General features: G+C 66.4%; 115 protein-coding genes and 1 tRNA gene (1 of these 116 only partly in view). 46 read left to right on the top strand and 70 right to left on the bottom strand.

Features of this window, described 5'->3' with window-relative positions:
- The 4 genes from prfB to BRO63_RS18690 all read left to right on the top strand — a co-directional run.
- The gene (gene prfB, locus BRO63_RS18705) for a peptide chain release factor 2 (RefSeq protein ID WP_143219486.1) occupies positions 1–422 on the top strand (it extends 683 nt beyond the left edge of the window). Within the gene, positions 1–422 belong to an annotated coding region that runs on past the window's edge; the region does not span the whole gene.
- A gap of 40 nt (positions 423–462) precedes the next feature.
- Positions 463–1,218 (top strand): SDR family oxidoreductase, encoded by a 756-nt coding sequence (locus BRO63_RS18700; RefSeq protein ID WP_088141207.1) that lies wholly within the window; start codon positions 463–465, stop codon positions 1,216–1,218.
- A gap of 10 nt (positions 1,219–1,228) precedes the next feature.
- The gene (gene lysS / locus BRO63_RS18695; protein ID WP_088141205.1) at positions 1,229–2,752 is read left to right on the top strand and encodes a lysine--tRNA ligase; all 1,524 of its coding nucleotides are present in this window, start codon (positions 1,229–1,231) and stop codon (positions 2,750–2,752) included.
- 15 nt (positions 2,753–2,767) lie between these two features.
- A complete protein-coding gene (locus tag BRO63_RS18690) occupies positions 2,768–3,088 on the top strand; it encodes a preprotein translocase subunit TatB (protein ID WP_088141203.1) in 321 nt (106 codons plus the stop codon).
- A gap of 21 nt (positions 3,089–3,109) precedes the next feature.
- Here the strand turns inward: BRO63_RS18690 and BRO63_RS18685 are convergent, their stop codons facing one another.
- The 8 genes from BRO63_RS18685 to BRO63_RS18650 are packed head-to-tail and all read right to left on the bottom strand — an operon-like array spanning position 3,110 to position 11,572.
- On the bottom strand, positions 3,110–3,745 hold the full coding sequence (locus BRO63_RS18685; RefSeq protein ID WP_088141202.1) for a TetR/AcrR family transcriptional regulator: 636 nt from the start codon (positions 3,743–3,745) through the stop codon (positions 3,110–3,112).
- Positions 3,746–3,751: 6 nt separating this feature from the next.
- Complete coding sequence (locus tag BRO63_RS18680) at positions 3,752–4,906, bottom strand: thiolase family protein (protein ID WP_088141201.1); 1,155 nt, start codon at positions 4,904–4,906, stop codon at positions 3,752–3,754.
- A complete protein-coding gene (locus BRO63_RS18675) occupies positions 4,903–6,762 on the bottom strand; it encodes an AMP-dependent synthetase/ligase (protein WP_088141200.1) in 1,860 nt (619 codons plus the stop codon). Before BRO63_RS18675 ends, BRO63_RS18680 begins: the two co-directional genes overlap by 4 nt.
- Complete coding sequence (locus BRO63_RS18670) at positions 6,759–7,553, bottom strand: ABC transporter ATP-binding protein (protein WP_179215153.1); 795 nt, start codon at positions 7,551–7,553, stop codon at positions 6,759–6,761. The genes BRO63_RS18675 and BRO63_RS18670 overlap by 4 nt, the downstream gene beginning before the upstream one ends.
- A gap of 52 nt (positions 7,554–7,605) precedes the next feature.
- Entirely contained in the window at positions 7,606–8,787 is a 1,182-nt protein-coding gene (locus BRO63_RS18665) for an ABC transporter substrate-binding protein (RefSeq protein ID WP_054456133.1), read from the bottom strand.
- A 41-nt stretch (positions 8,788–8,828) separates the two neighbouring features.
- Positions 8,829–9,866: a branched-chain amino acid ABC transporter permease gene (locus BRO63_RS18660; RefSeq protein ID WP_088141198.1), complete on the bottom strand. Its 1,038-nt coding sequence runs from the start codon at positions 9,864–9,866 to the stop codon at positions 8,829–8,831.
- Between the two features lie 3 nt (positions 9,867–9,869).
- Positions 9,870–10,748: a branched-chain amino acid ABC transporter permease gene (locus BRO63_RS18655; protein WP_088141197.1), complete on the bottom strand. Its 879-nt coding sequence runs from the start codon at positions 10,746–10,748 to the stop codon at positions 9,870–9,872.
- A complete protein-coding gene (locus BRO63_RS18650) occupies positions 10,748–11,572 on the bottom strand; it encodes an ABC transporter ATP-binding protein (protein ID WP_179215144.1) in 825 nt (274 codons plus the stop codon). The genes BRO63_RS18655 and BRO63_RS18650 overlap by 1 nt, the downstream gene beginning before the upstream one ends.
- Before the next feature lie 232 nt (positions 11,573–11,804).
- On the opposite strand from BRO63_RS18650, the gene BRO63_RS18645 reads away from it, so the two are divergent.
- Positions 11,805–12,608 carry an enoyl-CoA hydratase/isomerase family protein gene (locus BRO63_RS18645; protein WP_088141196.1) on the top strand — a complete coding sequence of 268 codons (804 nt, stop codon included), beginning with the start codon at positions 11,805–11,807 and terminating at the stop codon, positions 12,606–12,608.
- 3 nt (positions 12,609–12,611) lie between these two features.
- Here the strand turns inward: BRO63_RS18645 and BRO63_RS18640 are convergent, their stop codons facing one another.
- The 12 genes from BRO63_RS18640 to uvrB form a co-directional block, all read right to left on the bottom strand.
- Positions 12,612–13,496, bottom strand: a complete 885-nt coding sequence (locus BRO63_RS18640) for a methylglyoxal synthase (RefSeq protein ID WP_088141195.1) — start codon at positions 13,494–13,496, stop codon at positions 12,612–12,614.
- Positions 13,497–13,607: 111 nt separating this feature from the next.
- Positions 13,608–14,702: a PDDEXK nuclease domain-containing protein gene (locus BRO63_RS18635; protein WP_179215152.1), complete on the bottom strand. Its 1,095-nt coding sequence runs from the start codon at positions 14,700–14,702 to the stop codon at positions 13,608–13,610.
- Between the two features lie 274 nt (positions 14,703–14,976).
- Entirely contained in the window at positions 14,977–15,171 is a 195-nt protein-coding gene (gene iscX, locus BRO63_RS18630) for a Fe-S cluster assembly protein IscX (protein ID WP_013394591.1), read from the bottom strand.
- On the bottom strand, positions 15,171–15,512 hold the full coding sequence (gene fdx / locus BRO63_RS18625) for an ISC system 2Fe-2S type ferredoxin (protein WP_013394592.1): 342 nt from the start codon (positions 15,510–15,512) through the stop codon (positions 15,171–15,173). Before fdx ends, iscX begins: the two co-directional genes overlap by 1 nt.
- Positions 15,513–15,521: 9 nt before the next feature.
- Positions 15,522–17,384, bottom strand: a complete 1,863-nt coding sequence (gene hscA, locus BRO63_RS18620; protein WP_088141194.1) for a Fe-S protein assembly chaperone HscA — start codon at positions 17,382–17,384, stop codon at positions 15,522–15,524.
- A gap of 72 nt (positions 17,385–17,456) precedes the next feature.
- Positions 17,457–17,969, bottom strand: a complete 513-nt coding sequence (gene hscB, locus BRO63_RS18615; protein WP_088141193.1) for a Fe-S protein assembly co-chaperone HscB — start codon at positions 17,967–17,969, stop codon at positions 17,457–17,459.
- Between the two features lie 3 nt (positions 17,970–17,972).
- Positions 17,973–18,296 carry an iron-sulfur cluster assembly protein IscA gene (gene iscA / locus BRO63_RS18610; RefSeq protein ID WP_013394595.1) on the bottom strand — a complete coding sequence of 108 codons (324 nt, stop codon included), beginning with the start codon at positions 18,294–18,296 and terminating at the stop codon, positions 17,973–17,975.
- A gap of 2 nt (positions 18,297–18,298) precedes the next feature.
- The gene (gene iscU, locus BRO63_RS18605) at positions 18,299–18,706 is read right to left on the bottom strand and encodes a Fe-S cluster assembly scaffold IscU (protein WP_054456111.1); all 408 of its coding nucleotides are present in this window, start codon (positions 18,704–18,706) and stop codon (positions 18,299–18,301) included.
- Positions 18,707–18,739: 33 nt separating this feature from the next.
- Positions 18,740–19,951: an IscS subfamily cysteine desulfurase gene (locus BRO63_RS18600; RefSeq protein WP_088141192.1), complete on the bottom strand. Its 1,212-nt coding sequence runs from the start codon at positions 19,949–19,951 to the stop codon at positions 18,740–18,742.
- Positions 19,952–19,972: 21 nt separating this feature from the next.
- The gene (iscR, locus tag BRO63_RS18595) at positions 19,973–20,515 is read right to left on the bottom strand and encodes a Fe-S cluster assembly transcriptional regulator IscR (protein ID WP_088141191.1); all 543 of its coding nucleotides are present in this window, start codon (positions 20,513–20,515) and stop codon (positions 19,973–19,975) included.
- Positions 20,516–20,709: 194 nt separating this feature from the next.
- Positions 20,710–21,201, bottom strand: a complete 492-nt coding sequence (locus BRO63_RS18590; protein ID WP_006386176.1) for a low molecular weight protein-tyrosine-phosphatase — start codon at positions 21,199–21,201, stop codon at positions 20,710–20,712.
- Between the two features lie 250 nt (positions 21,202–21,451).
- Complete coding sequence (uvrB, locus tag BRO63_RS18585; protein WP_256943349.1) at positions 21,452–23,572, bottom strand: excinuclease ABC subunit UvrB; 2,121 nt, start codon at positions 23,570–23,572, stop codon at positions 21,452–21,454.
- A 75-nt stretch (positions 23,573–23,647) separates the two neighbouring features.
- Here uvrB and BRO63_RS18580 point away from each other — a divergent pair, with 75 nt between their 5' ends.
- Together BRO63_RS18580 and lexA are read left to right on the top strand one after the other, a co-directional pair.
- The gene (locus BRO63_RS18580) at positions 23,648–24,847 is read left to right on the top strand and encodes an amino acid aminotransferase (RefSeq protein WP_088141189.1); all 1,200 of its coding nucleotides are present in this window, start codon (positions 23,648–23,650) and stop codon (positions 24,845–24,847) included.
- A 226-nt stretch (positions 24,848–25,073) separates the two neighbouring features.
- Complete coding sequence (lexA, locus tag BRO63_RS18575) at positions 25,074–25,724, top strand: transcriptional repressor LexA (RefSeq protein ID WP_088141188.1); 651 nt, start codon at positions 25,074–25,076, stop codon at positions 25,722–25,724.
- A 126-nt stretch (positions 25,725–25,850) separates the two neighbouring features.
- On the opposite strand, the gene lon is transcribed toward lexA, so the two are convergent.
- The 5 genes from lon to BRO63_RS18550 form a co-directional block, all read right to left on the bottom strand.
- Positions 25,851–28,301 carry an endopeptidase La gene (gene lon, locus BRO63_RS18570; RefSeq protein WP_088141186.1) on the bottom strand — a complete coding sequence of 817 codons (2,451 nt, stop codon included), beginning with the start codon at positions 28,299–28,301 and terminating at the stop codon, positions 25,851–25,853.
- Between the two features lie 258 nt (positions 28,302–28,559).
- Positions 28,560–29,858 carry an ATP-dependent Clp protease ATP-binding subunit ClpX gene (gene clpX, locus BRO63_RS18565; protein WP_088141185.1) on the bottom strand — a complete coding sequence of 433 codons (1,299 nt, stop codon included), beginning with the start codon at positions 29,856–29,858 and terminating at the stop codon, positions 28,560–28,562.
- 101 nt (positions 29,859–29,959) lie between these two features.
- The gene (clpP, locus tag BRO63_RS18560) at positions 29,960–30,613 is read right to left on the bottom strand and encodes an ATP-dependent Clp endopeptidase proteolytic subunit ClpP (protein ID WP_088141184.1); all 654 of its coding nucleotides are present in this window, start codon (positions 30,611–30,613) and stop codon (positions 29,960–29,962) included.
- A gap of 4 nt (positions 30,614–30,617) precedes the next feature.
- The gene (gene tig, locus BRO63_RS18555; protein ID WP_088141183.1) at positions 30,618–31,928 is read right to left on the bottom strand and encodes a trigger factor; all 1,311 of its coding nucleotides are present in this window, start codon (positions 31,926–31,928) and stop codon (positions 30,618–30,620) included.
- A gap of 170 nt (positions 31,929–32,098) precedes the next feature.
- Positions 32,099–32,854, bottom strand: a complete 756-nt coding sequence (locus BRO63_RS18550) for a M48 family metalloprotease (protein ID WP_042794089.1) — start codon at positions 32,852–32,854, stop codon at positions 32,099–32,101.
- A 260-nt stretch (positions 32,855–33,114) separates the two neighbouring features.
- Between BRO63_RS18550 and BRO63_RS18545 the strand changes: the two genes are divergently transcribed.
- The gene (locus BRO63_RS18545; RefSeq protein ID WP_088141182.1) at positions 33,115–33,666 is read left to right on the top strand and encodes a TIGR00645 family protein; all 552 of its coding nucleotides are present in this window, start codon (positions 33,115–33,117) and stop codon (positions 33,664–33,666) included.
- 141 nt (positions 33,667–33,807) lie between these two features.
- Here the strand turns inward: BRO63_RS18545 and BRO63_RS18540 are convergent, their stop codons facing one another.
- The 5 genes from BRO63_RS18540 to BRO63_RS18515 all read right to left on the bottom strand — a co-directional run bounded on the left by BRO63_RS18540 (position 33,808) and on the right by BRO63_RS18515 (position 36,522).
- Positions 33,808–34,014 carry a cold-shock protein gene (locus BRO63_RS18540; protein ID WP_006225311.1) on the bottom strand — a complete coding sequence of 69 codons (207 nt, stop codon included), beginning with the start codon at positions 34,012–34,014 and terminating at the stop codon, positions 33,808–33,810.
- Positions 34,015–34,336: 322 nt separating this feature from the next.
- Positions 34,337–34,900: a DUF924 family protein gene (locus BRO63_RS18530; protein ID WP_088141181.1), complete on the bottom strand. Its 564-nt coding sequence runs from the start codon at positions 34,898–34,900 to the stop codon at positions 34,337–34,339.
- 230 nt (positions 34,901–35,130) lie between these two features.
- Positions 35,131–35,334, bottom strand: a complete 204-nt coding sequence (locus BRO63_RS18525; RefSeq protein ID WP_006220190.1) for a cold-shock protein — start codon at positions 35,332–35,334, stop codon at positions 35,131–35,133.
- A 375-nt stretch (positions 35,335–35,709) separates the two neighbouring features.
- A complete protein-coding gene (locus tag BRO63_RS18520) occupies positions 35,710–36,030 on the bottom strand; it encodes a hypothetical protein (protein WP_059373572.1) in 321 nt (106 codons plus the stop codon).
- Positions 36,031–36,123: 93 nt separating this feature from the next.
- Positions 36,124–36,522, bottom strand: coding sequence for a hypothetical protein (locus BRO63_RS18515; RefSeq protein ID WP_088141180.1), 399 nt, complete (start codon positions 36,520–36,522; stop codon positions 36,124–36,126).
- Between the two features lie 125 nt (positions 36,523–36,647).
- Between BRO63_RS18515 and BRO63_RS18510 the strand changes: the two genes are divergently transcribed.
- Positions 36,648–36,947 (top strand): DUF2513 domain-containing protein, encoded by a 300-nt coding sequence (locus BRO63_RS18510; RefSeq protein WP_088141337.1) that lies wholly within the window; start codon positions 36,648–36,650, stop codon positions 36,945–36,947.
- A 19-nt stretch (positions 36,948–36,966) separates the two neighbouring features.
- Here the strand turns inward: BRO63_RS18510 and BRO63_RS18505 are convergent, their stop codons facing one another.
- The 3 genes from BRO63_RS18505 to BRO63_RS18495 all read right to left on the bottom strand — a co-directional run bounded on the left by BRO63_RS18505 (position 36,967) and on the right by BRO63_RS18495 (position 38,879).
- Positions 36,967–37,239, bottom strand: a complete 273-nt coding sequence (locus BRO63_RS18505; RefSeq protein WP_013394612.1) for a hypothetical protein — start codon at positions 37,237–37,239, stop codon at positions 36,967–36,969.
- A gap of 72 nt (positions 37,240–37,311) precedes the next feature.
- Entirely contained in the window at positions 37,312–37,698 is a 387-nt protein-coding gene (locus BRO63_RS18500) for a RidA family protein (protein ID WP_088141179.1), read from the bottom strand.
- Between the two features lie 23 nt (positions 37,699–37,721).
- Positions 37,722–38,879, bottom strand: coding sequence for a DSD1 family PLP-dependent enzyme (locus BRO63_RS18495; RefSeq protein WP_088141178.1), 1,158 nt, complete (start codon positions 38,877–38,879; stop codon positions 37,722–37,724).
- A gap of 98 nt (positions 38,880–38,977) precedes the next feature.
- On the opposite strand from BRO63_RS18495, the gene BRO63_RS18490 reads away from it, so the two are divergent.
- Complete coding sequence (locus tag BRO63_RS18490; RefSeq protein WP_088141177.1) at positions 38,978–39,883, top strand: LysR family transcriptional regulator; 906 nt, start codon at positions 38,978–38,980, stop codon at positions 39,881–39,883.
- On the opposite strand, the gene BRO63_RS18485 is transcribed toward BRO63_RS18490, so the two are convergent.
- The gene (locus tag BRO63_RS18485; RefSeq protein ID WP_088141176.1) at positions 39,880–40,278 is read right to left on the bottom strand and encodes a RidA family protein; all 399 of its coding nucleotides are present in this window, start codon (positions 40,276–40,278) and stop codon (positions 39,880–39,882) included. The two genes, BRO63_RS18490 and BRO63_RS18485, sit on opposite strands and share 4 nt — an antisense overlap.
- Before the next feature lie 62 nt (positions 40,279–40,340).
- The gene (locus BRO63_RS18480) at positions 40,341–41,531 is read right to left on the bottom strand and encodes an MFS transporter (RefSeq protein ID WP_088141175.1); all 1,191 of its coding nucleotides are present in this window, start codon (positions 41,529–41,531) and stop codon (positions 40,341–40,343) included.
- Between the two features lie 93 nt (positions 41,532–41,624).
- Between BRO63_RS18480 and BRO63_RS18475 the strand changes: the two genes are divergently transcribed.
- The 4 genes from BRO63_RS18475 to BRO63_RS18460 all read left to right on the top strand — a co-directional run bounded on the left by BRO63_RS18475 (position 41,625) and on the right by BRO63_RS18460 (position 44,704).
- Positions 41,625–42,209, top strand: coding sequence for a TetR/AcrR family transcriptional regulator (locus BRO63_RS18475; protein ID WP_088141174.1), 585 nt, complete (start codon positions 41,625–41,627; stop codon positions 42,207–42,209).
- 104 nt (positions 42,210–42,313) lie between these two features.
- Entirely contained in the window at positions 42,314–43,756 is a 1,443-nt protein-coding gene (locus tag BRO63_RS18470) for an MFS transporter (protein WP_088141173.1), read from the top strand.
- Positions 43,757–43,850: 94 nt separating this feature from the next.
- Complete coding sequence (locus tag BRO63_RS18465) at positions 43,851–44,159, top strand: hypothetical protein (protein WP_088141336.1); 309 nt, start codon at positions 43,851–43,853, stop codon at positions 44,157–44,159.
- A complete protein-coding gene (locus BRO63_RS18460) occupies positions 44,147–44,704 on the top strand; it encodes a shikimate kinase (protein WP_256943348.1) in 558 nt (185 codons plus the stop codon). The genes BRO63_RS18465 and BRO63_RS18460 overlap by 13 nt, the downstream gene beginning before the upstream one ends.
- Position 44,705: 1 nt before the next feature.
- On the opposite strand, the gene BRO63_RS18455 is transcribed toward BRO63_RS18460, so the two are convergent.
- Positions 44,706–46,352, bottom strand: a complete 1,647-nt coding sequence (locus tag BRO63_RS18455; RefSeq protein WP_088141172.1) for a PqiB family protein — start codon at positions 46,350–46,352, stop codon at positions 44,706–44,708.
- A 176-nt stretch (positions 46,353–46,528) separates the two neighbouring features.
- On the opposite strand from BRO63_RS18455, the gene BRO63_RS18450 reads away from it, so the two are divergent.
- Positions 46,529–47,014, top strand: coding sequence for a GNAT family N-acetyltransferase (locus BRO63_RS18450; protein WP_088141171.1), 486 nt, complete (start codon positions 46,529–46,531; stop codon positions 47,012–47,014).
- A gap of 21 nt (positions 47,015–47,035) precedes the next feature.
- Here BRO63_RS18450 and BRO63_RS18445 read toward each other — a convergent pair whose 3' ends face one another.
- The 8 genes from BRO63_RS18445 to BRO63_RS18410 form a co-directional block, all read right to left on the bottom strand.
- On the bottom strand, positions 47,036–47,344 hold the full coding sequence (locus tag BRO63_RS18445; protein WP_088141170.1) for a carbohydrate isomerase: 309 nt from the start codon (positions 47,342–47,344) through the stop codon (positions 47,036–47,038).
- Between the two features lie 66 nt (positions 47,345–47,410).
- Complete coding sequence (gene kdsA, locus BRO63_RS18440; RefSeq protein WP_088141169.1) at positions 47,411–48,268, bottom strand: 3-deoxy-8-phosphooctulonate synthase; 858 nt, start codon at positions 48,266–48,268, stop codon at positions 47,411–47,413.
- Between the two features lie 92 nt (positions 48,269–48,360).
- Positions 48,361–48,924 (bottom strand): cytochrome b, encoded by a 564-nt coding sequence (locus BRO63_RS18435; RefSeq protein WP_088141168.1) that lies wholly within the window; start codon positions 48,922–48,924, stop codon positions 48,361–48,363.
- Positions 48,925–49,001: 77 nt separating this feature from the next.
- Positions 49,002–49,691, bottom strand: coding sequence for an MgtC/SapB family protein (locus BRO63_RS18430; protein WP_088141167.1), 690 nt, complete (start codon positions 49,689–49,691; stop codon positions 49,002–49,004).
- Between the two features lie 51 nt (positions 49,692–49,742).
- Positions 49,743–50,456, bottom strand: coding sequence for an aquaporin Z (gene aqpZ / locus BRO63_RS18425; protein WP_088141166.1), 714 nt, complete (start codon positions 50,454–50,456; stop codon positions 49,743–49,745).
- A 260-nt stretch (positions 50,457–50,716) separates the two neighbouring features.
- Positions 50,717–51,109, bottom strand: a complete 393-nt coding sequence (locus BRO63_RS18420) for a VOC family protein (RefSeq protein ID WP_088141165.1) — start codon at positions 51,107–51,109, stop codon at positions 50,717–50,719.
- 131 nt (positions 51,110–51,240) lie between these two features.
- Positions 51,241–51,570, bottom strand: coding sequence for a hypothetical protein (locus tag BRO63_RS18415; protein ID WP_088141164.1), 330 nt, complete (start codon positions 51,568–51,570; stop codon positions 51,241–51,243).
- Positions 51,571–51,613: 43 nt separating this feature from the next.
- Positions 51,614–51,946: a cupin gene (locus BRO63_RS18410; protein WP_088141163.1), complete on the bottom strand. Its 333-nt coding sequence runs from the start codon at positions 51,944–51,946 to the stop codon at positions 51,614–51,616.
- Positions 51,947–52,157: 211 nt separating this feature from the next.
- On the opposite strand from BRO63_RS18410, the gene BRO63_RS18405 reads away from it, so the two are divergent.
- Positions 52,158–53,345, top strand: coding sequence for an acyltransferase family protein (locus BRO63_RS18405; protein WP_088141162.1), 1,188 nt, complete (start codon positions 52,158–52,160; stop codon positions 53,343–53,345).
- Between the two features lie 215 nt (positions 53,346–53,560).
- Here the strand turns inward: BRO63_RS18405 and BRO63_RS18400 are convergent.
- Positions 53,561–53,647: transfer RNA gene (locus tag BRO63_RS18400), tRNA-Leu, on the bottom strand.
- A 47-nt stretch (positions 53,648–53,694) separates the two neighbouring features.
- Between BRO63_RS18400 and dapC the strand changes: the two genes are divergently transcribed.
- The 9 genes from dapC to BRO63_RS18355 all read left to right on the top strand — a co-directional run bounded on the left by dapC (position 53,695) and on the right by BRO63_RS18355 (position 65,148).
- Positions 53,695–54,891: a succinyldiaminopimelate transaminase gene (dapC, locus tag BRO63_RS18395; protein WP_179215143.1), complete on the top strand. Its 1,197-nt coding sequence runs from the start codon at positions 53,695–53,697 to the stop codon at positions 54,889–54,891.
- Positions 54,892–54,915: 24 nt separating this feature from the next.
- Positions 54,916–55,737 (top strand): 2,3,4,5-tetrahydropyridine-2,6-dicarboxylate N-succinyltransferase, encoded by an 822-nt coding sequence (dapD, locus tag BRO63_RS18390; protein WP_088141160.1) that lies wholly within the window; start codon positions 54,916–54,918, stop codon positions 55,735–55,737.
- Positions 55,737–56,873 carry a succinyl-diaminopimelate desuccinylase gene (gene dapE / locus BRO63_RS18385; protein ID WP_088141159.1) on the top strand — a complete coding sequence of 379 codons (1,137 nt, stop codon included), beginning with the start codon at positions 55,737–55,739 and terminating at the stop codon, positions 56,871–56,873. Before dapD ends, dapE begins: the two co-directional genes overlap by 1 nt.
- 13 nt (positions 56,874–56,886) lie before the next feature.
- Positions 56,887–57,783 carry a 50S ribosomal protein L3 N(5)-glutamine methyltransferase gene (gene prmB, locus BRO63_RS18380; protein WP_088141158.1) on the top strand — a complete coding sequence of 299 codons (897 nt, stop codon included), beginning with the start codon at positions 56,887–56,889 and terminating at the stop codon, positions 57,781–57,783.
- The gene (locus BRO63_RS18375; protein ID WP_088141157.1) at positions 57,780–59,714 is read left to right on the top strand and encodes an ABC-F family ATP-binding cassette domain-containing protein; all 1,935 of its coding nucleotides are present in this window, start codon (positions 57,780–57,782) and stop codon (positions 59,712–59,714) included. The genes prmB and BRO63_RS18375 overlap by 4 nt, the downstream gene beginning before the upstream one ends.
- 124 nt (positions 59,715–59,838) lie before the next feature.
- A complete protein-coding gene (locus tag BRO63_RS18370; protein WP_088141156.1) occupies positions 59,839–60,327 on the top strand; it encodes an RNA polymerase sigma factor in 489 nt (162 codons plus the stop codon).
- Position 60,328: 1 nt separating this feature from the next.
- Positions 60,329–61,249 (top strand): FecR family protein, encoded by a 921-nt coding sequence (locus BRO63_RS18365; protein ID WP_088141155.1) that lies wholly within the window; start codon positions 60,329–60,331, stop codon positions 61,247–61,249.
- A 117-nt stretch (positions 61,250–61,366) separates the two neighbouring features.
- Complete coding sequence (locus tag BRO63_RS18360) at positions 61,367–64,000, top strand: TonB-dependent receptor (protein WP_088141334.1); 2,634 nt, start codon at positions 61,367–61,369, stop codon at positions 63,998–64,000.
- Entirely contained in the window at positions 63,973–65,148 is a 1,176-nt protein-coding gene (locus tag BRO63_RS18355) for a cytochrome-c peroxidase (protein ID WP_088141154.1), read from the top strand. The genes BRO63_RS18360 and BRO63_RS18355 overlap by 28 nt, the downstream gene beginning before the upstream one ends.
- A 65-nt stretch (positions 65,149–65,213) precedes the next feature.
- Here BRO63_RS18355 and BRO63_RS18350 read toward each other — a convergent pair whose 3' ends face one another.
- Genes BRO63_RS18350 through BRO63_RS18340 form a run of 3 tightly spaced genes read right to left on the bottom strand, consistent with a single transcriptional unit; the run spans position 65,214 to position 69,024 of the window.
- Positions 65,214–65,519, bottom strand: a complete 306-nt coding sequence (locus BRO63_RS18350) for a chorismate mutase (RefSeq protein ID WP_088141153.1) — start codon at positions 65,517–65,519, stop codon at positions 65,214–65,216.
- A 5-nt stretch (positions 65,520–65,524) separates the two neighbouring features.
- Positions 65,525–67,819: a UvrD-helicase domain-containing protein gene (locus BRO63_RS18345; protein ID WP_088141152.1), complete on the bottom strand. Its 2,295-nt coding sequence runs from the start codon at positions 67,817–67,819 to the stop codon at positions 65,525–65,527.
- On the bottom strand, positions 67,816–69,024 hold the full coding sequence (locus BRO63_RS18340) for a DesA family fatty acid desaturase (protein WP_088141151.1): 1,209 nt from the start codon (positions 69,022–69,024) through the stop codon (positions 67,816–67,818). The genes BRO63_RS18345 and BRO63_RS18340 overlap by 4 nt, the downstream gene beginning before the upstream one ends.
- Before the next feature lie 355 nt (positions 69,025–69,379).
- Here BRO63_RS18340 and BRO63_RS18335 point away from each other — a divergent pair, with 355 nt between their 5' ends.
- Complete coding sequence (locus tag BRO63_RS18335) at positions 69,380–69,775, top strand: hypothetical protein (protein WP_088141150.1); 396 nt, start codon at positions 69,380–69,382, stop codon at positions 69,773–69,775.
- Positions 69,776–69,789: 14 nt separating this feature from the next.
- On the opposite strand, the gene BRO63_RS34665 is transcribed toward BRO63_RS18335, so the two are convergent.
- Both BRO63_RS34665 and purN read right to left on the bottom strand, forming a co-directional pair.
- Positions 69,790–71,151: an RsmB/NOP family class I SAM-dependent RNA methyltransferase gene (locus BRO63_RS34665; RefSeq protein ID WP_088141333.1), complete on the bottom strand. Its 1,362-nt coding sequence runs from the start codon at positions 71,149–71,151 to the stop codon at positions 69,790–69,792.
- A gap of 1,150 nt (positions 71,152–72,301) precedes the next feature.
- Complete coding sequence (purN, locus tag BRO63_RS18325; protein ID WP_088141332.1) at positions 72,302–72,958, bottom strand: phosphoribosylglycinamide formyltransferase; 657 nt, start codon at positions 72,956–72,958, stop codon at positions 72,302–72,304.
- 134 nt (positions 72,959–73,092) lie between these two features.
- Here purN and BRO63_RS18320 point away from each other — a divergent pair, with 134 nt between their 5' ends.
- The 4 genes from BRO63_RS18320 to coaBC all read left to right on the top strand — a co-directional run bounded on the left by BRO63_RS18320 (position 73,093) and on the right by coaBC (position 78,814).
- Positions 73,093–74,058 (top strand): bifunctional riboflavin kinase/FAD synthetase, encoded by a 966-nt coding sequence (locus BRO63_RS18320; RefSeq protein ID WP_054456020.1) that lies wholly within the window; start codon positions 73,093–73,095, stop codon positions 74,056–74,058.
- Positions 74,048–76,909 (top strand): isoleucine--tRNA ligase, encoded by a 2,862-nt coding sequence (ileS, locus tag BRO63_RS18315; protein ID WP_088141149.1) that lies wholly within the window; start codon positions 74,048–74,050, stop codon positions 76,907–76,909. The genes BRO63_RS18320 and ileS overlap by 11 nt, the downstream gene beginning before the upstream one ends.
- Before the next feature lie 2 nt (positions 76,910–76,911).
- Positions 76,912–77,451, top strand: coding sequence for a signal peptidase II (gene lspA / locus BRO63_RS18310; protein WP_088141148.1), 540 nt, complete (start codon positions 76,912–76,914; stop codon positions 77,449–77,451).
- A gap of 166 nt (positions 77,452–77,617) precedes the next feature.
- Positions 77,618–78,814, top strand: a complete 1,197-nt coding sequence (gene coaBC, locus BRO63_RS18305; protein ID WP_088141147.1) for a bifunctional phosphopantothenoylcysteine decarboxylase/phosphopantothenate--cysteine ligase CoaBC — start codon at positions 77,618–77,620, stop codon at positions 78,812–78,814.
- A 99-nt stretch (positions 78,815–78,913) separates the two neighbouring features.
- On the opposite strand, the gene BRO63_RS18300 is transcribed toward coaBC, so the two are convergent.
- From BRO63_RS18300 to BRO63_RS18265, 8 genes are all read right to left on the bottom strand, one after another.
- On the bottom strand, positions 78,914–79,807 hold the full coding sequence (locus BRO63_RS18300) for a cation diffusion facilitator family transporter (protein WP_088141146.1): 894 nt from the start codon (positions 79,805–79,807) through the stop codon (positions 78,914–78,916).
- Positions 79,808–79,831: 24 nt separating this feature from the next.
- A complete protein-coding gene (locus BRO63_RS18295) occupies positions 79,832–80,134 on the bottom strand; it encodes a zinc-ribbon domain-containing protein (protein WP_088141145.1) in 303 nt (100 codons plus the stop codon).
- 136 nt (positions 80,135–80,270) lie between these two features.
- Positions 80,271–81,260 (bottom strand): Bug family tripartite tricarboxylate transporter substrate binding protein, encoded by a 990-nt coding sequence (locus tag BRO63_RS18290; RefSeq protein ID WP_088141331.1) that lies wholly within the window; start codon positions 81,258–81,260, stop codon positions 80,271–80,273.
- 119 nt (positions 81,261–81,379) lie between these two features.
- Entirely contained in the window at positions 81,380–82,066 is a 687-nt protein-coding gene (locus BRO63_RS18285; protein WP_088141144.1) for an AroM family protein, read from the bottom strand.
- The gene (locus BRO63_RS18280) at positions 82,063–82,992 is read right to left on the bottom strand and encodes a DUF1177 domain-containing protein (protein WP_088141143.1); all 930 of its coding nucleotides are present in this window, start codon (positions 82,990–82,992) and stop codon (positions 82,063–82,065) included. Before BRO63_RS18280 ends, BRO63_RS18285 begins: the two co-directional genes overlap by 4 nt.
- Positions 82,989–83,693, bottom strand: coding sequence for a dipeptidase PepE (gene pepE / locus BRO63_RS18275; RefSeq protein WP_088141142.1), 705 nt, complete (start codon positions 83,691–83,693; stop codon positions 82,989–82,991). Before pepE ends, BRO63_RS18280 begins: the two co-directional genes overlap by 4 nt.
- Positions 83,694–83,763: 70 nt before the next feature.
- Positions 83,764–84,531: an IclR family transcriptional regulator gene (locus BRO63_RS18270; RefSeq protein WP_088141141.1), complete on the bottom strand. Its 768-nt coding sequence runs from the start codon at positions 84,529–84,531 to the stop codon at positions 83,764–83,766.
- 160 nt (positions 84,532–84,691) lie between these two features.
- Positions 84,692–85,645, bottom strand: coding sequence for a LysR family transcriptional regulator (locus BRO63_RS18265; RefSeq protein WP_088141140.1), 954 nt, complete (start codon positions 85,643–85,645; stop codon positions 84,692–84,694).
- A gap of 137 nt (positions 85,646–85,782) precedes the next feature.
- Between BRO63_RS18265 and BRO63_RS18260 the strand changes: the two genes are divergently transcribed.
- Both BRO63_RS18260 and BRO63_RS18255 read left to right on the top strand, forming a co-directional pair.
- A complete protein-coding gene (locus tag BRO63_RS18260; protein ID WP_088141139.1) occupies positions 85,783–86,775 on the top strand; it encodes a Bug family tripartite tricarboxylate transporter substrate binding protein in 993 nt (330 codons plus the stop codon).
- 16 nt (positions 86,776–86,791) lie between these two features.
- Positions 86,792–88,219: an amidase gene (locus tag BRO63_RS18255; protein ID WP_088141138.1), complete on the top strand. Its 1,428-nt coding sequence runs from the start codon at positions 86,792–86,794 to the stop codon at positions 88,217–88,219.
- Positions 88,220–88,228: 9 nt separating this feature from the next.
- Here BRO63_RS18255 and BRO63_RS18250 read toward each other — a convergent pair whose 3' ends face one another.
- A complete protein-coding gene (locus BRO63_RS18250) occupies positions 88,229–89,269 on the bottom strand; it encodes a metal-dependent hydrolase (RefSeq protein WP_088141137.1) in 1,041 nt (346 codons plus the stop codon).
- A gap of 106 nt (positions 89,270–89,375) precedes the next feature.
- Here BRO63_RS18250 and BRO63_RS18245 point away from each other — a divergent pair, with 106 nt between their 5' ends.
- The 6 genes from BRO63_RS18245 to BRO63_RS18220 all read left to right on the top strand — a co-directional run bounded on the left by BRO63_RS18245 (position 89,376) and on the right by BRO63_RS18220 (position 93,665).
- Complete coding sequence (locus tag BRO63_RS18245) at positions 89,376–90,014, top strand: DedA family protein (RefSeq protein WP_054455998.1); 639 nt, start codon at positions 89,376–89,378, stop codon at positions 90,012–90,014.
- A 16-nt stretch (positions 90,015–90,030) separates the two neighbouring features.
- Positions 90,031–90,552 carry a hypothetical protein gene (locus BRO63_RS18240; RefSeq protein WP_088141136.1) on the top strand — a complete coding sequence of 174 codons (522 nt, stop codon included), beginning with the start codon at positions 90,031–90,033 and terminating at the stop codon, positions 90,550–90,552.
- Positions 90,553–90,621: 69 nt separating this feature from the next.
- A complete protein-coding gene (locus tag BRO63_RS18235; protein WP_179215142.1) occupies positions 90,622–91,308 on the top strand; it encodes a dUTPase in 687 nt (228 codons plus the stop codon).
- Positions 91,309–91,450: 142 nt separating this feature from the next.
- Entirely contained in the window at positions 91,451–92,164 is a 714-nt protein-coding gene (locus tag BRO63_RS18230) for a 2OG-Fe(II) oxygenase (RefSeq protein WP_088141134.1), read from the top strand.
- A 50-nt stretch (positions 92,165–92,214) separates the two neighbouring features.
- Positions 92,215–92,919, top strand: a complete 705-nt coding sequence (locus tag BRO63_RS18225; protein WP_088141330.1) for a 2OG-Fe(II) oxygenase — start codon at positions 92,215–92,217, stop codon at positions 92,917–92,919.
- Positions 92,920–92,933: 14 nt separating this feature from the next.
- A complete protein-coding gene (locus BRO63_RS18220; protein ID WP_256943345.1) occupies positions 92,934–93,665 on the top strand; it encodes a 2OG-Fe(II) oxygenase in 732 nt (243 codons plus the stop codon).
- A 27-nt stretch (positions 93,666–93,692) separates the two neighbouring features.
- On the opposite strand, the gene BRO63_RS18215 is transcribed toward BRO63_RS18220, so the two are convergent.
- Positions 93,693–94,628, bottom strand: a complete 936-nt coding sequence (locus BRO63_RS18215; RefSeq protein WP_088141132.1) for a LysR family transcriptional regulator — start codon at positions 94,626–94,628, stop codon at positions 93,693–93,695.
- A 146-nt stretch (positions 94,629–94,774) separates the two neighbouring features.
- Here BRO63_RS18215 and BRO63_RS18210 point away from each other — a divergent pair, with 146 nt between their 5' ends.
- Positions 94,775–95,764: a tripartite tricarboxylate transporter substrate binding protein gene (locus BRO63_RS18210; protein WP_088141131.1), complete on the top strand. Its 990-nt coding sequence runs from the start codon at positions 94,775–94,777 to the stop codon at positions 95,762–95,764.
- Positions 95,765–95,787: 23 nt separating this feature from the next.
- Positions 95,788–96,858, top strand: coding sequence for a maleylacetate reductase (locus tag BRO63_RS18205; RefSeq protein ID WP_088141329.1), 1,071 nt, complete (start codon positions 95,788–95,790; stop codon positions 96,856–96,858).
- Positions 96,859–96,894: 36 nt separating this feature from the next.
- On the opposite strand, the gene BRO63_RS18200 is transcribed toward BRO63_RS18205, so the two are convergent.
- From BRO63_RS18200 to BRO63_RS18175, 6 genes are all read right to left on the bottom strand, one after another.
- Positions 96,895–98,007: an NADH:flavin oxidoreductase/NADH oxidase gene (locus BRO63_RS18200; RefSeq protein ID WP_088141130.1), complete on the bottom strand. Its 1,113-nt coding sequence runs from the start codon at positions 98,005–98,007 to the stop codon at positions 96,895–96,897.
- A gap of 107 nt (positions 98,008–98,114) precedes the next feature.
- Positions 98,115–98,885 carry an ectoine/hydroxyectoine ABC transporter ATP-binding protein EhuA gene (gene ehuA / locus BRO63_RS18195; RefSeq protein WP_088141129.1) on the bottom strand — a complete coding sequence of 257 codons (771 nt, stop codon included), beginning with the start codon at positions 98,883–98,885 and terminating at the stop codon, positions 98,115–98,117.
- A complete protein-coding gene (gene ehuD / locus BRO63_RS18190; protein ID WP_088141128.1) occupies positions 98,882–99,553 on the bottom strand; it encodes an ectoine/hydroxyectoine ABC transporter permease subunit EhuD in 672 nt (223 codons plus the stop codon). Before ehuD ends, ehuA begins: the two co-directional genes overlap by 4 nt.
- Positions 99,550–100,203, bottom strand: a complete 654-nt coding sequence (ehuC, locus tag BRO63_RS18185) for an ectoine/hydroxyectoine ABC transporter permease subunit EhuC (RefSeq protein ID WP_088141127.1) — start codon at positions 100,201–100,203, stop codon at positions 99,550–99,552. Before ehuC ends, ehuD begins: the two co-directional genes overlap by 4 nt.
- A 10-nt stretch (positions 100,204–100,213) precedes the next feature.
- A complete protein-coding gene (ehuB, locus tag BRO63_RS18180; RefSeq protein WP_088141126.1) occupies positions 100,214–101,122 on the bottom strand; it encodes an ectoine/hydroxyectoine ABC transporter substrate-binding protein EhuB in 909 nt (302 codons plus the stop codon).
- 176 nt (positions 101,123–101,298) lie between these two features.
- Positions 101,299–102,453: an ABC transporter substrate-binding protein gene (locus BRO63_RS18175; RefSeq protein WP_088141125.1), complete on the bottom strand. Its 1,155-nt coding sequence runs from the start codon at positions 102,451–102,453 to the stop codon at positions 101,299–101,301.
- A gap of 263 nt (positions 102,454–102,716) precedes the next feature.
- On the opposite strand from BRO63_RS18175, the gene BRO63_RS18170 reads away from it, so the two are divergent.
- On the top strand, positions 102,717–103,142 hold the full coding sequence (locus BRO63_RS18170) for an OsmC family protein (RefSeq protein WP_088141124.1): 426 nt from the start codon (positions 102,717–102,719) through the stop codon (positions 103,140–103,142).
- Here BRO63_RS18170 and BRO63_RS34225 read toward each other — a convergent pair.
- Positions 103,132–103,278, bottom strand: coding sequence for a hypothetical protein (locus BRO63_RS34225; RefSeq protein ID WP_179215141.1), 147 nt, complete (start codon positions 103,276–103,278; stop codon positions 103,132–103,134). The genes BRO63_RS18170 and BRO63_RS34225 overlap by 11 nt on opposite strands.
- A gap of 14 nt (positions 103,279–103,292) precedes the next feature.
- Here BRO63_RS34225 and BRO63_RS18165 point away from each other — a divergent pair, with 14 nt between their 5' ends.
- Positions 103,293–104,582, top strand: a complete 1,290-nt coding sequence (locus BRO63_RS18165) for an Nramp family divalent metal transporter (protein WP_088141123.1) — start codon at positions 103,293–103,295, stop codon at positions 104,580–104,582.
- Positions 104,583–104,652: 70 nt separating this feature from the next.
- Here the strand turns inward: BRO63_RS18165 and BRO63_RS18160 are convergent, their stop codons facing one another.
- Together BRO63_RS18160 and BRO63_RS18155 are read right to left on the bottom strand one after the other, a co-directional pair.
- Positions 104,653–104,874 (bottom strand): hypothetical protein, encoded by a 222-nt coding sequence (locus BRO63_RS18160; protein WP_054455972.1) that lies wholly within the window; start codon positions 104,872–104,874, stop codon positions 104,653–104,655.
- A gap of 204 nt (positions 104,875–105,078) precedes the next feature.
- Positions 105,079–105,687, bottom strand: a complete 609-nt coding sequence (locus tag BRO63_RS18155; RefSeq protein WP_088141122.1) for a TetR/AcrR family transcriptional regulator — start codon at positions 105,685–105,687, stop codon at positions 105,079–105,081.
- Between the two features lie 104 nt (positions 105,688–105,791).
- On the opposite strand from BRO63_RS18155, the gene BRO63_RS18150 reads away from it, so the two are divergent.
- The gene (locus tag BRO63_RS18150) at positions 105,792–107,075 is read left to right on the top strand and encodes an MFS transporter (protein ID WP_088141121.1); all 1,284 of its coding nucleotides are present in this window, start codon (positions 105,792–105,794) and stop codon (positions 107,073–107,075) included.
- A 57-nt stretch (positions 107,076–107,132) separates the two neighbouring features.
- Here the strand turns inward: BRO63_RS18150 and BRO63_RS18145 are convergent, their stop codons facing one another.
- Complete coding sequence (locus tag BRO63_RS18145) at positions 107,133–107,831, bottom strand: GntR family transcriptional regulator (RefSeq protein ID WP_256943084.1); 699 nt, start codon at positions 107,829–107,831, stop codon at positions 107,133–107,135.
- 130 nt (positions 107,832–107,961) lie between these two features.
- Here BRO63_RS18145 and BRO63_RS18140 point away from each other — a divergent pair, with 130 nt between their 5' ends.
- From BRO63_RS18140 to BRO63_RS18130, 3 genes are read left to right on the top strand one after another with little or no spacing between them, the layout of a single operon-like run.
- Positions 107,962–108,957 carry a Bug family tripartite tricarboxylate transporter substrate binding protein gene (locus BRO63_RS18140; RefSeq protein ID WP_088141119.1) on the top strand — a complete coding sequence of 332 codons (996 nt, stop codon included), beginning with the start codon at positions 107,962–107,964 and terminating at the stop codon, positions 108,955–108,957.
- 51 nt (positions 108,958–109,008) lie between these two features.
- A complete protein-coding gene (locus tag BRO63_RS18135) occupies positions 109,009–109,809 on the top strand; it encodes an enoyl-CoA hydratase/isomerase family protein (protein WP_088141118.1) in 801 nt (266 codons plus the stop codon).
- 20 nt (positions 109,810–109,829) lie between these two features.
- Positions 109,830–111,080 carry a CaiB/BaiF CoA transferase family protein gene (locus BRO63_RS18130; protein WP_088141117.1) on the top strand — a complete coding sequence of 417 codons (1,251 nt, stop codon included), beginning with the start codon at positions 109,830–109,832 and terminating at the stop codon, positions 111,078–111,080.
- Positions 111,081–111,447 lie beyond the last annotated feature (367 nt).

Here is a 111,447-nt window from a genome sequence, read left to right as displayed (position 1 = left end):
TCGACGAGTCCTTCGAAGTCGAAGTGAACCCCGCCGACCTGCGCGTGGACACCTACCGCGCGTCCGGCGCGGGCGGCCAGCACATCAACAAGACCGACTCGGCCGTGCGCCTGACCCACATGCCCACCGGCATCGTGGTGCAGTGCCAGAACGACCGTTCGCAGCACCGCAACCGCGCCGAAGCCATGCAGATGCTCAAGTCCAAGCTCTACGAACTCGAAATGCGCAACCGCATGGCCGAGCAGCAGAAGCTGGAAGACTCCAAGACCGATGTGGGCTGGGGCCACCAGATCCGCTCCTACGTGCTGGACCAGAGCCGCATCAAGGATCTGCGCACCAACGTCGAAATTTCCAACACCCAGAAGGTGCTGGACGGCGACCTGGACCCGTTCATCCAGGCCAGCCTGAAGCAAGGCATCTGAGTTTCGCGATAGTCCCCTCAACGCATCCAGAGGTTCACGAATGTCCGACACCATTGCAATCCTCACCGGCGCTTCGCGCGGCATCGGCGCCGCCATGGCGCGCGGCCTGGCCAAACCGGGCACCCGCCTGATCACGCTGGCGCGCCGCGAAGACCCCGAGCTGGCCGCCTACGCGCGCTCGCAGGACGCGCAGCTGGAACAGCTGTCCGTGGACCTCTCGGACCTGAACGCCGTTGAAGCGGCGGCGCAGCGCATCTGCGCGTCGCTGCCGCGCGACGCCAGCCGCTATCTGCTGATCAACAACGCCGGCACGGTGCATCCCATCGCGGGCACCGACGCGCTGGTCGACGGCGCGGCCATCGCCGCCGCCTTCAACCTGAACGTCAGCGCCGTCATGCTGCTCACGGCGCGCTTCCTGGCCGCCGTCGAAGACCTCAAGGCCGACCGCCGCGTTCTCAACATCTCCTCCGGCGCGGGCCGCAACCCGAACGCCGGCTGGGGCGTCTACTGCGCCACCAAGGCCGCGCTCGACATGTACTCGCGCGTGGTCAAGGCCGAGCAAGGCGCCGACGGCGCGCGCATCGTCGCGCTGGCCCCCGGCATCGTCGACACCGACATGCAGGTCGCCATCCGTTCCAGCGATCCGGAAAGCTTCCCGGCGCTGGCCAAGTTCCAGGAGTTCCACGCGACCGGCAAGCTGTCCTCGCCCGCCAACGTGGCCTCCCGCATCCTCGCCTACCTGGATCGCGAAGATTTCGGCACGACCGAAATCGACGACATCCGCAATTACGACTGATCCCCCGACCATGACCGACCACACGACCGCTCCGGCTCCCGCCCAGGATGAAAACCGCTTGATCGCCGAACGGCGCGCCAAGCTGGCCAAACTGCGCGAAACCGGGGTCGCGTACCCCAACGATTTCGTTCCCGACGCCCGCGCCGCCGCCCTGCATGACAAGTACGACGGCCAGGAGCAGGAAGCCCTGGCCGCCAACCCCGTCACCGTCAAGGTCGCCGGCCGCATGATGCTCAAGCGCGTCATGGGCAAGGCCAGCTTCGCCACGCTGCAGGACAGCACCGGCCGCATCCAGATCTACCTGGACCGCGGCACGCTGGGCGAAGACAGCTACGCCGCGTTCAAGCAATGGGACATCGGCGACATCATCGCGATCGAAGGGTCGGTCTTCAAGACCAACAAGGGCGAGCTGTCGGTGCACGCCGCCAGCGCGCGCCTGCTGTCCAAGTCGCTGCGCCCGCTGCCGGACAAGTTCCACGGCGTGGCCGACCAGGAACTGCGCTACCGCCAGCGCTACGTCGACCTCATCATGACGGACGCCACGCGCCGCACGTTCGAGGCGCGCAGCAAGGCCGTGGGCAGCATCCGCCAGTTCATGCTCAACGCGGGCTTTCTCGAAGTGGAAACCCCCATGCTGCACCCGATCCCGGGCGGCGCGGCGGCCAAGCCCTTCGTCACGCACCACAATGCGCTGGACATGGAAATGTACCTACGCATCGCGCCCGAGCTCTACCTCAAGCGCCTGATCGTCGGCGGCTTCGAACGCGTCTTCGAAGTCAACCGCAACTTCCGCAACGAGGGCGTGAGCCCGCGCCACAACCCTGAATTCACCATGATGGAGTTCTATGCGGCCTTTGCGGAATACCGCTGGCTCATGGACTTCACGGAAGAACTGATCCGCCAGGCCGCCATCTCGGCCACCGGCAGCGCGGTGCTGACCTACGGCGAACGCGAGCTGGACCTGTCCAAGCCGTTCGACCGCCTGACCATCTGCGAAGCCATCCTCAAGTACGCCCCCGGCTACACCCAGGCGCAGCTGGACGACGCGGCCTTCGTGCGCGCGGAACTCAAGAAGCTGGGCGCCGACGCCGACGGCCCGGTGCTGTCGCGCGCCGGCCTGGGCGCGTTGCAGCTCGCGCTGTTCGAAGAAACCGCCGAAGCCAAGCTCTGGAACCCCACCTACATCATCGACTACCCGGTGGAAGTCTCGCCGCTGGCGCGCGCCTCCGATACCCGCGAGGGCATTACCGAGCGCTTCGAGCTCTTCATGACGGGCCGCGAGATCGCCAACGGCTTCTCGGAGCTGAACGACCCCGAAGACCAGGCCGAGCGCTTCCGCTCGCAGGTCGAAGCCAAGGACGCGGGCGACGAGGAAGCCATGTTCTACGACGCGGACTACATCCGCGCCCTGGAATACGGCATGCCTCCGACGGGCGGCTGCGGCATCGGCATCGACCGCCTGGTCATGCTGCTGACCGACAGCCCCAGCATCCGCGACGTCATCCTCTTCCCGCACCTGCGCCGTGAAGACTAAACGGCGGCTGGCATCATGATCTTCAAGATCCTGATGCTGCTGCTGGTCGTGGCGGGGCTGATCTACTGGATCAAACAGCCCCGCGGCGTCCAGCCCTCCTCCCCGTATCCGGCGGCGCGGCCGCGCCGGCCGGTGTTCATCGCGCTGTGCATCGCTGCGGCGATCTCGGTGGCAGCCTCCCTGATGACCTTCCTGCTGTGGGCCGGCGGTGTCGCGGGCGGTGTCACCGGCGGCGGCTATCATGGCCAAGTGGATTTTCTGCTGCCCGTGGCGGGCACTCTGCTGGCGTTGGCCGTCGCCTGCGCCGTGGGCGCGTTCATCAAGCGCCGGGGCTGAGCGCCCGGCCTTGCGGCCCACCTACTCCGGCCACCTGCCCGCGCCCGTCGGCAGTGAAGGCAGCGACGCCTGCAACATCGCATCGATGAACTCAGCGGGCCGCAAGCGGCCGTCCGGCTTGTACCACTGCACGGTCAGGTTCATGGCGCCCAGCACGCAGCGCTTGATGACGCGGGCGTCGCCCTGCAGCAATCCCGCCGCCACGGCAGCCGCCACCGCGTCCTGCCACATCTCCTCGTAGCGGTCGCTCAGCGATTTCACGGCCGCGCGGCTGGGCACGGACAGGCTGCGCCATTCGTAGACCAGCGCGTTCATGGCGTCGCCGCCCGCGCCATGCAGCATGCTCCACATATGCACGCGGAACAGCGCGGCCAGCCGGTCCGCCGGCGCCCGGTAGCGCGCCAGCGCGCGTTCGCCGTCGTCTATCACTTCCTGGATGCCGTTGTTCATGACCGCCACCAGGATCTCTTCCTTGCTGCGGAAATGATGGAACAGGCTGCCGGACTGCAAGCCCACCGCGCGCGCCAGCTCGCGCACGGTGGTGCGTTCATAGCCGTGCTTGCAGAACAGCTGCCCGGCCGTCAGGATCACCTCGCGCCGGCGTTCGGATTCCGAACCTTCGTCACGCGCCTGGGGGGCTTCCCGGATTTTCTGCATGTCCGGTCACAGTCTCTGGATGATGGTCGCCGTGGCCATGCCGTGGCCGATGCACATCAGCTGCATGCCCAGCTCGCCTTCGGTCGCTTCCAGCCCCGTCAACATCTTGGCCATCAGCCCGGCTCCCGTGGCCCCCAAGGGGTGCCCATGCGCAATCGCTCCGCCCCAGGGATTGACGCGCGACAGGTTGGCGCCCAGTTCGCGCTGCCAGGCCAGCACCACGCTGGCGAAGGCCTCGTTGATCTCGATCCAGTCTATGTCGTCAAGGCTCAGGCCCGCGCGCGCCAGCGCCTGCCGCGCCGCCGGGATCACGCCCGTCAATTGCAGCACCGGGTCCGATCCCACCGCCACCCGGGCCAGGAAACGCGCGCGGGGCCGCAAGCCATCGGCCAGCGCCGTATCTCGGTCGGCCAACAGCACCGCGGACGCGCCGTCCGCCAGCTGGCTGGCATTGGCGGCCGTGACGCCGCCCTGGCCAGGCGGCCGCAGCGCGGGCGCCATGGCCGCCATGCGGGCGGGGTCCGTCTTCTCGCGTATGCCTTCGTCGCGCCCGGCATCCGCCCGCGGCCCTGGAAGCAGCTCGGCGTGGCGGCCGGCCTGCGCGGCGTTCCAGGCGCGCGCATGGCTTTCGCGGGCCCATTCGTCCATCTCGGCCTGGGACAGCTGCCAGCGCTCCGCAATCCTTTCCGCGCTCTCGATCTGATGGATCAAGGGATAGCGTTCCAAGAGAGCGGGGTTCAAGCCTTCGAAGCCGCGGAACTCGCCCTGGCCCAGCGTCACGTCCAGGAACATCGGCACCCGGCTCATGCTTTCCACGCCGCCCGCGACCACGTAGCGCATGTCGCCCGCGGCAATGGCTTGCGCGCCGAAATGCACCGCCTGCTGGCTGGATCCGCACATGCGGTTCAGGGCCACGCCCGGCACGCTCTCGGGCAGGCCCGCCAGCATGGCGGCCAGCCTGCCGATGTTGGCGCCCTGCTCGCCCGCCTGGCTGACGCAGCCCGCGACCAGATCCTCGACCTGGCCGCCGGGCAGCCCGGCCCGCGCCAGCAGGCCGCGCACCGTCTCGGCCAGCAGCGCGTCCGGCCGCGTATCCGCCCACCATCCGCCGCGCCGCCCGAAAGGGGTGCGCACGGCCTCCACGATCACGGCTTCGTTCATGCCGTCGTCTCCTCTACGTAGAGCGCTTCGATCTCGTCCGCGTAGCTGCGGTAGATGCTGGCGCGCCTGACCTTCATGGTCGCGGTCACTTCACCGTCGTCATGGTCCAGCTCCTTTGTCAGCAGATGGAAGCGCTTGATCTGCGCCACCGGCGCCAGGCCCGCGTTGGCGCGCGCGACCTCTTGCTGCACCAGTTCGCGCACCTGCGCGCATTCGGCCAGGGAGCGGAAATGCGTGAAGGCGATGCGGCGCGACTCGGCCCACTTGCCCACCGTGTCGAACTCCAGCTGGATCAGCGCCGACACGTACTTCCTGCCGTCCGCGATCACGATGCATTCCTTGACGTAGGGACTGCCCTTGACCGCGTTCTCGATCTCGGAAGGCGTCAGGTTCTTGCCGCCCGCCGTGATCATGATATCCTTCAGGCGGTCCACGATGCGCACGCGCCCCGCCTCTTCCGCCACCACGTCGCCCGTGTACAGCCAGCCGTCGCGCACGGTGCTGGCGGTGGCTTCCGGGTTCTTGTAATAGCCCTGGAACACCATGTCGCCGCGCACCAGCAGTTCGCCGGCCTCGCCCATGCGCCATTCCACGCCCAGGATGGGTTCACCTACCGTGCCCACCTTCACGCGGTCCGGATGCTGCCCGAAGATCATGCCGGCGGACTCCGTCAGCCCATAGACCTCGATCAGCGGCACGCCCAGCGTGCGGAAGTAGCGCACCACGTCCGGCGAGATCGGCGCCGCGCCCGTCATGGCCACGCGCACCCGCCGCAGCCCGATGAAGTTCTGCAAGGCGCGCAGCACCAGCCAGTACCACAGCCAGCGGGTCCAGCGCTCGCGCAGCGTGTACTGCGCGGGGGACTTCTCCAGGAACGGCGTGCAGGCGGCCAGCGCGCGTCCGTATAGCCATTGCTGCAAACGCCCGGCTTCCTGCATCTTGATCGAAATGGCGGCGTGCAGCTTTTCCCAGATGCGCGGCACGCCCAGGAAGATCGTCGGCGCGACTTCGCGCAGGTCTTCCTGCACCGTGCGTATCGATTCGCCGAAATTCACCTGCGCGCCCAGGTAGATGGGCACGAAGGTGGACAGCATCTGTTCGGCCACGTGGCACAGCGGCAGGTAGGACAGGTGCACGCTGTTGCCGTCCATGGCCAGGCGGTCGGCGATGCCCGGCGCCACGCCGCGCATATTGCCGTAGCTCAGCATCGCGCCCTTGGGCTTGCCGGTGGAGCCGGAGGTATAGATCATGAGGCCGGTGTCATCCAGCCGCTGGCCGTCCAGCGCCGTGTTCAACGCGGCGAGTTCGGCCGCCTCGCGCCGCGCGCCCTCGGCCTCGACCTCGGCATAGGTCACGATGCGCTCGCGCTCGGCGGGCGCATAGGAGCGCAGGCCCTTGGTCTCCATCATGACGATGCGGCGCAGTAGCGGCAGCCGGTCCGCCACCTGCAGCACCTTGTCGGTCTGCTCCTGGTCCTCGCACACCACCAGTTCCACGTCCGCGTGTTCCAGCACGTAGCCCATTTCCTCGGCCGGACTGGTGGAGTACACGCCCACCGCCACCGCGCCGACCGCGCCCGCGCCCATCTGGGTCAGCAGCCATTCCACGCGGTTCTCGGAGACGATGGCGACCCGGCCGCCCGCGCTCAGGCCCAGGGCGCGCAGGCCCAGTCCCACGCGGCAGGCGCGGCTCCAGTATTCCGCCCAGCCCATGGGTTTCCAGATGCCGAAGTCCTTCTGGCGGATGGCGATGGCCGCAGGCTGGCGGCGGGCCTGCTCGCGCAGCATCTGCGGCAGCGTCAGGGCCGGCCACGCCTGCGTGGATGCGCCGGAGATATCCATGTGCTTGTCCGTCATGACAGCCAGCGCTTGCGGCGCTTGTAGTGCTTGATGTCGCGAAAGCCGCGGGCCTCGCCCGTGCCGCCCACGCCCAGATAGAACTCGCGCACGTCGGGATCCGCCGCCAGCTTTTCGGCGCTGCCGTCGATCACCACCTTGCCGGTCTCCATGATGTAGCCGTAATGCGCCACCGCCAGCGCCACAGAGGCGTTCTGCTCCACCAGCAGCATCGACACCCCCTGTTCGCGGTTGATGCGGGCGATGATGGAAAAGATGTTCTCCACCAGCATCGGCGACAGGCCCAGCGAGGGCTCGTCCAGCAGCATCAGCCTGGGCTGCGCGATCAGCGCGCGGCCGATGGCCAGCATCTGCTGTTCGCCGCCCGACAGATAGCCCGCCAGGCCGCGGCGCCGCTCGAACAGGCGCGGGAAGTAGCCATAGACCAGATCGAAGTCGGCCTTCGCCCCCGGCCTGCCCGTCAGGGCGTAGGTGGCGGCCACCAGGTTTTCCTCGATCGTCAGGTCCTCGAACACCCGGCGCCCTTCCATCACGTGCGCCAAGCCCGCGCGCACCAGGTTCTGCGGCCGGGCGCCCGCGGTGTCGCCGCCGTTGAAGACGATCTGCCCGCGCACCAGCGCGCCGTCCTCCAGGTCCAGCAGGCCGGACACGGCCTTCAGCGTGGTGGACTTGCCGGCGCCGTTGCTGCCCAAGAGCGCCACGATGCTGCCGGCGGGCACCGACAGGGACAAGCCGCGCAGCACCTGCACCGCCTTGTTGTAGACGACTTCGATGTTGTTGATATCGAGCACCGCCGCTGCGGGCGGCGCGGCATGCGCGTCATGTCCAGGGTTCACGGCCGCCTCACTTCAGCACGATCCAGTCGGATGCCGGCACCATCTGCTTCTGCTTCACGTCGGCGCGGTAGATCCGGCCCACCGGGATCGAATTGCCCTTGATGGAAATCGGCACGCCGATCAGGCCGCCCGTGTCGAAATCCTTGATGCCGTCCAGTGCCGCCTTCATATTGGCGCTGGTCAACTCCTTGCCTGCGTCCAGCGTGCGCTTGGCGACCTCGGTGAACAGCATGGCGGCCAGGAAGCCCTGCATGTAGCCCGTGCTCTGGTACTGCGGACGCATCTCGCGGATCTTCTTCAGCATCGGCGCGTCAGCCGCCGTGTCGTAGTAGTAGCGGTACGGCATCACGCCCATGAAGCCTTCGGCGTCCTCGCCCATCTGCATCACGGTGGAGTTGTCCATGGTCCAGAACGTGCCCATGTAGCGCGTCTTCAGGCCCATGCGCTTGCCCTGCCCCACGAACTCGGGAATCGGCGCCAGCACATAGCCATGGAAGATGGTGTAGTCCGGATCGGCGCGGCGCAGCTTGATGACCTCGGTCGACACGTCCACGCTGCCCGGCGGCGTCATGATCTCGGTCGCGACCTTCAGGCCCAGCTTTTCCGCCACCGCGCGCGAGCTGGCGATGGGATCGCGGCCGAACTCCGTGTCCGAATACACGAAAGCCACCTTGGCGCCGGGCTGTTCCTTGGCGATGTAGCGCAGCAGGATGCCGAACATTTCCGTGTAATCGGGCCCCAGCATGAACTGGGCGGGATATTTGGCGGGATCGTTCAGCTCCGTGGCGAAGGACGCGCCGGTCATCAGGATATCGCCCGTGCGGTTCAGCTCGGCATTGATGGTCTTGGAAAAGCCGGTGGAATCGCCGTAGTAGAAATTCACCTTGTTCTGGCTGGTGATCTTCTTGAACGCCGCCACCGACGCGTCCACCTTGTAGGCCGTGTCTTCCGGCACATAGCGCAGCTTGCGCCCCTTCACGCCGCCCTGGTCGTTGACGATCTTCACATAGTCGGTGATGCCAGCATGGATGCCCTGGCCGGCGAAGGCGAACACCCCGCTCAGCGGGATGGAGCCGCCCAGCACCAGGTCCTCGGCCGCCTGCGCGGCGGGCGCCGCCGACAGGGCCGCCGCCAGGCCCAGGGGGGCCAACAACCTCGATAAACCGCTGCCGATCCGGATGCGCTTCATGGTTAGTCTCCTGAGGGTCTTATGGGTGGCCGCCGCCATGGCTAGGTACGGAAAGGCCAGAGGTGGAAGTAGCGGCGCACGCGCCGCCAGATTTCCGCGAGCCCGTGCGGCTCGAAGATCAGAAAGCCCACGATCAGCAGGCCGAAAACAATGGTGCGCACCGGCGAAATCAGGCGCAGCGCGTCGCCGCCCACCGGCAGCCAGCCCACGATCAGCTTGAGCAGTTCCGGCACCATGGTCATGAAGATGGCGCCCAGGATGGATCCCAGGATCGTGCCCATGCCGCCCACGATGATGGCGGCCAGGAAGAAGATCGACATGATCAGCGGGAAACTCTCGGGCGTGACGACCCGGAAGAAGTAGGCCCACATGCCGCCCGCCACGCCGGCGTAGAACGAGGACAGGCCGAACGACAGCAGCTTGTAGCGCAGCAGGCGTATGCCCAGCACCTCGGCCGAGATGTCGCGGTCGCGGATGGCGATGAAGGCGCGGCCGATGCGCGTGCGGAACAGGTTGGCCGCGCCCAGCACCATCAGCGCCGTCACCGGCACGATCAGCCAGTAGATCTTGAACGAGGTATCCAGGTCCACGCCCAGCATCCGCGCCGGCGGCACCTGCAGGCCGGTCGTGCCGCCCGTGAACTGCCAGTTGGCGAAGATGAAATGCGCGATGAACGACGCGGCGATCGTGGCGATGGCCAGGTATAGGCCCTTCACCCGCAATGACGGTATGCCGACCAGCAGGCCGCCCGCCATCGCCACCAGCCCGCCCGCCACCAGATTGAGCAGCACCGGCGTGCCCAGCCGCTGCTCCAGCACCGCGACCGTGTACGCGCCCAATCCCATGAAGGCCGCCTGCCCCAGGCTGACCAGGCCGGTATAGCCCGTGAGGATGTTCAGCCCCGTGGCGCTGGCGACGTTGATGGCCACCAGGCAGGCCAGATACAGCCAATAGGCGTCGGCCACGAAGGGAAACATGATCAGCGATGCGGCCAGCAAGACCAGCCACGCCTTCTGCGTGCGGGTGTCGAACAGCGCTTCGTCCGCAAGATAAGTCTGCTTGGCAGTCGCGATGCGCATGGGTCAGAGCCTCTCGATTTCACGGGTGCCGAACAGGCCGTAGGGCCTCACCATCAGCACCACCACCAGCACGATGAAGGTAGCCAGCAATTTGTATTCGCCGCCCATGTAGGCGCCGGCCCAGGCTTCCAGCAGGCCGATGAATACGCCGCCCACCAGGGCGCCGGCCACGCTGTCCAACCCGCCCACGATCACCACCACCAGCACCGACAGGCCGAACACGCCCATCGACGAGGATATGCCGCCGATCGCGCCCACGATCACGCCCGACACCGCGGCCAGCGCGCCCGCCGCCACCCAGGCCAGCGAAAACACGCGCGGCACATTGATGCCCATGGCGTACGCTGCGCCCTGATCCGAAGCCGTGGCGCGCAGCGCCACCCCGCCGCGCCAGTAGCGGAACACCACCAGCACCAGCAGCGCCAGCACCACCGCCACCCAGAAGCCGTAGAACACCTTGGGCGCGACGAAGGCCTCGCCTATCATCACTGGCGAACGCGGCATGAACTCGGGCAGGCGGCGCTGGTCGGCCGTCCAGATCAGCTCCACCGCGCCCACCAGGATCGACGCCAGGCCCACGGTGATCATGAACACGGAGATCGGCGCCTCCCCCAGCATGGGGCGGATGGTCAGCCGTTCGACCACCGCGCCCAGCGCGCCCGACACCACCACCGCGCCCACGATGGCCAGCCAGATCGGCCATTCCATGCCGGTGGCGAAGGCGTAGAACACATAGGCGCCCAGCATCAGGAATTCGCCGATGGCGATGTTCACCACCCGGGTCGCCTTGTAGACGATGACGAAGGCCAGCGCCGCCAGCGCATAAAGTCCACCGCTGCCCAGCCCGGCCAGCGTGACTTCCAGGAAGAACAGCATGTCCATCAGGCCGCCTCCCGCAGGCGGCGACGCAGATCGCCGACGTCGCCCGCGCCCAGATAGGCCTGGATGACCTGCGGGTCCGCCTGCACCTGCGCCGGCGTGCCGTCGGCGATCACCTGGCCGAAGTTCAGCACCACCACGTGGTCCGACAGGTCCATGACCATGCCCATGTCGTGCTCCACCATCAGCACCGTCACGCCCCATTCGGAGCGCGCATCCAGGATGAAGCGCGCCATGTCGTCGGTCTCTTCGCGGTTCATGCCGGCCACCGGCTCGTCCAGCATCAGCACCTTGGGGTTCATCGCCAGCGCCCGCGCCAGCTCCACGCGCTTCTGCAGGCCATAGGACAGCGCGGCCACAGGCGCGTGGCGGATGTGGTCGATTTCCAGGAAGTCGATGATGCGTTCTTCGATGTCGGCGCGCAGCGCCATTTCTTCGCGGCGCGCGCGGCCCAGATAGAACAAGGCGTCCAGCACGTTGGTGCGCAGATGCGCATGGCGGCCCAGTTTGATGTTGTCCAGCACGGTCATGCCGCGGAACAGCGCGATGTTCTGGAAGCTGCGCGCCAGGCCCAGCCGGGCGCGTTCGGGCGCCGCCACGCGCGTGATGTCGCGGCCCTGGAAGCGGATCTGCCCGGATGCGGGGCGATAGAAGCCGGAAATGGTGTTGAACAGCGAGGTCTTGCCCGCGCCATTGGGGCCGATGACCGTGGTGATGGACCCGGGCGCCACGCGAAAGCCCACGCCCGTAAGCGCCTTGACTCCGCCGAACGCCAGTGTGACCCCATCCACCTCCAGCAAGGGAGTGCTGTCGGACTGATCCACCATTTGTCTCCTCGCCTTTATATGTGCGAAGTTTTTGTCGACGTCGGTCTGGCGAACCCGCGAGGCAGGAGATGCAACGAACCTGTCTTTACCTACGCCAGTACAGCGCCGGAAAATCGTTCTATGCGTTACGCTAAGCGTGCTTAAAAGAAAACCAAGCAAGCGCTCGGTTCAGACCATAGCATCGCGGTTTTTGGATCGACAGCTGGTACTTACCCGATAACGGAGACTCGCCATGCCCCAAGGACACCCCGCCTTCCACACGCTGTTTTTGGAAACCGACGACGCGATCGCGACCGTGACGCTGAACCGCCCCGATGCCCTCAACGCCATCGACGTGGCGATGGCGCAGGACCTGCAACGGGCCGCGCAATGGCTGGAAGCGCGGGATGACATCCGCGCCGTGTTGCTGCGCGCCACCGGCAAGACCTTCTGCGCGGGCGGCGACATCAGCATGTTCACGGGCGAGCCCGCCGTGGTGCGCGCCACCCTGCTGGACCTGTTCACGCCGTTGAACGACTTCATTGCGCGCATTGCCCGCATGGACAAGGTCTGGATTGCGCAGGTCCACGGCATCGCCGCGGGTGCGGGCCTGTCGCTGGTCTTGGCTTGCGACCTGGCCATCGCCGACGCCGACGCCCGCTTCATGACGGCCTATCTCAAGCTTGGAGCGACGCCCGACGCCGGCATGACCCATGGCCTCACGCGGGTGCTGGGCGCCCGCCGCGCGCTGGACCTGCTACTGCGGCACGACGCCTTCTCCGCCAGCGACGCGTTGGCCTGGGACATCGTCACGCGCACCGCCCCTGCCGGAGAACTCGCGCAAGCCGCGCAAGGCTACGCGCTTGAGGTCGCCCGCCACGCGCCGCACGGCATCGCGGGCGCCAAGGACCTGTTGCGCTCGGCCGAACACGCCACGCTGGAAACCCAGTTGGCCGAAGAGACCGCGCGCTTCCTTGACAGCGCCTCGCGCGCGGACTTCGCGGAAGGCGTGCGAGCGTTCCGCGAGAAGCGGACGCCTCGGTTCAAGGGCGAATAGAGCTCAAACGACGCGCTTTTCCACCGCCTGCGCCCAACGCCGCGCCACCGCCGGCGAGGTGGCGCAGGTCGCGGACTCGGTCACCACGCGCACCGCGCGTTCCAGCAGCTGGATGTCGGCCTCGTGCTGGCGGGCCACATGCGGATCTTCGAAGAAGATCACGCGCTGGCATTGGTGTTCCAGCACCAGCTCCGCGATCTGCGCGTCGCCGCCCAGCGGCCCGCTCAGGTAGCGGTGCACCCAGGGCGTGTCCTTGGGCCAGCCGCGCGACCAGGCCAGGTCGTTCAAGCGGCCGCCGGTGGTGCCCGTCGCCACGCGCCGCGCAAACCGCGACAACACGTCGAAATGCTCGCTGGCGAATGCCACCATCTCGTCCTTGAGCGCATCGTGGGCGATCAGCGCCACGGTCTGGCCGGTGAAGTTGAAATGGCGCGAAGCCGAGACATCCGGCGGCAAGCCCGCATGGACGCGTTCGACTTCCATCCATTCGATGGCGCCCGCGAGCGTCGAAATGAACGGACGGCCGTGCGTGATGCACTGGCGCTTGAGCGCCAGCGCTTCCGGAAAAATCGACGATGGGTCGACAGGATCGATCAGGTAGATCGCGCCGTCGAACGGCGCCTGCCCGTCGCGCCCTTCCGTCACCCGGGCCACCAGCTTCATCAGGCCGCCTTCGCGGCCGTAGGGATAGCGGATCAGTCCGCCGTAGCCCTGCAGCATGCCCTCGCGCACGATCGCGTCGTGGGTGCGGCCGACGGTATGCAGCTGCACGCCCAGCTCGCGTATCGTGCCGGAACACGCGCGCAGCCAGGTAAACAGCGCGGCATCGGGAGTTTCGTGGTGCAGCCGGTTGGCGGCCAGGCCAAAGCGCAATTGGGCAGCGGGCATCGGTGGACTCAGGGAGGTAGGGACGACTGTGGAATCCTTGATGATACCGTGGCGGACATGGCGCGCAAGCGCTAGCAGTCCTGCGTGCGCGGCAGGCTGGAACAGCCCCGACTATTCGCGGAGCCCCGAGCGCATGGTTTTGCGAAATTCGAGCATGCGCTGCGTGTTCGCCAACTCCCTTTGCAGCAGCTCGGCGTCCGGCAACAACATCCGATAATTCGCAGCCATGACCTTGCTGGGCAAACCCTCAAGCGCATACCTCGCGAGGGCGTGGCCCTTGTCAGCGCAAAGGATCAAACCCACTGGCGGGTTTTCGTCGGGCAGCGTCCAATGCTCCTTGGCGTAGTTGCAGTACATATGCATCTGCCCCACATCGGCATGGGTCAGAGAGCCGAGCTTCAGATCGACGATAACCAGGCAACGCAACCGCCGATGAAACAACAGCAGGTCGACCCGGTACCAAGTCTGGTCGATGCGCAAGCGGCGCTGCCGCCCGATGAAAGCAAAACCGTCACCAAGTTCGAGCAGAAAATCCTCCAGCCGACGGATCAAGCCCTGTTCCAGATCTGACTCCGAATACTCGTCCTTGAGGTCCAGAAACTCCAGCACATAGGGGTCTTTGATCGCGTCGTCGAGCAAGGCAGCGGTCTCTGGCTTGGTCTTGGCTCCATTCTCCAGCATGGCCGCCCGGTTCCTCGAAAGCGCCGTGCGTTCGTAGAACTGACTACCGATCTGCCGATCAAGCTGGCGCACGCTCCATCCACCTCGCAGCGCCTCTGTCTCGTAGAACTGACGGGCGAGGACGTCCTTGACCGAAAGCAGCCGGACATAACCAGACCAGGGCAATATGAAGACTTGGGCCAGTTGCTCCAAACTCGGTGATCGCGTCTGCTGCGCCTCCGTGGCCAATTCGCCAGACAGCGTCTGGCGAATTGGCCAGGCCAAAAAGAACGAGCGCATCTGCTGCAAATTCTGGCGACTGAACCCACGACCGAATTGTTGCGTGAGATCGCTGGCCAGTCGCTCGATCAACTGCTCGCCATAGCCCGCCCGCCGTTTGCCGCGTTGCTCGACGTTGACGATCCGGCGTCCGATCTCCCAATAGCTGGCAGTCATCAACGCGTTGACGCTGCGCGCTGCATTCAGGCGCGCAGAATACAGCAACTCGACAATGCCCTCATGAACGCCTGTATAAGCGCCGTGCAAAACTGGCGTCTGCCGCCCTGCCGCTTGCTTCTTTCTGGCCACGCTGCCTCCACTGCGAACAGTGATGCACAGCTGCAATCGCCTTGCGTCGTCTTGTGATCGCGTCGGCTGCCGTTGCGGACAGTGTCATCTTTGACAGGAAGATAGCGCCTGAATATCGTCCCGCCCACCGCATTGTGAGCTTTATGTCCCATATCAAAGCGGCGTCGCGCCAACGGAATGGCGGAACCAGAATAAAAAACGCTCCCCGCAGGGAGCGTTTTCGACTCAGAGATCAATCCGCTTCATCAATCCAGGCCATCTGGATAGCTTCCAGGATCTTCTCGCCGCAATGGGCGGGGTCGTCGTTGAAACCGGGCAAGGCCAGGACCCACTCGCGCAGCTGCACGAAGCGCAGCGTCTTGGGATCCTCGTCAGGGTGCGCGTCGAGCAGCGCCTCGGCGATCTGGTAGGTGTCGGTCCACTTCATCAATGGCCCTCTTTGGCGTGGTTGATGGTGTACTTGGGAATCTCGACCGTCAGGTCGGCGTCGGTCACCAGCGCCTGGCAGGACAGGCGCGAGGTCGGGGTCAGGCCCCAGGCCTTGTCCAGCAGATCCTCTTCGTCGTCGGTGGCGTCTTCCAGCGAAGAATAGCCCTGCTTGACCACCACGTGACAGGTCGTGCACGCGCACGACAGTTCGCAGGCGTGTTCGATGTCGATGTGGTTGTCCAGCAGCACGCGGCAGATCGACACGCCCTTGGGCGCGTCTTCGATCACGGCGCCTTCCGGGCAGTAGTCGGGATGAGGCAGTACAGTCAGTTTCGGCATAGCGTGTTATCAGGCAATCTCATCAAGTTTGCGGCCCGCCAGCGCGGCGCGGATGCTGCGGTCCATGCGGCGCGCGGCGAAGTCATCGGTCGCGGCCGACAGGGCCTGGACCGCATCCTTCACCGTGTCCACGTCCTGGGCATCCTGGGCGGCGATGGCAGCCTGCAGGCATTCGTCCACGCGCTTGCGTTCCTCGGCGTCCAGCAGGTCGCCATCGACGGCCAGCGCGGCCTGCACCGACTCGACCAGTTGGCGCGCGTCCACCTGTTGCTCGCGCAGCATGCGGGCGCGGGCATCGGTATCGGCTTGCGCCACGCTGTCGGCCAGCATCTGCGCGATTTCATCGTCGGAGAGGCCATAGGACGGCTTGACCGACACCATGGCCTCGACGCCCTTGCTCTGCTCGCGCGCGGTCACGCTCAGCAGCCCGTCGGCGTCCACCTGGAAGGTCACGCGGATGCGCGCGGCGCCCGCCACCATGGGCGGAATGCCACGCAGCTCGAAGCGGGCCAGCGAGCGCGAATCGGCAACCAGGTCGCGTTCACCCTGCACCACGTGGATGCTCATGGCCGTCTGGCCATCCTTGAAGGTCGTGAATTCCTGCGCGCGCGCCACGGGGATGGTGCTATTGCGCGGGATGATGCGCTCCACCAGGCCGCCCATGGTTTCCAAGCCCAGCGACAACGGGATCACATCCAGCAGCAGCCAGTCCTCGCCGGGAGCGCGGTTGCCCGCCAGCAGATTGGCCTGCAAGGCGGCGCCCAGCGCCACCACCTGGTCGGGATCCAGGTCCGTCAGCGGCTGCGTGCCGAACAGCTTGCCCACGGCCGCGCGCACGACCGGCATGCGCGTGGCGCCGCCGACCATCACCACGCCGCGCACGTCGGCCGCCGTCAGCGAGGCGTCGCGCAAGGCGCGCCGCGCGCAGTCCAGCGTGCGCACGATCAGGGGCTGCGCCAGCGCTTCGAATGCCGCCCGCGTCAGGCTCGTGTCCACGGTCCTGCCATCGGACAATTCCAGCGTCAGGCTGGCTGCGTCGGCGTCCGACAAGGCTTCGCGCGCAGCGCGTGCGGCCATCAGCAGGCGGCGGCGATCCGCCGGCGCGAACTCGCCGGCGGCAAGCCCGGCCACCACATGATCGACGATCAAGGCATCGAAGTCGTCGCCGCCCAGCGCGGTATCGCCACCGGTGGCAATGACTTCGAACACGCCCTGCGTCAGGCGCAAGATGGAAATATCGAAAGTGCCGCCGCCTAGGTCATACACGGCGTACACGCCTTCGGCGGCATTATCCAGGCCGTAGGCGATGGCCGCGGCCGTGGGTTCATTCAGCAGACGCAACACGTTCAGGCCGGCCAGGCGGGCGGCGTCGCGCGTGGCCTGGCGTTGCGCGTCATCAAAATAAGCGGGCACCGTGATGACGGCGCCGACCAGATCGTCGCCCAGCACGTCTTCGGCGCGCTGGCGCAGGACCGCAAGGATCTGCGCCGATACTTCGACCGGGCTCAGGTCGCCCTGGACGGTGCGGATGCGCACCATGCCGGGCGCGTCCACGAATTCATATGGCGCGCGGCTGGCGCGCGCCTCTTCGAGCGAACGGCCCATGAAACGCTTGACCGAAACAACGGTGTTCAGCGGATCCTCGGCCTGCTGCGCGAGCGGCTCGCGGCCAGTGGTGACCTTGCCGCCCGCGAAATAGCGCACGGCGGAAGGCAGCAAGGCGTGGCCCTGCGCATCGGTCAGCACTTCGGCGACGCTGCTGCGCACCGCCGCGACCAGGGAATTGGTGGTGCCCAGGTCGATCCCGACCGCCAGCTTGCGCTGGTGCGGCGCGGGCGATTCGCCAGGCTCTGATATCTGCAATAAGGCCATGATTCTGCTTTTATGGTCAGTAGGCGGCGCTGTGCCGGCGCCCGTCTGGCGGACGCCGCGGCGCGGCCTGGGCTATGCGGCGGGCTGGGCCTGCGCCAGTTCTTCCGCCAGCTTCTCCACGAACATCCATTCCCGCACCTTGAGCCCGGCCGCCGCGTAATCGCGGTCCTGGTCCAGCAGGCGGGCCAGCGTGGCGCGCATGGCGGCGCGCGCCTGCTCCAACTCGGCCTGCAAGGCCGCCAGGGCGCGGGCATCGTCGCGCGCGTCGTCCAGCATCTCGCGCCAGGTCATCTGCTGCATCAGGAACTCGGGGTCCATGGCCGTGTTGCTCTCGGTCTGCAGATCCACGCCAGCCTGCTCGCACAGGTAACGCGCCCGCAACAAGGGATCGCGCAACAGGCGGTAGGCCTCGTTGGCGCGAGCCGCCCACTGCATGGCCACGCGGCGTTCCGCGGGGCTGGCCGTGGCGTAGCGGTCGGGATGGACCTGCGCGGCGACGGCGCGCCACGCGGACTCAAGCGCCTGGGCGTCCAGATCGAAGCGCGCCGGCAAGCCAAACAGGCTGAAGTGATCGTCTCCAGCCAAGACTTACACCGTGAACGACTCGCCGCAGCCGCAGGTCGCCTTTTCGTTGGGGTTGCGGAACTTGAAGCCTTCATTCAGGCCTTCGCGGGCGTAGTCGAGTTCGGTGCCGTCCAGGTACGACAGGCTTTTCGGGTCGATGAAGACCTTCACGCCGAAGCTTTCGAACACCACGTCTTCCGGCGCCACGTCGTCCACGTACTCGAGCTTGTAGGCCATGCCGGAGCAGCCCGTGGTCCTAACGCCGAGCCGCAAGCCGATACCCTTTCCGCGCTTCTGCAAGTAGCGGCCGATATGGGTGGCAGCCTGTTGGGTCAGGGTAACGGACATGTTCAGCCCGCCACGGCAGCTTCGGCCGGGGCCGAATGCTTTTCTTTGTAGTTCTGCACCGCGGCCTTGATCGCGTCTTCGGCCAGGATGGAACAGTGCACCTTCACGGGCGGCAGGGCCAGTTCTTCGGCGATCTGCGTGTTGCGGATGTTCATCGCTTCGTCCAGCGTCTTGCCCTTGACCCATTCGGTCACGAGCGAGCTGGAAGCGATGGCCGAACCGCAGCCGTAGGTCTTGAAGCGCGCGTCTTCGATCACGCCGGCTTCGTTCACCTTGATCTGCAGCTTCATCACGTCGCCACAGGCGGGCGCGCCGACCATGCCGGTGCCGACCGACTCGTCCGACTTGTCGAACGAACCGACGTTGCGCGGGTTTTCGTAGTGATCCAGGACTTTGGTGCTGTAAGACATGTTAATTCTCCACGAATTTCTAGGCGCGGGCGCTTAGTGCGCAGCCCACTGCACGGTGTTCAAGTCGATGCCTTCCTTGGCCATTTCCCACAGCGGCGACATATCGCGCAGCTTGCCGACGCGGCTCTTGAGCAACTCGATGGCGTAGTCCACTTCCTTTTCGGTCGTGAAACGGCCCAGCGTGAAGCGGATCGAGCTGTGCGCCAGTTCGTCGTTGCGGCCCAGGGCGCGCAACACGTAGGACGGTTCCAGGCTGGCCGAGGTGCAGGCCGAGCCGCTGGAGACGGCAAGTTCCTTGATCGCCATGATCAGGGACTCGCCTTCGACATAGTTGAAGCTGACATTCAGGTTGTGCGGGACGCGCTGGTCCATGTCGCCGTTGAGGTAGACCTCTTCGATCTGCGACAGGCCGGCCCACAGGCGGTCGCGCAGCATCCGGATGCGCTCGTTCTCGGTGCCCATTTCCTCGCGGGCCAGGCGGAAGGCTTCGCCCATGCCGACGATCTGGTGCGTGGCCAGCGTGCCCGAGCGGAAACCGCGCTCATGGCCGCCGCCGTGCATCTGCGCTTCGATGCGGATGCGCGGCTTGCGGCGCACGTACAGCGCGCCGATGCCCTTGGGGCCGTAGGTCTTGTGGGCGGAGAACGACATCAGGTCGACCTTCAGCTTTTGCAGGTCGATTTCCACCTTGCCGGTCGCCTGGGCGGCGTCCACGTGGAAGATGATGCCCTTTTCGCGGCAGATCTCGCCCAGCGTGGCCACGTCCTGGATCACGCCGATTTCGTTGTTCACCATCATCACCGACGCCAGCACGGTATCGGGGCGCAGCGCGGCCTTGAAGGTGTCCAGGTCGATCAGGCCGTTGTCCTTGACGTCGAGGTAGGTCACTTCGAAGCCCTGGCGCTCGAGTTCGCGACAGGTGTCCAGCACGGCCTTGTGTTCGGTCTTGACGGTGACGATGTGCTTGCCGCGTTCCTGGTAGAAGTTGGCGGCGCCCTTGATCGCCAGGTTGTTGGATTCGGTGGCGCCGGAGGTCCAGACGATTTCGCGCGGATCGGCGTTCACCAGCTTGGCGACTTCTTCGCGGGCGCGCTCGACGGCTTCTTCGGACTCCCAGCCAAACGCGTGGCTGCGGGACGCCGGATTGCCGAAGTTTTCGTACAGCCAGGGCACCATCTTGTCCACGACGCGGGGATCGACGGGCGTCGTGGCGGAATAATCCAGATAGATCGGACGGGTGGTCATTTCTACAACTCCTGATACTGCTTATACGGTGGCGTTGGCAGCGACGGTCGCGGCCGGGGCGTTGGCGGCGTTTGCGGCGCCCCCCACCCGATCCACGCGTACCGCGCAAGCCTGCGCTTGATTGTTGGCTTCCTGCAATTGGCGCACGCGCTGCTGATCGACCAGATCTTGCAGGGACACCGAATCCAGGTAATCCACCATCTTGCGATTCAACGTAGCCCAGAGCTCATGCGTCATGCACTTGCCCGGCTTGCCGTCGTTGCCGCTCGTACAGTCCCGCTTGCCGCCGCAGCTGGTGGCGTCCAGGGGTTCGTCGACGGCGAAGATGATATCGGCAACGGTAACGTTACGGGCCAGACGCGCGAGCGAATAGCCGCCGCCGGGACCGCGCACGCTGTCCACGAGTTCGTGGCGACGCAATTTCCCGAACAGCTGTTCCAGGTAGGACAGCGAGATATTCTGACGCTGGCTGATGGCCGCAAGAGTGACCGGACCGCTATGCTGCCGCATAGCCAGATCGATCATGGCAGTCACGGCGAAACGCCCCTTGGTAGTTAGCCGCATGGTAGGTTCCCTGTGATTCGGCAATGGCCGCAGGCGAATCCAGCGGTCAATACCCGAGTAATTGGCTCAAGTATAGCCTATTCCCGACTAATTTGGTATGGCTCCTGGCTAGAAAAAACCGCGCATTCGCGCGGTTTTTCACTGCCAAGCACCTCCGAGAACCGCCCGGCGGGCAGCCCTGCGGAAAAAGCGGATCACGCCGCCTGGTACTGGGTCGCGCGCTTGCGCACCAGCTCAAGCACACCCTGACAGGCGTCTTCCAGGTAGTCCAGGACCTTGCCGAAACCGTCGGCGCCGCCATAGTACGGATCGGGCACGGTGGCCTCTTCGAACTCGTTGGCAAAGCGCATCAGCAGCATCAGCTTGTGCTGGTAGGCCTTGGGGCACTGCTGCTGCATGGCGGACAGATTGTCCCAGTCCATGGCGAGGATCAGGTCGAAATCGCGGAAATCTTCCGCGGTAACCTGACGCGCTTCGCAGTGCGTGATCTCGTAGCCGCGCTTGCGCGCTGCGGCCTGCGCCCGGGCATCAGGCGCCTCGCCGATGTGAAACGCGTGCGTGCCCGCGGAGTCGATGCGAACCACATCGCCCAAACCCGCGTCGTTCACCAAATGGCGAAACACGCCCTCTGCGCTCGGCGAGCGACAGATATTGCCCATGCAAACGAAAAGTACCTTGGTCATCATGGAAGTAAGTGTGCGGGAAAACCCGAGATAAGGCAAGCTTTTTTTGCGTCTGCGCGATTATGATCCAGCAAATGCGACCCCAATATTTATCCAAATAAATCAATGGCTTATAAATAAATCCGGATCCAGCTTGTGAACACTGAACCCGGATATTGGAGCGGATCTTGGCAGCTTGATTGCAACGCAGCAGATTTTGGATGAATTCAGCGTACCGTCAGCAAAATGAAACGTTTTGATACGTGATTCGGCCCTATACCGCCCCGTCCAGCAGCACGCGCTGCTTCAGCGCGGTCAGGGCGTCGCGCGCCGCGGCGGCCTGCTCGAACTCCAGGTTCCGGGCGTGGTCCATCATCAGCTTCTCGAGACGCTTGATCTCGCGGGCCAGGGCCTTTTCGTCCTTCAGGAACTCGGCCGGAACCGCCGCTTCGAGCGCGTCGTGCTGGGTGGGGGCCACGACACCATCGATCAGTTCGCGCACAGCCTTCTGCACACCGCGGGCGGTAATGCCGTGGTCGGCGTTGAATTTCAGCTGCTTGGCGCGGCGTCTCTCGGTTTCCTCCATGGCGCGCTGCATTGAGTCGGTGATGCGGTCCGCATAGAGGATGGCATGGCCGTTTAGGTTGCGCGCCGCGCGTCCGATGGTCTGAATCAGGCTGCGTTCCGAGCGCAGGAAACCTTCCTTGTCGGCATCCAGAATCGCGACCAGCGAAACTTCAGGGATATCCAGGCCCTCGCGCAGCAGGTTGATCCCCACCAGCACGTCGAAAGTACCCAGGCGCAGGTCGCGGATGATTTCCACGCGTTCGACGGTGTCGATATCCGAATGCAGATAGCGCACTCGGACGCCGTGCTCGCTCAGGAAGTCCGTCAAGTCCTCCGCCATGCGCTTTGTCAGCGTGGTGACCAGCACACGCTCCGCTTGCGCCACGCGCGCCTTGATCTGCCCGAGGAGGTCATCGACCTGGGTCCGGGCCGGCAGAACCTCGACCAGCGGATCGACCAGCCCGGTAGGCCGTACCACTTGCTCCACGACGTTGTCGGTGTGCTCTTTCTCGTAGGCGGCCGGCGTGGCCGACACGAACACGCACTGGCGCATCCGGGCCTCGAATTCCTCGAGTTTCAGCGGCCGGTTGTCCAGCGCCGACGGCAGGCGAAAACCGTACTGCACCAGCGTTTCCTTGCGCGCGCGGTCACCCCGGTACATGCCGCCCAGCTGACCAATGGTGACATGGCTTTCGTCGATGAACATGAGCGCATCGGACGGCAGGTAATCAATGAGGGTGGGCGGCGGTTCGCCCGCCGCCGCGCCCGACAGGTGGCGGGAGTAGTTTTCGATGCCCTTGCAGAAGCCCAGCTCCTGCAGCATTTCCAGGTCGAAGCGGGTGCGCTGCTCCAAGCGCTGGGCCTCGACCAGATGGCCATCATCGACGAAGCGCTTGACGCGCTCGCGCAGCTCTTCCTTGATGGTCTCGATGGCGCGCAGCACGGTATCGCGCGGCGTGACGTAGTGCGAACCGGGATAGACGGTGAAGCGCGGCAGCTTCTGACGGATGCGGCCCGTCAGCGGATCGAACAGCTCCAGGCTTTCGATTTCGTCGTCGAACAGCGTCAGGCGCAGCGCCAGTTCCGGGCTTTCCGCCGGGAAGATGTCGATGGTTTCGCCACGCACCCGGAAAACGCCGCGGGTAAATTCGGCGTCGTTGCGGGTGTACTGCATGGCGACCAGGCGGGCCAGGATCTCGCGGCGCGAGATCTGGTCGCCGGCGCGCAGGATCAGCACCATGGCGTGGTAGTCGCCCGGATTGCCGATACCGTAGATGCAGGACACGGTGCCCACGATGATGGTATCGCGGCGCTCCAGCAGGCTCTTGGTCGCCGACAGCCGCATCTGCTCGATGTGTTCATTGATGGACGAATCCTTTTCGATGAACAGGTCGCGCGTCGGGACGTAGGCCTCGGGCTGGTAATAGTCGTAGTACGAAACGAAGTACTCGACGGCGTTCTTCGGGAAGAACTCCCGCATCTCGGCATACAACTGGGCAGCCAGCGTCTTGTTGGGGGCCAGCACCAGCGCCGGCCGCCCCATGCGGGCGATGACGTTGGCCATGGTGTAGGTCTTGCCGGAGCCCGTCACGCCCAGCAGAGTCTGGAACATCAGGCCGTCCTCGACCCCCTGCGTCAGCCCCTCGATGGCGGTAGGCTGATCGCCGGCCGGCGGATAGGGCTGGTACAGGTGAAACGGGCTGCCCGGGAAATCGATGAATCCGGGGCCTGGCGCGGACGGATCCGCCACGGCCGATGCCGCCGCGGGATCGGCCGTCAGGTTCGCTGCGGCCCCCGCCGTAATCGGGTCTATTGCGCTCTTAGGCATGCTAGACTCTTCCAGGGTAAACCCCTCATTATCCACAGCAGCCCGTACTGCGTCCACCCACCTCACCAGACTCCCATGAGCACCCTTTTCGATTCCGTCGAACTCGCCCCGCGCGACCCCATTCTTGGCCTGAACGAACAATACAACGCTGATACGCGTCCCGGTAAGGTGAATCTGGGCGTGGGCGTGTACTACGACGATCAGGGTCGCATTCCCCTGCTGGGCGCGGTTCGCAAGGCTGAAGCCGCCCGCATCGAGGCCGCCGCCGCCCGCGGCTACCTGCCGATCGAAGGCATCGCCGGTTACAACTCCGGCGCGCAAGCCCTGCTGCTGGGCAAGGATTCCGCGTTGGCCGCCGCCGGCCGCGTACTGACCACCCAGGCCCTGGGCGGCACCGGCGCGCTGAAGATCGGCGCCGATTTCCTGCGCCAGCTGCTGCCGGCCTCCAAGGTCCTGATCAGCGATCCCAGCTGGGAAAACCACCGCGCCCTGTTCGAGCGCGCCGGTTTTGAAGTCGGCACCTACTCGTACTACGACGCCGCCACCCGCGGCCTGAACTTCGACGCCATGCTGGCCGACCTGAAGGCCGCGCCGGCCAAGACCGTCGTCGTGCTGCATGCCTGCTGCCACAACCCGACCGGCGTGGACCCCACCGTCGACCAGTGGAAGCAGATCGCCGCCGTGGTCAAGGAAAACAACCTGGTCCCGTTCCTGGACATCGCCTACCAAGGCTTCGGCGACGGCCTGACCGAAGACGCTTCGGTCGTGCGCATGTTCGCCGACCTGGACCTGACCATGTTCATCAGCTCCTCGTTCTCGAAGTCGTTCTCGCTGTACGGCGAACGCGTCGGCGCGCTGACGGTCGTGGCCGGCAGCAAGGACGAAGCCACCCGCGTGCTTAGCCAGCTGAAGCGCGTGATCCGCACCAACTACTCCAACCCGCCCACCCACGGCGGCACGGTGGTGTCGACGGTCCTGAACTCGCCCGAACTCTTCGCCATGTGGGAAGAAGAACTCGCCGGCATGCGCGACCGCATCCGCCTGATGCGCAAGCAACTGGTCGACAAGATCAAGGAGCACGGCGGCAAGCAGGACTTCAGCTTCGTGCTGCAGCAGCGCGGCATGTTCTCGTACTCGGGCCTGACCGCCGCGCAGGTGGATCGCCTGCGCGAAGAGCATGGCGTCTACGCCGTGTCCAGCGGCCGCATCTGCGTCGCCGCACTGAACAGCGGCAACATCGACAAGGTCGCCAAGGGCATCGCGGCAGTGCTGTAAAACCACTTGCCGCGCACAGGCCCACCCGGGCCTGCCGCCAGGAACGGGACCTTCGGGTCCCGTTTTTCTTTTGGTGCGCACCGGCTGTTTCTTTTGGTGCGCGCCGGTTGTTTCTTTTGGTGCGCGCCGGCTGTTTCTTTTGGTGCGCGCCGGCTTGCTTTTTTGCGCTGCGTCCCCCAGAATGGCGCTGTATATATGTACAGTCCGCTAGCACCGGATCATCGCCATGGCCAGCAAACTCACTGATCGCCAACAACAAATCCTGGACCTCATCAGGCAAACCGTCGCGCGCACCGGCTTTCCGCCGACCCGCGCCGAGATTGCCCTGGCCCTGGGCTTCCGTTCCCCCAATGCGGCGGAAGATCACCTCAAGGCACTTGCCCGCAAGGGCGCCATCGAACTGACGGCTGGAGCCTCCCGCGGCATCCGCCTGAAAGACAACTCTCCTGCCCCCACGCAAAGCTCGCTGCCCATGCCGGGCCTGGCGCAGTTGCTGCTGCCGCTGGTCGGCCGCGTGGCTGCTGGCAGCCCAATCCTGGCTGCCGAGCACGTGGAACGCGAAGTCGGCGTCGATCCCAACCTGTTCGCCCAGACGCCCGACTACCTGCTCAAGGTACGCGGCATGAGCATGCGCGACGCCGGCATCCTGGAAGGCGACCTGCTCGCCGTCAAGAAAGCCTCGGAAGCCCGCAATGGCCAGATCGTGGTGGCGCGCCTGGGCGACGACGTCACGGTCAAGCGGCTGCAGCGCCAGAACGGCCACATCGAACTCCTGCCCGAAAACCCCGACTTCGAACCCATCGTGGTCGAAGCTGGCCAGGACTTCGCGTTGGAAGGCATCGCGGTGGGCCTGATCCGCACGCACGCATTGCACTAGAAAGCCTGCGGCGCCGGCCTGCCGCCCGCAGCATAAAAAAACCCCGCCAAGAAATTGGCGGGGTTTTTTACTGGAAGCCCGATCCTGGAGAAACGCCTCCTAGCGGCGGCGTCGCTCCCGGTTCCGTCAGTGCTTGAGCACCGGATCGGTCGAACCAGGTTCGGCAGGCTTGGCCACCAGGGGTTCCTTGACCGCTTCTTCCTCGGCCAGGGGCTCAGGCAGACGTTCCAGGGCCAGTTCCAAGACCTTGTCGATCCAGCGCACCGGCACGATCTCAAGGTGGTTCTTGACGTTATCCGGAATCTCCGCCAAATCCTTGACGTTTTCTTCCGGGATCAAGACGGTCTTGATGCCGCCACGGTGAGCGGCAAGCAGCTTTTCCTTCAGGCCGCCGATGGGCAGGACTTCGCCGCGCAGCGTGATCTCGCCGGTCATGGCGACGTCGGCGCGCACCGGAATGCGCGACAAGGCCGACACCATGGCCGTGGTGATCGCGATACCCGCGGACGGACCGTCCTTGGGCGTCGCGCCTTCCGGCACGTGCACGTGCATGTCGTGCTTTTCGAAGACGCTGTCGGCAAAGCCCAGACGGCGGGCGCGCGAACGCACCACCGTGCGGGCCGCCTCGACCGATTCCTTCATCACGTCGCCCAGCGAACCGGTGCGTTGGATGACGCCCTTGCCGGGCATGTCCGCGACTTCGATCGTCAGCAGGTCGCCGCCAACTTCCGTCCAGGCCAGACCCGTCACCTGACCGATCTGGTTTTCCTTTTCGGCCATGCCGAAGGCGTAACGGCGCACGCCCAGGAAATCGCTCAGGTTGTCGCCCGTGACGTTCACCGGCTTGACCTCGGCAGCCTTGCCTTCAGCCTTGGCGCGGTCGCTCTGGGTCAGCAATTGCTTGATGACCTTGCGGCAGATCTTGCCCACTTCGCGTTCGAGCGCACGCACACCGGCTTCGCGGGTGTAGTAGCGCACGATGTCGCGCAGCGCGCTGTCGTCGACCGTGAGTTCGCTATCCTTCACGCCGTTGTTCTTCATCAGCTTGGGCAGCAGATGGTCGCGGGCGATATGGATCTTCTCTTCCTCGGTGTAACCCGACAGGCGGATCACTTCCATGCGGTCCAGCAGCGCCGGCGGAATGTTCAGCGTGTTGCTGGTAGCCACGAACATGACGTCGGACAGGTCGAAGTCGACTTCGATGTAGTGGTCCTGGAATGTGTGGTTCTGTTCCGGATCCAGCACTTCGAGCAGCGCCGACGAGGGATCGCCGCGGAAATCCATGCCCAGCTTGTCGATTTCATCGAGCAGGAACAAGGGATTGCGCACGCCGACCTTCGACATGTTCTGGACGATCTTGCCGGGCATGGAGCCGATGTACGTGCGGCGATGGCCGCGGATCTCGGCTTCGTCGCGCACGCCGCCCAGCGCCATGCGCACGAACTTGCGGTTCGTCGCCTTGGCGATGGATTGGCCGAGCGAGGTCTTGCCCACGCCAGGAGGGCCGACCAGGCACAGGATCGGCGCCTTCACCTTGTCCACGCGCTGTTGCACGGCAAGATATTCCAGGATCCGTTCCTTGACCTTTTCCAGACCGTAGTGGTCGTTGTCCAGCACCGTTTCCGCGTTGCTGATGGAATTGTTGATCTTGCTCTTCTTTCTCCAGGGGAGGTTGATGAGCGTATCGATGTAGTTGCGCACCACGGTGGCTTCGGCCGACATGGGCGACATGAGCTTGAGCTTCTTGAGCTCGGCATCGGCCTTCTTGCGCGCCTCTTTGGGCATGTGGGCAGCGATGATCTTCTTTTCGAGCTCTTCGATGTCCGCGCCCTCTTCGCCCTCGCCCAACTCTTTCTGAATGGCCTTGACCTGCTCATTCAGGTAGTAGTCGCGCTGGCTCTTTTCCATCTGCTTCTTCACGCGGCCACGAATCCGCTTCTCGACCTGGAGGATGTCGATTTCGGTTTCGAGTTGCGTGAGCAGGCCTTCGAGGCGTTCGGAGGTGCCGACGATCTCGAGCATCTTCTGCTTCTGCTCGAGCTTCAGGGGAAGATGCGCGGCGATCGTATCGGCCAGGCGTCCGGCATCATCGATGCCAGCCAGCGAGGTCAGGATCTCCGGGGGGATCTTCTTGTTCAGTTTTACGTACTGCTCGAACTGGGCCACGATGGCGCGGCGCAGGGCTTCGGTCTCGGAGCCTTGCATGGCGTCCGGTTCGATCGGGGTCACCTGGCAGGTGAAGTGCGAATCGGCGTCCTCGATGCTGTTGATGCGGGCACGCTGGGTGCCTTCGACCAGCACCTTGACGGTGCCGTCGGGCAGCTTGAGCATCTGCAGGATCCCGGCTACGCAGCCGATCTCGTAGACGTCTTCAGGGGTGGGATCATCCTTGCCGGCGGATTTCTGGGCCACCAGCATGATGCTCTTGCCCGCTTCCATCGCAACCTCGAGCGCGCGGATAGAGCGCGGACGGCCGACGAACAGCGGGATGACCATGTGCGGAAACACCACGACGTCGCGCAGTGGGAGCAGGGGCAGGTCGATCGGGTCGGAAGGCAGGGTCTGGCTGGCAGACATAGGAGGTTCCTCGGTATGACTCGGCGTATCGGGGACGGGAGGCCTGGGTATACCCGGACAATCCACGTCGGTTACGTCTGTTATGGGAACAATAGCCGAAAATTCAAGATCTCGGCGCCTGGATCCCCCAACGGCTGAAAAAAACCGCGGGCGGCACTCTCAGTATGCAAGCGTCGCGCCAGCAGGAAAAGCGTGTTTGTACCCGGGAATGCGCCTTAGGCAAAAAAACCCGTTACAGGAACGGGCTTTTTTGAAATATCAGGCTGCGGCGTCGCGGACTTCCCCGCGCTCTGGCTTGTCTGAAGCCGCGTCTTCGTCGGCGTAGATGAGCAATGGCTTGCCCTCGCCTTCGATCGCGCCCTCGTCCAGCACCACGCGCTTGACGTTGCCTTGGGAAGGCAGGTCATACATGGTGTCGAGCAGGGCCTGCTCGATGATGGAACGCAGACCGCGCGCGCCCGTCTTGCGGCGCAGCGCCTTGCGGGCGATCGCCTTCAGGGCGGCGGGACGCACGTCGAGCTCGGCGCCTTCCATGGCGAACAGCTTCTGGAACTGCTTGAGCAAGGCGTTCTTGGGCTCGGTGAGGATCTGCACCAGGGCCGCTTCGTCCAGCTCGTCCAGGGTGGCGACCACCGGCAGACGGCCGACCAGTTCGGGGATCAGGCCGAACTTGATCAGGTCTTCGGGCTCGACTTCCGAGAACAGCTCGCCCACGCCGCGTTCCGATTTGGCGCGCACCGAGGCCGAAAAGCCGATGCCCGATTTCTCGGTGCGGTCGCGGATGACCTTTTCCAGCCCGTCGAAGGCGCCGCCCACGATGAACAGGATGTTGGTCGTGTCGACTTGGACGAAGTCCTGGTTCGGGTGCTTGCGGCCGCCCTGCGGGGGCACCGAAGCGACCGTGCCTTCGATCAGTTTCAGCAAGGCCTGCTGCACGCCCTCGCCCGACACGTCGCGGGTGATGGACGGGTTGTCGGACTTGCGGGAAATCTTGTCGATTTCATCGATGTAGATGATGGCGCGCTGCGCCTTTTCCACCTCGTAGTTGCAGTTCTGCAGCAACTTCTGAATGATGTTCTCGACGTCTTCGCCCACGTAACCGGCTTCGGTCAGCGTGGTGGCATCGGCCATGACGAAGGGCACGTTCAGCATGCGCGCCAGCGTCTGGGCCAGCAGCGTCTTGCCCGACCCGGTGGGGCCGATCAGCATGATGTTGCTCTTGGAGAGCTCGACTTCGTCGCCCTTGATCTCGCCGTGGCGGATGCGCTTGTAATGGTTGTAGACGGCCACGGCCAGCATGCGCTTGGGCGAGTTCTGCCCAATGACATACTGGTCGAGGAAAGTCTTGATTTCAGCCGGAGTGGGCAGTTCGGAACGAATCGCCGCGCGCGCGGTGGCTTGCGCCTCCTCGCGGATGATGTCGTTGCACAGATCTATGCATTCATCGCAGATGAATACCGACGGACCCGCGATCAGCTTGCGGACTTCATGCTGGCTTTTATTGCAAAACGAGCAATGCAGCACTTTTGCGTCTGCCGATCCCTTTTTTTCAGGCATATTTCTTTCGTATCTCAGGTAAAGATGCGCCAGGCTGGAACAAAGCCTAGCGCATGCGCTTACTCAAACATGATGGCAGCGGGTTCAGATCAACCTGGAAGTCAGCCTTCCGAGCGGGAGCTCATCACCTTGTCCACCAGTCCATACGATACCGCATCTTCGGCGGACATGAAGTTGTCACGTTCCGTGTCCAGTTCGATGCGTTCCATGGTCTGGCCGGTGTTGGTGGCCAGGATGCGGTTCAGGCGTTCACGCAGGTCCAGGATCTCGCGAGCCTGGATCTGGATGTCCGAGGCCTGCCCTTGGGCGCCGCCCGAGGGCTGGTGGATCATGATGCGCGAGTTGGGCAGCGTGAAGCGCTTGCCCTTCTTGCCTGCCGCCAGCAGGAACGCGCCCATGCTGGCCGCCAGGCCGGTGCATAGGGTGGACACGTCCGGCTTGACGAATTGCATGGTGTCAAAAATGGCCATTCCCGCATACACCGACCCGCCAGGCGAGTTGATGTACAGGGAAATGTCCTTGTCAGGATTCTCCGATTCCAGGAACAGCAACTGCGCCACGACCAGGTTGGCCGTTGCGTCATTGACTGGGCCCACCAGGAAAATGAGCCGCTCGCGGAGCAGACGCGAATAGATGTCGTAGGCGCGTTCGCCGCGCCCCGACTGCTCGATCACCATGGGAATGTAGCCCAGGCCGGTGGGGGTCACCGAAGACCCGCCATTCATTGCCGCATAGAAATCGGTGAATCTCTGCATAGTGTTACGCCATCCCCATCAACTGATCGAAAGCCACCTTTTCTTCGGTGACCTTGGCTTTTTCCAGCACGTGCGCGACGACATTGTCTTCCAGCACGATAGCCTCGATTTCAGCACGACGCTGGCGGTCAGCCAGGTAATAGCTGACAACCTGTGCGGGTTGTTCGTAGTTCTCGGCGAACTCTTCGATACGCGCACGGACTTGCTCGGGCTTGGCTTGCAGCTGGGCTTGCTTGACCAGTTCCGACACCAGCAGGCCCAGGCGCACGCGGCGCTCGGACTCGGTGGCGAAGGCTTCGGCCGGGATCGGCACGGATTCAGCGTTGGGGATGCCGCGCTGCTTCAATTCTTCGCGGGCAGCGGCGACACGGCCTTGCACGTCGTTGTCGACCAGGGCCTTCGGCACGTCGAACTTGCCGGCTTCGACCAGGGCGTCCATGACGCTGGACTTGGTGCGGCCAGCCGAGCGGACCTTGACTTCGCGCTCGATGTTGCTGCGGATGTCGGCCTTGAGCTTTTCGACGTCGCCTTCGGCCTGGCCGAGGGACTTGGCGAATTCGCCGTTCAGCTCGGGCAGCACGCCTTCAGCCACTTCCTTGACGGTGATGGTGAACTCGGCGGTCTTGCCGGCGACTTCCTTGCCTTGGTAGTCATCGGGGAACTTGAGCGGGAAGACCTTGCTTTCGCCGGCCTTCAGGCCGCGGGCGGCTTCTTCGAATTCCGGCAGCATGCGGCCTTGGCCGAGCACGAACGGGAAGTCTTCGGCCTTGCCGCCTTCGAACGGCACGCCGTCGATGGTGCCGGCGAAGTCCAGCGTGACGCGGTCGCCGTCTTGCGAGGCGCGGCCTTCACGGGCTTCGAACGTGGCGCGCTGCTTGCGCAGGACGTCCAGGGTCTGCTGCACTTCGGCGTCGGTGACGGCCGTTTCGTAGCGGGTAACCGCCAGGGCCGACAGGTCCGGCACGGCGACTTCGGGGTAGACCTCGAACGTGGCGGTGAACGCCAGCGTGTCGTCGGTAACGCCTTCAGTCTTGGGCTCGAGGTTCGGGGCGCCGGCGACGCGCAGCTTGGCGCCATCGACAGCTTGTTCAAAGGCACGGCCAACTTGGCTATTGATCACGTCGTAGCGAATGCTGGGACCATGGCTGCGCTCGAGCATGGCGAGCGGCGCCTTGCCCGGACGGAAGCCGGGGACCTTGGCGGTCCGGGCCACGCGCTTCAATTGCGCCTGGACTTCCTTTTCGACGTCGGCCACCGAGACGGCCAGATCAACACGGCGCTCCAGGCCGGAGAGGGTTTCAACCACAGGCTGCATTAAAAGACCTATTTTCCGAGAGATAAAGAGATGACGGGCGGATAAACGGGGCATTTTACCGGAAACTTCCGGTCCCCTGACGCAAAGGGGCGCGAGCACCCGGATAAGTCCGGATACTCGCGCCCCGTTTTCCACCCGGGACGGGAGAAATATACGCCTTTGCGGACGCCTTACTTGGCCTTGGCGATGCGCTCTTCGATGTGCTGCGCGCGCTTGGCCGAGGACGGGTGCGAGCTCATCATGTCGCTCTTGCCGCCGTCCAGCTCGGCCAGTTTCTGGAACGCGGTCACCAGGCCGCGGGTGTTCAGGCCCTTGGCCTGCAACTGGTCGAACGAATAATCGTCGGCGGCGCTTTCCTGCGACTGCGAGAACTGCGCGTTGATGAACTTCTCGGTCAGGTCGCCCAGCTGCGACGAGCTGAGCGCGGCCACGGTGGCGCCGCCTGCGGCATTGGCGGCATCGCGCGCGGCGGAAACCGTGTAGGCGGTCTGCATCGCCTTCTTGCTGTGGCCCAGCGCAACGTGGCCGATTTCGTGGCCCACCACGCCCAGCACTTCATCGTCGGTCATCATGTCCATCAGGCCGCTGTAGACGCGGATGCAGCCGTTGGCCATGGCCCAGGCGTTGACGTCCTTGGTGACGTAGACCTTGTAGCTGGCCTTCTGGCCATTGACCGTGCCGCCCAGCTGCTTGGCGATCTTCTGCAGGCGGGCGTCGTACTTGCTGCCGGGAGCGGCGATCTTCTCCTGGGAGTCGCTCTGCGCGCAGGCCTTGTCCGACAGGGTCTTGATTTCGGCATCGCTCAGCGTGGCAGCCTGAACCACCTTGCTGCCGGCGCCGACCAGGCCGCCGATGTCCAAAGCCTGGGAGGCGGAAAAAGGGGCGAGCGCAACGCCCAGGGCAGCGACGGTGTAGCGGATCTTCATGGGAACAAACTCCTCTTTACTGGCTCTATGCGAACGAGGCCGCAATTCTATATACGACCAATGCGCACCAAGCGTTTCGCCACACAGTTTCGCAAATGCCAGTTTTCCTTACATAAAACCCCAACAAGCCTGGCGCAATCGTGCTAGCGGGGAATTCCCCCAAGCCGGGAAGCGCACAAAAAACTGATATCTGCGGCAACGCGGCGTTGATAGAATTGCGCCCGCCATTTTTCGCACACACAAATAGGGCTCGCACCCAGATGATCTCCAACACCCCTCCCCGCCTGGGCCTGCTGCCCAGCCTGATCTTCAGCTCGCGCTGGCTGCAACTGCCCCTGTACCTGGGTCTCATCGTCGCGCAAGGCGTCTACGTCATGTTGTTCCTGAAGGAGCTGTGGCATCTGCTGACGCACGCCAACAGCTTCGGCGAAATGGAGATCATGCTGCTGGTGCTGGGCTTGATCGACGTGGTGATGATCTCGAACCTGCTGGTCATGGTGATCGTGGGCGGCTACGAAACCTTTGTGTCGCGCCTGCGGCTGCAAGGCCACCCGGACCAGCCGGAATGGCTCAGCCACGTGAACGCCAGCGTGCTCAAGGTCAAGCTGGCAATGGCCATCATCGGCATCTCGTCGATCCACCTGCTGCGTACCTTCATTGAAGCCGGCACGCTGGGCACGCCCAACGCGCGCTTCTCCGAGGCCGGCGTGATGTGGCAGACCATCATCCATGCGCTGTTCATCCTGTCCGCGCTGGGTATCGCGCTGGTCGACAAGCTGGCCACGCCGCCCGCCAACCACGCGAAGCACTGACGCGGCCTGCCTCATCCAGGCGCGCCCGCCTTGCGGGCCGCCCTGCCCCCGGCAGGAACAAAAAAAGCCCCCGCACATTGCGTGCGAGGGCTTTTTTCTGGGCGGAACGCCGGGCCGGCCCGGGGCGCTGCCCTGCGAAGGTCAGGCCGCTACCTTGATGTTCTTGGCGCTGGGACCCTTGGGGCCGGTGCCGACCTCGAAGGTGACGCGCTGGTTCTCCTGCAGCGACTTGTAGCCTTCGCTGCGGATTTCCGAGTAGTGAGCGAAAAGATCCTTGCTGCCATCATCGGGCATGATGAAGCCATAACCCTTTTCGGCGTTGAACCACTTAACGATGCCGGTTGCCATGGAGTGTCCTTGAACCTAGAAAAAGCGATTGCTCGCGGGGCGCCAGATCATCAAGGATGGGAGAGGAAGCAACCGCAGTACCACTGACGGCGACAAGTGAAACGCAGACCGCGTCGCTTGAAAATCTCGCTGAACCCAGTGTATTGGCGAACCCCGAAAAACGTCAAACATCCGCAAATCCCACAGCATCCGGAAACCGCGGGAAAGCCAGGCCAGGCAAGGCTTGAAGCCGCGCAAAGGGTCCGATATTTTCAACTTGGCACGCGTGGACACATGCGGATACCTGCCGCTGCGGCGCCTCCGAACGCGCCCCGCGCAAGCGTTATCCGGCGAAGCCGCCGGCATCGAGAAACTCCTGCTCGGCCTGCGTCGTCTGCCGGCCCAACGCGGCGTTGCGATGGGGAAAGCGTCCAAAGCGCTTGATGATGTCGCGATGCAGAACCGCCCAGCGCAGCGAATCGGCGTCCACCGGCTCCATCAGGGCAACGGCGCGGTTCTGGGCCGCGAGGTTTTCCGCGTGTTCGAAAGGCAGGTAGAAGAACTGGCGCAGTTGCGGATCCACCGCCAGATCGTGGCCGGCCGCAATGGCGCGATCGGCGCAGTACTGGGCCAGGGGATCGGTGGCAAACATGTGCGCGGTGCCCCGATAGGCATTGCGCGGGAACTGGTCCAGCAGGACCATCAGCGCCAAGGCGCCATTGGCGTCGTCCAGCCACGCATCGAGCTGGCGGCCGGCGGCGGCCATATGCGCGGCCTCGAAACGGGCACGGAAGGCCGCGTCGAATTCGTCGTTCTTGCTGAACCATTGCTGGGGGCCGGCATCGAGCCAGAACGCCACCACCTCGTGGGGCTGCGGAACAATCCGCATGGCGGAAGAAGTCGTCATGAGCGCGCATATCCTGAAGTCTGGAGCAAGGCCGACAATAACAGAGACGCGCACCTGGATTAGCGTCATACACCAGAAGAATGAATCGGGTACGACTGCGATACCAGGAAATTTGTATTCTAGGGATTACCCTGACATTACTGGCGGCGCGATACTTTCCATGTTTAGGAACGGCTGCCACAGAAAACAAAAAAGCCCCGCAAGGGGGCTTCTACCGAAAACTCAGACCCTTACAGGACCTGGATCTTCGTGGCTTGCGGGCCCTTGGGGCCATTGGCCGTCACAAAGCTGACGCGCTGGTTCTCTTCCAGAGACTTGAAGCCCGAGCCCTGGATTTCGGAGAAGTGAGCGAACAGATCCTTACCACCCGCTTCCGGAGTGATGAAGCCATAGCCCTTTTCCGAGTTGAACCACTTAACGACGCCGGTTTCCATACTGTATTTCCTAGAGATAATGGGCAAATGCCCGGAGGTCACGAATCAATCAAGGAGGGGACAGTAGAACAATAACGCTGAGCCGGAAAAGGCACGGCACTGAACGAAAATCGCAACGCTTGTGATCGTGTGCCGACACTATCGTTAGGTTCCCCTCACAAGTCAACATAATCCTAAAAAATGCGTGCCAATAATGCAACAAAGAGAAACTGCACGCGGATTCCACACATTTTCATAGGCAATAAGAAGTCCTGCATAGGTGTTTACACCCACGCATCATAAAAAAACAATCTAGGCTTATATAAATGCCGCCTGCCCGCGTACGAGGATTTCTTCATACGCCGTTCGGGCTAGCACTTTGGTTTGCCGCCAGGCTTACTCGTCGATAGGTAAACCCAGCAGGTCGAGCGCCGCGCCGAAAGCATCGGGACCCGAGCAAAGGAAAACCGCCACGTCGCCGGGATTCATATTCTCCAGGACTTGGTCGATCTGTTCTTGCGCATTATCAACATTGTCGACACTAGAGGCGTGTATGTCGGCCCCTGCTTCGACTTTTTCACGCGGCACGATGTCTGCGATCGCATTGAGATCCGTCACGCCTTCCAGGACGTAGACGCTGATGCTCTCGCCATCCAGCGTGGTGTGCAGCTCGACGCCGCCCGCTACGTCGGCAACCTGCCGACTTACTATTTCCATGATCACTCTTCCTTGATTCGCGGGCATTGCCCGCCTGGGCACGCACCTCGCAGGTGCACTCGCACGCCCAGGCGCGACTATAACAGCCTTGGGCTAATGCTTCTTGACTGTAGGACCAAGTGACTGCCGCGCGGCGCCAGAAGTGGCCGCCACCAGGCGGCTGCGCACCCCGGCATCGGCCAGTGCACGGGCCAAGGGTTTCTGGGCGGCCAGGAAGGCGACCTTCTCGTCGCCAGCCAGCTTGCAGACGAACATCTGCGCCAGCAACTGCGTGCGGCGGGCCTTGCGGTTGTCGGACTCCTGGGCAAGCCAGTCGCCGACCCACGCCGCCGCCGCGTCGGCGTCGCCCTGCAGCTTGACGTGGCCGAGCAGGTCGAAGACGGTCACGCCTTCGATGCGGCCGTCTTCGCTGCGCGTCAGAAAGAGCTTGGCGGCCTGGCCCGTGTAGCCGGGGATCAGCGCGAGGCAATCGCGCTCTGCGGGTTTCTTCATGGGATCTGCATGTATCGGTAGTCGAGAACCCTGGACTGTAACCCGGCTGCGGCCTCTGTCGCATCGCCGCCATCGATCTCTGCTATCGTCGGCCTGTCTTTTACCCCCAATGAATGGTGGACATCATGCAACGCGATTTCGATCTGGTCGTCACTATCCTGGGCGCCCTGCGCGACGCGCCGGGCCCCAACCTGAGCACGCACGACATCAAGAACGTGGCCCTGGCGCCGCATCCCGAAGAGCAAGGCCTGCAACTGATCGCGCATCACCTGGACCTGCTGGAAGACGCGGGCCTGGTCAAGCAGATCAGCGAAACCGCGGCGACGGCGGGCGCGACGCGCTGGCGCATCACCTGGAAGGGCTATGACGCCCTGGAACAGGATGAAGACGACGAAGACGACGAGGATTTCGACGCGGAAGAGTAAGGCGCGAGGCGCCCGGCGCTCAGCGGCGCAGCAGGATGCGCCGCGTCAGCAGCGATGCGGCGGCGCCGATCACCAGGCTGAACATGAAGGCGGCGATCGACAGCATCGCCGACAACTCGCTGAAGCCGCCATGGCGGGACAGCAGGAACACCGCCACGCCCACCGCCGCGGCCAGCGCGGCAACCCCCAGCAGCACGTGCTTGACAGAGCCCAGGCGGCCGCATAGCGAGCCGCCAACCAGCGCCGCCGCCACCATTGCGGCCATGGACCAGAACAGGTATTCGTACTGCATGCGGACGGTCTCCCCCGAAGGTATTGAGGCGCACGCATTATAGGCGTCCGCCTGGACGCGTCCGCTCTCAGGCTAGGCGACGGCAACCACGCTGATCTCGACCAGGGCGCCGTAGTGCAGCTCTCGGGTGGGCACGATGGCACGCGCCGGCCGATGGTCGCCGAAGCACTGCTCATAGACCCGGTTGACCTCGTCCCAGAGCGCCACGTCCGGGATGTACACGGTCACGCTGGCGACCGCGGCCAGCGAGGCGCCGGCCGCTTCGAGGATGGCGCGGACGCTGCGCAGCGCCTCCCGGGTCTGCGCAGCGGCGCCCTCGGCCAGCGCCGGCCGCTCGCCCGGCGCCGCGGGCGGCAGGAACCCCAGTTGCCCAGAGATGAATATGAAACCGTTGGCGCGCACCGCCTGCGAATAGTGGCCGGCGGGCGGCGTGGCCTGATGCGTATGGATGAGTTCCATGCATGCCTCCTTGTAAACGGCGGCTACCAGCCGCGAAAGCGTTCCCAATGCGCCACCACTTCGGACGAGTCCGGGCGCACGACCTCATAGGCGTCGTGCTGGGCGCAGGTGGCGCAGGCGTGGTTGGGCACGATGCGCAGCTTGGCGCCCAGGGGCAGATCAGGCAAGACCGCGCCGCTGCCGGGGCGGACCTTGATGATGCCCTGCTCCTGATTGGTCTCGGCGAGCAGCAGATCGGGATAGACCGTGCCGCTGGCGTCGCACACCAGGCCGTAGAGCTGGTCCACCCGCTGTTTGGCGGTACCCCGGTCGCGCGACATGGCCATCCAACCGGCGTCGACCAGGATCCAGCCCTTGTCGGGCTGATGGCCAATCACGGTCGTCAGCACGCTGGCGGCGATATCGTCCACCGCGCACACGCCCAGCCCGGCCATCACCAGATCGAAGAAGACGTACACCCCAGCGCGGACTTCGGTCACGCCGTCGAGATTGCGGGCGAAATGCGCGGTGGGCGTGGAGCCCACGCTGACCACCGGACATGGCAGGCCCGCCTGGCGGATCGCCTCGGCGCAGGTGACGGCCGCCAGGCGCTCCTGCTCGGCCATGTCGGCAATGGCGTCGACGCTATCGCAGCCGTAGGACTCGCCGGCGTGCGTCATGACGCCGCGCAGGCACGCGCCGTCCTCGTGCAGTGCCCGCGCGATCGCCAGCAGTTGCGCCGTGTTGCCCGGCTGCACCCCGGCGCGGTGGCCGTCGCAGTCGATCTCGATCAGCGCAGGGATGGCGTCGCCCGCCTCCCGCCCCCGCTGGGCGACGGCGCGCGCCGCCTCCAGGCTGTCCACCACCACGGTGAGATCCACGCCGCGCCGGCGCAGCGCCAGCACGCGGTCCAGCTTGGCCGGCGACACGCCCACGGCGTACAGCAGGTCGGTGACGCCGGCGGCCGCGAACTGCTCGGCCTCCTGCAGCGTGGACACGGCGGCCGGCCCCTGCGGCGAGGACATGAGCCGGCGCGCGACGTCGATGGATTTGGGCGTCTTCAGGTGCGGGCGCAGTTGCACCCCATGCCCGGCCATCAGCGCGCTCAGGCGCCCGATGTTGCGCATCATGCGCGTCTCGTCCAGCAGCAGGCATGGCGTATCGAGGGTATCGAGGGAGGAAGGCGTGGCGTTCTGGTTCATGGCGCTCTCGGCATGGCGTATCGGAATGGCTGAAGTATGGCGCGGCGGCGGTTCCGCGTGTTTAATCTGGACTTAATCATCCATTAATCCATGCCTGCATGATTACGACCGAAGACCTGCGTTTTTTCCTTAGCCTGGCTGCCACCCGCTCGTTGGCCGAAGCGGCGCGCGCGCTGGACGTAACCCCGCCCGCCGTCACCCAGAGGCTGAATACGCTGGAAAAGCGGCTGGGGGTCAGGCTGGTCAACCGTTCGGGGCGCGGCACCGCGCTGACCGACGAAGGCAGGTTGCTGGCGTTGCGGGCGGAACAGATCTGCGGTGAACTGGGCGAGCTGGCCGACGAACTGGCGGGACGCCGGGGCGTGGTGGCAGGCCATCTGCGCGTGGTCGCCCCGCTGGGATTCGGGCAGCGCTACATCGCGGGCCTGGTCGCGGAGTTCCGCCGCCAGAGCGCGGACGTCACCGCCAGCCTGACGCTGTCCGACGGGCCGCCGCGGCTGGCTTCCGACGACTGGGATGTGATGGTGCATATCGGCGAGCTGCGCGATTCGACGCTGGTCGCCTACCCCCTGGCGCCGAACCGCCGGATCCTGTGCGCGTCGCCCGCCTACCTGGCGCGCCACGGCGCCCCCGCCAAGCCCGAGGACCTGCGCGCGCACGACTGCATTGCGCTGCGCGAGAACGATGAAGACGTGACCTTGTGGCGCTTCAAGCATGGGCGCGGGCCGGCCGTGGGGGTACGCGTGGCGCCGGTGCTATCGAGCAATGCTGGGGAAACCGCCGTGGAATGGGCGCTGGCCGGACACGGCATCATGGTGCGCTCGGAGTGGGACGTGGCGGCGCATCTGCAGGCGCGCGCGCTGGTGCCGCTGCTGCCCGGCTGGAGCCTGCCGTCGGCCGACGTGGTGGCCCTGGTCAAATCGCGCCAGGAGCTGCCCGCGCGCACGGCGGGCTTCCTGGCCCATCTGCGCGCCGCCTTTGCCGCGACGCCCTGGCGCGGCTAGTCCAGCATCGCCTCCGCCTCGATCTCGATCAGCCATTCCGGCAACGAGAGGCCGCTGACGATGATCCAGGATGAGGGCGGAGGATCCTTCTTGAAGCGGTCGCGCAGCGCCTGCGCGATCACTTCCTGGTCTTCCCTGGCCGTCTCGCAGATGTAGATGCGCAGCATGATGACCTGCGCCAAGGTCGCGCCGGCCGCGGCGAGCACGCGCTCGATATTGTCCAGCGTGGCCTCGGTCTGCTCCTGCAGGCCCGGTCCCACCGTACGCTCGTTGGCGTCGACGCCGACCTGGCCGGACAGCAGCATGCGGCGCTGCCCGGTGACGATGACGGCCTGGCTGAATCCGTATTGCACGGTGTTGGGCACGCTATCGGGATTGACGACGGTTCTGGACATGCGCTTCTCCTGGCGGCGCGCCCGAGCGGGCGCCGAAGCCGCCATTCTATAGACCTGCCGCGTCAGGCCCCGGCCTGCCTGGCCGCGGGACTGCGTCCCACCGGCACGGCGGCCAGCAACACGATCGCGCCCGCGCCCACCGCCGTCCAGAATCCCGCGCCCACGCCATAGTGGTCCACCACCCAGCCTGCCAGCGCCGCGCCCGCGGCCACGCCCGCGCCCAGGCCGGTCACCAGCCAGGTCAGGCCTTCCGTCAGTCGATGCCCCGGCACGCTGCTTTCCACCAGCGCCATCGCAATGATCATGGTCGGGGCGAACGACAGGCCGGCCAGCAGCACGCCCAGCACCAGGGTGAGCAGATCGTTCACCAGCAGCAGCGGGACCGTGGTGAACGCGGTAACCGCCGCCGCAACCACCAAAAGGCGGGCCAACGGCATCTGGAACTTCAGCACGCCGAACACCAGGCCGGCCACGCACGAGCCCAGGGCATAAGCGGACAGCACCAGGCTGGCTCCGGCCGGCATGCCCTGCTGACGGGCGAAGGCCACGCTCAGGACGTCTATGGTGCCGACGATGACACCCATGGCGGCCATCATCGCCAGCAGGGAGCGCATCGGCGGCATGCGCAACACCGATGCCTGGCGCCCTTCCTGCGTGAACCGCACGGCGGGCGCCGTGGCCCGCTGCAGCACGAAGGCGGTAACGCCCACCGCGAGCAGCAGCGCTGCGAACAACGGACCGGCCTGGGGAAAGAACAGCGCGCTCAGCCCGACGGCCAGCGGCGGGCCAACGATGAAGCTCAGCTCGTCGGCGACGGACTCCAGCGCGTAGGCGGTGCGCAACTGCGGCTGGTCCCTGAATATCTCGGTCCAGCGCGCGCGTATCATCGCGGGCATGCTGGGCAAGGCGCCCGCCAGCGCGGCGAAGAGGAACAAGGTCCACTCGGGCGCATTCCATTGGACGCAGGCCGCCAGGCCAACCAGTCCCGCGACGCACAGGCCCGCGGCCACGGGCAGCACCCTGCCCTGGCCATGGCGGTCCACCAGGCGGGAAATCCGCGGCGCCAGCAAGGCCGTGGCCAGCGCAAACGTGGCCGCGACGGCGCCCGCCAGCGCGTACGAACCACGCACCTCGGACAGCATGGTGATGATGCCTATGCCGATCATGGGCAAAGGCAGGCGGGCGATGGCGCCGGCCAGGACAAAACCCAGCGCGCCGGGCGCCTGGAACAACTCGCGATACGGATTCGACACCGGAAGCCTTTGATTGCTGTGGACAGCGGCATCGTATTCACATACGATGCGTATGTCAATTTACATACGCACCGTATGTTTTTGGAGAGGAGCATGACGCGTTCCCGCGCCGAGATGATAGAAGCCACCCGCGCGAAACTGCTGGCCACGGCCCGGCAAGCCTTCCGCGAAGCGGGCTATGCAGCCACGTCCATGGACGATTTCACGGCGGCGGCGGGGTTGACCCGGGGCGCTTTGTACCACCACTTCGGCGACAAGAAAGGCCTGCTCGCCGCAGTGGTCGAACAGATCGACGGCGAAATGGACCAGCGCCTGGCCGCCATCGCCGCGCAGGCGCCCGATGCCTGGGCCGCCCTGCGCGGGCGCTGTCGCGCCTATCTGGAGATGGCGGCCGAACCCGAGATCCGGCGCATCGTGCTGCAGGACGCGCGAGCCGTGCTCGGCGCGGCGGCGGACGGCTCGCAGCAACACTGCATTGCTTCGCTCGCGGCGCTGTTGCAGACCATGATGGAGCGGGAGGTCATCGAGCCTGCGGCGCCGCAGGCGCTGGCGCGGCTGATCAATGGCAGCCTGGTCGAAAGCGCCTTCTGGATCGCTCAGGATCCCGAGAGCGAACCGCGCCTGGCGCAGGCTTTGCAGGCGCTGGACCTGTTGCTGCGCGGATTACGCAGACGCTGACTGCCCTGCGGCGCTCGCACGCGGCGTTTGCGGTTGCGCGGCGGCATGCGTATTATCCAATATAAATCTTGTTTAAATAATTTCTCCCGAAGGCGGAAGACCGCGTGAGCACCGGCACAACCCATGTTTCAAGCGCGTCCTGGGCAGATCTGCTGCATGGGACCAATGCCCTGCGCTCCATCGCGCTGGCGGGCGGCGTGGCGTTGCACGCCATCAACGTCTACATCGTCACCACCATCCTGCCCAGCGTCATCAAGGACATCGGCGGGCTGGAGTACTACGCCTGGAACACCACGCTGTTCGTCGTGACCTCCATCATCGGGTCGGCGCTGTCGGCCAGGCTGATCGAAACGCTGGGGCCGCGCGCGGCCTACCTGCTGGCAGTCGCGGTGTTCACCGTCGGATCGGTGGTGTGCGCGCTGGCGCCCAGCATGCCGGTGCTGCTGGCCGGACGCAGTGTCCAGGGCCTGGGCGGCGGCATCCTGTTTGCGCTCAGCTATGCCCTGATCCGCCTGGTGTTCGAGGCCCCGCTCTGGTCGCGCGCGATGGCCCTGGTGTCGGGCATGTGGGGCGTCGCCACCCTGTGCGGCCCGGCCATCGGCGGCGTCTTCGCCCAGACCGGGCACTGGCGGCTGGCTTTCTGGGCCTTGCTGCCCGTGGCTGCCGCCCTGGCGGCGATCGTGGCCCTCAAGGTCGGCGGCAAGGAATCGGTTCCGCCCTCGCGGCCGAGCCCGCTGCCCGTGACCACGCTGGGCCTGCTGGTGGCCAGCGTGCTCGCCATCACGCTGGCCAGCCTGTCGACGGACCTGCGCTGGAACCTGGCGGGCATTGCCGCCGGCCTGGCCATCGCCGCGCTGATCGCGGCGGTGGACCAGCGCGCCGCGAAGCGGCTGCTGCCCACCGGCGCCTACTCGATCGCCACGCCGCTGGGCGCGCTGTACGCGGTGATGTGCCTGGTGGTGGCCGCCATCACCACCGAAATCTTCGTGCCGTATTTCCTGCAGGTCATCCATGGCATGACGCCCCTGGCGGCCGGCTATATGACCGCGGCGATGGCGGCGGGCTGGACCCTGGCGGCCATGCCCAGCGCCACCCGCAGCGGCCCGGCCGCCAATGTCCTGGTGCGCCTCAGCCCGGTGGTGATCCTGGCTGCGCTGGCCGCCCTGACCTACATGACTCCGCGGGCCACGCAGCTGCAGTCCTACCCCGGCCTGGCGGCCTATGTGCTGGCGCTGGCCGGCGTGGGTTTCGGCATCGGACTGAGCTGGCCGCACCTGCTGACGCGCATTTTCACCGCGGCGCCTGCCGGGGAGGAAACCTTGACCTCCTCGTCCATCACCACGGTGCAGCTGTACGCGACGGCGTTGACCGCGGCGCTGGCCGGCGTCATCACCAACAGCGCGGGCCTGGCGGATCCGGGCGGCGTCGCGGGCGCGCAGCATGCCGCGCAATGGCTGTTCGCCGCGTTCGCGCTGGCGCCGGCCGGCGCCTTGCTGTTGCTTGGCCGGATCACGCGCGGCCAGGTGGCCGCCGCCATCCAGAAATAGCATTCAGCCGGGCCCGCCCATTTCCGCCAAAGGCGGTATGGAAGGCCCGGACCGCTTTTGCTACGCTGGGATCAATCTGCAAGGGGTCCTGGCCATGATCAACAGAATCCGCGTGCTGACCGTCCAGCCTTCATCGCTTATGGCGCGGTTTGCGTTCCTGGGTATCGCCCTGCGCTGGACACTGGGGGCAACGCCCCGCCCCATCCGGCTGCTGATCGGACCGCACGACCTCGAACCCGTGGGTTCCGAAGCCGCCTTCTGGCAATTCGCCTTGCGCCACGCCTTCACCGGCCGCTCTTTTCTGGTGACGCGCGGCGACCGTTGGGACCTGGCGGCGTCCGTGGACGGCGACGAAGTCCGCGCTTTCGGCCGCAAGTTCGCTTTGCGACAATGCCTGTTCTGATTCGGCCGGCGCGGACGCCTGCGCGCCCGCCCGCACTGAAAGGAACAGCCATCTCAACGCCCGACACCACCGTCATCCATCTCAATGGCCCGATCAACAGCGGCAAGTCCACGGTCGGAGCAGCCCTGGCCGCCCTGTTGCCCGCCGCGCGCTTCATCGACGGCGATAATCACGACGCCCCCAGCCATCTGCCGTACACCGAGCAATGGGCGCTGGCGCTGGCGCGCCTCGCCAGGCTGATTGCCGAGGCGCGGGACCGCTATCTGGTCATCGCCTACCCCTTGGAGCAGGATAGCTACGAGCAAATCCTGGCTGCATGCCGGCAACGCGGCGCCCGCTTGCGCGTGGTGACCCTGGCCCCCGCGCTCGCGGCCGCCCAATCGGACAGGGGCGGCCGCGTCCTGACCGAATGGGAACGGCAGCGCATCGCGCAGATGTACCTCGAAGGCTATGCGGATCGTCCGTTCAGCGACCTGGTGCTGGACACCTCGGGCACGGACGCGCAAGCCAGCGCCCGCCAGATCGCGCAGTGGCTCGCATCCTAGCCTAGCGCGCCGGCTGGCGCTGGTATTGGGCATCCGGCGCGCGGCCGCGCAGCAGCGACTCCGGATGCGCCTGCAGGTAGTCCGACAGTTCCCGCAGCGACCGGGCCGCCCGCGACAGTTCCTGCAAGACCGCATTGGCATTGACCGGCAGGCCGGCGTCGGGGCTCAGCACCCCGCCCACGACGGCCAGGGACTTGCTGGCCTGGCGCAGCATGGCTTGCGCCTCGGGCGCCAGGCGAGTATCCAGCCGCTTCATCAAGCTGGAGGTGGCGCGCAGCAACTGCCCCAGATCGGCGCCCAAGCCTTCGAACGGCACCCGGTCCAGCTTGGTCAGGATGCTGTTGATCTGCTGCTGCAGCTGATCCAGGTTGTTCGGCACGGTGGGAATGAACGGATCCTCTTCCATCTTGAACGTCACCGGCTTGGCGTCCGGGAACACCGCCATGGCGACGTACAGCTGGCCGGTCAGCAGGTTGCCGATGCGCAACTGCGCGCGCAGGCCATGCTGGATCAGGGCGGCCAGCAGCTTGCCGTTGGGATGTTCCAGCGTCGAACCCGAGTATTCCTTGATTTCCTCGACCGTCTGCGCGCCCAGGCGCTCGGGATAGACGGTGGCTCCGACCAGCGCGTAGAACTGCTTGATCGCCGGATCGAACTCCAGGCGTATGGAGTCGACTTGGCCGATGGCCGCGCCATAGGCGTCGACGGGCGCGCCGACCACCAGCCCCCGGACCGACTGGTCAAAGCGCATGCGGATATGCAGCGGCATGCCATCAGGTTGCGCGCGGGCCTCGCCTTCCGACGGGAAGATGGTGAACTCGGCATCGGCCTTGGCCGCCACGTGCGCGTGCTGCTCGATGGTGTCGAACGCAACGCCGCCCACGATCACGGACAGCAGGGACTGCGAGCGCACCTGCAGGCCGCGCGCATCGACGCTGAAATCCACGCCGCTGGCGTTCCAGAAGCGCGTGGCGCTGTTGACGAAAGCATCATTGGGCGCGTCGACGAACACCTGCACGTTGACGCCTTCGCCGCTGCTGTCCAGGTGGTAGCCCACCACCTCGCCCACCGCGATGCGTCGGAAGTAGACAGGCGAACCTATGTCCAGCGAGCCCAGGTCGCGGGCCTTGAGGGTGTAGCGCTTGCCGGCGCGGTCCTGCGCCACTTCGGGCGGGGTTTCCAGTCCGACGAAGCTGTATTTGGAGGCGCGGCTCTCGCCTTCCTGCCGGAACCGGTCGGACGGGTCCACGCCGATATAGGCCCCGGAGAACAAGGTGCTCAATCCCGACACGCCGCTCAGGGTCAGCCTGGGCCGGACCACCCAGAACACGGTCTCTTCCTGCAGCAGGCTGGCCGCGTCCTTGTTGATGCGCACGGTCGCGACGATGCCCGAGCGATCCGAATTCAAGGCCACGCGTTCGACCACGCCGACCACGACTTCCTTGTAGCGTACCTGGGTCTTGCCGGCCTCCAGCCCTTCGGCGGTCTGGAAGCCGATGGTGGCGGTTGGGCCCGCCTCCATCCAGACGCGCACCACCAAAATCAGCCCGCCCAAGGCGGCAATGATGGGCACCAGCCAGATCCAGGACAGGCGACGCCTTTTACGGCTTGCGGCAGGCGTGCTGGCGGTGGAGCCAGGTTCAGGCATGGGAGATGTCCCCTGTTGTACGCATTGGACTCGAGGGCAGAACGCTTTCAAGAATCGCCCCCGGGCGCGCCGTGCGCAAGTAAGGGTATTCCCGAAATCGACTCGCCGGACAAAAATGCGCGCCACCCGATTCACGGGTAGGATAAGACCCCCAAAAGCAGTAGTAGGAAGTACCCGTGACTATCGAAATTCGTCCGGCCGTCGCTACGGATGCGGCCCAGATCCATGCGTTCATCACCGAGCTGGCCGTATACGAGCGCGCCGCCCATGAAGTGATCGCCAGCCCCGAGGATGTCGAACGCACCCTGTTCGCCCAGGACGCGCCGGCCAAGGCCCTGATGTGCCTGCTGGACGGCAAGGCCATCGGCTACGCCGTCTACTTCTACAGTTATTCGACCTGGCTGGGCAAGAACGGCATCTACCTGGAAGACCTGTACATCACGCCGGAGCAGCGCGGCATCGGCGCGGGCCGCGACCTGTTGCGCCATCTGGCGCAAGAAGCGGTGGCCAACGGCTGCGGCCGGCTGGAATGGAGCGTGCTGGACTGGAACACGCCCGCCATCGATTTCTACAAATCGATCGGCGCGCTGCCGCAGGATGAATGGGTGCGTTACCGGATGGCCGGAGACGCCCTGCTCAATTTCGCGCAGGGCCGGCGCTAGGCGCCTAGCGGCCTGCCCGGATCAGAATTCGGGCAGGTCGAAAAGCGTGTGCAAGGTGGAGCTGGGAACCGGCGCGGACGCGAGGTGTTCGCGTCCGTCGTCATCCACCAGCACGCGCACCGGCCGCAACGCCACGCTCATGCCGTCCTGGCTGATGGCGGTTTCGACTTCCGTTCCGTCCTTGATCGCTTCGATGACCTCGGATGCCGCCGCCGTCACGGGCTCGGTCACCCAGCCGGGGACGCCGCGTTCGGCCTGGCCCCAGCGCACATAGGCCACATGCCCGCTGACGGGCTCTTTCCGAACGGCGACGATCACATACAAAGACATCCAGGCCTCCCCAATGTTTGGCCCGGATCGTATAACAACTTTGCGCAGCCGATATGACTGCGGGATTCAGGGTTCGATGTCGATAGGGGCAAAGGACTTCACCAGGTCGTCCAGCATCTTCAGCTGGGTCAGGAAGGGCTCCAGCTTGTCCAGCGGCAAGGCGCTGGGGCCGTCGCACTTCGCGTTCTTGGGATCGGGATGGGCTTCCAGGAACAGCCCGGCCAGACCCACCGCCATGCCCGCGCGCGCCAGTTCGGCCACCTGCTCGCGGCGGCCGCCCGATGCCGCATCCAGCGCCGAGCGCTGCTGCAAGGCATGCGTGACGTCGAAAATGAGCGGCCGGTTGCCGGACACTTTTTTCATCACGCCAAACCCTAGCATGTCTACAACCAGATTGTCATAGCCGAAGCTGGTGCCGCGGTCGCACAGGATGAGCTTTTCGTTGCCGGCCTCGGTGAACTTCTCGACGATGTTCAGCATCTGGGTCGGGCTGAGGAACTGCGGCTTCTTGATGTTGATGATGCGCTGGGTCTTGGCCAGCGCCACCACCAGGTCCGTCTGCCGCGCCAGGAAGGCCGGCAGTTGCAGGATGTCGACGACCTCGGCCACGGTGGCGGCCTGCCACGGCTCGTGCACGTCGGTGATGACGGGCACGCCGAATTCCTTCTTGACCGCCTCGAAGATCTTCATGCCCTCTTCCAGTCCCGGACCGCGATAGGAATGGATGGACGAGCGGTTGGCCTTGTCGAAGGAGGCCTTGAATACGTACGGGATGCCCAGCTTGCGGGTGACGCGCTGGTATTCCTCGCAGGCGCGCAGCGCCAGTTCCTTGGATTCCAGCACGTTGATGCCGCCGAACAGCACGAAGGGGCGATCGTTCGCGCAGCCGATCGAGGAGGAGATAGACACTTCAAGGGCGGTCATGATGGGTACATCCTGTGGAAGTAAGGCAGTGATAGTGCGTAATGTACAACCTGCCCGCCCCTGCTTTCATTCCCGCCCCCGCCGCGCCCGCCTCAGCGGCTGGACAGCATACGGCGCAGCACGCCGTCGCGCAGGACGTAGTGGTGGAAAAGCCCGGCCAGCGCATGCAGCAGCGCCAGCACGATGATGCACCACGCCACGGTGTTGTGCAGCCCGCCGATGAAGCGGCGCTGCTCGTGGTCGATGGCGATCAGCGTGGGCACGTCGAACAGGCCGAAGAACGCGAACGGTTCGCCCTGCGCCCAGCGGAACAGAAAGCCCAGCACGATCTGTGCCGCCATCAACAGGTACAGCAATCCGTGTACGCCCGTACTAGCCGTGCGCAGCCAGCCCGTGGACGCCGGCGGCAGGCGCCTGCCCGCGGTCAGGCGCCAGACGGCGCGCAGCAGGAACACGGCGGCAAACAGCAGGCCGAACGAAATATGCAGATGTTGCAGCAAGCGCCGCGTAGGCGTGCCACGCGGCAGGAAGCCCCAGATTTCGGCCAGCGCGAACAGGCCCACCACCAGCACCGCCGTCAGCCAATGAAAGGCGATGGTGGCCCGGTCATAGTGCGCAAGGCCTGTGGACGCGGCGGGGGGAATCAGTGTCGTCACGGAATACGCTCGTCATCTGGGAGAAGGTGCGCAAGCGTATTGAAATCGGACTTACTGTGTCCTGATTCCGGCGCGCATCATGCATTGCCGGTGTCGGAGGTCCATCTGGCCGAGTAGGTCTGCGGCAGCAGGCTGAGACTGCCCACCAGCTGTTCCACCCGCTCGTCTTCCTGGCGCGTGGAATAGACCACCGCGGTCACCTCGGAGCGTCCGCTGTCGCGCTGCTGGCTTTCCACGCCGCGCAGGCGCAGGCTGTGCTTGCCCAGGGCGTTCAGCAATTCGGCCCGCACCAGGGCCTCGTCCGTGGACGCGCAGGTCAGCGCGATGTTGTAGTAGCGCTCTTCGGTTTCCGCCTCGGGCACGTAGCGGTCCACCAACCTGGCGCCGCGCCGCAACAGCACGTTGGTCACCAGGATCAGCGCCGTCACGACGCAGGCTTCGGCCAGGAAGCCATAGCCCGCCAGCACGCCCACCGCGCCAGTGGCCCAGATGGTGGCCGCCGCGCTCAAGCCACGTATGGTCAGGCCGTCGCGCATGATCAGGCCCGCGCCCAGGAAGCCGATGCCCGTCACGACCTGGCTGCCCAGGCGCATGTCGTTGCTCGCGTCAAGCAGCGCGGGCAAGGCGGTATAGGCGGCCGCGCCCAGCGAGACCAGCGCATGCGTGACCACGCCAGCGTAGTTCTGGCGCCATTGGCGCTCGACGCCGACAGCGGCGCCGAGCAGCATGGCCAGTACAAGATTGATGGCTATCGCAAATTCGTTCATGGGACCAGGATCAAAGACTTGGCCCCATTATCGCCCGGCGCGGCGACTGGCTTAGCCGCGCTCCTGCGCCGGATCGCTGACCAGCCGGTAGGCGATGGCGCCGACGATCGCCCCGACGATGGGCGCGACCCAGAACAACCACAGCTGCTCCAGCGCCCAGCCGCCCACGAACAGCGCGGGGCCGGTGGAACGGGCCGGATTGACCGAGGTGTTCGTCACCGGAATGCTGATCAGGTGGATAAGCGTCAGCGCCAGCCCGATGGGAATCGCCGCGAAGCCGGCCGGCGCGCGCTTGCTGGTCGCCCCCAGGATCACGAAGATGAAGCCCGCGGTCAGCACGACTTCCGTCACCAGGGCCGACACCATCGAGTACTTGCCCGGCGAATAGGCGCCGTAGCCGTTGGCCGCGAAATGGCTGCCCTTGAGGTCGAAACCCAGCTTGCCGCTGGCGATGCAGGCCAGCACCGCCGCCGCCACGATCGCGCCCAGGACCTGGGCAATGACGTAAGGCAGAATTTCCTTGGCGGGAAAGCGGCCGCCCGCCACCAGGCCTACAGTGACGGCCGGGTTGAAATGCCCGCCGGAAATATGGCCGACGGCGAACGCCATGGTCAGCACGGTCAAGCCGAAGGCCAGCGCCACGCCCGCAAAACCAATCCCCAGCTCCGGAAAACCAGCGGCCAGGACCGCGGCGCCGCAGCCCCCCAACACCAGCCAGAACGTGCCAAAGAACTCCGCGCCGCAACGCTTAGAAAGCGGATACATGTCGACTCCCCGAAAAACGAAAATGCCACGGTATCGCGGGGCGGCAACGACGACTTTAAAGCAATGCAAATCTTGACAATTCTTGAGCGCAGCCGAACGCGGGCACCCCTGCCGCAACCACGGTAACGGCGTCGGGCGAGCGCGGGGATCGTTCGGACCGGCTAGACGGAAAGGCGCAAGCCGCACGGGCACCGATGATGCCGGCCGCACCGGCAGCGTATCGGGGCGCCTGGTCCGGGCCACGGCGACGAGCGACGTGCCTAGCCGTGCATGGGAGTGCAGAGCTCCACCAAGGTGCCGTCCGGACAGCGCACATAGGACACGACCTGCCCCCAAGGCTTGGAGACAGGCGCGCTCATTTCCGTGGCGCCCGCCGCAAGCGCGCGGGCATGCACCGCGGCCACATCGACCGTCACGAAAGCCACTTCCATGCCCAGTGGCTCGGCCGACGCCGAAGCCGCCACATGGCCGCCGCCGAAATTGGAGCCGGCCAGTTCATGCGCCGCGAACGACAGCGTGGTTTCGCCTGTGTCCAGTTCGCCGTAGGTCTGGGACTCGTGCAGAAAACGCCTGGCGAAGCCGAATGCCTGTTCAAAAAAGGACAGCGATGCGGCGACGTCCGGCACGTAGATGATGGTGTATCCGAATTTCATGGTTCGTCCTGATCATGGGGAATGGCGCTCTGGCCGCTGTGTGCGTCGCGGGCGCATGATGGGATTGAACCAGAATGCTGTTTATTTATCCAGTAAATCGTGGCTTTGCGGGCCGACAGTCGGACCCATTCCTACGCCGCCTCTTGGTGCAGCCCGCCGCTGGACCACCGGTCCACGTCTCGGATCAGATACAGCAGGAACTTGGTATACGCCACGTCCAGCGCCTGCACCCAGGCAGAGTTGTCGTGGCGGGCGCAGGACGCGCGGATGGCGCAGTCCAGCGTTTCGGCCAGATGGCTGACCGTGGTGCCGGACATCCGGAAGCAGATCGGCGCCTGGCAGGAATGCCGGTGGGCATGCCGCAGCGCGCTGTCGCGCGCCTGCGCCGTGGCGTGGGCATTGGCCACGTCCCGCAGCAAGCGGTTCAGGATTTCGCACCAGTCGGCCAACAGCTCATGCACGGCTCACCTCTCAGGGAACACGTCTGCGTCAGGAATAGGAGTACTAGGCGGGGGCGTGCAGCACCGTCACCAACACGGTCGCGTCGCGCACGGCCTGCAGCGCGTGCGGTTCGTGCGCGGCCAGCGCGACGAGCTGGTTTTCGCGCAACTGGCGCACGCCATCGCGCAATGCCACGCTCACCTCTCCGGCGATGCAATGAATCGTGATTTCGCCCGCCACCGCGTGTTGCGGCAGGCCCTTGCCGGCGGGCAGCGCCAATTGCAGCAGTTGCATGTGCGCGGTCTTCATCAGGCTGACGCTGACGGGTTCCCCGTGTTCGCGATGCGGGGTGCGTATATCGATGACATCCAGAAATGCAGCGTGCTTGAGCGCCATGGGAGGCTCTCCCCCGAACTGTCGCATACCGGCAAACTTCCACCGAAGAGCGATACGCATATCAAAACCGCACATTCGCGCGGGGAAAAAACCGGGTGGAGGGCTGGCCGCTCGATAGCCGCCAGCATCCGATGAGTCGTCACGAAACGAGTCCGTCGTCAGACAGGCTACACTCATCCCGCCCTAAAAATAACGAAACAAATATTACAAAATGAATCATGAAATGGCTTCGCCGCATCACGGTCGGCTGGAGTTCGCGAACACGCTTCGAGGCCTGGCCGCGCTGATCGTGCTACTCGGCCATTACGTCCTGGTTTTTCACAATATAAAGGGGAGCAGCACACCCTGGTTCGTTCCCAGGGAGGAACCGCTCTATTTCAATGCCTACGCACCCTGGGCGATTGAAACAATGAGATATCTGAATCCGGGACCTTTTGCTGTATCCCTGTTTTTTCTGATCAGTGGCCTCGTCATCCCGCAGTCGGTCGCAGCACTGGCCAGCAAGACCAATGGCCGCGCCGCTTTTGCCGTGGGCCGCCTGTTCCGCATCTGGCCCACCTACTGCATCTGTCTGACGGTTAGCCTCGTTGTCTTGTCGGTGATGCCCCACCTGAACGACTATCGCCTTCCGTTCACCCGATTAGATGTAGTCGCCAATATGTCCCTTTTTCGCGGGTTGATCGGCGGCCCCCAATTTGACGGAATCGTTTGGACCCTCGAAATTGAAGTGTTGTTCTATTTGTACATCTTGCTTGTCTGGCGTTGCATCGCCGCAGGAAGGCTGACCCCGCTTGCCTTGATCGCCATTATTACGGTCGCGGCATCCCGCTATGGCGCAAATATTGAGATGTCGCTCGCCTGGAACGGCGCCGCGAACCTGCTGTACCCGCTGCCATACCTCACATTCATGAGTATTGGCATCGCGTTCAACTACCATGGCCGAACAATGCTCAAATCGAGCTCATTGCTTGCAACCGCAGCGGGCATGTTCGCGATTTTCGGTTGGGTTGCAATGGTGCATCAATGGGATAGTTCGACCGTGTGGTCCTATGGAATCGCGCTGTTGGTATTTACCCTGTTCTACTTTTTTGCGCGTGGATGGTCCGGTGGCTCCGTACTGGATTTTTTCGCGAAGATCAGTTTCCCCTTGTACGCTGTGCATCCGGTTCTTGGATATACAGGCATGGCTTTCCTGCTGTCGATCGGATTCTCGGATTGGAATGCCTTGTTCATCATGACGACGATCGCGATATTGGCCGCCTGGCTGATACACGTCGCAGTGGAAGCCCCCTCTCACAGGCTTGGAAAGAGCCTGGGCGTGAAGATCACTGCCGGACCGCCGTTGATGCCATCGGTAGGTGATTTGAGCAACTACCCGAGCACCCGAACCTCTTCATAGCCCGCAGGCCAGCCCCGCGATAGGATCCACCAATTCCGCAGGCCGTTCCTAAGCCTCCCCTGCCCCAAGGCGTCAATCCTGGCGTAGATGACGCAACGAGCGCGATTCAATGGAGAGCGTCAAGCCGTAGATAAAAGAAAAGCCCCAAGGCATTGAATGCCTTGGGGCTTGCAGGACACTGTTGGCATGAAGCCCGATCAGTGCCTAAATAGGGTTGGTGCGAAGGAGGGGACTCGAACCCCTACACCTGTTACGGCGTCAGGACCTAAACCTGGTGCGTCTACCAATTTCGCCACCTTCGCTATAGGCCAAGCCCGCTATTGTAGCTTGCTTGTTAAAATCTTGCGTCATGAATCCGCGCCTCGATGCCCTACACCCCTATCCGTTCGAAAAACTGCGTGCTTTGCTGGCTTCGGCCAGCCAGCAGCCGGACGGTCTGACGCCCATCAATCTGTCGATCGGCGAGCCCAAACACGCCGCGCCCGCGCGCGTCGAACAGGCCATCCGCGACAGTCTTGCCGGCCTGTCCGTGTACCCGTCCACCAAGGGCGATCCGGCGCTGCGCCGAGCGATCTCGGAGTGGCTGGCGCGGCGCTACAGCATCCCTGCCCCGGATCCGGAAACGCAGGTGCTGCCGGCGCTGGGCTCGCGCGAGGCGCTGTTCGCATTCACGCAGACCGTCATCGACCCGTCCGCCGGTTCGGTGGTGATCTGCCCCAATCCGTTCTACCAGATCTACGAAGGCGCGGCGCTCCTGGCCGGCGCCACGCCCTACTTCGTCAACGCCGACCCGGTGTGCAATTTCGCCAGCGACTGGAACCAGGTGCCGGACGAGGTCTGGAAGAAGACGCGCATGGTGTTCGTCTGCTCGCCGGGCAACCCGGCCGGCAACGTCATGTCGCTGGACGAATGGAAAACGCTGTTCGAACTGTCCGACCGCCATGGCTTCGTGATCGTCTCGGACGAGTGCTATTCGGAAATCTACCTGGACGAAGGCAACCCGCCGCTGGGCGGCCTGCAGGCCGCACGCCGCCTGGGCCGCGACACCTACCGCAACCTGGTGGCGTTCTCCAGCCTGTCCAAGCGCTCCAACGTGCCCGGCCTGCGTTCGGGCTTCGTGGCGGGCGACGCCGCGCTGATCGGCCGCTTTCTGCTGTATCGCACGTATCATGGCAGCGCCATGAGCCCCATCGTGTCCGCGGCCAGCATTGCGGCCTGGACGGACGAGGCCCACGTGAAGGACAACCGGCGCCTGTACCGCGAGAAATTCGACGCCGTCGTGCCCATCCTGCAGAAGGTGCTGGACGTGTCCCGTCCACAAGCCTCGTTTTATCTGTGGGCGGCCACGCCCGGGTCGGACACGGCGTTCGTGCGCGACCTTTTTGGCCGTACTGGTGTTACCGTGCTGCCGGGCAGTTTCCTGGCGCGCGAGGCGCATGGCGTGAATCCCGGCCAGGGCCGCATCCGCATTGCTCTGGTGGCGCCCTTGGCTGACTGCGTGCAGGCAGCCGAGCGCATCGCCCATTTTGTGCATACTTCCGTTTGATCAACCTTTAAAAGCTGAGCCGCTATGACTCTCGACCTGCAGACCACCATCGAAAAAGCCTGGGACGACCGGGCCAACCTGTCGCCCACCGACGCCAGCGCCGAAGTGCGCGAAGCGGTCGAGCGCACCATCGACGGCCTGGATCTGGGCCGCTTGCGCGTGGCCGAGAAAATCGACGACGACTGGGTCGTGCACCAGTGGATCAAGAAGGCCGTGCTGCTGTCGTTCCGCCTGAACGACAACGCCATCATGGGCCAGGCTCCGCTGCAGTTCTACGACAAGGTGCCGCTCAAGTTCTCGGAATACGGCGACAACGCCTTCAAGCAAGGCGGCTACCGCGTGGTGCCGCCGGCCGTGGCCCGCCGCGGCGCCTACCTGGCCCGCAACGTGGTGCTGATGCCCTCCTACGTGAACATCGGCGCCTACGTCGACGAAGGCACCATGGTCGACACCTGGGCCACCGTCGGCTCCTGCGCCCAGATCGGCAAGAACGTGCACCTGTCGGGCGGCGTGGGCATCGGCGGCGTGCTGGAACCGCTGCAAGCCAACCCGACCATCATCGAAGACAACTGCTTCATCGGCGCCCGCTCGGAAGTCGTGGAAGGCGTGATCGTCGAAGAAAACTCGGTGCTGGCCATGGGCGTGTTCCTGTCGCAAAGCACCAAGATCTATGACCGCGCCACCGGCAAGATCACCTACGGCCGCGTGCCCTCGGGTTCGGTCGTGGTCCCGGGTTCGCTGCCGTCGGCCGACGGCTCGCACAGCCTGGCCTGCGCGGTCATCGTCAAGCGCGTCGACGCGCAGACCCGCGCCAAGACCAGCATCAACGATCTGCTGAGGGCCTGATGAGCAATTCAGCTGTACTGGATCTGGTCAAGGACCTGATCGCCCGCCCTTCGGTCACGCCGGCCGATGAAGACTGCCAGGCGACGCTGGCCGCGCGCCTGGAGCGCATCGGCTTCACCTGCGAGACCATCGCCCAGGGCGGGGTCACCAACCTGTGGGCGCGCCGCGGCAGCGCGGCGCCGCTGGCCGTCTTCGCCGGTCACACGGACGTGGTGCCTCCGGGTCCGCGCGAAAAGTGGGAAAGCGATCCCTTCGTTCCCACCGAGCGCGATGGCTACCTGTACGGCCGCGGGGCGGCCGACATGAAAAGCTCGATCGCCGCCTTCGTGGTGGCGGCTGAGGAATTCGTGGCGGCCCACCCGCAGCATGGCGGCTCGATCGCCCTGCTGATCACTTCCGACGAGGAAGGCCCGTCCATCGACGGCACCGCCATCGTCTGCGACGCGCTGAAGGCGCGCGGCGAACAGATGGACTACTGCATCGTCGGCGAGCCCACCTCGGGCGACGTGCTGGGCGACACCTGCAAGAACGGTCGCCGCGGTTCGCTGTCGGGCAAGCTCACGGTCAAGGGTATCCAGGGCCACGTGGCCTACCCGCACCTGGCGCGCAACCCCGTGCACCAGCTGGCGCCGGCGCTGGCCGACATCGTCGCCATCGAATGGGACCAGGGCAACGAGTACTTCCCGCCCACCACGTTCCAGGTGTCGAACCTGAACTCGGGCACGGGCGCCACCAACGTGGTGCCGGGCGAGGCGGTGGCGCTGTTCAACTTCCGCTTCTCGACCGCCAGCACGCCGGAAAGCCTGCAGGCGCGGGTGCATGAAGTGCTGGACCGCCATGGCCTGGAGTACGCGCTGGACTGGGAGCTGGGCGGCGAGCCTTTCCTCACGCCGCGCGGTTCGCTGACGGACGCGCTGGTCTCGGCCATCCGCGACGAAACCGGCGTGACGGCCGAGCTGTCCACGACTGGCGGCACGTCCGACGGCCGCTTCATCGCCAAGATCTGCCCGCAGGTCATCGAGTTCGGTCCCTGCAACGCCACGATCCACAAGGTCAACGAGCGCGTCGAAGTGGCCTCGCTGGATCCGTTGAAAAACATTTATCGGCGCACGCTGGAAAACCTCCTGCTCGTCTAGAAAGAAGTCCCCTATGTACCAATCCGCCCGCCAAGAACTGCTGACCCTGCGCGACCTGATCCGCTACGGCGTATCGCGCCTGAACGCCGCCCAGGTGGCGCTGGGGCACGGCAGCGACAACGCCTGGGACGAGGCGGTCTACCTGACGCTGCACGCCCTGCATCTGCCGTTGGACACGCTGGAGCCCTTTCTGGACGCCCGCGTGCTCAGCGAAGAACGCAACCGCGTGCTCGAACTGATCGACCGCCGCGTGACCGAGCGCCTGCCCGCCGCGTACCTCACCAACGAGGCGTGGCTGCGCGGCCACCGCTTCTACGTGGACCAGCGCGTCATCGTGCCGCGCTCGCCCATCGCCGAACTGTTGGATCAGGGCCTGGCGCCCTGGGTGCAGGATGCGCTGGCGGTCGAGAACGTGCTGGACATGTGCACGGGGTCCGGCTGCCTGGCCATCCTGTCGGCGCTGGCCTTCCCCTACGCCCACGTGGACGCGGTCGACGTGTCGCCGGACGCGCTGGAAGTGGCGCGCCGCAACGTCGACGACTACGGTCTTGCGGACCGCCTGGACCTGCACGCCAGCAATCTGTTCGACAGCTTGCCGCCGCGCCTGTACGACGTGATCATCTGCAATCCGCCTTACGTGAACAGCGGCTCCATGGATGCCCTGCCCCAGGAATACCGCCATGAACCGCAGCTGGCCCTGGCCGGCGGCGACGACGGCATGGACCTGGTGCGCCGCATCCTCGACGCGGCGCCGCGGTTCCTGACGCCGGAAGGCGTGCTGGTGCTGGAGATCGGCCACGAGCGCGATTTCTTTGAAGCCGCGTTCCCGCAGCTCTCGCCCGTGTGGCTGGACACCGAAGAAGCCTCCGACCAGCTTCTGCTGCTTACCCGCGAGCAACTCAGCCTGTGATACGCGCTACTGGATTGACCCTGCGCCGCGGCACCAAGGTGCTGCTGGACGGCGCCGAATTCGTCGCGCATCCGGGCGAACGTGTAGGCATCGTGGGCAAGAACGGCGCGGGCAAGTCCTCGCTGTTCGCCCTCTTGACCGGCACGCTGGACCTGGACGCGGGCAACCTGGCCATGCCCGCCGGCTGGCGCATTGCCAGCGTCAAGCAGGAACTCGAAGCGGATGAGCGTCCGGCGCGCGAGTTCGTCATCGACGGCGACACCCACCTGCGCGAACTGCAGGCGCGCCGCGCCGAACTGACGGACGAGCAAGGCACGCAGATCGCCGAAGTGGAAGCGGCGCTGGTGGAAGCCGGCGCCTGGAGCGCGGCCTCGCGCGCCGAGCAGCTGCTGGCCGGCCTGGGCTTCAAGCCCGCCGAATGGATGCAGCCGGTGGCGAGCTTTTCCGGCGGCTGGCGCATGCGCCTGGCCCTGGCCCGCGCGCTGATGGCGCCGTCCGAATTGCTGCTGCTGGACGAGCCCACCAACCACCTGGATCTCGACGCCATGCTGTGGCTGGAGAAATGGCTGGCGGCCTACCCTGGCACCGTCATGCTGATCTCCCACGACACCGAGTTCCTGGACGCGGTCGCCAAGTCCATCCTGCATTTCGACCACGCCAAGCTGGTGCGCTACCGCGGCGGCTATGGTGACTTCCTGACGCAACGCGCCGAGCGCCTGCGCCAGACCAATATCGCCTACGAACGCCAGACCCGCGAAGCGGCCCGGCTGCAAGGCTTCATCGACCGCTTCAAGGCCAAGGCCTCCAAGGCCAAGCAGGCGCAAAGCCGCGTCAAGGCGCTGGCGCGCATGCAGGTGCTGGCGCCCTTGCACGCCGAAGCCGGCATCGACATCCGCATCCCCTCGCCCGACCAGGTGCCGGATCCGCTCTTGACCCTGGAGCACCTGTCGGCCGGCTACACCGATGCCGAAGGCAACGCCGTGCCCATCCTGCGCGACGTGACGCTGATGGTGCGCGCGGGCAGCCGCGTCGGCGTGCTGGGCGCCAACGGCGCCGGCAAGAGCACGCTGATCAAGACCCTGGCCGAAGAGCTGCCAGTGCAGGCAGGCGAACGCCGCGCCTCGCGCGGGCTGGCCATCGGCTATTTCCATCAGCACCAGCTGGACATGCTGGACGTGGACAGCACGCCCATCGCCCATCTGGCGCGCCTGGCCCCCGAGACCCGCGAACAGGAGCTGCGCAACTACCTGGGCGGCTTCGGCTTTTCCGGCGACACGGTGACCAGCAAGGTCGGCCCCATGTCCGGCGGCGAAAAGGCGCGCCTGGCGCTGTCCCTGATCGTCTGGCAAAAGCCCAACCTGCTGCTGCTGGACGAACCCAGCAACCACCTGGACGTGGAAACGCGCGAGGCTCTGGCCGCCGCGCTGGCGGACTTCGGCGGCAGCATGCTGCTGGTTTCCCACGACCGCCATCTGCTGCGCACCACGGTGGACAGCTTCTGGATCGTGGCCGACGGGGCGGTACAGGAGTTCGATGGCGACCTGGAGGACTACCGGGACTGGCTCGCCGCGCGCAACGCCGGCGAACGCGCCGAAGCGGCGCGCGAGAACGCCGAAGGCGGCGAACCGGTGGTGGACCGCAAGGCCCAGCGCCGCGCCGAAGCCGAACAGCGCCAACGCCTGTCCGCCCTGCGCAAGCCGCTGGAATCCAAGCTTGCCAAGATCGAGACCGAAATGGAGAAGCTGCGCGCCAAGCTGCATGCGCTGGACGCCGTCATCGCCGACCCGGACCTGTACTCGGACGCACGCCGCGCCGAACGCCAGAAGGTCATGGCCGAGCACGGCGAACACGGCAAGCGCATGGACGAACTCGAAGAACAGTGGCTGGAAATCCAGGGCTCGCTGGAAGAGATCGAACAATCCGAAGCTTGAGATCGGACGGCGGGCGCCCTGCCCGCCGTCGCTTCCATCCGCTTCCGTCTATCTAGAAATAGAAATCGTTATCATTTATACTCTGCCGCGAATTTGACTCTATCTGGCGCCCGGCGCCGGCGACATGTCTACGCTCACGGATGTATTTCTCCGCCACTACCGAGAGGTGCTGGGTTTCCTCTCCCTGCGCACCGGCTCGCGCGACGTCGCGCAGGACTGCGCCCAGGACACCTGGATCAAGCTGGCGGAATTCAAGGACAAGACGCGTCCCGACAACGACCGCGCCTACGTCTTCCGCGTGGCCGCCAACATCGCGACCGACTGGCACCGGCGCCGCAGCCGCGAACTGGCGGCCACTGCCGACTACGCGGCCTCGCGCCCTTCCCTGCATGAACCCGACACCCTGGATGTCGCCGCCGCGCGCCAGATGCTGCGCCGGCTGGAAACCGCCCTGCTGGCCCAGCCGCGCCGCAGCCTGGACGTATTCGTGCTGCACCGGCACGAGGGCCTGAGCTACCGCGCCATCGCCGAACGTTTCGCGATTTCGGTGAGCGCCGTGGAAAAGCACATGATGCGCATCCTGCTGGCCTGCGACTTGGCCCTGGCGTCCTGACGTGGCTATTCCCGGACCCCGCAGCACCCAGGAGGAAGCATCGCACTGGGTCGTGCGCCACAGCGGCCAGGGCATGGATGCGCAGGCCCAGGCCGAGTTCGAAGCCTGGTACCGGGCCGACGCCAGCCACGCCGCCGCCTACGAACGCCTGGCCCGCCTGTGGCGGCGGATGGGCGAGATCGAGCGCGGCAAGCTGCTGGCGCCGCGGCGCGCGCGCAAGCGCGGCGCGGCGGCTGCGCTGGCCTTGCTGGCGGCCTGGCCAGCCTGGCAATTGCTGCGCACGGCGCATCCCGGCGCCGACTACACGACCGGCGCCGAAGTGCGCCGCGTGGCGCTGCCCGACGGCTCCAGCGCCACGCTGGACGCGGACTCGGCCATCGCCATCGACTTTGCGCCGGGCAAGCGCGAAGTGCGGCTGCTGGCCGGACGGGCGCTGTTCACGGCCGCGCCGCGCGCGCCCGGCGCTCCGGATTTCACGGTGGTGACGCCGGACGCCTCCGCCACGGCGCTCGGCACTCGCTACGTCGTGGCGCGCGAGGCCGACGGCACGCATGTGGCGGTGTACGAACACCGCGTCGCCGTCCATTGCCTGAGCTGCGAGGATGACGCGGCCTTGGTGCTGGGCGCGGGCCAGGGAGCTGCAGTCTCGGCAACGGGCATCGCCCGTCTCGCCGCCGCCCGGGAACCTGCGCCGGACTGGAGCCAGGGCCTGCTGGCTTTCAACGATGTCGCCTTGCCCGAGGCCGCGGCGCGGCTCTCCCGCTATGGCGGCAAGCATGTCCTGGTGCTGGGTGAAACCGCGAGGCGCTTGCGCGTCTCGGGCACCGCCAGCATCGGCGATCCCAAGCGCGCGCTGGAATTGCTGCTGGCGCAGGCCAAGGTCGGCATTACCGAACTGCCCGGCCTGCTGATCTTGCGTTGAAGTCGATTGCCAATCGGTAAATGAGAATCGATATAAATTATTCATCGGCAATCCGCTGAGGTAATCCGTGCCTGCACACGTCCTACGGCTGACATCAACACCCGCTTGGACGCTTTCATGCTGTTTCCCCACTTCAACCGGCGCGCCCGCCGGTCTGGCACTTCGGCGGCGCTCGTCATCGCCGCGTTGATCGCGGCGGCTCCGGCCGCCTCCCAACCCGCCGCACGCGCTGCCTACAACCTGCCGGCGCAACCCCTGGGCGAAGCCTTGCTCGCGCTCGGCCGGCAAGCCGGCCTGGAGATCTCGTTTCCGCCGGCGGCCGTGGCGGGCAAGACCTCGCCCCCGCTGCAAGGCGAGTATTCGCCGCTGCTCGCGCTGAACCACCTGTTGGCGGGGTCCGGCCTGGCGCTGCGCGCGGACGGCCCCGGGCGCTACATCGTCTACGTGGACAAGGCCAACCAGTTTTCCGCCCTGCGCCTGGATGCCGTGCGGGTCTACGGCGAACAGGTGGGCGAGCGCATCTATACCCGCGAGGACATCGCCGAAACACCCAGCTCCAACCGCGACCTGAGCACGCTGGTGGCGACGCATCCGGCGGTGCGCACCAACCCGGGCGCGGCCGGCTCGCAGAACCGCGGCTCGCTCAATGTGGAGGACATTTCCTTCCACGGCTCCAGCCCCTACCAGAACTTGTTCCAGCTCGACGGCATGGACGCGACCAACCGCGTGGACCCGGCCAGCAAGAACCTGAACCTGCAGGTCGGCAACGTGCCCAGCAACCCGCAGTCGTACTTCGTGGACACGAGCCTGCTGGAGGAAGTGCGCGTGCACGACAGCTTCGTGCCGGTGGAGTATGGCCGCTTCACGGGCGGGGTGGTGGACGCCAGGTTGCGCCGCTTTTCCGGCGAAAACCGCTTGAATCTGGACTACCGCTGGAACACTTCCAAAATGACGCGGCAGGAGGTGGCCGAGGGCGAACAAAACAGTTGGGCGCAGGGCAAGCCAGGCTATTCGCCGGAATGGAAAAAGCGCTTCTACTCCGCCGTGGGCGACCTCGCCTTCAATGAAAAATCAGGCGCCGTGCTGGCCATGTCGCGCCGCGAATCGGACATCACCCGCTGGAACATGGGCGTGGATGACAAGGGGCAGCCGGCGCCGGGCCAAGCCGCCTACAGCGACCGGATCGACAACTTCCTGGGCAAGTTCAGCGTGCGCGCCAGCGCCGATACCACGGCCGACCTGACGCTGAAATACAGCGACCGCAGCGAAACCCTGGCCAGCGACCTGTTCCGGCACACGCGCTGGGACAACAACCATGAGGCGCGCGGCATAGGCGTCAACGTAGACCACTACTTCCAGGGCGGCCGGCTGGCGCTGCAGGCCGGCTGGGACCGGTCGCTGAGCAACCGCGAATCCGTCGGCGACGAGCTGGTGACATTCCGCCCCTACCGGCTGCCGCTGTACACCGCGGGCGGCTTCGGCAAGGAGCAGACGCGCCAGGACACCTGGACGCTGAAGGGCCGGGTCGACCTGGATCCGGTGCGCACGGGCGTGTTCACGCACAGTCCATATGCAGGCGCGGAACTGAACCAGGTGCAGGCCAACTTCGAGCGTTTCCAGGAAAGCCACTCCTACCAGCGCGCCTACAACCGCGACGGCAGCTATCGGGATTTCAGCAAGGTCCGCTACCTGCCCGGCACCGTGGACGTGAACTACAACATGGCCAGCCTTTATCTGTCGGACCGCATCGAATGGCAACGGCTGGCGGTGGACGCCGGCCTGCGCTACGACCGCGAGACTTTCCTCGGCAACAGCAACCTGTCGCCGCGCACGCGGCTGGATTGGGACATGTTCGGTTCGGGCGATACCCTGCTCAGCGCCGGCTGGTCGCGGTACTACGGGGCCGGCGTGCTGGAGACGGCGCTCAAGGAAGAACGTAGCCGCCTTCGCCGCCAGGTGCTGGACAAGGACGGCCTCCCCGTGGCGGACGGCAGCAAGGAGTATTACGTCCAGTACAAGGGCCTGCGCATGCCCTATGACGATGAATGGGCGGTCTCGCTGCGCCAGCGCATGGCGGGCATGGAAGGCGTGCTGAGCTATGTACGCCGCAACGGCCGCGACCAGTGGAGCATGACCGGCAACGACAAGGACGGCTACCGCTACAGCAACGAAGGCCTGTCCACCACCGACGGCGTCAGCCTGTCGCTGCGCACGCTGGAGCCCTGGCGCCTGGGCGAAACGCGCTGGAACATGCAGGCAAGCTGGAGCTGGCAGAAGCGCAAGACCAACGCGGATCTGGTCGAAGGCTACAGCGGCGACGCGCGCGACCGCGGCGACTACGTGATTTACAACGGCTCGCGCCTGCGCGCCATCGATCTGCCCCCAAGCTCCTTCTACCAGCCGCAGATCGCCACGCTCAGCCTGACGGGCGCGTGGCCGCGCGCGGGCCTGACCTGGAGCAACATGGTGAACTGGCGCAGCAAGCGCGACGCCACCGTCTATGTGGGAGTGGGCCCGCGGCCCGAGTATCTGGAGCGCTTCGAATCCGGCGAGATCCCATCCTACTGGACCTGGGACACCAAGCTTTCCTGGAATCCCACGTTTGCGCGCAGCCTGGAATTCACGGTCGAAGTCCTGAACGTGCTGGACCGCAGGCCTGCCGTGACGGCCAGCAATCCGAACGTCAAGACCAATCGCAGTACTTATCAGACGGGACGGGAGCTATGGCTGCAAGTCGGCTACCGCTTCTGATCCTGGGCGCGGCGCTGGCGCTGGCGGCGTCCGCGTCGCGCGCAGACGCCTCCGCCGGCCAGACCGCCTGCCGCACCGCGACGGGCTGGAACGCCGCTTGCCTGCGGCCGCACTACTCGGGGCCGCCCTCGACCTGGCCGGCCCCCACGATCGACCCCGGCGTGGCCTGGCGCGAATGGGGCCCGGTGCCGCCCGCTTCCAGCCCGCCCCTGTCCTGGACCGCCGCCAATGCCGGCCAAAAGGAACTGGCCGCGGACATCGCGCGCCCGGCGGTGGTGACGCTGGGGCAGACGCTGTTCTTCGATACCCGGCTATCGCGCAAGGGGCAGGTGTCCTGTGCCTCCTGTCATCTGCCGCAGCGCGCCTTCACCGACGGCCTCGCGCTGGCCGTGGGCGAGGACAAGCTGATGGGCAGGCGGCGTTCCACGCCGCTGTATGCGGCGCCATTCGCGCCCCGGCTGTTCTGGGATGGACGCGCCGCCAGCCTCAAGGAACAGGTGCTGGGACCGATCCACGATCCCCGCGAAATGAACCATGACGCCGACGGCGCCGTGGCGCGCCTGCTGGCGGCTGATCCCTACCCGGCGCAGTTCCTGCAGGCGTTCGGCGCAACCCCGGCAGCGCAGCCGCCGGTGGACGCCGACCGCCTGGCGCGCGCGCTGGCCGCCTATGTTGCCACGCTGCGGCCCGAACCCACGCGCTTCGACAGGTTCCTGGATGGACAATCGGATGCGCTGGACGACAACGAGCTGATCGGCATGCATCTGTTCCGTACCCAGGCGCGCTGCATGAACTGCCACAGCGGCGCAATGCTGACCGACCACCAGTTCCACAACATCGGCCTGTCCTTCTATGGCCGCCGCAACCAGGACCTGGGGCGCTACGAAACGACCCGCGATCCCGCCGACCTGGGCAAGTTCCGCACGCCCAGCCTGCGCAATGTGTCGCGGGCCGGCCCATGGATGCACAACGGCCTGTTCGCCGACCTGAAAGGCCTGCTGCGGATGTACAACGCCGGCATGGGCCGCGACCCGGCGCCCGTCGATCCGCCCGACCCATACGCGCCGCGCAAGTCCGAGCACATCCGGCCGCTGGAACTGAACGCGGATGAAATCGACGCCTTGCTGGCGTTCATGCGGGTTTTGTAGAGGAAGAGGATGGCCGGCGCCCGGGTGCCTGCAGACACAGGCATCGAGGCGCCGCCGGCCCGCAATTACGAATACGGACGCTCGCGCAGGCGGGTGTGGTGGTCGACCACGGTGTCGATCACTTCACGCAGGATCGTTTCGGCAAGCGCGGGCGGCACGCCCGCCTCTTGCGCCAGGCGACGGATACGCTCGACTTGCTGTTCCTCGCGCCGGGGATCGACCAGGTCCATGCCCAGGTCGCGCTTGAGCTCGCCGATCATGTCCGTGCAACGGAACCGCACGCCCAGCAGCAGCATGATCTGCTGGTCGATTTCATCGACCTCGGCGCGCAGCGACGCCAACTCGGCTTTGGGAGAATCGTTGTCGGCCATGTGTGTCAACCCTGAACAATGTCGAGTTTGGCGATGCCCAGCGCCAAGGTCTTGGCACCCACGTCGCGGAACTGGATTTCAGCCTGGGCATCCTGCCCTGCTCCGCTCAGGCTTACGATCGTGCCATCGCCGAACCGCGCGTGATGCACGCCCTGACCCACACGATACTGCTTGTCGCCCACCGTGACACCCGTGGCGACGCCCCGAGGTTGACGCGGCGCAATGGTATTGGTTGCCTTGCGTCCGAACGCATCGCCGCGATTGCCGCCGCCCCAGCCCGCCCCGGTACTGCCGACCGGCGCCAGGCCGGCCTTGGGCGACAGCCACTTCAGGTGCTGCTCGGGGATTTCGTCCAGGAAGCGCGAACGCATCGCGTAGCGCGTCTGGCCGTGCAGCATCCGGCTTTGCGCCAGGCTGATGTACAGGCGCTGGCGCGCGCGCGTGATGGCCACGTACATAAGGCGGCGTTCCTCTTCCAGCCCGGACGCTTCCAGGACGCTGTTCTCATGCGGGAACAGCCCCTCTTCCAGGCCGGTGATGAACACCGCGTCGAACTCCAGGCCCTTGGCCGCATGCACGGTCATGAGCTGGACGGCGTCCTGGCCCTGCTGGGCCTGGTTGTCGCCGGCTTCCAGCGCCGCATGCGACAGGAACGCCGCCAGCGGGGTCAGGCCGTCGGACGCCACCACCGGCGCGTCCACCACGCCCGCGTTGAGCGTGGAGGCCGTGTCCTGCTCGGGCACCACGCCGGCCGGCATGCCGTCGTAGTTTTCCTCGGACGCGAACACCGCCGCGGCGGTGACCAGTTCGCTCAGGTTTTCCAGGCGTTCTGCACCTTCGCGTTCGGCCTTGTAGTGCGCGTTCAGGCCGCTGGCTTCGAGCATGTGCTCGACCATTTCCGGCAGCGACAGGTCGCGCGTCTCTTCGATCAAGCGGTGGATCAGCTGGGCGAACTGCGCCAGGTTGGAACCGCCCTTGCCGGGCACCAGGGCCACGGCCGCATACAGGCTGGTGTCGTGCGCGCGCGCGGCGTCGCCCAATTGCTCCAGCGTGCGCGCGCCGATGCCGCGCGTGGGGAAGTTGACCACCCGCATCCACGAGGTATCGTCGTGCGGGTTGGCCATCAGGCGCAGGTAGGCCAGCGCGTGCTTGATTTCCTGGCGCTCGAAAAAGCGCAGGCCGCCATACACCTTGTAGGGAATGCCGGCGGAAAAGATAGCGTGTTCCAGCACGCGCGATTGCGCGTTGCTGCGGTAGAGCACGGCGATCTCGCGGCGCAGGCTGCCTTCGCGGATCAGGGAGCGGATCTCGTCCACGATCCACTGCGCTTCCATGCCGTCGGAAGGCTGCTCAATGACGCGCACCGGTTCGCCGTCGCCCTGCTCGGTCCAGAGATTCTTGCCCAGCCGGCCCGTATTGTGGCCGATCAGCGCGTTGGCCGAATCCAGGATGTGGCCAAAGGAACGGTAGTTCTGCTCCAGGCGGATCACGGTGCCGCGCGCGTAGTCGCGCTCGAAGTCGGCCATGTTGCCGACGTTGGCGCCACGGAACGCATAGATCGACTGGTCGTCGTCGCCCACCGCGAAGATGGCGGCGCCGCCGCCGGCCAGAAGGCGCAGCCACTTGTACTGCAGCGTGTTGGTGTCTTGGAACTCGTCGACGAGGATGTGGCGGAAACGGCGCTGATAGTGCTCGCGCACGGGCGCGTTGCGCGACAGCAGTTCGTAGGCGCGCAGCAGCAGCTCGGCAAAGTCCACCACGCCCTCGCGCAGGCACTGGGCCTCGTAGAGCTGGTAGATCTCGATCAGGCGGCGGCGGTGGGCGTCGTAGGCTTCCACGTCGGCGGGACGCAGGCCCTCTTCCTTGGCGCCGTTGATGAAGCGCTGCACATCGCGCGGAGGATACTTTTCGTCGTCGACGCCATTGGCCTTCATCAGGCGCTTGATCGCCGCGAGCTGGTCGGTGACGTCCAGGATCTGGAAGCTTTGCGGCAGGCCGGCATCGCGGTGATGCGCGCGCAGCATGCGGTTGCACAGGCCGTGGAAGGTGCCGATCCACAGGCCGCGCGTGTCGATCGGCAGGATGGCCGACATGCGCGCAAGCATTTCACGCGCCGCCTTGTTGGTGAACGTGACCGCCAGCAGCCCAAAAGGCGAGGCCTGGCCGGTTTGAATCAGCCAGGCCATGCGGGTGGTGAGCACCCGGGTCTTGCCGCTGCCCGCCCCGGCCAGGACCAGGGCGTGCTGCGGTTCTAACGTTACTGCGGCGCGTTGTTCAGGATTGAGCTTCTCTAGCATCATGCCGCGTAGCGGCGCAGACGTTGAGCGAATTGCTCGAGCCCGGCGATGCCGCTTTGCTGGGCGCGCTGGCACCAGGCCTGCAGGTCATGAAGAAGCTGTTCGCTGCTGGCGCTGGAGCTTTCCCAGATGCGGCCGAGTTCGCGGCGCATCTGCACCAGCGTGGCCAGCGACTTGTTCTGGGCGATGGCCTGATCCACGGCGGCGAGCTGTTCCGGTTGGAGGATGTCCTCGTTGCGGTGGATCGCGCGGCGCACGCTGTGCAGCTTGGTCCAGTCGCATTCGGCGTTGCCCTTGTTGCGCGACTCTTTCAGCTTGGCCATTTCTTCGCGGGCAGCGCTCTTGATCACGTCCGCATAGCGGGCCATGACTTCGTAGCGGTGCGTGATCACGCCTTGCAGCGTGCGCAGGTCGATGCCGGTCTTGCTGTCGTCCAGCTTGAGCTTGGGCGCAACCTTCTTGATCTTGGCCAGGCCGAAGAACTTCAGGATGTTGATGTAGCACCAGCCGATGTCGAATTCGTACCACTTGGCCGAGAACTTGGCCGACGTGCCGTGGGCGTGGTGATTGTTGTGCAGCTCTTCGCCGCCGATCACGATACCCCAGGGGAACACGTTGGTGCTGGTGTCCGGGCTGTTGTAGTTGCGGTAGCCCCAGTAGTGGCCGATGCCGTTGACGACGCCGGCGGCCCAGAAGGGAATCCAGGCCATCTGCACCGCCCACACCGTGACGCCCATGGCGCCGAACAGGGCGACGTCGATGGCCAGCATGGTCAGCACGCCCCACAGGCTGTGCTTGCTGTAGACGTTGCGCTCGAGCCAGTCGTCAGGCGTGCCGTGGCCGAACTTGGCCATGGTTTCCTTGTTGTTCGATTCTTCGCGGTACAGTTCCGCGCCGCGGAACAGCACCTTCCAGATGCCGAACAGGATGGGCGAATGGGGATCACCTTCCTTTTCGCACTTGGCGTGGTGCTTGCGGTGTATGGCCACCCATTCCTTGGTGACCATGCCGGTCGTCATCCAGAGCCAGAAACGGAAAAAGTGCATGACGGCCGGATGCAGATCCAGACCACGGTGCGCTTGGCTGCGATGGAGAAAGACCGTGACCGACACAATCGTGATGTGCGTCACAACCAGGGTGAACACGACGACCTGCCACCAAGTGGCTTGGGTCAGACCGCCGGCAATGAAGGAAAGGATGTAATCCATAAAGCTGTTAGGAGCCTCGCTAGAGAAGTGCCTGGAGTTTAGCTTACCTTGGCTGACTTATGACAAGGTAGTTTCAAAATAGTTTTTGAGCGAAATCAAGGACTAAGCCCCGGTTTTTCAGGACAAAAACCCACTCTCGCCACCGAAAACGAAGGTTGCGAGGCCGAGCCTTGCGGCACGCGGCGCTAGGGCCGTCCTCCCCAGGGTAGGTGGGGGGCATACGCGAAGGCGCAAGGTTTGGGCCGGATTTCGCCGTTAAAGTTCCTGTCAGCTTGGCGTCCGGTCTTGAAGCGGACTTGCGGCTGGCGCACACTGCGGGTGCCTTACCGACCAAACTGTCTCTTTTGTCCCACTGATGTTGCTGAAAAAAATCCGTCCCCATTTGTTTTACGCCCTGGCCGCGCTGGGAACCGCCCTGCCCGCCGCCGTTTCCGCGCAGACGCTGAAATCCGGCGACGTCGCCGTGCTGGCCTCGTACTACGAGATCCGCGGCGCGGACTGCCTGGCGCTGCGCGCGCCACGGGTCTCGCTCACCATGCCGCCGCAGTTGGGCAAGGCCAACATCATGCAGACGCGGGGCCAGTCCAGCGATTCCGGACGCTGCGCCTACCAGGCCGTGCCGGTATCCCAGGTGGTCTACCAGGCGGACCAGCCAGGCAATGACAGCCTGGCCTGGGAAGTGAAGTACCAGAACAAGACGCTGGGCACGCGGCGCTACAGCGCCACGGTGGTGGTGACGCCGGGTCCCTGACCCGGCGTTTCCGATCAGGCCGGCTGGTCCTGCGGACCGGCCGCGACGTCCTGGGCGGGTTCGTCTGCCGCAACGTCGTCTACCGCAGCATCGTCGGCATCCGCGGTCTCGGCCTCGCCGGCCGCGGCTGCCGCGCCCTTCTTCCTGCGTTCGAACACGGCCGCGAAAAAGCCGTCGGTGCCGTGCACGTCGGGACGCAACTGCACGTAGGGGCCGTCCAGTTTCAGGTTTTCCAGACGCGCCGCCAGGATTTCGGCCGCGTCCAGGCGCTCGAAATCGGGGTGGCTGGCGAGGAAGCGTTCGGCCTGCACCTCGTTTTCCTCGGCCAGCAGGCTGCAGGTGGCGTAGACCAGACGCCCGCCCGGCGCGACGCAACGCGCCGCGCTGTTCAGGATGCGTTCCTGCAACTGCCCCAGTTCGGCCAGCGCCTCGGGGTGCTGGCGCCATTTCAGGTCCGGATTGCGGCGCAGAGTGCCGATGCCGCTGCAAGGCGCGTCGACCAGCACGCGCTGGGCCTTGCCTGCCAGGCGCTTCACGCGGGCGTCGTTTTCGCTGTCGATGACCACCGGCACCACGTTGGACAGGCCGCTGCGCGCAAAGCGCGGCTTGGCGCGCTGCAGGCGGGCCGCGGACACGTCGAATGCGTACAGGCGGCCGGTGGAGCGCATCAGCGCGCCCAGCAGCAGCGTCTTGCCGCCCGCGCCGGCGCAGAAATCGATGATCATTTCGCCGCGGCGCGGCGCCACCAGCAGGGCCAGCAGCTGGCTGCCTTCGTCCTGGACTTCGATGCTGCCGTTCTCGAACTGCGGCCAGCGGTTGATGGCCGGGCGGCCTTCCATGCGGATGCCCCAGGGCGAATATGGCATGGCGACGGGCTCGTAGCGGCCGGCGCCCTGCTGCAATTCAGCCAGCATGGCGTCACGCTCGACCTTCAGCGGATTGACGCGCAGGTCCAGGCTGGCCTGGCGGTTGAGCGCCTCGATCAGGGTTTCGGGGCTGTCCATGGCGCCCAGGCGCTCGTCCAGCCAGTCCGGGATGCTGCCGCGCACCGCGCGCGGCAGGGTCGCCAGGTCGATCTGCGACACGCGCTGCAGCCATTCGGCTTCGGCGGCGTCCATGCCTTCGGTCAGCGCCTCGGCGCCCAGCGTCGCGGCCAGGCCCAGGATGGCCAGGCGGCGCGAAGCGGGACCGACGCCGCTTTCGCCGAACTGGCGGTAGCGGCGTAGATGGCGCAGCACGTCGTAGACGGCTTCGGCGACCTCGGAGCGGTCGCGCGCACCGAGATTGGGGTGGTTGCGCAGCCAGTGCGACAAGGCCGCGTCGGCCGGGTACGTCCACTGCAGGATTTCGCCCAGGACGCGCTGGACCTGGTCGATGCGGATGGCCGCATGCGACTGGCGCGGGCGGTTGAATTGGGGCTTGGACGGGCGGTCCTGGCCGCCGTCGCTGCCGCCGCCGCGCGGGCCACCATACTGGCCACGCTCGCCGCCGCGCTCGCCGCCGCGCTCGCCGCCGCGCTCGCCGCCGCGCTCATCGCCTCGCGGCGCGCCGTAGGACGGACGCGAGTCCGAGCGGCCTTCGCGACGCTCCGAACCATAGGAGGCGCGTTCGCCGCCACGGCCCTCGCCGTGCGGAGCGTCATAGGACGGACGCGAGTCCGGGCGGCCTTCGCGGCGTTCCGACCCATAGGAGGCACGCTCGCCGCCACGGCCTTCGCCACGCGGGGCGTCGTAGGACGGACGCGGACCCGGGCGGCCTTCACGGCGCTCCGAACCATAGGAAGCGCGCTCGCCGCCACGGCCTTCGCCGCGCGGGGCGTCGTAGGACGGACGCGGACCCGGGCGGCCTTCCCGGCGCTCCGAACCATAGGAAGCGCGCTCGCCGCCACGGCCTTCGCCGCGCGGGGCGTCGTACGACGGACGCGGACCCGGGCGGCCTTCACGGCGCTCGGAACCATAAGAAGCGCGTTCGCCGCCACGGCCTTCGCCGCGCGGGGCGTCGTACGACGGACGCTGGCCCGGGCGGCCTTCGCGGCGCTCCGAACCATAGGAAGCGCGCTCGCCGCCACGACCTTCGCCGCGCGGAGCATCGTAGGACGGACGCGGGCCAGGACGGCCTTCGCGGCGTTCCGATCCGTAGGACGCGCGCTCGCCGCCACGGCCTTCGCCACGCGGAGCGTCATAGGATGGGCGCGGGCCCGGACGGCCTTCGCGGCGCTCCGAACCGTAGGAAGCGCGCTCGCCGCCGCGGCCTTCGCCGCGCGGAGCGTCATAGGACGGGCGCGGCGTCGGACGGCCGCTGGGACGCTCGTCGCGGCTGCCGCCGGAGCGTTCGTCACGGACGCTGTCGCGTGCGGCTGGCGCGCGCGCATCACCCTTGGGACGCGAAAAAAAGGACCGACCGTCGCGGCCTTCGGAGGCGGCCCTGGCGGCGCCTGCCGGACGGGAACGCGGAGATTGGGGTTTAGTCATGGTGTATTCCAGTGGGGCGGAGGATTTCCACCCGAAAAATGCGATTCGGGGCCGCTCAAGCGGCCGGCGACCAGGCGAAAAGGCGTTCGGGATCGTCCTGCACGTTCACCCGGTGGTCGCTGGTCAGGGTAACCCGGCCTTCGGCCAGCCAGCGCACCGCGGCCGGAAAGGCGCGGTGTTCCACCGCCAGCACGCGCTCGGCCAGCGATTCAGGCGTGTCGCCCGCCAGGACCGGCACGCAGCCCTGGGCGATGATGGGGCCGTGGTCCAGCACCGGCGTAACGAAGTGCACGGTGCAGCCATGCACGCGCACCCCCGTCGCCAGGGCCTGGGCGTGCGTGTGCAGCCCCGGAAAAGCGGGCAGCAGCGAGGGATGGATGTTCACCAGCCGGCCGGCATAGTGATTGACGAAGCCCGGCGTCAGCACGCGCATGAAGCCCGCCAGGATGACGTAATCGGGCTCGTAGCGGTCGATTTCGGCGGCCAGCGCGGCGTCGAAGGCTTCGCGGCTGGCGTAGTCCTTGTGGTACAGCGCGCCGGTGGGGATGCCCTGCTGGGCCGCCCACTCCAGGCCTGCGGCGTCGGGCTTGCTGGCGATGACGGCGGCGACTTCGGCCGGCCAGCCCTCATTGCGGCAGGCCTCGGCCAATGCCTGCATATTGCTGCCGCGTCCCGAGATCAGGATGACGATGCGGCGCTTGGTGGTAGATATTTCCGGCAAGATAAGGAATTCCAAGGGAAATCGGGCCCATCCGTCCTCCGGATTTCCGCGCGCGGCGACAGCCTGGACGCGCGGCAGGTAAGGACAGGAACAAACCCGGAATCCAAAATTGTAAACTCTCGCTCGTGAAACCATCGCTGCGCATCTACCGATCCCTGCCCCCGCCCGACCGGCGCGCCCCTTGCGCGCTGACGATCGGCAATTTCGACGGCGTCCACCGCGGACACCAGGCCATGCTGGCGCGCGTCTGCCAGGTCGCGCGCGACCGCAACCTGACGCCCGCCGTGATGACCTTCGAGCCGCATCCGCGGGAGTATTTCGCCACCCTCAACCAACGCCCGGAATTGGCGCCCACCCGCATTTCGGGTTTGCGCGACAAGCTGGCGGCGCTGGCGCGCTACGGCATCAGCCAGGTCGTGGTGGAGCGCTTCAACGCCCGCCTGGCCGAAATGTCGGCCAACGCCTTCATCGAACAACTGCTGGTCCAGGGCCTGCACGCCAAATGGCTGCTGGTGGGCGAGGATTTCCGCTTCGGCCACAAGCGCAGCGGCGACATCGACCTGCTGCGCGAGGCCGGCCTGCGTCATGGCTTCGAGGTGCAGACGCTGGCGGACGTGACCGACCAGCAAGGCCACCGGATATCCAGTTCCGAGGTGCGCACCGCGCTGGCGGTCGGCGACCTGGAGCGCGCCCGCCACCTGCTGGGCCATCCGTACCACATCAGCGGCCACGTGATCCACGGCCAGAAGCTGGGCCGCACGCTGGGCTTTCCCACCATGAACCTGAGGGTGGCGGAGCGCTGCGCCGCGCGCTCGGGCATATACGTGGTGCAGGTCTACGGCCTGGCCGACCGGCCTCTGCCGGCGGTCGCCAGCCTGGGCGTGCGTCCCACCGTCGAAGACCGCGGCCGCGTGCTGCTGGAGTCGCACCTGCTCGACGAGACCGTCGACGCTTACGGTAAACTCGTACGCGTCGAATTCCTGCAAAAGCTGCGGGACGAAGAAAAATTTCCTGACCTCCCTTCCCTGACTGCCGCCATCGCCGAAGACGCGCGAAACGCGCGCGCCTATTTTGCCGTTCATGGACTATAAAAAGACCCTCAACCTGCCCGATACCTCCTTCCCCATGCGGGGCGACCTCGCCAAGCGCGAGCCCGCCTGGATTTCGCAGTGGGAGGAAAACCACGTCTACCAGGCGATCCGCGCCGCCAGCCGCGGCCGGCCGCGCTTCGTGCTGCACGACGGCCCGCCCTATGCCAACGGCGACATCCACATCGGCCACGCGGTCAACAAGATCCTGAAGGACATCATCGTCAAGAGCCGCAACATGGCCGGCTATGACGCGCATTACGTGCCGGGCTGGGACTGTCACGGCATGCCGATCGAAATCCAGATCGAAAAGAAGTACGGCAAGCACCTGCCCGTGGCCGAAGTGCAGTCCAAGGCCCGCGCCTACGCGCTCGAGCAGATCGACCGCCAGCGCAAGGACTTCAAGCGCCTGGGCGTGCTGGGCGAGTGGGATCGTCCCTACATGACGATGAACTTCAGCAATGAAGCCGACGAAATCCGCGCGCTGGGCCGCATCCTGGACAAGGGCTATGTGTTCCGCGGCCTGAAGCCCGTGAACTGGTGTTTCGACTGCGGCTCGGCCCTGGCCGAAGCCGAGGTCGAGTACGCCGATCGCGTCGACCCTGCAGTGGACGTGGCCTTCCCGTTCGCCGAACACGCCAAGCTGGCCAGCGCCTTCGGCCTGGACTCGGTGGACGACGGCGCCATCGTCATCTGGACCACCACGCCCTGGACCATCCCGTCCAACCAGGCGCTGAACCTGCATCCGGAAATCGAATACGCGCTGGTGCGCGTGTCGCCGGTTCCCAAGTTCGGTCCGCTCCTGCTGATCGCCAAGGAGCGCGTCGAAGCCTGCCTGAAGGCCTGGAACCTGGAAGGCGAAATCATCGCCACCGCCCCGGGCGAGGCGCTGTCTGGCATCGAGTTCCGCCATCCGCTGGCGCAGTTCAACGCCGCCTACGACCGCAAGTCGCCCGCCTACCTGGGCGACTACGTGACGGCCGACTCCGGCACTGGCGTGGTGCACTCGGCGCCGGCCTACGGCATCGAGGACTTCATCTCGTGCAAGGAGCACGGCATGAAGGACACCGACTTCATCAGCCCGGTCATGGGCGACGGCAAGTACGTGGACAGCCTGGCGCTGTTCGGCGGCCTGTCCATCTGGGACGCCAACCCCAAGATCGTCGAGGCGCTGCAGGAAGCCGGCGCCCTGATGCACGTGGAAAAGCACAAGCACAGCTACATGCACTGCTGGCGCCACAAGACCCCCATCATCTACCGCGCCACCAGCCAGTGGTTCGCCGGCATGGATGTGGCCCCCAAGGATGGCGGCCCGACCCTGCGCGAATCCGCCCTGGCCGGCATCGACGCCACCGCCTTCTACCCGGCCTGGGGCCGCGCCCGCCTGCACGCCATGATCGCCAACCGCCCCGACTGGACCCTGTCGCGCCAGCGGCAGTGGGGCACGCCGATGGCCTTCTTCGTGCACAAGGAAACCGGCGCGCTGCATCCGCGTACCTCCGAACTGCTGGAACAGGTGGCGCAGCGCGTCGAGCAAGGCGGCATCGAAGCCTGGCAGACCCTGGATCCGCGCGAGCTCCTGGGCGACGAAGCCGACCAGTACGAAAAAAACCGCGACACGCTGGACGTGTGGTTCGACTCGGGCAGCACCCATGCCACGGTGCTGGGCGGCAAGGACGGCGACTTCGCCGGTTCGCATGGCGCTGAGCTCGCCTGGCCCGCCGACCTGTACCTCGAAGGCTCGGACCAGCACCGCGGCTGGTTCCATTCGTCGCTCTTGACCGGCTGCATGCTTTACGGCCAACCGCCCTACAAGGCCCTGCTCACGCACGGCTTCGTGGTGGACGGCCAGGGCCGCAAGATGAGCAAGTCGGTGGGCAACGTGATCGCCCCGCAAAAGGTGTCCGATTCCCTGGGCGCGGAAATCCTGCGTCTGTGGGTGGCCTCCACCGACTACTCGGGCGAACTGTCCATCTCGGACGAGATCCTGAAGCGCGTGGTCGAAGGCTACCGCCGCATCCGCAACACGCTGCGCTTCCTGCTGGCCAACCTGGCCGACTTCGACGCCGTGACGCAGGCCGTGCCCTACGGCGAACTCTTCGAGATCGACCGCTACGCGCTGGCCATGACGGCGCAGATGCAGTCGGAAGTCCAGGCCAACTACGAACGCTATGACTTCCACCCGGCCGTCTCGCGCCTGCAGACGTTCTGCTCGGAAGACCTGGGCGCGTTCTACCTGGACATCCTGAAGGACCGCCTGTACACCTCGGCCGTGGACAGTCGCGCGCGCCGTTCGGCCCAGACGGCCCTGCTGGACATCACGCAGACGCTGCTCAAGCTGATGGCGCCGATCCTGTCCTTCACGGCCGAGGAAGCCTGGAAGGAACTGGTCGGCTCGGCCCTGAAGAACCAGGCCGACGCCGCCCGCACCACGATCTTCACTGAGGTCTACCACGCCCTGCCGCCGTTCGCCGATGCCGACGCCTTGTCGGCCAAGTGGGGGCGCCTGCGCGCCATCCGCGCCGAAGTCCAGCGCAAGCTGGAAGAAGTGCGCACGGCCGGCGACATCGGGTCCTCGCTGCAGGCCGAAGTCGATCTGTACGCCAACGGCGCCGACCAGGAACTGCTGGCCAGCCTGGGCGACGACCTGCGCTTCGTGCTGATCGTCTCGCGCGCCACGGTGCATGCGGGCGAAGGCGAGACTCGTATCGAGGTCACGCCGTCCACGCACAAGAAGTGCGAGCGCTGCTGGCACTGGCGCCTGGACGTGGGCCAGGACGCCGACCACCCCGAGATCTGCGGCCGCTGCGTGTCCAACCTGTTCGGCTCGGGCGAAGCCCGCGACAAGGCTTGAGCATGGCTCGCGCTTCCGAACCGGGAGTGACGGGGGCAGCCGCCCCCGCCCGCGCCGCCCCGGCGCGCGTGGGCGGCTGGCTGGCCCTGGCATTGCTCATCATCGTGCTGGACCAGCTGACCAAGATCTACTTCAATACCTCGTTCCAGTACGGCGAGCGTGTCAACGTGCTGCCGGTGTTCGACTTCACGCTGATGTACAACCGGGGCGCCGCGTTCAGTTTCCTGGCGTCCGAGGAAGGCTGGCAGCGCTGGCTGTTCACCGGCCTGGGCTGCGTGGCGGCGGTGGTCATCACCATCATCCTGCGCCGCACCCATGGCCAGCCGCGCTTCAGCCTGGCGCTGACCCTGATCCTGGGCGGCGCCATCGGCAACGTCATCGACCGCGTGGTCTATGGCCACGTGGTGGACTTCTTGCTGTTCTATTGGAACGACTCCTACTTCCCCGCCTTCAACCTGGCGGACGTGGGCATCAGCTGCGGCGCCATACTGCTGGTGCTGGACGAACTCCTGCGCGGCCGCAAGGCCAAGACCCAAGCCTGAAAACGGCCTGGCCGGGGCGCGATGCCCCGGCCTCCCCCACCTTTCTCCCCGGTTTTTGTCCTGCTTGATGCCCCCTGAACGCATCGCGAAAGGCGCAATGCCGCAATGCAGAATAAAATCACTGTCCGTTCCTCGTTTACACGGCGCTGAACCCGCCGCCTCCCTCATGCTCGACCTCGCCCGCAAACGCATCGTCCTCGGCCTGACCGGTGGCATCGCCTGCTACAAAATCGCCGAGCTGGTGCGGCGCATGACCGAACAAGGCGCCACCGTCGACGTGGTGATGACCGAGGCGGCCACGCACTTCATCACCCCGGTCACCATGCAGGCCCTGTCCGGCCGGCCGGTGTTCGTGGACGCGTGGGACGCCCGCGTGCCCAACAACATGGCGCACATCGACCTGACGCGCGGCGCGGACGCGGTGCTGATCGCGCCCGCCAGCGCCGATTTCATGGCCAAGCTGGCGCACGGCATGGCCGACGACCTGCTGTCCACGCTGTGCCTGGCGCGCGCCTGTCCCCTGCTGGTCGCCCCCGCCATGAACCGCGAGATGTGGGCCAACCCGGCCACGCAGCGCAACGTCGAACAGCTACGCGCCGACGGCATCAGCGTGCTGGGCCCCGCCGCCGGCGAACAGGCCTGCGGCGAAACCGGCGACGGCCGCATGCTGGAAGCGCATGAACTGCTGACCGACCTGATCGCCTTCTTCCAGCCCAAGCTGCTGGCCGGCCGCCACGTGCTGCTGACCGCCGGCCCCACGTCGGAACCCGTGGATCCGGTGCGGGTGCTGAGCAACCGTTCGTCGGGCAAGACAGGCTACGCGCTGGCGCGCGCCGCGCGCGAGGCCGGCGCCCGCGTCACGCTGATCACCGGCGCCACCTTCCTGCAAGTCCCGCGCGGCGTCACCGCGCTGTCGGTCACCACCGCGCGCCAGATGCACGACGCCGTGATGGCCAGCGCGGCCGACGCGGACATCTTCATCGCCGTGGCCGCTGTGGCGGACTGGCGCGTGAAGAACGTCAGCAACCAGAAGCTGAAGAAGACCAGCGAAGGCGGCGGCGCGCCGGTGATGGAATTCGAACCCAATCCGGACATCCTGGCCGAAGTGGCCAAGCTGCCCGACGGCCCCTGGTGCGTGGGCTTCGCCGCCGAAACCGAGAAGCTGGCCGAGCACGCCGAAGCCAAGCGCACGCGCAAGGGCATCCCGCTGCTGGTGGGCAACCTGGCGCACAAGGTCATGGACGCGGACACCACCGAACTGGTGCTGTTCGATGAGCAAGGCACCCATCCCCTGCCCGCCGCCGACAAGCTGGACGCGGCGCGGCGCCTGATCGCCGAAATCGCGGCCCGGCTGCCCAATTAAAACAGCCAGGCCCAAGGGCCTGGCCTGGCTGCTGATGAACCCCTGTTTCCGGACAGGGGTTTTTCATTGCTCGCGAGCTTGCCGCGAACCCACACGCGCTCAGTGGATGTGCTCATCGGCCGAACGATCCTCGCGCTCCATCTGCAGCGTCGTATGGTGCAGGTCGAAATCCTCCTGCAAGCGGGCTTCGATGGCGCAGCGCACCTGTTCGCCGTCCGCCCCGGGCACCAGCACCACATGGCCCGTGAGCATCGGATTGCTCTGCGTCACCGCCCACAGATGGATGTCGTGGATGGAGGCCACCCCTGCCGTGCCGGCGATGGCGGCGCGCACCGCCTGCAGGCTCATGCCCGGCGGCACGCCTTCGAGCAGGATGTTCACGCATTCGCGCAGCAGCACCCAGGTGCGCGGGAACACCATGAAGCCTATGCCCACCGCCAGCGCGGAATCCACCCAGCGCCAGCCCGTGAACCAGATGAGCGCGGCGCCGACGATCACGCCGATCGAGCCCAGCATGTCGGCCCATACCTCCAGGTAGGCGCCCTTCACGTTCAGGCTTTCGTCCTTGGCGCCTGCCAAGAGACGCATCGAGATCAGGTTGACGACCAGCCCGACCACGGCGACAGCCAGCATCCCCAGCGACTGGATCTCCTGCGGCGCCGACAGGCGCTGGTAGGCCTCGTACAGGATGTAGAACGCGACGCCCAGCAGCACCAGCGCATTGACCGCCGCCGCCAGGATCTCGAAGCGGGCGTAGCCGTAGGTGCGCATCAGGTCCGCCGCCTTGCGGCCGGCGCGTATCGCCACCAGCGCCAGCAGCAGGGCCATGGCGTCGGTCAGCATGTGCATGGCGTCGGAGATCAATGCCAGGCTGCCCGTGATCATCCCGCCGGCGACCTCCACCAGCATGAACGTGCCGGTCAGGGCGAAGGCGATCCAGAGGCGGGATTCGGGCAAGGCGCGCACGTCACCGTGCTGATGGTTGTCGCTCATGGCTGTCCTGGTCGTGGAAGGAAATCAAGGCTGAACCGTGCGCGCGACCGCTGTGCCGCACTGTCCGCAGAAACTCGCTCCTGGGGCAAGCGCGGTACGGCACTGGGGACATGCAGCCGCCGCGAGCGAGGCGCCGCACTGCGAACAGTACCGGCTGCCCGCAGGCTGCGCCGCGCCGCAATTATTGCAGGCCACGCCCGCTGCATGCGAGGCAGCGCTTTGCGGCGGATTGCCGTGGGAGCCTCCCCGATGGCCATCGTGGCCATGACGGCCGCCGTAGCCGTGGCGGCTGCCCTGTCCGCCCAGCAGATGCTTCAGTATGCCCATTTCAGACTCCGAATCGCCGTTCCGGCGTATTGCCAGGCCTCATGAAAAAGCCTGAAGTAACTTCAGAGTCAAGCTTGGCAGCCTGGGGCATAAAAAAACCCTCCGTGCTACCGGAGGGTCTTTGGGGCAACCCGGCTTACTGCTCCAGGCTGATGTTGGCCGCCTTGACGATGTCGGCCCATTGCTGGCGGTCCTTCTCCAGGAACTGGCTGAATTGCTCGGGCGTCATGCCGGTGACCGGCTCGGAACCCAGGCCGGCCATCTTCTCGACCAGCGCCGGCTGCTTCAGCACGTCCTGCATGGCAGCGTAGTAGGCGGCCAGCACGTCGGCGGGCAGGCCGGCGGGCGCGAACACGCCTTGCCACGTCGGCATGTCGAAGCCCTTCAGGCCCTGCTCGTCCAGCGTCGGCACGTTGGGCAGTTGCGGAGCGCGCTTGATCGACGCCACGGCGATGGCCTTGACCTTGCCTTGCGAGGCCAGCGGCGCGGCGGTGGAGATGTTGTCCATCGTCATGGCGATGTGGCCGCCCAGCAGATCGGTGATGACCGGCGCGGCGCCGCGGTAGGCGGCATGCGGCACCTTCACGCCCAGCTTGTAGAGCATGGTCTCGGCGATCAGGTGGTTGGAAATGCCCACGCCGGCGGTGCCGTAGGTGGCGGTCGGCGTCTTCTGGAAGTATTCCTTGAGTTCGGCCAGGTTGTTGGCCGGCACGTCCTTGTTGACGATGACCACGTTGGGCTGCACTGCGGCCAGCGTGATGGGCGTGAAATCCGCCGGCTTGTAGTTGGTGCCCTTGGGGTTCAGGACATGGGTGATGGCCATGGAACCGGCGGCGGCGATGCCGATGGTGTAGCCGTCGGCCGGCGACTGGGCCAGGCGGTAGGCCATGATGTTGCCGCCGGCGCCAGCCAGGTTTTCGACCACGACGGGTTGGCCCAGGCGCTGCGACAGCGGCTCGGCCAGGAGGCGCGCCAGGGTGTCGGCGGAACCGCCGGGCGCGAAGCCCACCAAGAGGCGCACCGGCTTGGCGGGTTTCCAGGCGTCGGCGGCGAAGGCCGGCGCGGCCGTCAGGGTGGTGACGGCGAACAGTGCGCCAGCGGCGCGATGCAGATTACGGCTGAACATGAAAAACACTCCCAACGATTGATTGACGAAGCCCGCTTCGTCTCCTCTCGCCGCTCGCCTGTCCCCGCCGCGCCGCGCATCGGTGTGCGCGGCAAGGTTGCGGGACGGGTTCGGCGGCGTTATTCCAGTACTTGCGACAGCGTCTGCGCCACCATGCGGTTGGACAGCAGCACCGGCCGGCCCGAGGCCTGCGCCACGGCCTGGCGCATGCGCTCGGCGTAGCCCATGCAATGCATGACGATCAGGTCGCAGGACGCGAGTTCGCGGCCCGCCCGCTCGAAGTTGAGCGCGGCCTGCGCCGCGTCGGCTTCGTAGGGCGAGGCGTGCACGACCACGGTCTCGCAGGACAGCGGCACGACCATGTGGAAGGCGTCGACCTGCGCCTCCAGCGGCACCACCAGGCCCACCTTGCGGCAATGCTCGGCCAGGCCGGCGACCAGGTGGTCCACCACCTGCTGCGGCTCCACCACCAGCGTGCGCATCGGCGCGATCGCGGTGCCGGTGCACAGCGGCACCAGCACGTCGTAGCCTGCGGCGTCTGCCTGGCGCATGACCTCGGCCAGGCGGGCCTCGGCCGCGGCCGCGTCCAGCTCGATCTGCGAGCCGTCGCGCATGCGCGTGGCAAAGCGGTATTCGCCCGGCTTGGGCGCCAGCGCGGCCAAGCCGGCGGCATCCAGGCCATCGAGCGCGCCGAATTCGTCGATGCGCACCTGCGCGCCCAAGAGCGGCGCCATCTCGGGCACCACGTCGCTGCGCGGCGACTGGCCAATGGTGAAGAACGCCACGCGGCGCGGTTGCGCGCTCATGCCGCGCTCCCGTCTTCGCGGCCCACGGTCTGCAGATGCGCCATCGAGCCGTAGCGGCTTTGCAGCGCGGCCCATTCGGCGTCGTCCACGAAGCTCATCGCGCCTTGCCCATAGAGCTTGGCGATCTCGATGCAGAAGCGCATGGCGACGTCGGCATCCACGGCATTGGTCACGCCCGTGGCGCAACCCGGCACGGTGGTCTGCGCGGTCAGCGCCACGCCCACCACCGGCGCGCCGGTGACGATCGTGGGCTGCATCAGTGAATTCACGTGCCACAAGCCGTTTTCATAGGGCGTGATGTCCTGCGTGGTCAGCGGCAGCGTCAACGGCAATTCGCCGCTGACCCAGCCCATGACGTCCAGCATGATTTCCGGGATGCGCAGCAGATAGCCCTGGCGCGCGACCGGCGTCAGCGCCACGCCGCGCTGGTTGACCAGGCCGTTGCCGCGCGTGGTGTCGACGGACAGGATCGCGTCCATGCGCGGGTCGACTTCATGCGACATCATCTCGCGCATGGGGAACGGCGAACGCATCATCGGCACCGGATGGTGCGGCCGCGTGCCGGCGCGCGGGCAGATGTGGGTGCGGATGCGCACCGTGCCGGGCATGACATCGCCCTGGCGGGCCATGGCCATCAGCTTGAAGGCCGCGGCGATGGCGACCACCGCGCCGTCGCTGTCGGACACCAAGCCAGTGACCGCGGGGCGCGCGCCGATGCCGCCCAGGCGGCCGACGATGCCGAGTTGCGGCGCGGTTTCATCGAGCCCGGGAATCACGATGGAGAGGAACTCGGTGGCGGCGCCGTCGCGCTCCAGCCGAGTCACTTCGACTTCGCAGTTGCCGGCCGCGCGCAGCTGCTCGGCCACCGCCTCGCCCGTGATGTGGGCGGAGGACAGCAGTTCGATGGTGTCGATGACGTGCTTCATGCCGGGATCTCCACGGGGCCTGGACGGAACAGGCGCGGCTCTTCGCTGCCGCGGAACAGCGGCGCGTCATGCGCGCCGACCAGCTCGATCCGGTTGCCGCGCACGCGCAGCGCGGAGCCTTCCGGCAGGCCCAGCACGGGCATCCGCGGATTCAGCGTGCAGAATTCAGCCAGGCGCTGGGCACGCGTTTCGCCGCGGTGTCCGGGCGGATGCGCGTTGGTGTAGTGCGGGTTGATCTGGAACGACAGCAGGCCCAGCGCGTCGAAACCCTGCGGGTCGGTGATGGGCATGTCGTTGGTGGTGCAGATGCTGGGGCAGCTCAGGTTGGAGCCGGCGCTCCAGCCCAGGTAGGCCGCGCCCTCGCGCACACGGCGCGCCACGACCTCGAGCAGGCCCAGGCGGCGCAGTTGGCCCAGCAGGTTGAAGGTATTGCCGCCGCCCACGATGATGATCGCGGCGCCTTCCAGCGCGGCCGCGGGATCCTCGGCGCGGTGCAAGCCCTGGATGTCCAGGCCGGTATCCGCCAGCGCCGACGCCACCAGCGCGGTGTAGTCGTCCCAATCGCGCGTGACGCCCGCATAGGGCACGAAAACGGCCGGCGCGCCTGGCGGCAGCGATGCGATCAGTTCGCGGATGTCGGGCAGCGCGTGGACCAGATAGCCGGCGTCGCTGCTGGAGTTGCTGAGTAGCAGTAGGTTCATGGAGAGGATTTCCGTCAGGGGATTTTCTGGATGTCCGGCGGCGCGGACGCATCTGTGGGCCTGAACCTGTTCAGGCCAGCCAATAGGGATCGTTCAGTTCGCGGCCCAGCGCGCCCACCTGCTGCAACACCGACTCGCGCAAGCGCGCGACGCGGTCGGCATCGGCCTGGAACGCAACAAAGGACAGGCACAGGCCGCGCAGTTCGCCAGTGGCGGGATCGCGCACGGCGGCGGCCACCGCGCCTATGCCCGGCATGGCCTGGTCGATGGCCACGCCGCAATGGTCGGCGCGGGTCTGCGCCACCAGGCGGGCCAGTTCGCCGACCGTGGCGGGACAGTCGCGGCCTTCGCGGGGCAGCGGCTGGTCGGGATCGGCGCCGTAGAGCGCCTGGAACTCGGCTTCGCCCAGGCGCGACAGCAGCGCCCGGCCCATGGCGGTGCCCGAGGCGGCGCGGCGCGAGCCGGGCGGCGACAGCACCTGCACCGGGTGCGAGCCGTTCAGGCGTTGCAGCACCACGGTTTCGCGCTGGTTCAGGGTGGAAAGATAGGCGGTCAGGCCGCTGTCGTCCGACAGCCGGGCCAGCACGGCGCGGCAGGCGTCGTCCAGCGGCGTGGCCGCCATGCCGGCGCGCACCGCCTGCGCCAGCATCGCCCCCGCGCGGTAGCGGCGCGTGGCGGCGTCCTGGTCGAGCAAGCCGTAGTGCTGCATCTGGTTGAGCAGGCGCGACGCGCTGCTCTTGGGCATGGACAGGCGCGCCGCCACTTCCGTGAAGCTCAGATCCGACGCGCCTTCCGCGTATAGCCCCAGCACACGCTGGACGCCATCGAGAATACTCATATTTGTTCCAAAAAACGGAACTTATGTTCCTTTAAGTTGAACAAGAATAATGCAGGGGCTCGATGGCGGTCAATATGGAAACAGCATGAAAAAGCCCCGGGATCGCCCGGGGCCTGGTTGTGGGAGCCGCCAGCCGCCCCGGTGTTGACCACGGAATGCCTCAGCCAGCCGGCTCCCCGCCCTGCGGCGTCTCGCAAAACTGCAGGAATTGACGCAGCGGCGTCTGCCGTTCGGCGGCGCGTTGCCATACGACGACCGTCGGTGGATTCTGCTCACGCAGCTCGACCGGCAAGATGACCGCCTCTGCCGCGACGGTCAGGCGCTCGGCCGCCGCCAGCGGCAGCATGACCAGGTAATCCGTGGTGCGCACGAACTCATCGGTCAGCAGCAGATCGCTCACCTGGATGCCGCGCGGCGGCAGTCCCAGGTCGCATCCCATGAACAGCGCGGTCAGCTTGTCGTGCATCATCGTGCCCGGACGCGGCTTGCACCAGGGCTCTGCGTGCAACTCCGACAGCGTAAGGCGGCGGCGCGCGGCCAGCGGCGACAGCCGGGCGTTGGCGACGACCACTAGCGGCTGCGGCGGCAGCAGCCGCAAGCGCCCCAGGCCAGACGCTATCAGCTCGGGCGCGTCGTAGCACACCAGCGCGTCCAGCTTGTCGTCCAGCAACAGGTCCGCCATGGCGCGGTATCCGCCGGCCTGCACATCCAGCGCAACGCCGGGCTGCGCCTGATTGAAGGCATGGATCAAGGGCGCAAGCGTCAGTTTGCCCATGTCGGTCGCCACACCGATGCGCAGTTCGCCCAGGCGGCCGCTGCGCACATCCGTCACGGCTTGGGCCAGCCCGCGCGATTGCGCCACCACGGCCTCCATCATGGGCAGGATCTGGCGGCCCATTTTCGTCGGGCGCTTGGCATTGCCGATACGCTCGAACAACTTGAAGCCCAGCTGCGATTCCAGCTCGGCCAGGGTCTTGGAGACCGCGGACTCGCTCACGTTCGCGGCCGCGGCCACCTCCTTGGCGGACGGCGCATCGCGCAGCGCCAGCGCAATCTGCAGATGCCGCAGCTTCAGGCGCGAAGCCAGCGACTCGATGGGCTGCGGCTTGACCATTTTCTCAACCCCTTCATCGAATAATTCACTATACGGTAAACCCGAGCGGACCGATGATAACGGCATAGCGCATGGCCATGAGCCGATCCGCGGCCGGCCAGGCCGCAGGAGCAATAGAGCGCAAACAGGAGACCGCCTTGCTAGCCCGACCCCGACTTCTCGCCTTCATCCTTGCCGCCGCGACCACGGCAGGCCTGCAACCCAGCGCGATGGCCCAGGAGCCGGCCGGTGGCGACAAGCTCGTGCGACTGGTGGTCGGCTACGCCGCGGGCGGCGCCGCCGACGCGGTGGCCCGCGCCTACGCCGAACAATTGCAGGCGGCAGGCTACGCCAATGTCATCGTCGAGAACCGTCCCGGCGCATCGGGACGCCTGGGTTTCGACGTGGTGAAACGCGCCAAGCCGGACGGGCTCACCCTGTACCTGGGTTCGTCGCCGATGTTCGTGATCTTTCCGCTGACCTACAAAAAGCTGGGATACGACCCGGACCATGACCTACGCCCGGTCGCCCTGGTGGCCGACGTGCCCACCGGCGCCGTCACGGGCGCCGCCCAACCCTACGGCAATATGGCCGAATACGTGCAATGGGCCAAACAGGCGCGTGCCAAGGCGACCCTGGGCCTGGCCACGCAAGGCAGCCCCGGTCAGTTGGGCACGATAGAAATGGGCGGCCAGAACGGCCTGGAGGTCGTGCCCGTGCTCTACCGCGGCGCGGCGCCGATGCTGGTGGACGTGGCGGGCGGCGAGGTGTCGATGGGCTGGGACGCCGTCGCCAGCATGCTGCCGCTGTACAACGCCGGCAAGGTGAAATTCCTGGGCGTGGCTGGCAGCCGCCGCCTGCCCACGCTGCCCGATGTGCCGACACTGCTGGAACAGGGCTACCCGCAGTACCAGCATGCCGCCAGTTGGTATGGCGTGTACGCGCCCGGGGCCACGCCGGACGCCACGATCGCCCAGTTGGAACAGGCTTTCGTCGCGGCCGGCAAACGGCCAGCGCTGGTGGAAAAACTGCAGACTGCGGGCTTCCTGGTCGAACCCCAGGACGCGCAGGCCGCCAAACGCCGCATCGGCGTGGAGCGTGCGCACTGGGCCCCCATCGTCAAGGCCGCCGGCATTTCCTTCGACGAATAGGCGCAACGTGGCTTCGATGAGCGATTCCCTTTGCGACTTGAGCGCGGTAGAGGCCGCAAGCCTGATCCGGACCAAGGCCGTGTCCCCGGTTGAACTGGTGCGCGACTCGCTGGAACGGGCTGAGCGCCTGCAGCCCGTCCTGAACTGTTTCATCACGCTGTGTGCGGAAGAGGCCATGGCCGCCGCCCGGCTTGCCGAGGCCGCGCTGATGCGCGGCGATGCGACTGGCCTGTTGCATGGCCTGCCCTACACGGTGAAGGACCTGGTCAATACCGCGGGCGTGCGGACCACCTTCGGCGCCGTGCCGTTCAGCGCGAACGTGCCGGCCGATGACGCCGTGGCCGTGGCGCGGCTGCGCCAGCAAGGCGCCATCCTGATCGGCAAGACCACGACGCCGGAGTTCGGATCCAAGTCCATGACGGATTCACCGCTGTTCGGCCACACTCGCAACGCCTGGAACCTGGAACGCACCTGCGGCGGTTCCAGCGGCGGCGCAGCGGCGGCTACGGCCGCTGGCATCACGGCGCTGGCGGTGGCCAGCGATGGCGGCGGCTCCACCCGCATTCCCGCCGCGTGCAACGGCGTGGTGGGATTCAAGCAAAGCCTGGGCGCGATACCGCACAGCCAGGCGCAGGACGCCATCGGCAACCAGACCTACGTGACGCCGACCACGCGCACCGTGGCCGATACCCGCCTAATGATGGCGGCCATGGCCGGCCCGCATGACTGCGATCCGTGGTCGCTGGGCGTGCCCAGGGCCGATTACGCCAGCGCGGCGGCCAGTCCCGGGACACTGCGCGGCAAGCGCGTCCGCTATTGCGCCGCCCCGCCCGGCCGCCCCGTGGCCGCCGACGTGCGCCGCGCATTCGAGGCTGCGCTGGCGCGCCTGGCCGATCTGGGTGCGGAAGTCGAACCGTTCGACGGCGCGGGCTTCGATGTCGAGCCGATCTGGCGCGTCATCAACCACACCGTCTGGCGCACCCGGTTCCTGCCGCTGATAGAACGCGAACCGGACGCCTACAGCCCCACCTTCCGGCGGCAGATCGCGACGGCCGCGGCGTTCAGCGCCCAGCAATACCAGGAAGCCATGTTTGCCCGCACCGCGCTCTACCGCAAGGTGCAGGCGCTGTTCGGCCAGGCCGACCTGCTGGCCATGCCGACCATGTCGCGCACCGCCTTGCCGCTGGGCACGGACATATTCGACACCATGGACATCGACGGCCGCTCATACGGCGACATCCGCGCCCATTGGTATCCGTGGACCATGCTGTTCAACCTGACCGGCCACCCTGCCGTCAGCGTGCCTTGCGGCCTGGGCCAGGATGGCCTGCCGATAGGCTTGCAGCTGGTTGCCCCCTGCCACGCCGACCTGCAGCTGCTGCAGGCGGCCGAAGCCTACGAGCTGGCCTGCGCGCCGCTGCCGCGGCCGCCGGCCATCGCGTAGATCACGCCTCTATCGCGTCGACAGCTCCGACCACTGCGCCAGCGGCAAGGGCGGCTGCGCATGCAGGATGCGGCCCAGCACCAGCTTCAGTTCGGCCCAGCCGCCGCGCTCGGTGGGCCAGCTGGACGGCGTCACCGCCTGCCAGCTGCCGTCCGCCGCGCGTTCGGCCATCTTGAAGCGGAAGGTGTAATGCCCCGCCATGCCCATGCGCAGGTCCGTGACCACCAGGGCGTTGCCGATGACGTCGTAGCGCAGCCAGTCGTCGGTGAACCAGCGCAGGCGCTGGTGCAGCGGCACGTCCGCCAGGGCCCGCGCCACGTCCAGGTTGAGCGGCTGGCGCAGCCATTCCGGCGGATCGCGGTCGAACAGGCTGCTGACCGATTCGTAATAGTGGCCGTCGGGCGTCTTGGCGATGACGCGCCACACCAGCGTGTTGAAAGGCATGGGCACGGCGCGCAGTTCGCTCGGCGCAATGCCCTGCGCCTGCATCGCCTCGCGCACGCGGTCCTCGGCGGCAATGCGCCCCGCCAGCCCGAATCCCAGGTAGGCCGTGCTGAACACCAGCGCCGCGGCCAGCAGCCGGCGCGCCGTCAGCGTCATGCCGAAGCCAATGGCGAACAGCACCGCCAGCAGCAACGGCACGGTATAGACCGGATCGATGATGAACACCGCGGCCCAGCTTTCGGGGATGAGCGCCAGCGGCCAGAACAGCTGCGTCCCGTAGACCGTGAAGGCGTCCAGCACCGGATGGGTCACCAGCACCAGCCATAAGGTCAGGAACAGCCGGCGCCCGCTGTACGGCGCCTGCGGCCAGTATTTGCGGATCAGCCAGGCCAGGAAAACCGCCAGGCCGGTCAGCACGAAGACCGAATGCGAGAAGCCGCGGTGGTAGGTCATGAGCGACACCGGGTCCGGATAGCGCATCAGGACGTCCAGATCCGGCACCGTGGCCAGCGCCGCGCCGTAGATCAGCGCCCGGCGCCCCTGCACCCGTCCCAACAGGGCGCCCTGTATGCCCGCGCCCAGCACCGCCTGCGTAACCGAATCCATAACTCTCCAACAATTAGCTTCATCCAGACGGACTATACGGCGCACCGGCAGTTCCGCAGGCGTTAACATACCCGATTGCGTTCAGCTAATTTTCAACTTCGTAAATATGGACCAATACATCGACCAGATCGCGATGTTCATCGAGGCCAACCAGGCCTGGGCGGGACCGATCACCTTTCTGCTCACCCTGGGCGAATCCATGGTGCTGCTGGGCCTGTTCATCCCGGCCACGGCCTTGATGCTGCTGACCGGCGGCCTGATCGGCGCGGGCACCCTGAATCCCTGGGCCATCATCGCCTGGGGCATCGCCGGCGCCATCGTGGGCGACGCCCTGTCCTACTGGCTGGGCCGCTGGGCCGGCCCCGGCATCCTGCGCCGCTGGCCGCTGAAGCAGCAGCGCAGCGGCGTGGCGCGCGCCCGCCTGTTCTTCTACCGCTACGGCTTCGCCTCCGTGCTGATCGGCCGCTTCCTGGGGCCCATCCGCTCCACCATCCCCACCGTCGCCGGCGTGATGGGCATGGGACACAGCCGCTTCCAGATGGCCAACGTCGCCTCGGCCATCCTCTGGATGCCGCTGATGCTGGCCCCGGGCTACATCACCGCGCGCAGCCTGGGCACGGCGGACAATGCGCAACAGATTGCCATGATGATCGGCGCGGGACTCTCGGTGCTGCTAGGATGCGGGCTGTTGATAGCCATGCTGCGCAAGCGCCGGGTCCCGGCGCGCCAACGCCGCGGCAACTGAACCGGAGAGAGGGGCAATGGCCATAGACGGGGAACCCAGGAATGGCGATTTCGCGCGCTACATCGAGAACCTGACGCGTACCGGCGGCGCATCGCCGGGACAGGTTCCCGACAAGCGGGCGCAATCCCGACCGGCAGCTCCCCCACCCCCTCCCGCCCCCCCGGCCTCTCCCTCTGAAACGCTATCCGGCGCGCCCTGGGGCAAGCCGGCCCCGCCGCCCCTGCAATCGCGGCAAGCGCCCGCGGCCCCGGGCCAGACGGATGCCGCCGAGGTATCGATGGCCCGCCAAGCCACCCAGCGCAAGATCGGCGTCATCCTGACGGTGGGCGGCATCCTGGCCGGCTGGGCCGGAGCGCGCATCATCTTCGAAGCCCTGCGCGGCCCCGGGTTCGACCTGGACGAGGCCATGCCCGCCGTCTTCCTGTTCTTCTTCGCCATGATGCTGTTCAAGGCCGCCCGCAACGCGCGCAATCCGCGCGGCAAGGCGCCGCTGCCTCCGCTCAAGCGCTCTTCCTACCGCAAGGACGGCGACGCCTGATTCCGCCACCGGGGCGGCCCGGCTCGGGCGGGCATTGGTGCTAACATTTCCGCCGCTGTCGAAAGACCCATGAACCACGGAGTGAAAGTGAATAACGTAGTCGGATTGAACCAGGCCCAGGCGGCCACGATGCTGAAGCTGCAGGGCCACTTGAACAGCATGATCAATCCGGATTGGGTCAACGGCGGAGCCCGCTTCCTGCGCGCCGCCTTCGTCGAATCCGCCGAAGCGCTGGAACACTACGGCTGGAAGTGGTGGAAAAAGCAGACCATCGACCTGCCGCAAGTGCAGATGGAGCTGGTGGACATCCTGCACTTCTATCTGTCGCACACCATCGTCCAGGCCCGCGGCGACATCGGCGCCGCCGCCGGCGCGCTGGTCGCCGACCTGTCCAGCCCGGCCTCGGTCGCGCTGGACGGCAAGACCCATGCGCTGGATCAGTTGAGCGTGCCCGAGCTGCTGGAACTGATCGGCGGCCTGGCCGTATGCGGACGCGCCAGCTTCAAGGTGCTGGAACAGACCATGACGTCGTGCGAGATGAGCTGGAACGACGCCTACACGCAATACGTGTCCAAGAACGTGCTGAACATCTTCCGCCAGCAGCATGGCTACAAGGAAGGCACCTACATCAAGATCTGGAACGGCGAGGAAGACAACGTCGTGCTGGCCCGCCTGCTGTCGCAGCTGGATCCCGCGCGCGAGGATTTCGCCGACCAGCTGCACCGCGAGCTGGAGCAGGCCTATTCGCGCCTCTGAGCCGCGACGGTTCCTGCCCGCCAGAAAACGCCGCTGCCGCGGCGTTTTTTGTTTTGGGCGCATGCCGGCGCAACAAACGGAGTTTCAAAAAGGCGGTGGATTTCTACACTGGCCTCGCCTGTAATCACAGGGAGGACCGGGCATGCGCGCCGCGGCGAGCGGGGACGAGGACATGGACTATGACTGGGAAGACGTGGAGCGTGCGCTCGATGCCCGCGGCAACGCCGTTTTGCCCGGCATGCTGACGCCCGCGCAATGCCGCGCCCTCGCCGCCCTGTACCCGGACGACGCGCGCTTTCGCTCGCGCATCGTGATGGCGCGCCACGGCTTTGGACGCGGCGAGTACAAGTACTTCGCCTACCCCTTGCCGCCGCTGCTCGACCAATTGCGCCATGCGCTCTATGCCCGGCTGGCGCCGATCGCCAACCGCTGGAACCAACGGCTGCGCGCGGACACGCAGTACCCGCCCGAACTGGATGCCTACCTGCAACGCTGCCACCGGGCCGGCCAGACGCGTCCCACGCCGCTGCTGCTTCAGTACGGTGAGGACGACTACAACTGCCTGCACCAGGATCTCTATGGCGAGCATGTGTTTCCGCTGCAGGTCGCCATCCTGCTGGCCGAGCCGGGCAAGGATTTCACCGGCGGCGAATTCGTCATGACCGAGCTTGCGGCCCGCAGCCAGCGCGCCGACGTCGTGCCGCTGGGCCAGGGCGACGCGCTGGTGTTCACCGTCAATCAACGGCCCGCGGCAGGCGCGCGCGGGCCGCGCAAGGTCGCCATGCGGCACGGCGTGAGCCGCGTGCGCAGCGGCCGGCGCCATACCGTGGGCATCATTTTTCATGACGCGGCATGATGCCGCGCGCGCTTGCGAACATCGATGAGGACCCTATGCATGACAGCGGCATGACCGCCTTCGAAACCAACCTGGACCGCCTGGACTGGACGGACATCGGATCTCGGCTCGACGCCGAAGGCCATGCCGTGCTGCCAGGATTGCTGGACGCGGAACTGGCACGCGGTCTGGCGCGGCAGGCCGACGCGCCCCATGCCCGGCGGGTGAGCCTGGCATCCGGCGGCCTGGGGCGCGGCGACCTGTACTACTTCGACGCCGGCATGCCTGCGCCGCTGGAACAATGGCGCACGGCGCTATACCGCCGGCTGGCCGTCCACGCCAATCGCTGGAACGAACTTCTGGACGTGCACGCGCGCTATCCCGATGAGCTGGAAGATTTTCTTCAGCGCAACCGCGACGCCGGCCAGGCCCGGGCGCAATCGCACCTGAGCCGGCTCAGCGTCGAAGACTACATGGCGCTGCACCAGCGCAATGAAGGCTTGCAGGTCTTTCCCATGCAGGTGGTCGCGCTCCTGTCCGAGCCGGGAGGCGATTTCCAAGGCGGCGAGTTCGTGATGACGGAGCAGCGCCCGCGCATGCAATCGCGTCCGCTGGTGGCGCCGCTGGGTTTCGGCGATGTCGCCATCATCGCCACGGGGGAACGCCCCTTTCACGGTGCCAAGGGCTATTACCGCGTCAACCTCAAGCATGCCGTCAGCCGCGTGCGCAAAGGCGTACGCATCGGCCTTGAACTGTTTTTCCACGATGCGCCCTGATGCCAGCTCCAGCCATGCCCACATCGACCATACAGCACGACCTGCCTGAAACCGGGATTGCGGACACGGACTGGCAGGCCGTCGAAGACGACCTCGGCCGCGATGGCTACACCGTGCTGCCGGGGCTGCTGACGCAGGCCCAGTGCGAGGAACTTGCGGCCGGCTACGGCGAGGAAGCGCGCTTTCGCAGCCGCATCGTGATGGAACGCTATGCGTTCGGCCGAGGCGAGTACAAGTACTTCAGCTATCCGCTGCCTGATATCGTCCAAGGCTTGCGGCAGTCGCTCTACCCGCGTCTGGCGCCCATCGCCAACCGCTGGCATGCCGCCATGCGCATGGAAGCGCGCTTTCCCGCGACGCATGACGAATTCCAGGAGATCTGCCACGCCGCCGGACAGCGCCGGCCCACGCCACTGCTGCTGCGCTACCAAGCCGACGACTATTGCTGCCTGCATCAGGACCTGTACGGCGACCATGTCTTTCCGTTCCAGGCCATCTTCCTGCTCAATGAGCCGGGACGCGATTTCGAGGGCGGCGAGCTGCTGCTGGCCGAGAGCAATCCCAAACAGCCCGGGCGGGCCGACGTGGTGCCCTTGCGGCAAGGCGATGCCGTGGTGCTTGCCGTCAACCACAGGCCTGTGCGGTCGACGCGCGCCTATTACCGCGCGAATCTGCGGCATGGCGTCAGCCGGCTGCGCACGGGAGTGCGGCACACGCTGGGCATCATCTTCCACGACGCCAGCTAAGGCGCCACGCCTCCCGCGCCAACAGCGTCAGGCCGCGCGCGCAGCCTCGATGGCCGCGTCCCACACGGAAGGCGAGCCGATCTGCCGCCGCAGCTGCTCGGTGAAGGCGCGGATGCGCGCGTTGGCGCGCGGCATGGCGCGCAGCAGGTAGATGCCGCTTTCGGGCGGCGGACTGGCGTCCTGCAAGCTCAGCTGCACTAGCCGGCCGGCGCCCAGGTCCGCGCCCGCGGACCAGTTGGGCATGAGCGCGATGCCCAACCCTTCCAGCGCCGCGAACCGGCGCGCGTCGCAGTCGTCGCATTCCAGGACGAACCGGGCGTCCTGCGCCCACTGGCCATCGCCCAGCTCGCGCCAGCCGCGCACGCTGGTGCTGTGGCGCCGGTCGATGAGGCGATGGCGCGACAGGTCCGCCAGGGTGCGCGGCACGCCGTGGCGTTCCAGGTATGAAGGCGCGGCGCAGATCAGGTAGCGATGGCTGCCGATGCGCTGCCCGATCAGGCTGCTGTCGGGCTGCTGCCCCACCCGCACCACCACGTCCATGCGTTCGACCACCGGATCCACCACGCGCTCGGTCAGTTCCAGCTCCACCTGCAATTGCGGATGGCGTTCTCCCAGCTGCTGCAGCATGGGCACCACGTAGCGCCGCGCAAACGCCGGCAGGCAGCTGACCCGCAACAGACCCTGCACGGTCTGCTCCAGCGAAATGACTTCGGAGCGCGCCTCGGTCATGTCGTGCAGGATCTTCACGGCGCGCTCGTACAGAACCTCGCCGGCCTCGGTGGGCATCAGGGCGCGGGTGGAGCGCACGAACAGCGGCACCTTGAGCTCGGACTCCAGCGCGCCGATCTGCCGCGCCACGGACGAGGCCACCATGCCGCGGCGGCGGGCCACCTCGGAAAAGCTCTGCGCCCGGGCGACGTCGACGAAGATGGAGAGGCTCTCGGCGAATTTGACGGTTTTCATTTGTGCGTGTGGCGCAAAAGGCTTTGGCGCCCTGCGCCTGCTTTCCTGGGAGATTTGGCAATTACGATACCGTGCATGGCCGCATTTTGGCAATTTTGACAAAGATCGACGGCCAATCACAACGACGACAAGCCCAGGAGACCCGCATGCCCCCGATCACCGCCCCCCGCCGCTCGCCCCGCGCCCTGCTGGCCAGCGCCGCCCTCGCCGCAGGCGCCTGGGGCGCCGCCCTGCCCGCGCTGGCGGACTCCTATCCCAGCAAGCCGGTGACGGTGGTGGTGCCCTTCGCGGCGGGCGGCACCGTGGACCGGGTGGCGCGCCAGGTGCAGCAGGCGCTGCAGGACAAGCTGGGCCAGACGGTGGTCATCGACAACCGCGGCGGCGCCGGCGGCACCATAGGCACGGCGCTGGTGGCCAAGTCCGCGCCCGACGGCTACACGGTCGAAATGGTGTTCGATTCCTACGCCACCGAACAACACATCTACCCCAAGCTCTCTTACGACACGGCGCGCGATCTGACCGGCGTGTCGTACATGGTGCGCTCGCCCATGGTGCTGGCGGTGACGGCCAGCGGTCCGTACCAGACGCTGGCGGACTACATCGCGGCCGGCAAGAAGGGCAGCGTGTCCTACGCCTCGGTCGGCGCGGGCAGCTCCAACCACCTGGCAGCCGAAATGTTCCACCAGGCCGCGGGCACCAGCGGCATCCATACGCCCTACCGCGGCGGCGGCCCGGCCGTGTCGGACCTGATGGGCGGACACGTGGAATCCATCATCGCCAGCCTGCCGCTGGTGCTGCCCCATATCCAGAGCGGCAAGCTGCGCGCGCTGGCGGTGACCGCGCCCAAGCGCGTCGCCGCCCTGCCGGACGTGCCCGCCATCGCCGAAAGCTATCCGGGCTTCGAGATCTATTCCTGGGTGGGCATGGTGGCGCCGGCGCAGACGCCGGCGGCGACGCTGGACAAGCTGGTCGACGCCACCATCGCGGCGCTGCGCGACCCGGCCGTGGCCGGACGCATCACCGAATCCGGCTTCGAAGTGGTGGCCGGCGGCCGCGATGACATGAACCAGCTGGTGCAGGCCGAGTCCCGGCGCTGGGGCGAGCTCATCAAGAGCCGCGGAATCGTTGCACAATGACCGACATGCAGACGGGGAACGCCATGCAATCCTTCATCTACGCCAGCCGCGCCCAGCGCGTGGTCTTCGGGCCGGGCAGCCTGGGCGGCCTGGCGGCCGAACTCGATGCGCTGGGGCTGCAACGTGCGCTGGTGCTCTGCACGCCGCCGCAACGCGCGCAGGCCGAGCGGGTCGCGACGCTGCTGGGCGAGACGCGGGTTGCCGGGATCTTCGACCGGGCCGTGATGCACGTGCCGATCGAAATCGCGCGCCAGGCGCGCGAGGCCGCGCGCGAGCTGGGCGCCGATTGCGCGGTGGCCGTGGGCGGCGGCTCCACCATCGGGCTGGGCAAGGCCATCGCGCTGGACTCCGGCCTGCCGGTCATCGCCGTCCCCACCACCTATGCGGGTTCGGAGATGACGCCGATCTACGGCCTCACCGAGAGCGGCCTGAAAAAGACCGGCAAGGACGACCGGGTGCTGCCGCGCAGCGTGGTGTACGACCCTGAGCTGAGCCTGTCGCTGCCGGCATCGATGAGCGTGACCAGCGGCATCAACGCCATCGCCCATGCGGCAGAGGGCCTCTACGCGCAAGACGGCAATCCGATCATGGACCTGATGGCGCAGGAAGGCATACGCGCGCTGGCGCAGGCGCTGCCCGCCATCCACGCAGGCGCCCACGGCGCGGACCTGCTGCAGGCGCGCAGCGACGCGCTCTATGGCGCCTGGCTGTGCGGCACGGTACTGGGCAGCGTGGGCATGGCGCTGCATCACAAGCTCTGCCATACGCTGGGCGGCAGCTTCAACCTGCCGCACGCCGAAGTCCATACCGTGGTGCTGCCGCAAGCCCTGGCCTACAACGCCGCGGCCGCGCCGCGAGCCATGGAGCGCATCGCCGCGGCGCTGGGCGCGCCGGCTGCCGCGGCGGGCGTGTTCGACCTGGCCAGTACGCTGGGCGCGCCCACCGCCTTGCGCGACATCGGCATGCGGCAAGAAGACCTGGACCGCGCCTGCGACATCGCCATGCAGACGCCCTACCCCAATCCGCGTCCGCTGGAACGCGAGGCCTTGCGGGCGCTGCTGCAAAACGCCTACGAAGGCAGGCGGCCTCAATAAACAGGGTCCGGCAGGCTGGCAGCCTGCCGGTTGCGCCTAGCGTTGGCCGAAGCGGGTGTCGCCGAACAGCGCCTTCTGGTCCCGCGGCTGCGAGCGCCAATACTGGCGCGGCGCGCTGACCTGGCCGCCCAGCTGCGCCGCGGCATGCCATGGCCAGCGCGGGTCGTACAGCATGCCGCGCGCCAGCGCGACCATGTCGGCCTGACCGTTCTGAAGAATGTCTTCCGCCTGCCGCGCCTCGGTGATCAGGCCCACCGTGATGGTGGGCATGCCCACCTTGCGCTTGATGTCGTCTGCGAACGGCACCTGGTAGTTCGGGCCCACGGGGATCTTCTGCTGGGACGAGACGCCGCCGCTGGAGACGTCGATGAATTCACAGCCGCGGTCCTTCAAGGCTTGCGCGAAGACCAGCGTCTGCTCCAGGTCCCAGCCGCCTTCGACCCAGTCGGTGGCCGATACGCGCACACCCAGCGTCACCGACGGCGGAACTGCCTCGCGCAAGGCCTGGAAGACTTCGAGCGGAAAGCGCATGCGGTTTTCAAGCGAACCGCCATAGGCATCGTCGCGCCGGTTGGACAGCGGCGACAGGAACTGATGCAGCAGATAGCCGTGCGCGGCGTGCAGCTCGATCGCGTCAAAGCCCAGCCGCAGCGCGCGCCTGGCGCTGGCCACGAAGGCGTCGCGCACGCGCGCCAGACCCGCCGCGTCCAGCGCATGGGGCGACGGTTCGGACGCGTTGTGCGGCACGGCCGAGGGCGCCCAGCCTTGCCAGCCGCCGGCCTCGGGCGGCACCAGTTGGCCGCCGTTCCAGGGCGCTTCGCTGGAAGCCTTGCGGCCCGCGTGGCCCAGCTGTATGCCCAGCTTGATGGGCGCATAGCGGCGGATGGCGGCCACGACGCGGCCGATGGCGGCCTCGGTTTCATCGGACCACAGGCCCAGGTCTCCCGGGGTGATGCGGCCGTCGGGCTCCACGGCGGTGGCTTCCACGAACAGCAACGCGGCGCCGGACAAGGCCAGATGCCCCAGATGGATCATGTGCCAGTCGGTCGCCAGGCCATTTTCAGCCGAGTATTCGCACATGGGCGCGATGACGATGCGGTTGGCCAGCTCCAGCTGGCCGATGGACGTGGGACTGAAAAGCAGCGACATGCTGAAGCCTCCGGGGCGTGGGATGCGACAGCATAGCGCCCCGGCCCGGCTGGCGGCCTGAATACCGCAGCCCCGGGCGGGGTCAAACCGCGTCCGCAGGCGCTGCGCTACTGCCCTTCGATCACCGAGTCCAGGAACTGGCGCGTGCGCGCCTCTTTGGGCTGGCTGAACAGCACCGACGATTCCGCGTCCTCGACGATGTTGCCTTCGTCGAAGAACAGGGTGCGGTCCGAGCTGCGTTCGGCGAACTTCATCTGGTGGGTCACGATGATCATCGTCATGCTGCGCCGGGCCGACAGGTCGCGCAGGATCTGCAGGATGCCTCCGACCAGTTCCGGATCGAGCGCCGAAGTCACCTCGTCGAACAGCATGATGTGGGGGCACATGGCCAGCGCGCGCGCGATGCCCACGCGCTGCTTCTGCCCGCCCGACAACTGCGCCGGATAGACATCCAGCTTGTCGCCCAGGCCGACCATTTCCAGGTATTCCACGGCGTGTTCGCGCGCCTGGGCGCGCGGCATGCCCCGCACATGCAGCGGCGCCTCCATGGCGTTGGCCAGCGCCGTCATGTGCGGGAACAGGTTGAAGTGCTGGAACACCATGCCGATCTTGCCGCGCACCTTGCGCAAGTGCTCAGAGTTGGGGCCGACCGGCCGGCCCTGGGCGTCGGTCCACATGGGCACGCCGTCGATCTCGATCTCGCCGCTGGTGGGACGGTCCAGGGTCATCAGCACGCGCAGCAGGGTCGACTTGCCCGAACCCGAGGGGCCGATCACGGCCACGGTCTGGCCCGACGGGATCTCCAGGTTGATGCCGCGCAGCACCTCCAGTTCGCCGTACTGCTTGCGCAGGTTCTTGATGCTTATGCTGGCGCTCATCGTTTTCCTCCATATCGTTGCAGGCGGGCCTCCAGGCCGCGCACGCCCCAGGCCGCCACCAGGCTCAACGCCAGGAACAGCAGGCCCACCAGGGTCAGGGGCTCGGTGTAGCGGAAGGTGGCAGAGCCAATCATCTTGCTCTGCTGCAGCAGTTCCACCACGGTGATCGCCGACAGCAGCGGCGTGTCCTTGAACATGGCCACCAGGTAATTGCCCAGCGCCGGCACCACCGGCGGAATCGCCTGCGGCAGCACCACGCCCACCGCCGTGCGCCAGCGCGACATGTTCAGCGCGGTGGCGGCCTCCCACTGGCCGCGCGGCACCGCTTCGATGCCGGCGCGGTAGACCTCGGCGCAATAGGTCGCGTAGTGCAGGCCCAGCGCGGCAATGCCGGTGGCCAGCGGCGACATCCGCACGCCGGTCAGCGGCAGCACGTAGAACAGGAAGTACATCTGCACCAGCAAAGGCGTGCTGCGCACGAACTCGATCACGAAAGCCGTGGGCAGCGACACAATGCGCAATCGCGACCGCCGCAGCAGGGCCAGCGCCAGGCCCAGCGTGACGGCCACCAGCATGCCCAGCAGCGTGGCCTGGATCGTGATGAGCAGCGCGGAGCCCAGCGTGGGCAGGATCTCCAGGGCGAAGGACCAATCGAATACCGGCTTCATCGCACCCGCACCTTGCGTTCCAGCAGGCGCACGCCGGCCGTGATCAGCAGGGCCACCGCGAAGTACATCAGCAGCATCAGGGTGAAGATCTCGGTGGTGCGCAGGGTCTCGCTGCGCAGCAGCTGGCCGCGGAAGGTCAGGTCGGTGATGGTGATGAGGGACACCAGCGCGGTGTTCTTCAACAGCTCGATCAGCAGATTGCCGGCCGGCGGCAGCATGGCGGGCACGGCCTGCGGCACCACGATGCGGCGCATGATCTGGCCGCGCGTCAGGTTCAGCGCGATGCCGGCTTCGCGCTGGCCTGGCGGCACCGCGCGGATCGCGCCCCGCACCACTTCCGCGCCATAGGCGCCGGCGTTCAGCGCCAGCACCACGATGCCCACCAGCATGGCCGGCAGTTGCACGCCGAACAGCGGCAGCACGAAGTAGAACCAGAAGAGCTGCACCAGGGCCGAGGTGCCGCGGAACACCTCGACGTAGACCGCCGCGATCCAGCGCAGCGGGCGCAAGGACGACAGGCGTCCGATGCCCGCGGCCAGCGCCAGCGGAACGGCCAGCACCACCGCGCCCGCCATGATCTCCAGGGTCACCGCCAGTCCCTGCAATAGCGGCGGCGCCAGTTCGGCGAAATGCTCGGATATCAACCGCATGCGCGCCCCCTTACTGGCCGGCGCACAGCTTGGCGGCCGTGACTCCCTTGGGCAGTTCCTCCGCGGTGAAGCCAAAAGGCGCCACGAGCTTCTGGTGCTCTTCGGTGCCGATGAACTTGGCCAGTTCGGCGTTGAAGGCGTCGGCAAAGGCCTTGTCGTCGCCGCGGAAGGCATAGGCGCCGTAGCCGCGCACGTCCTTGCCGTCGATGACCGGGTCCTTGAACGGATCGGCCTTCTCCAGGCCGCTGGCCGCGCTGGTCTTGCCCATCAGATCGTTGACCGTGAGCGCCGTGGCCGCATAGGCGTCGGCGCGCCCCGCCTGCACGCCGGACAGCGCGCTGACCGCGTCCGGGAACACCACCACCTGGGCGGGCGGCACCTTGATCTTGGAGGCGTATTCCGCTTCGATCGCGCCCACCACCACGCCCAGCTTGGCGTCGGGATTCTTCATCACGTCTTCATAGCTGTGCAGGTTCTTGGGATTGCCCTGCTTGACCAGGAAGGACTGGCCCACGCCGTAGGTGGGATCCGAGAACGCCACCTGCTGGCAACGTTCGGGCGTGACGTACATGCCCGCCGCGATGATGTCGAAGCGCTTGGCCTGCAGGCCCGGAATGAGCGAACCGAACTCTGTCAGGACGCCCTCCACTTCGTTGATGCCCATGCGCTTGAGCACCTCCCGGGCGATCTCCACGGATTCGCCGGTGACCTTGCTCTCCTTGCTGTCCATGTAGGCGAACGGCGCTTCGTTGGCGTAGCCGATGCGTATCTTGCCGGCGGCCTTGGCGGCTTCCAGGGTGGACGCGGCGGCCGGCGCGCTCGCGGCCGGCGCAGCCTTGTCGGATCCCGAGTCGGAACATGCGGCCAGCACCCCCAGGCTCAAGGCGGCCAGCACGCGTCTGGATCGGATCAGGCTCATGGCAGTTTCTCCTGTATTTATTTCGAGGTATATGGATTCACTAAAAATAATACGCTATTAAATGATTTCGACACGAATGATGTGTCCGAAAAAAAGCAGGCCGCAGCCTGCTTTTTGCGCCATCGCCCTATGGGGCGTCAGGACAAGTTACGAATCGCAGAGATATATGTCCCTACTTATTCCGCAAAGGAAAAACGGCCATTCCTGACGATGCCCATGACGCGGGCGCGCTCGTCGAAGCCCTGGTGATTGTCCTTGGTGATATTCAGCACGCCATTGGGCACGACCAGGTCGCGCGTGTTTTCCAGGGCATCCCGCAGCGCCGCGCGGAACTCCGGCGTGCCGGGCTTGGCGCCGGTTTTCAGCGCCCGCGCCACCGCGGAGTCCAGCAGCATCCAGGCGCCATAGGCGTCGCCCGCGAACTGGGTCAGCGTGTTGGCGCCGTAGCGGGCTTCGTACTTGTCGGCAAAAGCCACCGCCACCTTCTTGACCGGATTGTCGTCGGGCAGCTCGCGCGCCACCACGCCGGGGCCGGTGGGGAACAAGGTGCCTTCCACGTCCGCGCCGCCGACCTGCAGGAATTCCAGCGTGCCGATGCCATGCGTCTGGTAGATGGCGCCGGTGTAGCCGCGTTCCAGCAGGGTCTTCTGCGGCAAGGCCGACGGCGTGCCGGCGCCAGCGATCAGCACGGCGTCCGGCTTGGCCGCGATGACCTTCAGCACCTGTCCGACCACCGAGGCGTCGGTGCGCTGGAAACGTTCCTGCGCCACGATCTTCAGGTCGGTCCCGGCCGCCGCCGTGAACTCCTTCCACCAGCTGTCGCCGTAGGAATCCGCGAAGCCGATGAAGGCCACGTTCTTCAAGCCCTTCTTCTTCATGTCCGCGACCAGGGCGGTGGCCATCAGCGAATCGTTCTGCGGCATCTTGAAGGCCCAGGCGCGCTTCGGATCCGATAGCGGCTCGACGATGACGCTGGACGCGGCCAGCGCGATCATCGGCGTGCCGGTCTCGGCCAGCACATCCAGGCCGGCCAGCGCGGCGGCCGTGGTGTTGGGGCCGACGATGGCGTCGACCTTGTCTTCCGAGGTCAGCTTGCGCATGTTCTTCACCGCGCGGCTGACGTCGGTGCCGTCGTCCAGCACCACGTAGCGCGCCGGCTCGCCGCCCAGCGTGGCCGGCCACAGGCGGATCGCGTTATTGGTCTGGATGCCGATGGCGGCGGCCGGACCGGTGGTGGACACGTCCACCCCGATGACGATTTCAGCCTGGGCGGACAAGGCGGGGACGGCCAGCGCGATGGCGCAGGCATAGCGGACAAGTTTGAAAGACATGACAGCGGTTCTCGGCGAGATTTGAGCAGATACCCGTATTTTGCCTGATGGATGGGCGCCGCCTTGCGACGCGGATCAAGCAAGCGGGCCTGCGGTTACATCGGCTTGCCGTTGCGCGCAGACGCTTTCCGCGCCGGGCGCATGCGCCGGCCGTATCATCATCCATGCCATCTCAGGCAAAGCGCCCCGCCCCAGCCGGCGGCCCGCGCCCTCCCACACCGGCCGCGCGCGCGACGGGCGCGGCCCTTCTACAGGAGTCACGCATGAAGAAAACCGCAAGCGCCCACTGGTCGGGCGATCTGAAGACCGGCAAGGGCACGATCTCCACGCAGAGCGGCGCGCTCAAGGAACAGGCCTACGGCTTTAACACCCGTTTCGGCGACACTCCCGGCACCAACCCCGAGGAATTGCTGGGCGCGGCGCACGCCGGCTGCTTCACCATGGCCCTGTCCAACATCCTGGCGGAAGCGGGCATGGTCGCGCAAAGCCTGGACACCAAGGCCGAGGTCACGCTGGACAAGGTGGACGACGGCTTTTCCATCACCGCCGTCCACCTGACCGTGGAAGCCGTGATCCCCGGCGCCAGCGCCCAGGCCTTCGAAGACGCCGCCCGCAAGGCGGAAAAAGGATGCCCGGTGTCCAAGGTCTTGAATGCCAAGATCTCCATGGACGCCAAGCTCAAGTCCTGATCGCCCCGCAGCCCGAGGCCCGTCCGCCCAGGGCGGCGCCACTGGGCTTGCGCTGGGCTTCATTGGGCGGCCCTATCCCCTGCTTGCCCAAAATCAATTTGACGATGCCGTTTCCGAAGAGGATGATGAGAATCATTCTCAGGAGCGAGCATGGGCCAATTCATCTACGCGATATCGGGCGGCAGGACCGCGCTGGCGCAGGACGTCCAGATATCGGCGGGCCTGCGCCGCATTGCCGGCCCCGGCATCCTGGTGGCCGTGGGCTATATCGATCCGGGCAACTGGGCCACCGACATCGCGGGCGGCAGCGGCTTCGGCTACGGGTTGCTGCTGGTCGTCATCACCTCGGCCCTGCTGGCGCTGGGCTTCCAGATCCTGGTTTCGCGCCTGGCCCTGGCAACGGGGCAGGACCTGGCCACGCTGACGGCCCGCCACCTGTCGCCGCGCCTGGCCAAGGCCGCTTGGCTGGCCGGCGAGGCGGCAATCCTGGCCACCGCCCTGGCCGAACTCATCGGCGGCGCCATCGCGCTGCGCCTGCTCTTTGGCCTGCCGCTGATCGCGGGCGTCGCCGTGACCGGCGTCGGCACCTTCGCAGTGCTGGCGCTGACGCGCGGCAATGCCGACAAGCACGAGCGTTTCATCGCCCTGCTGCTGTCGGTGGTCGCCATGTCCTTCGTGTTCCTGCTGTTCAAGGCCAATCCGGCGTGGACGGAAGTGGCGCACGGCGTCACGCAGACCGGCCGGGCGCTGCGCGACCCGCAGGGCTTCCTGATCGCGCTGGGCATCTTGGGCGCGACCCTGATGCCGCACAACCTGTACCTGCATTCCGGCTCGCTGGCGCAGCGCGCGCAGCAATTGCCGCCCACCGCGCGCGACCTGGCCATGCGCGTGGCGCGCAACGACACCGTCGTGTCGCTGGGCCTGGCCATGCTGATCAATGCCGCCATCATGATCGTCGCCGCCGCCTCGCTATCGGGCTCGGGCATCATCGTTTCCAGCCTGGACGACGCGCATGCCGTGATCGGCCAGACGCTGGGCATCGGCGCGGCCATCGTGTTCGCGGTGGCGCTGTATGCCGCGGGGCAAAGCTCCACCATCACCGGCGTGCTGGCCGGACGCATCCTGTCCCAAGGCTTCCAGGTCGGCAGCGGCTGGTCGGACCGCCGCCGCGCCCTCGCGACGCGGCTGGTGGCGGGCGCGGCGGCGGTCGGCCTGCTGGCGTTCACCGGCGGCCAGGATCCGGACGGCCTGCTGGTGCTGAGCCAGGTCATCCTGAGCCTGGCCCTGCCCTTTGCGCTGGGGCCGCTGGTGCTGCTGGCCTGCCGCAAGAGCCTGATGGGCAAGTACGTGTTGCGCGGCGCCTGGGCCTGGGCCGCGGTTGCGGCCACGGTCGGCATCCTGCTGCTGGATGGCTATCTGGTGGCGGACATGCTGGTCTGAGCTTCAGGGAGCGACAGACATGAAAAAACGCCAGCGATGCTGGCGTTTTTTTTCGTACCCGCTATCGGGCTCAGTGGTAGGCGGAGACCACGGGGTGCTGGCGGCGGCCGGCGTCCATATCGTGCAACACCTCGCCCACGGCGCCGCCGAAGGCGGCCAGGCGCACTTTCAGGCGCAGCCAGCGCGAGCCGGAAGCATGGCCAGACAGGCTTTCCGCGATGATCGCGTCATGGATCAGGGTACGTTCCAGCTCATCCGACATGCGGGCATTCTTCAGCGCGGTATCGCTCATGGTTCTCTCCTTGAGAAAGCGATGTGGAACAACACGAGTCCATCTTAGACCTGTGTCTGCTGCGCCGCAATAAATTTCTCAAGCATTTTTTTGTGCGTTGCGCAATGGGGACAAACACCAAAAATGGTGCACATGTGCACTGCTGCTTGCCCCATTCTTGTGCCACCGCCCCCCCTACCCGAAGCAACCCGCCGCGGCGCGGTGTCAGGCCGGCGCGAGATGCGCCTGAATCAGCTTGTCCGCCATCTGGGCGACCCGGCCGGCAGGTCCGCCTTCGCCGAAAAGCTGGCTGGAGACGAAGGCGCCCTCGAACAGCAGCAACAGGCCATCGCCCAGCGCGTCGGGGTCGGCCGCCCCCATTTCCGCCGCCATGGCGGCCAAGCGCCGGCGCAGTTCGGCCTTGTGCTCCACCGCCACGGCACGCGCCGGATGGCCGGCCTCGGGATACTCGACCGCCGCGTTGGTCAAGCCGCAGCCCCGGTATCCGCTTTGCACCGCGCGCGCGCTCAAGCCGGAAAGGTAGGCCAGGACCTGGGCGCGGGGGTCGCCCGGATGCGCCGCGCAGGCGGCATCGAAACGCGCCCAGAACTCGGCGTCGTAGTCGCGCAGATAGGCCGCCGCCAGCTCATCCTTGGACGAGAAGTTGCGGTACAGGCTGGGTTTGGTCACCCCTGCCTCGCTGACGATGGCGTCCACGCCCACTGCCCTGATGCCGTCCCGGTAGAACATTTCGCGCGCGGTCTTGCGGATGCGCTCGGCCGCCAGCGGCGGCTTGGAGGCGGGCCGGTCGGCGGCGGTGGTCTTGCTGGCCATGGATGGGCTCCTTTTCCGGATGACGGACGCGACGAGAAATCGCTTGACGATGTTACTGACCGGTACGTACTATTCGCAAACCCCAATACGTACCGGTCAGTAACATGAGTATAGCCCACCCTCCCGTCCCTTTCCGGCGCGCCGGCCAGAAGTACGCATTCGTCGTCGTCGCGGTGATTTTCCTGTCCCTGCTGGTGTCGGCCGGCCTGCGCTCCTCGCCCAGCGTGCTGCTGGTTCCTCTGGAGGAAACCTTTGGCTGGAGCCGCAGCACCATCTCGCTGGCCGCCGCGGTCGGCATCTTCCTGTATGGCATGGTCGGACCGTTCGCCGCCGCCGCGATGGAGCGCTTCGGCTTGCGGCGCGTGCTGATCGGGGCGCTGATGCTGATGGCGGCGTCCAGCGCGGCCAGCGCCTTCATGACCCAGTCCTGGCACCTGCTGCTGACCTGGGGCGTGTTCTCGGGCCTGGGGTCCGGCGCGGTCGCCGTGGTGCTGGGCGCCACCGTGGTCAACCGCTGGTTCACCAAGCACCGCGGCGTGATGATGGGCCTGCTGACCGCCAGTTCCGCCACCGGCACGCTGGTGTTCCTGCCGGTGCTGGCGGCGCTGGCCTCGTCGGGCGACTGGACCCGGGTGGTCTGGACCGTGGCGGCCGCGGCGGCGGCGCTGGTGCCGCTGGCCTGGTGGCTGGTGCCGGACCGCCCGTCCAGCGTCGGCCTGGTTCCTTTCGGCAGCGATCCGCATGCGCCGCCCGCGCCCGCCGCGCCGCGCACCGGCATGCTGGCGGCCACCTTCGGCGCGCTGGCGCGAGCCTCGCGCACGCGCACCTTCTGGTTCCTGTTCGCCACCTTCTTCGTTTGCGGCTTCACCACCAACGGCCTGGTTGGCACGCACCTGATCGCGCTTTGCGGCGACCACGGCATGCCCGAGGTGCAGGCCGCGGGCCTTCTGGCGCTGATGGGCATCTTCGACCTGATCGGCACCACGGCGTCCGGCTGGCTCACCGACCGCTACGATCCCCGCAAGCTGCTGTTCGTCTACTACGGCCTGCGCGGCTTGTCGCTGATCTACCTGCCCTATTCCGACTTCTCGTTCTACAGCCTGTCGATCTTCGCCATCTTCTTCGGCCTGGACTGGATCGCCACGGTGCCGCCCACGCTGCGCCTGACGACCGAAGCCTTCGGCGAGCGCGACGCCGCCATCGTGTTCGGCTGGATCGTCGCCGGCCACCAGTTGGGCGCCGCCAGCGCCGCCTGGATGGCGGGCGCCGTGCGCGAAGCGCAGGGCAGCTATCTGATGGCCTTCGTCATCTCCGGCATGACGGGTCTGATCGCCGCCGTCATCGCGCTGATGATAGGCAGGAAGCGCGTGGTGGCGCAGCCGGCCTGAGCGCGCCAGCGGGCGGACAGCCAAGCCCAGGGCCCGCGCTGTCCGCGCCGATGGCGGTCACTTCAAGCCTTGGGCGCCCCGCCCGCGCAGGTTGTAGGTCTTCTTGCTGCCCACATGCCTGCGGATGAGCGACTCCGCAAGCTCGCCGTCGCGCTGCATCAGCGCCCGCACGAAGGCCTCGTGGTCGGCCACCGCCGCCGTCCATTCGTCGATATCGAAATTCGACTTGTACCGCAGCGCCTGCACCTGCAGGTTCAAGCGGTCGTAGGAATGCGTCAGCGCCGGGTTGTGGGCCGCCCGGTTGATGGCGATATGCGTGCCCATGCTGGCCGCGAAATACGCCCGGATGTCGCGCTGCTCATACCCTTGCAGCATCTGCGCGTGCAGTTGCGCGATCTGCGCCAGTTCCGCGTCCGTGGCGCGTTCGGCGGCGCTGCGCACCGCCAGCCCCTCCAGCACCGACAGCACATCGAAGATGTTCTCGACATCGTCGGCCGACAGCTCGATCACCATCGCGCCGCGCTTGGGCTGCAAGGTCACCAGGCCGTCGGAAGCCAGCATGCGGTAGGCCTCGCGCAACGGTGTGCGTGAAATCTTCAGCTGGTCGCACAGGTCGCGCTCGTTCAGCCAGGTGCCCGGCTTGAAGGTGCCGTCGATGATGAGCTGGCGCAGCTTTTCCGCCACCACGGCCGGCAGCGTCGGGTGATGGATGGCCAAATCGGGGACAGACTGGTCCATAACTTCAGGGTTAGCCATGAGTTGTTGCCACTCGCTAATTCGACTATTTTTGTATCTGGTATACCAAACACCAAAGGCATACCAACCTGACCCCATCATAGAGCAAGCAACACGCGGGCAGGCTGACAACCACCAAAGGAGACCCCACATGCACAAGCACGCTCGCGCCTGGGCCGGCGCCCTGGCGCTGACCGCCGGCCTGGCCGCCGCCAGTCCCGCCCTGGCGCAGGACGCATCCAAATGGCCGGAACGGCCGGTACGCCTGATCGTCGGTTTCGTGCCCGGCGGCGGCACCGACGTATCGGCGCGCATCCTGTCCGCGCGCCTGTCGGCGCTGCTGGGCCAGCAGGTCGTGGTCGAGAACAAGCCCGGCGCTTCGGGCCTGATCGCGGCCGACTTCGTGGCCAAGGCCGACGCGGACGGCTACACGCTGCTGCTGGCCAACATGCAGTCCACCGTCGCCGCGCCCTATGTGGTGCAGTCCAGCGTCGACCCGATCAAGGACTTCACGCCGGTGCGCTACATCGGCTCGGTGCCCAACGTGCTGGTGGTCAATCCGGCCAAGCACAGCTACGCCAGCGTGCAAAACCTGGTGGACGACGCCCGCGCCAAGCCCAAGCAGCTGACCTACGCGTCTTCCGGCATGGGCAGCCCGCAGCATCTGAGCGCGGCGCGCTTCTCGCAGATCGCGGGCGTGAGCATGGAGCACGTGCCTTACAAGGGCAGCGGCCAGGCCATGACCGACCTATTGGGCGGCAGCGTGGACATGAACTTCGACACCCTGCCCGGCGCCATCAACCAGATCCAGGCCGGCAAGCTGCGGCCGCTGGCGGTGACCAGCACCGAACGCAGCAAGCGCCTGCCCGACGTGCCCACCCTGGCCGAGTCCGGCATCAAGGGCCTGGACATCGTGCAGTGGTATGCGGTGCTGGCTCCGGCCAAGCTGCCCAAGCCGGTGCTGGACAAGCTCGACCAGGCGCTCAGCCAGACGCTGGCCGATCCCGAGATCAAGGCCAAGCTGGCCGACCAGGGCATGGAACTGGGCGGCGGCCCTTCCACCCCCGCGGCCTTCGCCAGCTACGTCCAGGACGAATGGAGCAAGTACGGCAAGCTCACCGCCAGCCTGGGCCTGACCAAGCAGTAAGCCCGCAGCAACCCGGCGGGGGTGCGCCCCTCGCCCACGCAAAGGAACACCATGAGCGCTACCCCCACTTCCGACATCTCCCCCATCCTGCGCCAGCGCGACGGCGACATCGTGACCGTGGTGCTGAACCGCCCGGAAAAGCTCAACGCCTTCACCATCGACAGCTGGCGGCTGCTGGGCGACGCCTTCCTGGAGCTGGACGCCGACGACAGCGTGCGCTGCGTGCTGCTGCGCGGCGCGGGCGAGAAAGCCTTCTCCCCGGGCAACGACATCAGCGAATTCGAGACTGCCCGCAGCAACAAGCGCCAGGCCATCGAATACGGCGCCGTGATGCGCCGGACCATCGAGGCCATCGCCAACTGCCGCCATCCGGTGGTGGCGCAGATACACGGCATCTGCGTAGGCGGCGGGCTGGAGATCGCCAGCCTGGCCGATATCCGCATCTGCGGCGAGAGCTCGCGCTTCGGCGTGCCCATCAAGAACCTGGGGCTGGTGATGTCGTACTCGGAACTGGCGCCGCTGGTGCGCCTGGTAGGTCCGTCCACTGCCCTGCAGGTGCTGCTGGAAGGCACCATCTTCGATGCGCAGGAAGCGCTGCGCCTGGGCGTGGTCACGCGCGTGGCGTCCGACAGCCAGGTCGCCGCCGAAGCCCAGGCCGCCGCCCGCCGCATCGCCGACGGCGCGCCGCTGGTGGCGCGCTGGCACAAGAAGTTCATCCGCAATCTGGTGCAGGGCAAAGCCTTGACCGACGCCGACCGCGACGAAGCCTTCGACTGCTTCGACACGGAGGATTTCCGCACGGGCTACCAGGCCTTCCTGGCCAAGGCCAAGCCGCAATTCAACGCTCGCTGAATCCCATGCAAGGAGGACTCATGCATAACGATACCCAGGGCGACACCCAGCGCCCCGCCGGCGCGCTCGCCGGCATGCGCGTGATCGAGCTGTCGCAGATCATGGCCGGCCCGACCTGCGGCATGATGCTGGCCGACATGGGCGCCGACGTCATCAAGGTCGAGAAGATCGACGGCGGTGACGACTCGCGCCAGTACCGCGACCCGCAGATCAACGGCATTTCGGCGCCCTATCTGATGCTCAACCGCAACAAGCGCGCCATCGCGCTGGACCTGAAGCACCCCGAGGGCAAGAAGGTGCTGCTGCGCATGATCCGCGACGCCGACGTGGTGACCGAGAACTTCCGCAAGGGCACGATGGAAAAACTGGGCCTGGGCTACGAACGGCTGCGCCAGGAGAATCCGGGCCTGATCTATTGCGCGGTGTCGGGCTACGGCACCACGGGCCCCTATGCCGACAAGGGCGGCTTCGACCTGGTGGCGCAGGGCTTTTCCGGCCTGATGGCGATCACCGGCGAGCCGGGCGGGCCGCCGCTGCGCACCGGCAATTCGGTCGCGGACATCAACGCCGGCCTGCTGGCTGCCTTCGGCGTGCTGGCGGCCTATCAGCACAAGCAGCGCACCGGCGAAGGCCAGATCGTGGAAACGTCATTGCTGGAAGCCAGCCTGCAGCAGCTGTACTGGCATGCCGCGATCTATTTCGGCAGCGGCGTGTCGCCCGGCCCCACGGGATCGGCGCACGTGCTGAGCGCGCCCTACCAGGCCTTTCCCACCGCGACCGACTGGATCATCATCGGCGGCGCCAACGAGAAGAACTGGCAGCGTATCACTCAGGCGCTGGAAAGGCCGGAATGGGCCGAGGATCCGCGCTACGCGCGCAACCGCGACCGTATGCAGAACCGTGATCAGCTGGTGGAGGACATGTCCGCCATCCTGAAGACGCGCAGCGCGGAGGAGTGGTTGGACGTATTCGACGCTGCCGGCGTGCCTGCGGGACCGGTGCATTCCATCGCCCAGGCGCTGTCGCATCCGCAGACGCTGGCGCGCGGCATGGTGGTGGAACAGGATCACCCGGTGGCCGGCAAGGTGCGCACCGTGGGCATGCCGGTGAAGCTGTCGGCCACGCCCGCGCAATACCACCGCGCGGCGCCGCGACTGGGCGAGGACAGCATCGCGATTCTGGGAGAGTTCGGCTATGGCGCCAAGGAAATCGAAGCGCTGATCGATGCGGGCGTGGTCGCGGCCGTGGATCGTGAACGCGCACAGGCTTAGGACGTTTTTGGCTGAATTGCTGGCGTTTGGTTGTGTACGGCTGGGGTTCTTGAGTCGCCGGCGTCCGGACTGCGGGATTCCGATGCTCGCCCCGGTGGGGCTGCGCTTCGGATCCCTCCGTCCGGCCACCGGCTCACGGCATCTGCCCATGGCCGGGGGCTGAAACCAATCCATTAGGCGACTGTCAGCCGAGGCGGCCCGGAGCCATCCGAAGCGCAGCCCCATTGGGGCGAGCATCGGAATGGCGCAGGGCTGCCTCGGCGGCTAAAGAACCCTGACATCCGCAAGCTCGAAACCCTGTCGCTTCGATTTTGTGAGACGGGGTTCTTGAGTCGCCGGCGTCCGGACTGCGGGATTCCGATGCTCG

Source organism: Achromobacter xylosoxidans (assembly GCF_002192695.1).
GTDB classification, from domain to species: Bacteria; Pseudomonadota; Gammaproteobacteria; order Burkholderiales; family Burkholderiaceae_B; genus Achromobacter; species Achromobacter xylosoxidans_C.
The sequence above is the reverse complement of the archived record's forward strand: the minus strand, read 5'-3'. Positions and strand labels throughout refer to the sequence as shown.

Coding starts and splice junctions, on each gene's coding strand:
- clpX (WP_088141185.1), bottom strand. CDS start 29,858: ATGCCTGAAAAAAAGGGATCGGCAGACGCAAAAGTGCTGCATTGCTCG.
- dapD (WP_088141160.1), top strand. CDS start 54,916: ATGACTCTCGACCTGCAGACCACCATCGAAAAAGCCTGGGACGACCGG.
- BRO63_RS18445 (WP_088141170.1), bottom strand. CDS start 47,344: ATGTCTTTGTATGTGATCGTCGCCGTTCGGAAAGAGCCCGTCAGCGGG.
- BRO63_RS18360 (WP_088141334.1), top strand. CDS start 61,367: ATGCTGTTTCCCCACTTCAACCGGCGCGCCCGCCGGTCTGGCACTTCG.
- BRO63_RS18345 (WP_088141152.1), bottom strand. CDS start 67,819: ATGATGCTAGAGAAGCTCAATCCTGAACAACGCGCCGCAGTAACGTTA.
- BRO63_RS18255 (WP_088141138.1), top strand. CDS start 86,792: ATGAGCGATTCCCTTTGCGACTTGAGCGCGGTAGAGGCCGCAAGCCTG.
- BRO63_RS18465 (WP_088141336.1), top strand. CDS start 43,851: ATGATCAACAGAATCCGCGTGCTGACCGTCCAGCCTTCATCGCTTATG.
- BRO63_RS18300 (WP_088141146.1), bottom strand. CDS start 79,807: ATGAGCGACAACCATCAGCACGGTGACGTGCGCGCCTTGCCCGAATCC.
- BRO63_RS18160 (WP_054455972.1), bottom strand. CDS start 104,874: ATGAGCGATACCGCGCTGAAGAATGCCCGCATGTCGGATGAGCTGGAA.
- BRO63_RS18210 (WP_088141131.1), top strand. CDS start 94,775: ATGCCCCCGATCACCGCCCCCCGCCGCTCGCCCCGCGCCCTGCTGGCC.
- BRO63_RS18410 (WP_088141163.1), bottom strand. CDS start 51,946: ATGGCGCTCAAGCACGCTGCATTTCTGGATGTCATCGATATACGCACC.
- ehuB (WP_088141126.1), bottom strand. CDS start 101,122: ATGAGCCTGATCCGATCCAGACGCGTGCTGGCCGCCTTGAGCCTGGGG.
- BRO63_RS18240 (WP_088141136.1), top strand. CDS start 90,031: ATGGCCATAGACGGGGAACCCAGGAATGGCGATTTCGCGCGCTACATC.
- BRO63_RS18485 (WP_088141176.1), bottom strand. CDS start 40,278: ATGTCCAGAACCGTCGTCAATCCCGATAGCGTGCCCAACACCGTGCAA.
- BRO63_RS18640 (WP_088141195.1), bottom strand. CDS start 13,496: ATGCCCGCTGCCCAATTGCGCTTTGGCCTGGCCGCCAACCGGCTGCAC.
- BRO63_RS18355 (WP_088141154.1), top strand. CDS start 63,973: ATGGCTGCAAGTCGGCTACCGCTTCTGATCCTGGGCGCGGCGCTGGCG.
- BRO63_RS18460 (WP_256943348.1), top strand. CDS start 44,147: ATGCCTGTTCTGATTCGGCCGGCGCGGACGCCTGCGCGCCCGCCCGCA.
- clpP (WP_088141184.1), bottom strand. CDS start 30,613: ATGCAGAGATTCACCGATTTCTATGCGGCAATGAATGGCGGGTCTTCG.
- BRO63_RS18700 (WP_088141207.1), top strand. CDS start 463: ATGTCCGACACCATTGCAATCCTCACCGGCGCTTCGCGCGGCATCGGC.
- BRO63_RS18280 (WP_088141143.1), bottom strand. CDS start 82,992: ATGAAGCACGTCATCGACACCATCGAACTGCTGTCCTCCGCCCACATC.
- BRO63_RS18405 (WP_088141162.1), top strand. CDS start 52,158: ATGAATCATGAAATGGCTTCGCCGCATCACGGTCGGCTGGAGTTCGCG.
- ileS (WP_088141149.1), top strand. CDS start 74,048: ATGGACTATAAAAAGACCCTCAACCTGCCCGATACCTCCTTCCCCATG.
- BRO63_RS18520 (WP_059373572.1), bottom strand. CDS start 36,030: ATGGAAATAGTAAGTCGGCAGGTTGCCGACGTAGCGGGCGGCGTCGAG.
- BRO63_RS18170 (WP_088141124.1), top strand. CDS start 102,717: ATGAAGAAAACCGCAAGCGCCCACTGGTCGGGCGATCTGAAGACCGGC.
- BRO63_RS18495 (WP_088141178.1), bottom strand. CDS start 38,879: ATGAACCAGAACGCCACGCCTTCCTCCCTCGATACCCTCGATACGCCA.
- BRO63_RS18430 (WP_088141167.1), bottom strand. CDS start 49,691: ATGAACGAATTTGCGATAGCCATCAATCTTGTACTGGCCATGCTGCTC.
- BRO63_RS18655 (WP_088141197.1), bottom strand. CDS start 10,748: ATGGACATGCTGTTCTTCCTGGAAGTCACGCTGGCCGGGCTGGGCAGC.
- BRO63_RS18200 (WP_088141130.1), bottom strand. CDS start 98,007: ATGTCGCTGCTTTTCAGTCCCACGTCCATCGGCCAGCTGGAGCTGGCC.
- dapC (WP_179215143.1), top strand. CDS start 53,695: ATGAATCCGCGCCTCGATGCCCTACACCCCTATCCGTTCGAAAAACTG.
- BRO63_RS18600 (WP_088141192.1), bottom strand. CDS start 19,951: ATGACCACCCGTCCGATCTATCTGGATTATTCCGCCACGACGCCCGTC.
- BRO63_RS18515 (WP_088141180.1), bottom strand. CDS start 36,522: ATGAAGAAACCCGCAGAGCGCGATTGCCTCGCGCTGATCCCCGGCTAC.
- BRO63_RS18290 (WP_088141331.1), bottom strand. CDS start 81,260: ATGTTCAGCCGTAATCTGCATCGCGCCGCTGGCGCACTGTTCGCCGTC.
- BRO63_RS18680 (WP_088141201.1), bottom strand. CDS start 4,906: ATGAACGAAGCCGTGATCGTGGAGGCCGTGCGCACCCCTTTCGGGCGG.
- BRO63_RS18230 (WP_088141134.1), top strand. CDS start 91,451: ATGCGCGCCGCGGCGAGCGGGGACGAGGACATGGACTATGACTGGGAA.
- lon (WP_088141186.1), bottom strand. CDS start 28,301: ATGTCTGCCAGCCAGACCCTGCCTTCCGACCCGATCGACCTGCCCCTG.
- BRO63_RS18175 (WP_088141125.1), bottom strand. CDS start 102,453: ATGTCTTTCAAACTTGTCCGCTATGCCTGCGCCATCGCGCTGGCCGTC.
- BRO63_RS18140 (WP_088141119.1), top strand. CDS start 107,962: ATGCACAAGCACGCTCGCGCCTGGGCCGGCGCCCTGGCGCTGACCGCC.
- iscU (WP_054456111.1), bottom strand. CDS start 18,706: ATGTCTTACAGCACCAAAGTCCTGGATCACTACGAAAACCCGCGCAAC.
- prmB (WP_088141158.1), top strand. CDS start 56,887: ATGTACCAATCCGCCCGCCAAGAACTGCTGACCCTGCGCGACCTGATC.
- BRO63_RS18295 (WP_088141145.1), bottom strand. CDS start 80,134: ATGGGCATACTGAAGCATCTGCTGGGCGGACAGGGCAGCCGCCACGGC.
- ehuD (WP_088141128.1), bottom strand. CDS start 99,553: ATGAAGCCGGTATTCGATTGGTCCTTCGCCCTGGAGATCCTGCCCACG.
- uvrB (WP_256943349.1), bottom strand. CDS start 23,572: ATGCCTAAGAGCGCAATAGACCCGATTACGGCGGGGGCCGCAGCGAAC.
- BRO63_RS18650 (WP_179215144.1), bottom strand. CDS start 11,572: ATGGTGGATCAGTCCGACAGCACTCCCTTGCTGGAGGTGGATGGGGTC.
- BRO63_RS18350 (WP_088141153.1), bottom strand. CDS start 65,519: ATGGCCGACAACGATTCTCCCAAAGCCGAGTTGGCGTCGCTGCGCGCC.
- aqpZ (WP_088141166.1), bottom strand. CDS start 50,456: ATGTATCCGCTTTCTAAGCGTTGCGGCGCGGAGTTCTTTGGCACGTTC.
- BRO63_RS18205 (WP_088141329.1), top strand. CDS start 95,788: ATGCAATCCTTCATCTACGCCAGCCGCGCCCAGCGCGTGGTCTTCGGG.
- BRO63_RS18335 (WP_088141150.1), top strand. CDS start 69,380: ATGTTGCTGAAAAAAATCCGTCCCCATTTGTTTTACGCCCTGGCCGCG.
- BRO63_RS18665 (WP_054456133.1), bottom strand. CDS start 8,787: ATGAAGCGCATCCGGATCGGCAGCGGTTTATCGAGGTTGTTGGCCCCC.
- BRO63_RS18235 (WP_179215142.1), top strand. CDS start 90,622: ATGAACCACGGAGTGAAAGTGAATAACGTAGTCGGATTGAACCAGGCC.
- BRO63_RS18135 (WP_088141118.1), top strand. CDS start 109,009: ATGAGCGCTACCCCCACTTCCGACATCTCCCCCATCCTGCGCCAGCGC.
- BRO63_RS18455 (WP_088141172.1), bottom strand. CDS start 46,352: ATGCCTGAACCTGGCTCCACCGCCAGCACGCCTGCCGCAAGCCGTAAA.
- BRO63_RS18545 (WP_088141182.1), top strand. CDS start 33,115: ATGATCTCCAACACCCCTCCCCGCCTGGGCCTGCTGCCCAGCCTGATC.
- BRO63_RS18150 (WP_088141121.1), top strand. CDS start 105,792: ATGAGTATAGCCCACCCTCCCGTCCCTTTCCGGCGCGCCGGCCAGAAG.
- iscX (WP_013394591.1), bottom strand. CDS start 15,171: ATGAAGTGGACCGACACCTACCAGATCGCCGAGGCGCTGCTCGACGCG.
- hscA (WP_088141194.1), bottom strand. CDS start 17,384: ATGGCCTTATTGCAGATATCAGAGCCTGGCGAATCGCCCGCGCCGCAC.
- BRO63_RS18130 (WP_088141117.1), top strand. CDS start 109,830: ATGCATAACGATACCCAGGGCGACACCCAGCGCCCCGCCGGCGCGCTC.
- lspA (WP_088141148.1), top strand. CDS start 76,912: ATGGCTCGCGCTTCCGAACCGGGAGTGACGGGGGCAGCCGCCCCCGCC.
- BRO63_RS18340 (WP_088141151.1), bottom strand. CDS start 69,024: ATGGATTACATCCTTTCCTTCATTGCCGGCGGTCTGACCCAAGCCACT.
- pepE (WP_088141142.1), bottom strand. CDS start 83,693: ATGAACCTACTGCTACTCAGCAACTCCAGCAGCGACGCCGGCTATCTG.
- BRO63_RS18225 (WP_088141330.1), top strand. CDS start 92,215: ATGACCGCCTTCGAAACCAACCTGGACCGCCTGGACTGGACGGACATC.
- BRO63_RS18420 (WP_088141165.1), bottom strand. CDS start 51,109: ATGAAATTCGGATACACCATCATCTACGTGCCGGACGTCGCCGCATCG.
- BRO63_RS18270 (WP_088141141.1), bottom strand. CDS start 84,531: ATGAGTATTCTCGATGGCGTCCAGCGTGTGCTGGGGCTATACGCGGAA.
- BRO63_RS18690 (WP_088141203.1), top strand. CDS start 2,768: ATGATCTTCAAGATCCTGATGCTGCTGCTGGTCGTGGCGGGGCTGATC.
- BRO63_RS18685 (WP_088141202.1), bottom strand. CDS start 3,745: ATGCAGAAAATCCGGGAAGCCCCCCAGGCGCGTGACGAAGGTTCGGAA.
- lexA (WP_088141188.1), top strand. CDS start 25,074: ATGGCCAGCAAACTCACTGATCGCCAACAACAAATCCTGGACCTCATC.
- BRO63_RS18155 (WP_088141122.1), bottom strand. CDS start 105,687: ATGGCCAGCAAGACCACCGCCGCCGACCGGCCCGCCTCCAAGCCGCCG.
- BRO63_RS34225 (WP_179215141.1), bottom strand. CDS start 103,278: ATGATTCTCATCATCCTCTTCGGAAACGGCATCGTCAAATTGATTTTG.
- BRO63_RS18370 (WP_088141156.1), top strand. CDS start 59,839: ATGTCTACGCTCACGGATGTATTTCTCCGCCACTACCGAGAGGTGCTG.
- tig (WP_088141183.1), bottom strand. CDS start 31,928: ATGCAGCCTGTGGTTGAAACCCTCTCCGGCCTGGAGCGCCGTGTTGAT.
- BRO63_RS18550 (WP_042794089.1), bottom strand. CDS start 32,854: ATGAAGATCCGCTACACCGTCGCTGCCCTGGGCGTTGCGCTCGCCCCT.
- BRO63_RS18500 (WP_088141179.1), bottom strand. CDS start 37,698: ATGGAACTCATCCATACGCATCAGGCCACGCCGCCCGCCGGCCACTAT.
- iscR (WP_088141191.1), bottom strand. CDS start 20,515: ATGCGGCTAACTACCAAGGGGCGTTTCGCCGTGACTGCCATGATCGAT.
- ehuC (WP_088141127.1), bottom strand. CDS start 100,203: ATGCGGTTGATATCCGAGCATTTCGCCGAACTGGCGCCGCCGCTATTG.
- BRO63_RS18505 (WP_013394612.1), bottom strand. CDS start 37,239: ATGCAGTACGAATACCTGTTCTGGTCCATGGCCGCAATGGTGGCGGCG.
- BRO63_RS18490 (WP_088141177.1), top strand. CDS start 38,978: ATGATTACGACCGAAGACCTGCGTTTTTTCCTTAGCCTGGCTGCCACC.
- coaBC (WP_088141147.1), top strand. CDS start 77,618: ATGCTCGACCTCGCCCGCAAACGCATCGTCCTCGGCCTGACCGGTGGC.
- BRO63_RS18530 (WP_088141181.1), bottom strand. CDS start 34,900: ATGACGACTTCTTCCGCCATGCGGATTGTTCCGCAGCCCCACGAGGTG.
- lysS (WP_088141205.1), top strand. CDS start 1,229: ATGACCGACCACACGACCGCTCCGGCTCCCGCCCAGGATGAAAACCGC.
- BRO63_RS18475 (WP_088141174.1), top strand. CDS start 41,625: ATGACGCGTTCCCGCGCCGAGATGATAGAAGCCACCCGCGCGAAACTG.
- BRO63_RS18660 (WP_088141198.1), bottom strand. CDS start 9,866: ATGCGCATCGCGACTGCCAAGCAGACTTATCTTGCGGACGAAGCGCTG.
- BRO63_RS18590 (WP_006386176.1), bottom strand. CDS start 21,201: ATGATGACCAAGGTACTTTTCGTTTGCATGGGCAATATCTGTCGCTCG.
- BRO63_RS18540 (WP_006225311.1), bottom strand. CDS start 34,014: ATGGCAACCGGCATCGTTAAGTGGTTCAACGCCGAAAAGGGTTATGGC.
- dapE (WP_088141159.1), top strand. CDS start 55,737: ATGAGCAATTCAGCTGTACTGGATCTGGTCAAGGACCTGATCGCCCGC.
- iscA (WP_013394595.1), bottom strand. CDS start 18,296: ATGTCCGTTACCCTGACCCAACAGGCTGCCACCCATATCGGCCGCTAC.
- BRO63_RS18645 (WP_088141196.1), top strand. CDS start 11,805: ATGCCCCAAGGACACCCCGCCTTCCACACGCTGTTTTTGGAAACCGAC.
- BRO63_RS18215 (WP_088141132.1), bottom strand. CDS start 94,628: ATGAAAACCGTCAAATTCGCCGAGAGCCTCTCCATCTTCGTCGACGTC.
- BRO63_RS18525 (WP_006220190.1), bottom strand. CDS start 35,334: ATGGAAACCGGCGTCGTTAAGTGGTTCAACTCGGAAAAGGGCTATGGC.
- BRO63_RS18145 (WP_256943084.1), bottom strand. CDS start 107,831: ATGGCTAACCCTGAAGTTATGGACCAGTCTGTCCCCGATTTGGCCATC.
- BRO63_RS18165 (WP_088141123.1), top strand. CDS start 103,293: ATGGGCCAATTCATCTACGCGATATCGGGCGGCAGGACCGCGCTGGCG.
- ehuA (WP_088141129.1), bottom strand. CDS start 98,885: ATGAGCGCCAGCATAAGCATCAAGAACCTGCGCAAGCAGTACGGCGAA.
- BRO63_RS18285 (WP_088141144.1), bottom strand. CDS start 82,066: ATGAGCGCGCAACCGCGCCGCGTGGCGTTCTTCACCATTGGCCAGTCG.
- BRO63_RS18580 (WP_088141189.1), top strand. CDS start 23,648: ATGAGCACCCTTTTCGATTCCGTCGAACTCGCCCCGCGCGACCCCATT.
- BRO63_RS18510 (WP_088141337.1), top strand. CDS start 36,648: ATGCAACGCGATTTCGATCTGGTCGTCACTATCCTGGGCGCCCTGCGC.
- BRO63_RS18220 (WP_256943345.1), top strand. CDS start 92,934: ATGCCCACATCGACCATACAGCACGACCTGCCTGAAACCGGGATTGCG.
- kdsA (WP_088141169.1), bottom strand. CDS start 48,268: ATGACCGCCCTTGAAGTGTCTATCTCCTCCTCGATCGGCTGCGCGAAC.
- BRO63_RS18265 (WP_088141140.1), bottom strand. CDS start 85,645: ATGGTCAAGCCGCAGCCCATCGAGTCGCTGGCTTCGCGCCTGAAGCTG.
- BRO63_RS18250 (WP_088141137.1), bottom strand. CDS start 89,269: ATGGATTCGGTTACGCAGGCGGTGCTGGGCGCGGGCATACAGGGCGCC.
- fdx (WP_013394592.1), bottom strand. CDS start 15,512: ATGCCGAAACTGACTGTACTGCCTCATCCCGACTACTGCCCGGAAGGC.
- BRO63_RS18675 (WP_088141200.1), bottom strand. CDS start 6,762: ATGACGGACAAGCACATGGATATCTCCGGCGCATCCACGCAGGCGTGG.
- BRO63_RS18245 (WP_054455998.1), top strand. CDS start 89,376: ATGGACCAATACATCGACCAGATCGCGATGTTCATCGAGGCCAACCAG.